General features: G+C 63.4%; 91 protein-coding genes and 3 tRNA genes (1 of these 94 cut by a window edge). 27 read left to right on the plus strand and 67 right to left on the minus strand.

From position 1 onward, the window contains the following. Positions 1-62 carry the 5' end (the start) of an outer membrane protein assembly factor BamD gene (locus P3C50_RS18545; protein WP_197857397.1) on the minus strand. It extends 931 nt beyond the left edge of the window, so only the first 62 of its 993 coding nucleotides appear in the window; its start codon is at positions 60-62; the stop codon falls past the left edge of the window. Between the two features lie 138 nt (positions 63-200). Between P3C50_RS18545 and rluD the strand changes: the two genes are divergently transcribed. From rluD to P3C50_RS18565, 4 genes are all read left to right on the plus strand, one after another. Further along, positions 201-1,175 (plus strand): 23S rRNA pseudouridine(1911/1915/1917) synthase RluD, encoded by a 975-nt coding sequence (rluD, locus tag P3C50_RS18550; RefSeq protein ID WP_275547081.1) that lies wholly within the window; start codon positions 201-203, stop codon positions 1,173-1,175. Beyond that, entirely contained in the window at positions 1,172-1,903 is a 732-nt protein-coding gene (gene pgeF, locus P3C50_RS18555; protein WP_275547082.1) for a peptidoglycan editing factor PgeF, read from the plus strand. Before rluD ends, pgeF begins: the two co-directional genes overlap by 4 nt. A 138-nt stretch (positions 1,904-2,041) precedes the next feature. After that, positions 2,042-2,632: a TetR/AcrR family transcriptional regulator gene (locus P3C50_RS18560; RefSeq protein WP_275547083.1), complete on the plus strand. Its 591-nt coding sequence runs from the start codon at positions 2,042-2,044 to the stop codon at positions 2,630-2,632. A 27-nt stretch (positions 2,633-2,659) separates the two neighbouring features. After that, positions 2,660-3,769 carry an NADH:flavin oxidoreductase gene (locus P3C50_RS18565; protein WP_275547084.1) on the plus strand — a complete coding sequence of 370 codons (1,110 nt, stop codon included), beginning with the start codon at positions 2,660-2,662 and terminating at the stop codon, positions 3,767-3,769. 509 nt (positions 3,770-4,278) lie between these two features. On the opposite strand, the gene P3C50_RS18570 is transcribed toward P3C50_RS18565, so the two are convergent. Further along, positions 4,279-5,487 carry a glycosyltransferase family 4 protein gene (locus P3C50_RS18570; RefSeq protein ID WP_275547085.1) on the minus strand — a complete coding sequence of 403 codons (1,209 nt, stop codon included), beginning with the start codon at positions 5,485-5,487 and terminating at the stop codon, positions 4,279-4,281. 69 nt (positions 5,488-5,556) lie between these two features. Continuing rightward, positions 5,557-6,288, minus strand: coding sequence for a sulfate transporter CysZ (cysZ, locus tag P3C50_RS18575; RefSeq protein WP_275547086.1), 732 nt, complete (start codon positions 6,286-6,288; stop codon positions 5,557-5,559). 267 nt (positions 6,289-6,555) lie between these two features. Between cysZ and trxB the strand changes: the two genes are divergently transcribed. After that, complete coding sequence (gene trxB, locus P3C50_RS18580; RefSeq protein WP_275547087.1) at positions 6,556-7,503, plus strand: thioredoxin-disulfide reductase; 948 nt, start codon at positions 6,556-6,558, stop codon at positions 7,501-7,503. A 205-nt stretch (positions 7,504-7,708) separates the two neighbouring features. Here the strand turns inward: trxB and P3C50_RS18585 are convergent, their stop codons facing one another. From P3C50_RS18585 to yaaA, 17 genes are all read right to left on the minus strand, one after another. Beyond that, the gene (locus tag P3C50_RS18585; RefSeq protein WP_275547088.1) at positions 7,709-8,869 is read right to left on the minus strand and encodes an AAA family ATPase; all 1,161 of its coding nucleotides are present in this window, start codon (positions 8,867-8,869) and stop codon (positions 7,709-7,711) included. Between the two features lie 24 nt (positions 8,870-8,893). Then, positions 8,894-9,262, minus strand: coding sequence for a hypothetical protein (locus P3C50_RS18590; protein WP_275547089.1), 369 nt, complete (start codon positions 9,260-9,262; stop codon positions 8,894-8,896). Continuing rightward, positions 9,259-10,089, minus strand: a complete 831-nt coding sequence (locus P3C50_RS18595) for an SDR family oxidoreductase (protein ID WP_197857383.1) — start codon at positions 10,087-10,089, stop codon at positions 9,259-9,261. The genes P3C50_RS18590 and P3C50_RS18595 overlap by 4 nt, the downstream gene beginning before the upstream one ends. Before the next feature lie 117 nt (positions 10,090-10,206). Then, entirely contained in the window at positions 10,207-10,671 is a 465-nt protein-coding gene (locus P3C50_RS18600; protein ID WP_275547090.1) for a multidrug transporter, read from the minus strand. 347 nt (positions 10,672-11,018) lie between these two features. Further along, on the minus strand, positions 11,019-12,455 hold the full coding sequence (locus P3C50_RS18605; protein ID WP_197857381.1) for a mannose-1-phosphate guanylyltransferase/mannose-6-phosphate isomerase: 1,437 nt from the start codon (positions 12,453-12,455) through the stop codon (positions 11,019-11,021). 102 nt (positions 12,456-12,557) lie between these two features. Beyond that, the gene (locus P3C50_RS18610) at positions 12,558-13,205 is read right to left on the minus strand and encodes an alginate O-acetyltransferase AlgF (RefSeq protein WP_275547091.1); all 648 of its coding nucleotides are present in this window, start codon (positions 13,203-13,205) and stop codon (positions 12,558-12,560) included. Positions 13,206-13,230: 25 nt separating this feature from the next. After that, complete coding sequence (locus tag P3C50_RS18615) at positions 13,231-14,364, minus strand: alginate O-acetyltransferase (protein WP_275547092.1); 1,134 nt, start codon at positions 14,362-14,364, stop codon at positions 13,231-13,233. A gap of 13 nt (positions 14,365-14,377) precedes the next feature. After that, a complete protein-coding gene (locus tag P3C50_RS18620; RefSeq protein ID WP_275547093.1) occupies positions 14,378-15,829 on the minus strand; it encodes an MBOAT family O-acyltransferase in 1,452 nt (483 codons plus the stop codon). A 128-nt stretch (positions 15,830-15,957) separates the two neighbouring features. Further along, the gene (locus tag P3C50_RS18625) at positions 15,958-17,031 is read right to left on the minus strand and encodes a mannuronate-specific alginate lyase (protein ID WP_275547094.1); all 1,074 of its coding nucleotides are present in this window, start codon (positions 17,029-17,031) and stop codon (positions 15,958-15,960) included. Positions 17,032-17,041: 10 nt separating this feature from the next. Then, positions 17,042-18,460, minus strand: coding sequence for an alginate O-acetyltransferase (locus P3C50_RS18630; protein WP_275547095.1), 1,419 nt, complete (start codon positions 18,458-18,460; stop codon positions 17,042-17,044). Between the two features lie 12 nt (positions 18,461-18,472). Further along, a complete protein-coding gene (algG, locus tag P3C50_RS18635) occupies positions 18,473-20,005 on the minus strand; it encodes a mannuronan 5-epimerase AlgG (protein ID WP_197857369.1) in 1,533 nt (510 codons plus the stop codon). Positions 20,006-20,016: 11 nt separating this feature from the next. Next, a complete protein-coding gene (locus tag P3C50_RS18640) occupies positions 20,017-21,456 on the minus strand; it encodes an alginate export family protein (RefSeq protein ID WP_275547096.1) in 1,440 nt (479 codons plus the stop codon). Positions 21,457-21,470: 14 nt separating this feature from the next. Next, positions 21,471-22,847, minus strand: a complete 1,377-nt coding sequence (algK, locus tag P3C50_RS18645; RefSeq protein WP_197857365.1) for an alginate biosynthesis TPR repeat lipoprotein AlgK — start codon at positions 22,845-22,847, stop codon at positions 21,471-21,473. A 12-nt stretch (positions 22,848-22,859) separates the two neighbouring features. Then, entirely contained in the window at positions 22,860-24,023 is a 1,164-nt protein-coding gene (locus tag P3C50_RS18650) for an alginate biosynthesis protein Alg44 (RefSeq protein ID WP_275547097.1), read from the minus strand. A 26-nt stretch (positions 24,024-24,049) separates the two neighbouring features. Next, entirely contained in the window at positions 24,050-25,531 is a 1,482-nt protein-coding gene (locus tag P3C50_RS18655; protein ID WP_275547098.1) for a glycosyltransferase family 2 protein, read from the minus strand. Between the two features lie 50 nt (positions 25,532-25,581). Beyond that, complete coding sequence (algD, locus tag P3C50_RS18660) at positions 25,582-26,892, minus strand: GDP-mannose 6-dehydrogenase (RefSeq protein WP_275547099.1); 1,311 nt, start codon at positions 26,890-26,892, stop codon at positions 25,582-25,584. A 716-nt stretch (positions 26,893-27,608) separates the two neighbouring features. Next, the gene (gene yaaA, locus P3C50_RS18665; RefSeq protein ID WP_275547100.1) at positions 27,609-28,388 is read right to left on the minus strand and encodes a peroxide stress protein YaaA; all 780 of its coding nucleotides are present in this window, start codon (positions 28,386-28,388) and stop codon (positions 27,609-27,611) included. A 512-nt stretch (positions 28,389-28,900) separates the two neighbouring features. Here yaaA and P3C50_RS18670 point away from each other — a divergent pair. From P3C50_RS18670 to moaE, 4 genes are all read left to right on the plus strand, one after another. Beyond that, on the plus strand, positions 28,901-30,292 hold the full coding sequence (locus tag P3C50_RS18670) for a PhoH family protein (protein ID WP_275547101.1): 1,392 nt from the start codon (positions 28,901-28,903) through the stop codon (positions 30,290-30,292). Between the two features lie 308 nt (positions 30,293-30,600). Next, positions 30,601-31,077, plus strand: a complete 477-nt coding sequence (gene moaC / locus P3C50_RS18675; RefSeq protein ID WP_275547102.1) for a cyclic pyranopterin monophosphate synthase MoaC — start codon at positions 30,601-30,603, stop codon at positions 31,075-31,077. Further along, a complete protein-coding gene (locus P3C50_RS18680; protein WP_003459467.1) occupies positions 31,074-31,316 on the plus strand; it encodes a MoaD/ThiS family protein in 243 nt (80 codons plus the stop codon). Before moaC ends, P3C50_RS18680 begins: the two co-directional genes overlap by 4 nt. A gap of 121 nt (positions 31,317-31,437) precedes the next feature. Beyond that, a complete protein-coding gene (moaE, locus tag P3C50_RS18685) occupies positions 31,438-31,890 on the plus strand; it encodes a molybdopterin synthase catalytic subunit MoaE (RefSeq protein WP_275547103.1) in 453 nt (150 codons plus the stop codon). A 300-nt stretch (positions 31,891-32,190) separates the two neighbouring features. On the opposite strand, the gene P3C50_RS18690 is transcribed toward moaE, so the two are convergent. Next, a complete protein-coding gene (locus P3C50_RS18690) occupies positions 32,191-32,355 on the minus strand; it encodes a hypothetical protein (RefSeq protein WP_197854790.1) in 165 nt (54 codons plus the stop codon). A 172-nt stretch (positions 32,356-32,527) separates the two neighbouring features. Between P3C50_RS18690 and P3C50_RS18695 the strand changes: the two genes are divergently transcribed. Both P3C50_RS18695 and P3C50_RS18700 read left to right on the plus strand, forming a co-directional pair. Then, positions 32,528-34,444 carry a bifunctional metallophosphatase/5'-nucleotidase gene (locus P3C50_RS18695; RefSeq protein WP_275547104.1) on the plus strand — a complete coding sequence of 639 codons (1,917 nt, stop codon included), beginning with the start codon at positions 32,528-32,530 and terminating at the stop codon, positions 34,442-34,444. A 205-nt stretch (positions 34,445-34,649) separates the two neighbouring features. After that, a complete protein-coding gene (locus P3C50_RS18700; protein WP_275547105.1) occupies positions 34,650-35,564 on the plus strand; it encodes a DMT family transporter in 915 nt (304 codons plus the stop codon). 45 nt (positions 35,565-35,609) lie between these two features. Here P3C50_RS18700 and P3C50_RS18705 read toward each other — a convergent pair whose 3' ends face one another. The 3 genes from P3C50_RS18705 to P3C50_RS18715 all read right to left on the minus strand — a co-directional run bounded on the left by P3C50_RS18705 (position 35,610) and on the right by P3C50_RS18715 (position 36,580). Beyond that, positions 35,610-36,056, minus strand: coding sequence for a hypothetical protein (locus P3C50_RS18705; protein ID WP_275547106.1), 447 nt, complete (start codon positions 36,054-36,056; stop codon positions 35,610-35,612). 25 nt (positions 36,057-36,081) lie between these two features. Next, on the minus strand, positions 36,082-36,246 hold the full coding sequence (locus tag P3C50_RS18710; protein WP_197854795.1) for a hypothetical protein: 165 nt from the start codon (positions 36,244-36,246) through the stop codon (positions 36,082-36,084). Positions 36,247-36,352: 106 nt separating this feature from the next. After that, on the minus strand, positions 36,353-36,580 hold the full coding sequence (locus tag P3C50_RS18715; protein ID WP_275547107.1) for a hypothetical protein: 228 nt from the start codon (positions 36,578-36,580) through the stop codon (positions 36,353-36,355). A 223-nt stretch (positions 36,581-36,803) separates the two neighbouring features. Here P3C50_RS18715 and P3C50_RS18720 point away from each other — a divergent pair. Further along, positions 36,804-36,880: transfer RNA gene (locus P3C50_RS18720), tRNA-Met, on the plus strand. A 78-nt stretch (positions 36,881-36,958) separates the two neighbouring features. On the opposite strand, the gene P3C50_RS18725 is transcribed toward P3C50_RS18720, so the two are convergent. From P3C50_RS18725 to P3C50_RS18805, 17 genes are all read right to left on the minus strand, one after another. Then, positions 36,959-37,327: a hypothetical protein gene (locus P3C50_RS18725; protein ID WP_275547108.1), complete on the minus strand. Its 369-nt coding sequence runs from the start codon at positions 37,325-37,327 to the stop codon at positions 36,959-36,961. Between the two features lie 109 nt (positions 37,328-37,436). Next, positions 37,437-37,607 (minus strand): YhfG family protein, encoded by a 171-nt coding sequence (locus tag P3C50_RS18730; protein ID WP_275547109.1) that lies wholly within the window; start codon positions 37,605-37,607, stop codon positions 37,437-37,439. Between the two features lie 38 nt (positions 37,608-37,645). Beyond that, complete coding sequence (locus P3C50_RS18735) at positions 37,646-37,933, minus strand: HigA family addiction module antitoxin (protein ID WP_106739111.1); 288 nt, start codon at positions 37,931-37,933, stop codon at positions 37,646-37,648. Beyond that, complete coding sequence (locus P3C50_RS18740) at positions 37,933-38,211, minus strand: type II toxin-antitoxin system RelE/ParE family toxin (protein ID WP_275547110.1); 279 nt, start codon at positions 38,209-38,211, stop codon at positions 37,933-37,935. The genes P3C50_RS18735 and P3C50_RS18740 overlap by 1 nt, the downstream gene beginning before the upstream one ends. A 336-nt stretch (positions 38,212-38,547) precedes the next feature. Next, on the minus strand, positions 38,548-38,727 hold the full coding sequence (locus P3C50_RS18745) for a FitA-like ribbon-helix-helix domain-containing protein (protein WP_275547111.1): 180 nt from the start codon (positions 38,725-38,727) through the stop codon (positions 38,548-38,550). Next, positions 38,727-39,167 (minus strand): BRO family protein, encoded by a 441-nt coding sequence (locus P3C50_RS18750; RefSeq protein ID WP_275547112.1) that lies wholly within the window; start codon positions 39,165-39,167, stop codon positions 38,727-38,729. Before P3C50_RS18750 ends, P3C50_RS18745 begins: the two co-directional genes overlap by 1 nt. 367 nt (positions 39,168-39,534) lie before the next feature. Then, a complete protein-coding gene (locus P3C50_RS18755; RefSeq protein ID WP_275547113.1) occupies positions 39,535-40,449 on the minus strand; it encodes a sce7725 family protein in 915 nt (304 codons plus the stop codon). Beyond that, positions 40,410-41,297 carry a sce7726 family protein gene (locus P3C50_RS18760; protein WP_275547114.1) on the minus strand — a complete coding sequence of 296 codons (888 nt, stop codon included), beginning with the start codon at positions 41,295-41,297 and terminating at the stop codon, positions 40,410-40,412. The genes P3C50_RS18755 and P3C50_RS18760 overlap by 40 nt, the downstream gene beginning before the upstream one ends. 414 nt (positions 41,298-41,711) lie before the next feature. Further along, positions 41,712-42,812: a redox-regulated ATPase YchF gene (gene ychF / locus P3C50_RS18765; RefSeq protein WP_275547115.1), complete on the minus strand. Its 1,101-nt coding sequence runs from the start codon at positions 42,810-42,812 to the stop codon at positions 41,712-41,714. A gap of 24 nt (positions 42,813-42,836) precedes the next feature. Next, positions 42,837-43,427 (minus strand): aminoacyl-tRNA hydrolase, encoded by a 591-nt coding sequence (gene pth / locus P3C50_RS18770; protein WP_072422958.1) that lies wholly within the window; start codon positions 43,425-43,427, stop codon positions 42,837-42,839. A 60-nt stretch (positions 43,428-43,487) separates the two neighbouring features. Further along, on the minus strand, positions 43,488-44,102 hold the full coding sequence (locus tag P3C50_RS18775) for a 50S ribosomal protein L25/general stress protein Ctc (RefSeq protein ID WP_197854835.1): 615 nt from the start codon (positions 44,100-44,102) through the stop codon (positions 43,488-43,490). 107 nt (positions 44,103-44,209) lie between these two features. Then, positions 44,210-45,151: a ribose-phosphate pyrophosphokinase gene (locus tag P3C50_RS18780; protein WP_197854836.1), complete on the minus strand. Its 942-nt coding sequence runs from the start codon at positions 45,149-45,151 to the stop codon at positions 44,210-44,212. 45 nt (positions 45,152-45,196) lie between these two features. Continuing rightward, positions 45,197-45,271, minus strand: a tRNA-Gln gene (locus tag P3C50_RS18785). A gap of 56 nt (positions 45,272-45,327) precedes the next feature. Then, positions 45,328-45,402 (minus strand) — tRNA-Gln (locus P3C50_RS18790). A gap of 26 nt (positions 45,403-45,428) precedes the next feature. Beyond that, positions 45,429-46,304, minus strand: a complete 876-nt coding sequence (gene ispE, locus P3C50_RS18795) for a 4-(cytidine 5'-diphospho)-2-C-methyl-D-erythritol kinase (RefSeq protein WP_275547116.1) — start codon at positions 46,302-46,304, stop codon at positions 45,429-45,431. Positions 46,305-46,537: 233 nt separating this feature from the next. Beyond that, positions 46,538-47,152: a lipoprotein insertase outer membrane protein LolB gene (lolB, locus tag P3C50_RS18800; RefSeq protein ID WP_275547117.1), complete on the minus strand. Its 615-nt coding sequence runs from the start codon at positions 47,150-47,152 to the stop codon at positions 46,538-46,540. Next, positions 47,152-48,879 (minus strand): tetratricopeptide repeat protein, encoded by a 1,728-nt coding sequence (locus P3C50_RS18805; protein WP_275547118.1) that lies wholly within the window; start codon positions 48,877-48,879, stop codon positions 47,152-47,154. Before P3C50_RS18805 ends, lolB begins: the two co-directional genes overlap by 1 nt. Before the next feature lie 209 nt (positions 48,880-49,088). Between P3C50_RS18805 and hemA the strand changes: the two genes are divergently transcribed. The 6 genes from hemA (at position 49,089) to P3C50_RS18835 (ending at position 54,517) form a co-directional block, all read left to right on the plus strand. Then, entirely contained in the window at positions 49,089-50,369 is a 1,281-nt protein-coding gene (gene hemA / locus P3C50_RS18810; protein ID WP_197854844.1) for a glutamyl-tRNA reductase, read from the plus strand. Continuing rightward, the gene (gene prfA / locus P3C50_RS18815; protein ID WP_275547119.1) at positions 50,366-51,448 is read left to right on the plus strand and encodes a peptide chain release factor 1; all 1,083 of its coding nucleotides are present in this window, start codon (positions 50,366-50,368) and stop codon (positions 51,446-51,448) included. Before hemA ends, prfA begins: the two co-directional genes overlap by 4 nt. An 87-nt stretch (positions 51,449-51,535) precedes the next feature. Then, a complete protein-coding gene (gene prmC / locus P3C50_RS18820) occupies positions 51,536-52,369 on the plus strand; it encodes a peptide chain release factor N(5)-glutamine methyltransferase (protein ID WP_275547120.1) in 834 nt (277 codons plus the stop codon). Positions 52,370-52,373: 4 nt separating this feature from the next. Beyond that, entirely contained in the window at positions 52,374-53,126 is a 753-nt protein-coding gene (locus P3C50_RS18825; protein ID WP_275547151.1) for a molybdopterin-synthase adenylyltransferase MoeB, read from the plus strand. Continuing rightward, a complete protein-coding gene (gene murI / locus P3C50_RS18830; protein WP_275547121.1) occupies positions 53,116-53,904 on the plus strand; it encodes a glutamate racemase in 789 nt (262 codons plus the stop codon). The genes P3C50_RS18825 and murI overlap by 11 nt, the downstream gene beginning before the upstream one ends. Before the next feature lie 97 nt (positions 53,905-54,001). Continuing rightward, positions 54,002-54,517, plus strand: coding sequence for an acyloxyacyl hydrolase (locus tag P3C50_RS18835; protein ID WP_197854852.1), 516 nt, complete (start codon positions 54,002-54,004; stop codon positions 54,515-54,517). Between the two features lie 68 nt (positions 54,518-54,585). Here the strand turns inward: P3C50_RS18835 and P3C50_RS18840 are convergent, their stop codons facing one another. The 16 genes from P3C50_RS18840 to P3C50_RS18915 all read right to left on the minus strand — a co-directional run bounded on the left by P3C50_RS18840 (position 54,586) and on the right by P3C50_RS18915 (position 68,878). After that, positions 54,586-55,446 carry a LysR family transcriptional regulator gene (locus P3C50_RS18840; RefSeq protein WP_197854855.1) on the minus strand — a complete coding sequence of 287 codons (861 nt, stop codon included), beginning with the start codon at positions 55,444-55,446 and terminating at the stop codon, positions 54,586-54,588. Between the two features lie 111 nt (positions 55,447-55,557). Next, the gene (locus P3C50_RS18845) at positions 55,558-56,691 is read right to left on the minus strand and encodes an HPP family protein (RefSeq protein WP_275547122.1); all 1,134 of its coding nucleotides are present in this window, start codon (positions 56,689-56,691) and stop codon (positions 55,558-55,560) included. 97 nt (positions 56,692-56,788) lie between these two features. After that, positions 56,789-57,016 carry a hypothetical protein gene (locus P3C50_RS18850; protein WP_197854860.1) on the minus strand — a complete coding sequence of 76 codons (228 nt, stop codon included), beginning with the start codon at positions 57,014-57,016 and terminating at the stop codon, positions 56,789-56,791. Beyond that, entirely contained in the window at positions 57,009-58,457 is a 1,449-nt protein-coding gene (gene ccoN / locus P3C50_RS18855) for a cytochrome-c oxidase, cbb3-type subunit I (RefSeq protein WP_197855322.1), read from the minus strand. Before ccoN ends, P3C50_RS18850 begins: the two co-directional genes overlap by 8 nt. A 318-nt stretch (positions 58,458-58,775) precedes the next feature. Continuing rightward, entirely contained in the window at positions 58,776-59,090 is a 315-nt protein-coding gene (locus tag P3C50_RS18860) for a YkgJ family cysteine cluster protein (protein ID WP_275547123.1), read from the minus strand. A 63-nt stretch (positions 59,091-59,153) separates the two neighbouring features. Beyond that, positions 59,154-59,681, minus strand: coding sequence for a DUF2878 domain-containing protein (locus P3C50_RS18865; RefSeq protein ID WP_275547124.1), 528 nt, complete (start codon positions 59,679-59,681; stop codon positions 59,154-59,156). Continuing rightward, entirely contained in the window at positions 59,674-60,948 is a 1,275-nt protein-coding gene (locus tag P3C50_RS18870) for an SAM-dependent methyltransferase (protein WP_275547125.1), read from the minus strand. Before P3C50_RS18870 ends, P3C50_RS18865 begins: the two co-directional genes overlap by 8 nt. After that, on the minus strand, positions 60,935-61,735 hold the full coding sequence (locus P3C50_RS18875) for a DUF1365 domain-containing protein (protein ID WP_197854868.1): 801 nt from the start codon (positions 61,733-61,735) through the stop codon (positions 60,935-60,937). Before P3C50_RS18875 ends, P3C50_RS18870 begins: the two co-directional genes overlap by 14 nt. Then, a complete protein-coding gene (locus P3C50_RS18880; RefSeq protein ID WP_197854870.1) occupies positions 61,735-62,982 on the minus strand; it encodes an NAD(P)/FAD-dependent oxidoreductase in 1,248 nt (415 codons plus the stop codon). Before P3C50_RS18880 ends, P3C50_RS18875 begins: the two co-directional genes overlap by 1 nt. Further along, entirely contained in the window at positions 62,979-63,734 is a 756-nt protein-coding gene (locus P3C50_RS18885) for an SDR family NAD(P)-dependent oxidoreductase (protein WP_197854872.1), read from the minus strand. Before P3C50_RS18885 ends, P3C50_RS18880 begins: the two co-directional genes overlap by 4 nt. Continuing rightward, a complete protein-coding gene (locus P3C50_RS18890) occupies positions 63,731-64,153 on the minus strand; it encodes a nuclear transport factor 2 family protein (RefSeq protein ID WP_275547126.1) in 423 nt (140 codons plus the stop codon). Before P3C50_RS18890 ends, P3C50_RS18885 begins: the two co-directional genes overlap by 4 nt. Continuing rightward, positions 64,150-65,586: a deoxyribodipyrimidine photo-lyase gene (phrB, locus tag P3C50_RS18895; RefSeq protein ID WP_275547127.1), complete on the minus strand. Its 1,437-nt coding sequence runs from the start codon at positions 65,584-65,586 to the stop codon at positions 64,150-64,152. Before phrB ends, P3C50_RS18890 begins: the two co-directional genes overlap by 4 nt. Then, positions 65,574-66,530, minus strand: a complete 957-nt coding sequence (locus P3C50_RS18900) for a MerR family transcriptional regulator (RefSeq protein ID WP_275547128.1) — start codon at positions 66,528-66,530, stop codon at positions 65,574-65,576. The genes phrB and P3C50_RS18900 overlap by 13 nt, the downstream gene beginning before the upstream one ends. Positions 66,531-66,534: 4 nt before the next feature. Further along, on the minus strand, positions 66,535-67,485 hold the full coding sequence (locus P3C50_RS18905; RefSeq protein WP_275547129.1) for a DUF523 and DUF1722 domain-containing protein: 951 nt from the start codon (positions 67,483-67,485) through the stop codon (positions 66,535-66,537). Between the two features lie 167 nt (positions 67,486-67,652). Then, positions 67,653-67,895 carry a TIGR02450 family Trp-rich protein gene (locus P3C50_RS18910; RefSeq protein ID WP_275547130.1) on the minus strand — a complete coding sequence of 81 codons (243 nt, stop codon included), beginning with the start codon at positions 67,893-67,895 and terminating at the stop codon, positions 67,653-67,655. Beyond that, a complete protein-coding gene (locus P3C50_RS18915) occupies positions 67,892-68,878 on the minus strand; it encodes an NAD(P)/FAD-dependent oxidoreductase (RefSeq protein ID WP_197854882.1) in 987 nt (328 codons plus the stop codon). The genes P3C50_RS18910 and P3C50_RS18915 overlap by 4 nt, the downstream gene beginning before the upstream one ends. Before the next feature lie 361 nt (positions 68,879-69,239). Here P3C50_RS18915 and P3C50_RS18920 point away from each other — a divergent pair, with 361 nt between their 5' ends. The 4 genes from P3C50_RS18920 to P3C50_RS18935 all read left to right on the plus strand — a co-directional run bounded on the left by P3C50_RS18920 (position 69,240) and on the right by P3C50_RS18935 (position 73,587). Next, positions 69,240-70,142, plus strand: coding sequence for a TIGR01777 family oxidoreductase (locus P3C50_RS18920; RefSeq protein WP_275547131.1), 903 nt, complete (start codon positions 69,240-69,242; stop codon positions 70,140-70,142). 12 nt (positions 70,143-70,154) lie between these two features. Next, positions 70,155-71,177 carry a ferrochelatase gene (gene hemH / locus P3C50_RS18925; RefSeq protein WP_197854884.1) on the plus strand — a complete coding sequence of 341 codons (1,023 nt, stop codon included), beginning with the start codon at positions 70,155-70,157 and terminating at the stop codon, positions 71,175-71,177. A gap of 162 nt (positions 71,178-71,339) precedes the next feature. Further along, positions 71,340-72,671 carry a spinster family MFS transporter gene (locus P3C50_RS18930; RefSeq protein WP_275547132.1) on the plus strand — a complete coding sequence of 444 codons (1,332 nt, stop codon included), beginning with the start codon at positions 71,340-71,342 and terminating at the stop codon, positions 72,669-72,671. Between the two features lie 142 nt (positions 72,672-72,813). Further along, positions 72,814-73,587 (plus strand): hypothetical protein, encoded by a 774-nt coding sequence (locus tag P3C50_RS18935; RefSeq protein WP_275547133.1) that lies wholly within the window; start codon positions 72,814-72,816, stop codon positions 73,585-73,587. 4 nt (positions 73,588-73,591) lie between these two features. On the opposite strand, the gene P3C50_RS18940 is transcribed toward P3C50_RS18935, so the two are convergent. Next, entirely contained in the window at positions 73,592-74,314 is a 723-nt protein-coding gene (locus tag P3C50_RS18940; RefSeq protein ID WP_275547134.1) for a substrate-binding periplasmic protein, read from the minus strand. Positions 74,315-74,388: 74 nt separating this feature from the next. Then, entirely contained in the window at positions 74,389-74,730 is a 342-nt protein-coding gene (locus P3C50_RS18945) for a zinc ribbon domain-containing protein YjdM (protein ID WP_275547135.1), read from the minus strand. A 452-nt stretch (positions 74,731-75,182) separates the two neighbouring features. On the opposite strand from P3C50_RS18945, the gene P3C50_RS18950 reads away from it, so the two are divergent. Next, positions 75,183-75,977: a gamma-glutamyl-gamma-aminobutyrate hydrolase family protein gene (locus P3C50_RS18950; protein WP_275547136.1), complete on the plus strand. Its 795-nt coding sequence runs from the start codon at positions 75,183-75,185 to the stop codon at positions 75,975-75,977. Between the two features lie 26 nt (positions 75,978-76,003). Here P3C50_RS18950 and P3C50_RS18955 read toward each other — a convergent pair whose 3' ends face one another. Together P3C50_RS18955 and P3C50_RS18960 are read right to left on the minus strand one after the other, a co-directional pair. After that, entirely contained in the window at positions 76,004-76,477 is a 474-nt protein-coding gene (locus tag P3C50_RS18955; RefSeq protein WP_275547152.1) for an LEA type 2 family protein, read from the minus strand. Between the two features lie 86 nt (positions 76,478-76,563). Then, entirely contained in the window at positions 76,564-77,277 is a 714-nt protein-coding gene (locus P3C50_RS18960) for a GntR family transcriptional regulator (protein ID WP_275547137.1), read from the minus strand. 184 nt (positions 77,278-77,461) lie between these two features. Here P3C50_RS18960 and P3C50_RS18965 point away from each other — a divergent pair, with 184 nt between their 5' ends. Next, positions 77,462-79,216, plus strand: coding sequence for an IlvD/Edd family dehydratase (locus P3C50_RS18965; RefSeq protein ID WP_275547138.1), 1,755 nt, complete (start codon positions 77,462-77,464; stop codon positions 79,214-79,216). A 93-nt stretch (positions 79,217-79,309) separates the two neighbouring features. Next, on the plus strand, positions 79,310-80,662 hold the full coding sequence (locus P3C50_RS18970; RefSeq protein ID WP_275547139.1) for a gluconate:H+ symporter: 1,353 nt from the start codon (positions 79,310-79,312) through the stop codon (positions 80,660-80,662). A gap of 12 nt (positions 80,663-80,674) precedes the next feature. On the opposite strand, the gene P3C50_RS18975 is transcribed toward P3C50_RS18970, so the two are convergent. The 4 genes from P3C50_RS18975 to P3C50_RS18990 form a co-directional block, all read right to left on the minus strand. After that, positions 80,675-81,514 (minus strand): DMT family transporter, encoded by an 840-nt coding sequence (locus P3C50_RS18975; RefSeq protein ID WP_275547140.1) that lies wholly within the window; start codon positions 81,512-81,514, stop codon positions 80,675-80,677. A gap of 119 nt (positions 81,515-81,633) precedes the next feature. Then, positions 81,634-82,440, minus strand: coding sequence for an outer membrane protein OmpK (locus tag P3C50_RS18980; protein WP_275547141.1), 807 nt, complete (start codon positions 82,438-82,440; stop codon positions 81,634-81,636). Positions 82,441-82,857: 417 nt separating this feature from the next. Next, positions 82,858-83,424, minus strand: coding sequence for a TetR/AcrR family transcriptional regulator (locus P3C50_RS18985; protein ID WP_275547142.1), 567 nt, complete (start codon positions 83,422-83,424; stop codon positions 82,858-82,860). Between the two features lie 29 nt (positions 83,425-83,453). Next, positions 83,454-83,987 (minus strand): PaaI family thioesterase, encoded by a 534-nt coding sequence (locus P3C50_RS18990; RefSeq protein WP_275547143.1) that lies wholly within the window; start codon positions 83,985-83,987, stop codon positions 83,454-83,456. 93 nt (positions 83,988-84,080) lie between these two features. On the opposite strand from P3C50_RS18990, the gene P3C50_RS18995 reads away from it, so the two are divergent. Together P3C50_RS18995 and lpdA are read left to right on the plus strand one after the other, a co-directional pair. Further along, a complete protein-coding gene (locus P3C50_RS18995) occupies positions 84,081-85,280 on the plus strand; it encodes a Bcr/CflA family efflux MFS transporter (protein WP_275547144.1) in 1,200 nt (399 codons plus the stop codon). Between the two features lie 14 nt (positions 85,281-85,294). Then, positions 85,295-86,695, plus strand: coding sequence for a dihydrolipoyl dehydrogenase (gene lpdA, locus P3C50_RS19000; protein WP_275547145.1), 1,401 nt, complete (start codon positions 85,295-85,297; stop codon positions 86,693-86,695). Positions 86,696-86,815: 120 nt separating this feature from the next. Here lpdA and P3C50_RS19005 read toward each other — a convergent pair whose 3' ends face one another. Continuing rightward, positions 86,816-87,181, minus strand: a complete 366-nt coding sequence (locus tag P3C50_RS19005; RefSeq protein ID WP_197854902.1) for a DUF5064 family protein — start codon at positions 87,179-87,181, stop codon at positions 86,816-86,818. 47 nt (positions 87,182-87,228) lie between these two features. Further along, positions 87,229-88,155, minus strand: coding sequence for a carbamate kinase (gene arcC / locus P3C50_RS19010; protein WP_275547146.1), 927 nt, complete (start codon positions 88,153-88,155; stop codon positions 87,229-87,231). Between the last annotated feature and the right edge of the window lie 116 nt (positions 88,156-88,271).

Here is an 88,271-nt window from a genome sequence, read left to right on the forward strand (position 1 = left end):
TTGGAAGAGCAGGCGGCGGTAAGGGCGAGGATGGCGATCAGCAGCAGGTGTTTCACTTGCATGGCGGCTTGCGTCCCTGTGACGGCCGCGCGGCCGTCCTGTTATGATGAGCGCCCCCGGAAAACCCTGGGGCAAAGACGCCGTATTTAACCACAAGCCTGTCGCCGAAACCAAAGGCCAGGCTCCCGCCGTTGCCGAACATGACTTCTATAGACAAACAGCTTATTCAACTTCAAGCCGTCGTCCCCTTCGAACAGGGCGGTCAACGCCTCGACCAGGTGGCTGCGCAGCTGTTTGGCGAGTACTCCCGTTCGCGTCTTTCCACCTGGATCAAGGAAGGTCGGCTGACCGTCGATGGCGCCGTGGCACGTCCGCGCGACACCGTGCACGCCGGCTCGACCCTGGCGCTGGACGCCGAGCAGGAAGCGCAGGGCGAGTGGGTGGCGCAGGACATCGAGCTGAATATCGTCTATGAAGACGAACACCTGCTGGTGATCGACAAACCCGCAGGCCTGGTGGTGCATCCGGCGGCCGGGCATGCCGACGGTACTCTGCTCAACGCGCTGCTGCATCATGTGCCGGACATCGTCAACGTGCCGCGTGCCGGCATCGTCCACCGTCTGGACAAGGACACCACCGGCCTGATGGTGGTGGCCAAGACCCTGCAGGCGCAGACCAACCTGGTCGAGCAGCTGCAGAAACGCAGCGTCAGCCGCATCTATGAATGCATCTGCATCGGCGTGATCACCGCCGGCGGCACCATCGATGCGCCGATCGGCCGCAGCTCCAGCCAGCGCCAGCGCATGGCGGTGACCGATGGCGGCAAGCCGGCGATCAGTCACTACCGCGTGCTGGAGCGCTACCGTTCGCACACCCATGTGCGGGTCAAGCTGGAAACCGGGCGTACCCACCAGATTCGCGTACATATGAGCCACGTGGGTTATCCGCTGGTGGGCGACCCGGTGTATGCCGGGCGCTTTCGCATTCCGCCGGCGGCCAGCCAGAGCCTGGTGCAGAGCCTCAAGGAGTTTCCGCGCCAGGCCCTGCATGCGCGCTTCCTGGAGCTGGACCACCCGGCCACCGGCAAGCGTATGAAATGGGAGTCGGCGCTGCCGGATGATCTGGTCTGGCTGCTGACCCTGTTGCGTCAGGATCGCGAGGCCTTCGTCGGGTGAACGCGCACGACTGGTTGACGCCCGACTGGCCAGCCCCGGTCAACGTGCGTGCCTGCGTGACCACGCGTAGCGGCGGTGTCAGCGTCGCGCCGTTCGATACCTTCAACCTCGGCGATCATGTCGAGGGCGATCCGGCTGCGGTGGCGAGCAACCGTGCCCATCTGGTCGATGTGCTCGGTTGCCAGCCAGCCTGGCTGCGTCAGGTGCATGGCATCGTCGTGGCGCCAGCCGATCCTGCCGTGGTCATCGAGGCCGATGGTAACTGGACCGACAAACCCGGCATCGCCTGCACGGCAATGACCGCGGATTGCCTGCCGGCATTGTTCTGCGACCGCGCCGGTACTCGCGTGGCGGCGGCCCATGCCGGCTGGCGCGGGCTGGCCGGTGGTGTGCTGGAGGCGACCGTCAAGGCACTGGACGTTGCACCGCAGGAGCTCCTGGTCTGGCTCGGCCCGGCTATTGGGCCGGCTGCATTCGAGGTGGGCGGCGAGGTGCGTGAGGCATTCGTGAGGCAGCATGCCGAGGCTGCCGGTGCATTCATGCCCAGCGTCAATGCCGGCAAGTTCATGGCCGATATCTACCAGCTGGCGCGTATTCGCCTGGCTGCCATCGGTGTGACCGCCGTCAGCGGTGGCGGGCTGTGTACCTACACTGACCCGCGTTTCTATTCCTATCGCCGCAGCGCTCGTACCGGGCGTTTCGCTTCGCTGATCTGGCTGCAGCCCTGATAGTTGAAGCGGACTTGTGCGCAAGGTTAAAAAACTCGCAAACAAGTCCGCTCCCACATTACTTAGCTGTTCTAGGTGTTAATCACCAATATCAATAGTGCTGTGCCGAGCGAGACGACCGGTCATATGCTCGGCGCCATGAACAGTATTCGACTCGACAAGCGCGACCTGATCCTCAGCAAAGGCTCCGCGGTGATGACCCGGCGCGGTTATCACGGTACCGGCGTGCTGGAAATCGTCCAGGCGGCCGGGATTCCCAAGGGCAGCTTCTATCACTATTTCGCCAGCAAGGAAGACTTTGCCCTGCAGGCACTGACCTTCATCTACGGGCCGCGCCTGGCGCGTTACGCCCAGGCCTTGAACGACCCGGCGCTGAGCCCGCGTACGCGCATCCTCGGCTATTACCGCGACCTGCTGGCGCACTTCGCCCGGCAGGAGACGCCGCAGTACCACTGCTTCATCGGCAGTCTGAGTTTCGAGATGAGCGAGATGCTCCCGGCGATCGGCGCCGAGGTCGCGGCTATCCAGCAGGCATCGGTGGATATCCTGCGCGACTGTCTGGAACAGGCGCAGGCCGCCGGTGAACTGCCGGCCGACGAGGACTGCGAGAACCTCGCCACCTTTATCAGCGACGCCTGGCAGGGCGTGCTCGCCCGCCTCAAGGTGGGCCGCAACCTGCAGCCGCTGGAAGCTTTCGTCACCCGCCTGGAGCGTTTGCTGCAGGCCTGATTACCCTTCAACCTCAGAGGAAAGATGATGAGCGCTCCCGTTCAAGCCCTGTTCGCCCCGTTCCGCCTCGGTAACCTGGAGCTGCCGACCCGTGTGGTCATGGCGCCGATGACTCGCTCCTTCTCGCCCGGTGGCGTGCCCAATGCCAAGGTTGTCGAGTACTACCGTCGCCGCGCTGCCGCAGGCGTGGGCCTGATCGTCACCGAGGGCACCACGGTCGGCCACAAGGCGGCCAATGGCTACCCGAACGTGCCGCGTTTCTACGGCGAAGACGCCCTGGCCGGCTGGAAGCAGGTGGTCGATGCGGTGCATGCCGAAGGCGGCAAGATCGTCCCGCAGCTCTGGCACGTGGGTAACGTGCGTCGTCTGGGCACCGAGCCGGACGCCAGCGTGCCGGGCTATGGCCCGATGGAGAAGGTCAAGGACGACAAGGTGGTGGTGCATGGCATGACCCAGGCCGATATCGACGAGGTGATCGCCGCTTTCGCCCAGGCCGCGCGCGACGCTAAGGCCATCGGCATGGACGGTGTGGAGATCCACGGCGCCCACGGCTATCTGATCGACCAGTTTTTCTGGGACGGCAGCAACCAGCGCACTGACCAGTACGGTGGCGATCTGGCGGCGCGTTCGCGTTTCGCCATCGAGCTGATCCAGGCCGTGCGCGCGGCGGTCGGCCCGGACTTCCCGATCATCCTGCGTTACTCGCAGTGGAAGCAGCAGGACTACACTGCGCGCTTGGTGCAGACCCCGGAACAACTGGAAGCCTTCCTCAAGCCGCTGTCCGATGCCGGTGTGGACATTTTCCATTGCTCGACCCGCCGCTTCTGGGAGCCGGAGTTCGAAGGCAGCGACCTCAACCTGGCAGGGTGGACGCGCAAGCTCACCGGCAAGCCGACCATCACCGTCGGCAGCGTCGGCCTGGATGGCGAGTTCCTGCAATTCATGGTCAAGACCGACAAGGTGGCCGAGCCTGCCAGCATCGAGAACCTGCTCGAGCGCCTCAACAACGAAGAGTTCGACCTGGTCGCCGTGGGCCGCGCGCTGCTGGTCGACCCGGACTGGGCACTGAAGGTACGCGAAGGCCGCGAGCAGGACATCCTGCCGTTCAGCCGCGAGGCGCTGACGTCACTGGTCTGAGTTGGTTTCTGCCGGGCGTTGTGATCCGACGCCCCGTTTCCAGCCCCGGCACATCGGGGCTTTTTTATGATTTTTCGCGGACAAGTCCGCTCCCACGAAAGCCTGTTTCCAGAGGTGTCAGATCTGTCGGGTACGCTGTGGGAGCGGTCTTGACCGCGAATGCTCTTCTGCTTTGCAACGCGCGGGTGGATTCAGTCGATACGCTTAGATTCAGGGCTTGCTGCGTTTTCGCGGACAAGTCCGCTCCCACGAAGCCTGTTCCCAGAGATGTCAGGTCTGTCGGGTGCGTTGTGGGAGCGGTCTTGACCGCAAATGCTTTCTGCTTTGCAACGCGAAGGTGGATTCAGTCGATACGCTTAGATTCAGGGCTTGCTGCATTTTCGCGGACAAGTCCGCTCCCACGAAAGCCTGTTCCCAGAGATGTCAGGTCTGTCGGGTGCGTTGTGGGAGCGGTCTTGACCGCAAATGCTTTCTGCTTTGCAACGCGCGGGTGGATTCAGTCGATACGCTCAGGGTAAGGGCTTGCTGCGCACTGCTGCATCGACCATCCCGGCCGGCCCTGCACGTTGTGGCGTAGGCTGGATCACGCTGTGCAGATGCTGCTCGAACTGCTCCACGATGCCGTCCCAGCTGAGGTGGCCGGCGTGGCGGCGGGCATTGAGGCGGATGTGCCGCAGCACTTCTGCATCTTCCAGCAGGCCACAGGCCGCTTCGCAGAAACCGACTTCGTCGCCCGGGCGGGCGAGCATGCCATTGTGCCCGTGGTGGATATGCTGGGCAGCTGCCGCCTGATCGTAGGCCACCACGCCGAGGCTCGAGGCCAGGGCTTCGAGCACCACGTTACCGAAGGTTTCCGAGAGGCTGGGAAACAGGAACAGGTCGCCTGACGCGTAGTGCGTGGCCAGCGTCTCACCACGTTGCAGCCCGCAGAACAGTGCGTCCGGCAACTGCGTCTGGAGGCTGGCGCGCTGCGGCCCGTCGCCGACCAGAATCAGGCGAATGCGCCGTTGCGGGTGCGCCTGCTGCAAGGCGTGAAAGGCCTTGACCAGCAGGCCGAGGTTCTTCTCTGCCGCCAGGCGACCGACATGCAGTACCGCCAGGTCATCCGGCGCCAGGCCCCAGCTTGCGCGCAGTTCGTCGCTGCGCCTGCGCGGGTGGAACAGCTGGCTGTCGACGCCGCGCGCGAGCAGGGCCAGGCGTTCGAAATCACGGCGCTCGAGATCCACCTGCTGGCCGATACTCGGCACCAGGGTCAACTGCGTGCGGTTGTGGAACCAGCGCAGGTAGTTGGTCATCGCCCGCGTCAGGAGGCCGAAGCCGTAGTGCCCGGTGTACTGCTGGAAGTTGGTGTGAAAGCCGCTGACCACCGGAATTGCCAGGCGCCTGGCGGCGCGCAGGGCAGAGAAGCCCAGAGGACCTTCGGTGGCGATATAGAGCACGTCGGGGCGTTGCCGCTGCCAGCGCCTGAGCAGCTTGTGCAGCGACGACTGGCCCCATTGCAGGCCAGGATAACCGGGCAGCGGCCAGCCACGGGTCAGCAGCAGGTCAGCATCGGCCGTAGATTGCTGATCGGTGTCCTGGCGCGGCCGTATCAGTTGCACGCGATGGCCGCGATTGCGCAGGCCGTCGACCAGGCGGCCGAGGGTATTGGCCACGCCATTGATTTCAGGGGGGAAGGTTTCGCTGATCAGGGCGACATGCAGAGACTGTGCGTTCATGTACGCAGTCTCCGCCTGTGCGATGTAACAACTGTGACGGTTGGATTGCGATTTTGTGATGGGGCGCGGCTAGCCGCGCTCGCGTACCCAGAACAGCGTCGCACCGGCCACGGCGGCCGGCATCATCAGGATATTCAACCCCGGCACCAGCAGCGCGGCGTAAGTGATGCCACCGAAGCTCAGGCTCTGCCAGCGCTTCTCGCGCAGCCAGGCGAGCATGTCCTGCCAGCTCATCTTGTTGTTGTCCGCCGGATAGTCGATGTACTGCACGGCCATCATCCAAACGCCGAACAGCAACCACAGCGGTGCAGCGACCAGGTTCACCACCGGGATGAAACTGAGGATCAGCAGGCCGATGGCGCGCGGCAGGAAGTAGGCCAGCTTGCGCATCTCGCGGCCCATGGTGCGTGGCACCATCGCCGCCAGCTCGCCCCAGCTGAACGGCGGGAAGTGATCCTCGCCGCGCGCCACCACCTCGACCTTTTCCGCGAGAAAGCCGTTGAACGGCGCAGCGATGATGTTGGCCAGCAGGGTGAAGGTGAAGAACACCATCAGCAGCACCAGCACCACGAACAGCGGCCAGAGGATGTACTGCAGGAAGCTCAGCCAGCTCGGCAGCGTGGGCATGAAGGTGTCGACCCAGCCGCTGAACTGCTGCACGGCGAAGCCGATCATGGTGGCGAACAGGATCAGATTGGCCATCAGCGGCAGGAGCACGAACAGGCGCAGGCCGGGGCTGAGGACCAGCTTCAGGCCTTCGCGCAGGTATTGCGGGCCGGAGAGGACGGGGGCGGCGGGCATGAGGGTCTCCTGAGTGGTGGATGCGCGCGACCATACCGACTTCGCTGGCGCGGCGAAAGTTCAGCGGCCGGGTGCGCTGCGATTCTGGCGGCAATAGGCGGATTCTATCCGTCAAATTGGCAATGGATATTTCCGCTTCCCGGGCGGCCTGGATAGCCTTGCACGCAGTTCCTGTTTCGTGGGGCTCTCACCCTTCAAGCCTTCCCCTAGTGCTTCGAGAGCCCCTTTTTATCTGGCCTGCCGGCCCTGGCCGGCGAGGAGTTAGCGATGTCTGTCGTTCGTCACGCCCGCGTCATCATCCTGGGTTCCGGCCCCGCCGGTTACAGCGCTGCGGTCTATGCCGCGCGGGCCAACCTGAAGCCGCTGCTGATCACCGGCATCCAGGCGGGCGGTCAGCTGACCACCACCACCGAGGTGGACAACTGGCCGGGCGACCCGCATGGGCTGACCGGGCCGGCGCTGATGCAGCGCATGCAGGAGCATGCCGAGCGTTTCGAGACCGAGATCGTCTTCGACCACATCAATGCCGTGGACCTGGCCGGAAAACCGTTCACCCTGGTCGGCGACAGCACCACCTACACTTGCGACGCGCTGATCATCGCCACCGGCGCCAGCGCGCGTTACCTGGGTCTGCCCAGCGAGGAGGCGTTCATGGGCCGTGGCGTTTCGGCGTGTGCGACCTGCGATGGTTTCTTCTATCGTGGCCGCGAGGTGGCGGTAGTCGGCGGCGGCAACACGGCGGTGGAGGAGGCGCTGTACCTGGCCAATATCGCCAGTAAGGTCACGCTGATCCATCGGCGCAACGCCTTTCGTGCCGAGAAGATCCTGCAGAACAAGCTGCAGCAGCGCGTGGCAGAGGGCAGGATCGAGTTGCAGCTCGAAGCCGAGGTCGACGAAGTGCTGGGCGATGCCAGCGGCGTCACCGGCGTGCGCCTGAAGCAGTACGGCGGCGCTTATCGCGAGCTGAAGGTGGACGGCCTGTTCGTCGCCATCGGCCATACGCCCAATACCAGCCTGTTCGAAGGCCAGCTGGCGCTGAAGGATGGCTACCTGGTGGTCAACGGCGGGCGCGAGGGCAATGCCACCGCGACCAGCATCCCTGGCGTGTTCGCCGCCGGTGACGTGGCCGACTCGATCTATCGCCAGGCGATCACCTCGGCCGGTGCCGGCTGCATGGCGGCGCTGGATGTCGAGCGCTATCTGGAAGGGCTTTGAGTTCGATTGCGGCTATAGGAGCGGCTGGGCGGCATTCCGCTTCAGCCGCGAAAGCGCTGATAAACGTCCCCGGATTTCATCCGGGCTACGTGGCAGTGGGGGGCGTGGGAAGGAGTTTCCCAGCATCGATCGAACTCCCGCACCGATGCGGCTGTAGCCGCGACTTCTAAAGCTCGCCGCTAAAGCGCCTCCCACTATTGTTGATTCAATCCGGCCAATGCCAGGCCGGCTCGTCCAGCATGCCCTGGCCGCGGATGCAGGTCTGGCCGAGCTGCTTGTCCAGCTCCAGGGTGTTGCATTCGGGGCTTTCCTTGAGCGTGGCGATCAGCCGGCTGGCGTGGGACACGACCCACACCTGAGTATTTCGAGAGGCAGCGATGATCAGGCGACCAAGTGCCGGCAGCAGGTCCGGGTGCAGGCTGGTTTCCGGTTCGTTGAGCACCATCAATGACGGTGGTCGCGGCGTGAGCAGGGCGGCCACCAGCAGCAGGTAGCGCAACGTGCCGTCGGACAGCTCGGCGGCGCTCAGGGGGCGCAACAGCCCCTGCTGATGCAGCTCGACGACGAAGCGTCCGCCCAACTGGAAGTCGATATGCAGGCGACTGCCGGGAAAGGCGTCTTCGATGGCGGCATCCAGCGCGGCGCGGTCGCCGATTTCGCGGATGGTCTGCAGCGCGGCGGCGAGATCGCGGCCGTCGTGGTGCAGCACCGGTGTGCGCGTGCCGAGCTTCGGCTGGCGCGCCGGGGCATCGGCATCGCTGCGAAAGTGATCGTAGAAGCGCCAGCGGCGGATGGCTTCACGCAGCTGGAATACCTCCGGGCAGTTCGGGTCGTTGCCGATCTGGTCGATCAGGCTGTCGTAGTTCGGCACGTGCTGGGCCAGGACCTGCCAGTCGCGCCCCTCACGCAGCCTGACCATGGGCCCGGCGCGATCTACCAGCAGCGAGGCCGGGCGATAGCTGGCGCTGGCCCAGATGCACTCGCGCTTGATTTCCGGGTCGAGGTAAAAGGCCGAGGTGCTCGGCTCGGGCAGGCCGAGGGCAATGGCATAGCCGAAATCATCACCGGCAAAACCCAGGCGCAGACGCATGGCATTCTGCCGTGGGCCGCCCTGCACCGGAACATCTCCTTTGAGCATGCGCCGGGAAATTTTCTCCGGCCCGGCCCAGAAACTCGACTCCAGCCCACCTTCGCGCGCCAGCGCGTTGACCACGCCGCCCTGGGCGGTTTCCGCCAGCAGGCGCAGGGCGCGGTAGAGATTGGATTTGCCGCTGCCGTTGGCGCCGGTGATCAGGTTGAGCCGGCCCAGCGGCAGGATCAGGCTGTTGATCGAGCGGTAATTGGCGACGGCGAGGGTATGCAGCACGGCGAAGTCATCCTGACGAGAAGATCAGCGGCCATGGCGTGGCGAAAAGGCCAGCCAGGCCAGCACGGGATAGCACAGGTAATGCAGGCTGAATAGAAACAGGCCCATGGGGCTGGGCGTGTCCTGCAGGTACATCATGCCCAGTAAACCCAGATAGAGCAGCCCAAGTACTCCGCCATAGAGCAGGGTGAAGCGCCAGCGTTCGGCGTTGCTCGGCGCGCGCCCGCTTCGCCAGTGAAACACCAGCGCCAGGCCGGCGGCGATGGCCGCGGCGATCAGCAGGGTGGTGAACACGCCGCCCAGGCGTACGAAGGTACGCAGCAGCAGGTTCAGCGCGATGGCCGCGACCACCCCGGCCGCCGCGTAGTAGCGCAGGTGCAGGCCCTGGTTCACAGGTTTTGCACCAGGCCGAAGCGTTTGCGCAGCACGCGTTCGAGCAGCGCCTTGGGCAGCAGGGTGGCGAGCAATGGCAGGGCGCGGCTGCCATTGCCCAGGCGCAGCAGGCGCGGGCGTTTGTCACGCTGCACGGCGGACAGCAGTTGCGCGGCGAAGTCGCTGGACGGGGTCGGGTTGTCCTGCGAAGCGTTGGCGCGAGCGCGGATGCCTTCACGCAGCGGCCACCAGGGCGAGTCCTGGCGGATCAGCGACTCGGCCTGCTGGCTGGCGCTGGCGCCGAAACTGGAAGCGATGGCGCCCGGCTGCACCTCCATCACCTCGATGGAGAAGGGCGCCAGTTCCATGCGCAGGGCATCGCTCAGGGCGTGCACTGCGGCCTTGGAGGCGCAATAGGCACCGGCGAAAGGCGTGACCAGCAGCGCGGAAACGCTGCCGATATTGACCACCAGGCCGCGGCTGCGGCGCAGCAGCGGGAAGAAGGCGCGGGTGACGCCGACGATGGAAAACACATTGGTTTCGAACTGCTTGCGCATGGCCTCCACGCCGCCGTCGAGCAGCGGGCCCATGGCGCCGTAGCCGGCGTTGTTGATCAGAACGTCGAGGCCGCCGATCTCGCTCTCCAGACGCTCGGCCAGGCGCTGCGCCGCATCGGCGTCGTTGACGTCGAGCGCCACGGCGTGAAAACCGGCCTCGGCCAGCGCTGCGAGGTCGCCGTCCTTGCGCGCGGTGGCCCATACGGCGTAGCCGGCGGCCTTGAATACATCGGCCAGGGCGCGGCCGATGCCGCTGGAACAACCGGTGATCAGGACGCTGGGCTGGGACATGGCGGGGTTCCTGGTTTGGCGATGGAGGTCAGGTTGTACATGGGATTGTAGGAGCGAGCTCTGCTCGCGAACGCGGTTAACGCGAGAAGCTTCGCGAGCAGAGCTCGCTCCTACGGATCATCGGACGAACTTGCCCTGCAGGCGCTCGGCGCGAAACTCCAGCGTAGCCGGGCGATAGCCGCTGCGTAGGTCAGGCAGCGGCATGCAGTCGCTCCAGCTGGCGTCAGGCAGCAGCTCGCCCGGGCCACTGTAGCGCGGCGATTCATACAGGCGCTGGGCCAGGTTGGTGGCATTGCCGGGGCGGTAGGCGGCGACTTCCCAGCGCAGTTCCAGCAGGGCGGCATCGCTGCCGTTCTTCAGGTTGATGGCCAGCGGGCGGTCGCCTGGGCAGCGCTGCGGGTCGTAGCTCAGGCGCAGTTCGAGATGGGCGAGGTAGCGTTCGTCCTGGCTTTCCTGCCAGATCACCCAGGTGGCCACCAGGCCGAGACCGACCAGAGCGGCCATGGACACCGGCAGAGCCTTTGTCGGGTAGCGGATCAGCAGGATCAACCAGGTGATGACGAGTACGACACCGAACAGCATGAGGGCAGCCCTTTGCAAAGTCTGCGCTCATCCTACACAAGGTGTCAGGTCAGGGTAACCGCGTGGGCTGTCGCAGGGTGTGACAGCTTCCTTCGCCTGGCGGGAAGGGGAGGCGGGGAAAGCAGAGCCTTCAATGCCGTGGGCGTCTTCTGCCCTCTCCCCCAACCCCTCTCCCATAAATGGGAGAGGGGAGCTCACTGCGTATGCCCCGGATTTGCGGTTGAGCAGGTTGTCAGCCACTAAGAGAGCTTCGCGGACAAGTCCGCTCCCACTACCTGAGTGCTGTCAGCCACCTGTGTAGGCCCTGGCACCCGTGGGAGCGGACTTGTCCGCGATTGCTACGGGTGCTAGCTCGCGGCGCGCACGGTCACGGCATCGCTGCGGCCATAGACGTCTTCCAGACGCTCGATATCGTCCTCGCCCAGGTAGGTGCCGGACTGCACTTCGATGATCTCCAGCGGGATCTTGCCTGGGTTGGAGAGGCGGTGCACCGAGGTCATCGGGATGTAGGTGGACTGGTTTTCGGTGAGCAGGAACTCCTGGTCGTCGCAGGTCACCTTGGCGGTGCCGGATACCACGATCCAGTGCTCGGCACGGTGGTGGTGCATCTGCAAGGAGAGCTGCGCGCCGGGCTTGACGGTGATGTGCTTGACCTGGAAACGGCCGCCCATGTCCACCGAGTCGTACGAGCCCCACGGGCGGTAGACTTCGCAGTGGTTCTGGGTCTCGCAGCGGCCCTGCTCGTCGAGCTTGCCGACCAGTTTCTTGACGTCCTGCACGCGGTCCTTGTGCGCCACCATCATGGCGTCCTTGGTTTCCACGACGACGATGTCGTCCAGGCCGAGTACCGAGACCAGCTTGCCGTTACCGTGGATCAGGCAGTTGCGGCTGTCCTCGACCACCACGTCGCCCTTGGTGACGTTGCCGGCCTCGTCCTTGTCGTGCACTTCCCAGATCGACGACCAACTGCCGACATCGTTCCAGCCGGCGGCCAGCGGTACCACGCAGGCGCGGCTGGTCTTTTCCATCACCGCGTAGTCGATGGAGTTGTCCGGGCAGCAAGCGAAGGTGGCCGGGTCGATGACGATCTGCGTGCCCTCGCGCTGGCTGCGTTCCAGCGCCAGCAGGCAGGTGTCGTAGATGTCCACGTCGTGATGCTTGAGCTCTTCGAGGAAGCGGCTGGCGCGGAACAGGAACATGCCGCTGTTCCAGTAGTAGTCGCCGCTCTTCACGTACTCGGTGGCACGTTTGGCATCGGGTTTCTCGACGAAATTGGCAACGCGTGCCACGCCATCGGGCAGGGTGCCGTCGGCCTGGCCGCGGATGTAGCCGTAGCCGGTTTCCGGGCGGTTGGCCGGTACGCCGAACAGCACCATCTCGCCTTTTTCCGCGGCCACGGTGGCCAGCGCCAGGGCCTGGCGGAAGGCCTGCTGATCGTCCAGCACGTGGTCGGCCGGCAGCACCAGCATCAGCTCGTCACGGCCCTCGGCGATCAGTTGCAGGGCGGCCATGGCCACGGCCGGCGCGGTATTGCGGCCGAAGGGTTCGAGCAGCAGCATCTGCGCCTGCTGGTCGATCTGCTCCAGCTGTTCGAGCACGATGAAACGGTGCTCCTGGTTGGACACCAGCACCGGCGGCTGCATGCCCTCGATGGAAAGGCGTTGCAGGGTCTGCTGGAACAGCGTCCGCTCACCGGTCAGGGCGAGAAACTGCTTGGGATACAGCTTGCGCGAAAGAGGCCAGAGTCGCGAGCCGCTGCCACCGGAAAGGATGATGGGGGTCATGGTTGTGTCTCTCCTGAACGATTGATCAAGTGGTTTGCCCGTGTCGTGTCGGTGCGACGTGTACCCGCCGTTTTCCTTGTTCTAGAAAATCCATTCACTGCATCAACCGTCGATGGGGCGCTTGACCCACACCGGCGAAAACTTGCCCTGGCCACCGGTGACGAACAGGCTGACCACCTCGCCGCGTTCCAGGGTGACCGGCTTCAGGTCGGCGACCTTGCGCTCGCCGTCGAACAGCGCCAGGCCGACCTTGACCGGGTTGATCTCGCGGTCGCCACGGCCGTCCGGCTTCACGTCGGCGACCACGGCAGTCTTGCCGTCAGCGGTCTTCACGCTCAGGGTGCTGTCGCTCAGGTTCTGCACGCGCAGCAGGGCTTTCTGGCGGCTGGTGAAGGGCGGCTCCTCGACCAGGCGCGGCTTGTCGCCGGTCTGGCTGACCAGGGTGTAGTAATGCTCGGGTTCCAGGTCCACCGGCATCTGCGAGTTGCCGACCTGAGCCTGATAGCTGCCCGCCGGGAGGAACTTGAAGTCGCTCGAACCCAGCGGCGAGATTTGCTTGAGCTGGGTCTGGCCGACGCTGACGTCGAGCTCGGCGCTGCTGGCGTTGTAGGCGCGGACGAAGGCCGAGCCCTTGGGCGCTTTGGGCCCATAGAGGGCGCCGTCATCGGCCTGTGCCTGGATCATGCCGAGGCCCAGAGCCAGGGCGCAGGCGCCCAGAGTGAAGCGGCGTAGAGTGGTTTTATTGGTCATCGGATAGTCCTCCTTGGGGGATGAATCAGTGACTGGCGGCAGCCAGCCCCTGGCGCTCGCCGCCGTCTTTAAGAGTGGCGAGCCATTGCGGGTCGAAATCGGTGAAATCGCTGGTCATCGGCAGGTAGCGCTCGGGGAATTCCCAGATCACCAGCTGCGGTGGGTTGTTCTCGAATTCCTCGCTCTGCAGGTACTTGAGCATCGGCACCAGCGGGCCGCCGCCTTCCTCGGCGTGGTTGGCCAGGTCGCGCTGCAGGTGCTGGCGCAGAGCGCCGGCGAAGTTCCAGGCCGGGTTGGCGCTGTAGCTGGTGCCGACCAGCGTCACCGGCAGGTCGCTGTCGCCGAACAGGTCGTCGCCGCCACCTTCGGCGGCATGGGTTTCGCGCTGCTGCAGGCGATCGGCCTGCGGCATCAGGCTTTCGAACAAGGGGGCCAGCGGCAGGAAGCGGGTCAGATCGCCCTGGTGCGCGCGGGTTTCCACGGTCTCGGTGACGAACTGTTGCGGCTCACCACGCAGCTGGATGGCGCTGCGCACCACTTCGCTCAGCGCCTTGGCAGTGACGTCGGCGCCTTCCGGGGTCCAGTGGGTATCGGTGCGCAGGAACACCGGCGCCTGGTCCTTGGCCGCCTGCAGCGGCTCGAGCAAATCCGGCGCGGCGATCCCGGCATTGCGCACCGCATGGTGGAAGCGCGGGTACAGGCTGCGCTGCAGCGCGCTGGGACGATGGCTGCCGGTGTGCTCCGGATACAGTCGGGTCTTGGCCGGGACAATGGCCAGCAGCAGCTGGACATCGCGTTCTTCCAGCTGGCGCTGCACGCCGCGGATCAGGGCCAGGTTGTCGCGCATCTGGCGCTGGCCGTCGGCCACCGGGTCGAACTCTTCGTCCGAATACAGCCAGCCGTCCTCGCCGATCACCAGGCCGCTGCGGCCTTCCCCGAAGAGCAGGTATTCCGCGGCTGCCCAGAGGTTGATGCCGGCCTGCTTGAGCGGGAAGTTCTCGTCGTAGTGGCGCTCGACGCTCTTGGCCAGGCCGCCGTCGAGCACGCTCGGCTGCGCCGGCAGGTGGTAATCGGCGAGCTTGCTCAGGGCGAGCAGGCTGACCGGCAACAGCAGCAGGGCGAACAGCACGACATAGAGAGTCTTGATGGGGCGATTCATGCTTGGCCTCCGCTCAGAACTGGAAGTAGAGGAAGGGGGAGTAGCTCTGCGCCGAGAGCTTGAGCAGCGACACGCAGAACAGCACCAGCAGGGCGCCGCGCAGGGCCACCATGCGCAGGTCGATGGCCTGCAGGGCGACGCCGGCACTGGCCAGGGTCAGGCCCGGCTCATGGCCGCGGCTGGCGAGGAACTGGCGCGCGCCGTTGACCGCGATCACCACCCACGCCAGCGCCAGAGTTGCCATCTGCAGCCCGGTGATATGCGCCTGCGTCAGCTCGCTCAGGTGCCAGTCGCCGAAGGCGAACAGGGCGGCGTACATGCGCCCGGCCACCTCCAGGTTCTCAGCGCGGAAGATCACCCAGCCGAGCATCACCAGCAGCAGGGTGAAGGCCCATTTCAGCGGGTTGAACAGGGTCGGCGCAGCCTTTACGCCCATGGCCCGCTCGATGGCCAGCCACATGCCGTGCCAGGCGCCCCAGATCAGGAAGGTCCAGTTGGCGCCGTGCCAGAAGCCGCCCAGCAGCATGGTCAGGAACAGGTTGCGGTAGGTGTTGAAGGTGCCGTGGCGGTTGCCGCCCAGGGGCACGTAAAGGTAGTCGCGCAGCCAGGTGGACAGGCTGATGTGCCAGCGCCGCCAGAACTCGGTGATCGACTGGCTGATATACGGCTGGTTGAAGTTCTCCATGAAGCGGAAGCCCATCATCAGGCCCAGGCCAATGGCCATGTCGCTGTAGCCGGAGAAGTCGAAGTACAGCTGCGCGGTGTAGGCGATCATGCCCAGCCAGGCGTCGCCGGTGCTGGGGTTTTCCAGGGCGAAGCAGTGGTCTACCAGCGGCGCCAGGCTGTCGGCGATGAACACCTTCTTGACGAAACCCTGCATGAAGCGCGTGGCGCCTTCGCTGAACTTGTCGAGGCTGTGGGTGCGGTCGGTGAACTGGTCGGCCAGGTCCTTGTAGCGCAGCACGGGGCCGGCGATCAGTTGCGGGAACAGGGCGATGAAAGCGGCGAAGTTGATCAGGTTGCGCGTCGGCTCGGTGTCGCGGCGGTACACGTCGATCAGGTAGCTGATCGACTGGAAGATATAGAAGGAGATACCGATCGGCAGGATCACCGAGGTGAGCACGAAGGGCTCCATCCCCATCGATTCGAGCACGGCGTTGATGTTGGCCACGCCGAAGTTGGCGTACTTGAAATAACCCAGCGTGGCCAGGTTGCCGACCACCCCGGCCACCACCCAGCGGCGCGCCGCCTGGGTGCCGGCATGGGCCTGAATGCGCAGGCCGAAGACGTAGTTCCACAGCGTCACTGCAGCGAACAGCAGGAGGAAGTCCACCCGCCACCAGGCATAGAAGGTGTAGCTGCCGATCAGGATCAGCAGGTTGCGCCCGCGATTCGGGCACAGGTAGTACAGGCCGAGGAAGATCGGCAGGAACAGGAACAAAAAGACGTTGGATGAAAAGACCATCCGTGCTTCTCCGTGAACAGCCGGGGCAGCGCCCCCCTTTCCCCCCGCGAGCGGAGGGTTTGTTTTTTCATGTCACCGCAAACCCGTAGGAGCGGATTCATCCGCGAAAATCGCGGCTAAAGCCGCTCCTACGGTTTTTCGAACACCTGCGTCACCTCGCCACCCAGACGGAAGCTGTTGAACGGCCCCATCTCCTGGTTCATCTCGCGCGTCTGTTCGCTGCAGGCATAGAGGCTGCAGTAGGGCGCGAGCCAGGCGTACTTGAAATCCTTACGCAACTCGCTCATGTCCTGCTTGGCGCCGGTGCGCTGGGCGAAGGCGGACGGGTCGCGCGCGCCTTGCAGCACGCGTTCGGCCAGGCGCTGCAGGGCACCATGGTTCTCGCCGCGCAGGTCGACTTCGTTGGCCTCGGCGAACGCGGCGATCATCGCCAGCGGCGGCAGGGCGTAGTTGTGGTAGGCGAGGGCGCGCTGGCTGCGGCGCATCTCGTTGGCCAAGTAGCCTTGGTCATCGACCTGATTGGCGGCGATGCGGAATTGATCCACGGACCAGTCGAACAGGTCGCGGCGATCATTGGTCACCGCCACCGCCATCACCGACCAGGCAGCCCAGTAGCTGTGGTTGTTGATCTTGCGCAGCGGCAGGTCGCTCCACTCGCGCACCGTGTGGTCGGCCAGGCGGGTGAACCAGGCTTCGATGCGTGCGCTCTGCTGCGGGTAGGCCGCCAGCGGCTGCGACTCGGAGAACTTCAGGCGCAGCCAGGCGCCGGCCAGGCTGCCCAGCGCCCATTTGCGCATCGACTTGCCGGTGTGGTTGAACTGCTCGGACTCCAGCGCATCGGCGCTGGCCCATTTGTCCAGCCATTCGATGGCGCATTCCAGCCGCTCCGGCTGGCCGGTGCGCATGTAGCCGGTGATCATCCGCCCGGCTTCCTTCTCCAGGCGGGTGATGTGCGCGGTCTGCTCGCGGAAGTTCTTCTCGGCCTTGCGGTTGAGCGTGGCGCGCGCGCTGTCCGAGCCCTGGTATTTGCTGGTGAACTGCAGCTCGCCGGTGTACGGCTGCGGCACTGTCGGGCAGGCCGGCGCCTTGCCCTCGCGTTGGCCCACGGCCGCATAGTAGCCGGCCGGCGGCTGCAAGGCGGCGAAGGCCGGGCCGCTGAGCAGCAGCGCCATGAGGGTGAGGGGAGCGAGTCGTTTGGGCATGGTGGCCTCCTCAATTGCCCGCGACTTGCTGGCTGGCGCCGCTGGGGCGCTGGCACAGGCTGGCCTGGACCTTCAGGTCGTCGGCACTGTCCTCGGGCTTCTGGATTTCCAGGGCGAAGAAGTTCTGATCGCCCCAGCCCGGTTCGTCGCGCAGTTCCACGGCGAAGCGGCCGTCGGTATCGACGGTGTTGGGTTTCTCCAGCTTGATCTGCTCGCGGCGGCCATTGAGGTACCAGATGGTGGCGTCGACGCGCTTGACCGATGGATCGCTGAAGCGCAGGTCGAGTTGGTGGCGGTTGCCGCGCAGGGTCAGCAGCTTGTTCTCGCCGTTGACCAGCACCTCGTTACTGCCCGGGCGCAGGCGCTTCTCGCTGGCGAGCAGCTCGGTCTGGCCGCTGCAGCCGTTGTTCAGGGTGGCCATCAGCTGGCGGTGGATCTTGTCCGAGGCCAGGTCGTAGAGCGGCGAGAATTCCCAGATGAGGATCTTCGGCGGGTCGTTCTGGAACGACTCGCTGGCCAGGTATTCGAGCATCGCGCCTTCCAGGCCACCGCCGGGGAAGGCCGCGTTGAGCACGTCGGTGCCCAGGTACTGTTCGAGGAAGCCGCCGAAGTTGTAGTTCTTGCCGCTGTGGCTGGTGCCGATCAGGGTGATCTGCGGGCTGCTGTCGTCGCCGAACAGCGCGTCGCCATCGCTGGCGTCCTTCGGCTCGGTGACGAACTGATCGACGTACTGCACCGCATAGCCGGTGCCGCACAGCTGGCTGGCGACGTTCTGCATGGTGCCGGTCTTGCCCATCAGGCCGACGCGCTCGGTGACGAATTCCTTCTGCGCAATGTCCTCGAAGCCGGGGATGCGCTTGACCGTCTCGGCCACCAGGCGCGCGGTGCGCTCGGCGCCGTAGGGCGTCCAGTGCTGGTCGCGGCGGAAGTAGAACTCCTTGTCGCTGTCTTCGTCGGTCAGCGGGGTCAGGTCCGGTACCCAGATGCCCAGCTGTTCGAAGCGGGTCAGCGCCTGGCGGTAGTTTTGCAGCGCCTTGTCGTAGTCGAAACGCTGGTAGTCGGCCGGGCGCAGCTTGCTGCGATTGACCAGGCCGCGGGTCGGTTGATACACCACCACCAGCTCCACGCCGCGCTGCTTGAGGCCGTCGCGCAGCTCCTTGAGGCGCTGGTAGCCGACCTCGCTGGTGCCGAACTCGGTGCGCAGATCCTCGACGCTACGGAACAGCCAGCCCTCGTCGGCATCCATCAGGGTGACGAAGTTCTTCATGTAGTTGGTGGTGTAGCGGCTGGCATCGTGCGCAGCCGGGCACAGCGAGCAGCAGTCTTCCACTTGGTACTGCGGCGCCTGGCGCTCTTCGGCCTGCAGGCTGCCGGCGAAGGCGGCGCAGGTCACTGCCAGGGCCAGGGTGTTGAGTTTGGATATGCGCATTCTGGGGCCTCGTCAGTTGGTCATCTGCTCGGGATCGATCGGGTCGATCAGCACGGGCTGGCGCTGGCGCACCATGAGGTCGAGGATTTCGTCCTGTTTCTCGCCGAGGATGCCGGCGAGCTGGATGCCGCTGCTCTTGCGCGGCGCGAGCATCTTCACGCGATACAGCTCGACCGACAGCGGCGAGTCGATGTTGATCGGGCTGGAGCCGTTGCCGGCCAGGGTGCCGCCGACGATGATCATCGAGATCTTGGTATCGAACGGGTCGAGGTCCAGGTCGCGGTCGGTGTCGGACAGATCCTTGATATGGCCGTACACGCCGGTCAGCTGGTTCATCGCCGAGAGGTTTTCGTAGAGGCGGATGTTCTCGCTGTTGCGAATGCGGATGCCATGGCGCTGGTTGCGCATGACCTGATTGCCCCACAGCAGGTTGTCGCCGCTCTCGTACAGGGTGATGCCGTCGGCATGGTTGCCATGCACGCGGTTGTAGGCGATCAGGTTGTTCTCGCTGCTGCGGTCGATGACCACGCCGGAGAGCTTGTTGTCGTAGCTCTCGTTATTGATGATCCAGCTGTCGTTGACCTCGCGCGAAATGATGATGCCGTGCTTCTTCTTGGTACCGAACACGGTGTTCTCGGCGATGATCAGGCCGTGCGAGCGGTCATGCGGGTCGATGCCGTAGACGATGTTGTCGCGGTAGGTGTTGCCCTTGATCACCACGTTCTGCGCTTCGTAGCAGTAGAAGCCGTACCAGTGGTCGACGAACTCGGAGTCGATCAGCCAGCCGGTCGGCTCCTCGCGCTTGAGGCGCGCGTGCATGTTCGGCGTGTACTGGGTGATCGATACGCCATAGGACTTGGAGTTGTCGTAGCCCAGGCTGGTCAGCACGCTGCTGGCGATGTACAGCTCGCTGCCACCCCATGAGACCAGGAACGGGCGGAACTCCTTGCCATCGTCGCGCAGGGTGGCCGGGCCGTTATCGGCCTCGCGCCAGGCGGTGACGCGGGTGTCGGTGAGAAACATCAGGCCGTCGTTGACCAGGAACGAGCCGCGCTCCTGCGACAGACGCAATTCGCGGGTCGCCTTGCCGACATGCAGCGCCGCACCTTCGGCGACGACGATGGGCAGGCGAGCGATGTACACGCCGTCTTCCTGTTCGGCGAACTGGCTGTCGGGCAGCGCCTCGGCGAGGTCCTCGGCGGTGACCGTGCCACCTTCGATGAAGATCGCCTGGGGCATGCCCTGCTGGCGCTTGATCCACTCGCGCAGGCGTTCGTTGCCGCCGGTGAAGTCCTTCAATGCGTCCTGGCGCAACATGCGCCGCACCACCACCTGGCCTTTGGCCTGGGGAATCTTGGCCAGCACCGCCTCCTTGGTGTAGCCGGACAGGTCCGGCAGTTCGGGCGCCTCCATGTGCAGCTCTTGCGCCGGGGCGCTGCGTACGCGGTAGTCGAACTGGTGCTGCTCCGGGTTGGCCTGGGCCAGGGGCGCTGCGAGATACAGCGCGCCGAGCAGAATGGGTAGGGCTAAGCCGTTGGGTTGCATGGTCCGATCCCTCAGAAACGCCAGATGAAGTCGACGAAGGCGCGGTGCATCACCGAGTCGGTGCCGCTGCCGTAGGCGTCGCCCGGCAGGAACACGCCGGCGCGCAGGCGCACCAGGGCCGAACGATCATCCAGCTGTTCGGCGACGGTGGCGGGCAGCAGGCCCTGCTTGAAGTAGCGGGTCAGCACCAGGTCGACTTCCTGGCCGATGTCTTTCTCGCCAGCCACCAGCGGCGCGGTGATGCCGCTGTCGCCGACGTCCTGATCGCCATCGACGCGCCAGAAACGGTGGTAGACAACGCTGGCGTCGTAGTCCTCGCCCAACTGCCAGGAGCTGAACGCGCTGGCTACCTGCAGGTTCGACAGTTCGCCGCGGAAGGCTTCGCCGTAACGGTGCAGGCGCGATTCGACGCCAGTGAAGTTGGCGCGGTTGCTGTGCAGGCCGGTCTGCATGAACTGGCGCGACTCGCCTTCATCGCCACCACCGCTGCCGCGGGCATAGGCGGCACCGATCTTCCAGTTGTCGTCGAGGCTGTAGCGCAGGCCAAGGTCCATCGCCCAGGCGTCGACATCCTGGCTGCGCGAGCCGGTGGCGATGCGCTCGTTGCCGACCACTTCCTGCTGCAACTGATCGGTATCGCCCTGCAGCCAGGTCAGCTGCGCCCAGTAGTTGAGGCGGTTGCGCGAATTGCGTTCGAAGAAGCCACCGTCGGCATGCAGGCCGAACCAGGTCAGATCGCCGGTGTAGCGCTTGCTCAGCTCGTCGACGCGCTCGCCGGGATTGGCCAGGCGGCCGTCGTCACGGCTGTGATGCAGCTTGGCGCCGATACGATGGCCGGGCGTCCACTGGTAGTCGAGGCCGGCGAAGAAGTGCTGGCGATCTTCGTCTTCGGGCGCCAGGTCATCGAGGTCGGTGCGGTAGTCGGAGAAACGCTCGGCAACGCCGACGGTGGCTTGCAGCAGGGTGGTGTCGAAGCGCCAGTTGACCGCTTCGATGTTGGTATCCCACCAGCTGCCTTCGTCGCTACGCAGGCGCTGGCGGCCAACGCGCAGGTGCTCGCCGGGATACGCTGTGAGGCCGCTGTAGTCGACCCAGAACTCGCGCATGGCCAGGTAGCTCTTGTCCGGCTGGCGGGCGTCGCTGCGCTGCGTGCTGTCTTCGCCGTCGTCCTGCAACGGGTCGGTTTCGATGGTGTCGGTGGCGGTGACCGCCTGGCCCATGGCGAAGGCGCTCCATTCGCCGCGTTCGCCGTAGGCCCAGGGACGTACGTCCAGACCGATACCGCTGACATCCCCGCCGCTACGGGTGCCGAGGTCGCGGTCGTCTTCCGATTGCGCGGTGATCTTCACATCCAGGCCGAAATTCTTCGGCGCATCCGCTGCCCAGGCAGTGCTGGCGGCCAGTAGGCAAGTACTCAGCCCAAGCTGGCTGACGATACGGTTTAACTGCATGCGTGCATCCCTGTTCATGGCTGGCTGACCTGCAAGGCGGCCTGCTGCTGCAGGACGATGCCGCGGGCATCGCGCTCTTCACGCAGTAGGCGCTGGCCTTCGGCGAGCTGCGCCGGGGTCAGGCTCTCGGCCACCGCGTGCGCCAGCTCGAAGGTCGGCGGCGTGTTGCGCGGCAGTGCCAGTTGGCTGAAGACATAGGCGTTGACCGGGTTGGGCTTGACCCCGCGACCCTGGCTGTACATCTGTGCCAGGGCGAAGTCGGCGCTGAGCTGACCAGCGCGGGCGGCGCTGAGCAGGTGGTCGAGCGCCTGCTGGGCGTAGACCTCGCCGAGGTAGCCGCGCAGGTAGATTTGCCCCAGGTAGTAGCTGGCGCTGGGTTCGCTGGGCGCGGCCTTGCGCAGGTGTTCCTCGGCCTTCTTCGGCTGCTGCGGCAGCAGCTTGCCTTCGTAGTACAGGCGTCCGAGCAGCAGTTCGGCGCGTGGCAGGGCGGCTTCGCGACCCTTTTCCAGATAGCCGAGCAGGGTGTCGATATCGCCTTGTCCCGGGTAGTCGTAGAGCAGACGCGCCAGGCTGACCCAGGCGGCCGGGTAGTTCGGCGCGATGGCCTCGAGCAGGTCCTGCGCCTGCTGCGGTTGCGGCTGGCCCAGCTCGGGGTCGCTGAGTACCTGCGCCACGGACTCGACCTGATTGGGTGACACGCTGCCGGCGCGGTAGCCCGCCAGCAGTTGGTCGATCAGCACCTGGCGGTCGTCTTCGCGGTTCTGCTTCTGGTACACGGTGGCCAGCTCGGCGTAGCAGGCGTCGTTGCTGGCCAGGCGCGCCTGGCAGATACGCTCGATCTCGCCCAGGTGCTGGTCGTAGGTGCCATCGGTGCGATACAGAAGAATCTGCGCCAGCTCTGCCTGTGGCAGGCCCTGCTGGCGCCAGTCTTGGATACGTTGCGCGAGGTTCATGGCGGGAAAGTCCTGTGGGTAGAACAGGTAGAGTTCGGTCAGAGGCAGCAGCGCGCTCGGCTCGTGGGCCTGGGCTGCGCTCTCCAGCAGTTCGGCGGCCTCCTGGCGCTCGGCCAGAGTGCTGCCGGGCTTGCGCGCCAGCAGCTTGCCAAGGCGCGCCTTGGCACGCGGCGAGCCGTCCAGGGCCTGGCGGTAGATGCGCTCGGCCTCGTCCAGGTCCTGGGTCTGGCCGTTCGCCGCGTAGATGTCGGCCAGGCCGATCTGCGAGTCGCTGTAGCCCATCTCGGCGAGCTGGCGGAAATGCCATTCGGCAGTCTGCTGATCGCCGCTCTGCAGGGCTTCGCGGGCCAGGCGCTCATCGGGCAGGCCGGCGCAGCCGGCCAGCGTGGCGCTGACGGCGAGGCCGAGCAGGGCAGGGCGAAGAAGGGGCATGCTCACGGCTGAACCTCCTCAGCGCCCGGCGGCTACGGCGCGGTCGACCAGGCCGCCGAAGGACGGTCCACGGTCGATGACCACGTCCACCGGTTGGCCGGCGAGGCTGGCCGGCAGGGTTTCCTGCGGCTTGATCACCACGCGGATGTCCGAGCTCAGGCCACCGTCGTGCAGCGCGCTGCTGACGATCTCGCCATGGCGCGCCTGGTCTTCGCCCGCCACCTTGAAGGTCACTGGTGTGCCGGGGCGCGCCTGCTCCAGGTTGCGGTAGGAGAAGCTGGCGGCGACTGTGGCCACACCATCCTGCGGCACCAGCTCGAAGATCACGTCGCCCTTGCTGGCGAACTGGCCGTCGGCCACCAGTTGGCGGGAGATCTTGCAGTTGCACGGGCTGGTCAGGGTGCCCTGCATCTCGCGGGCGAACAGCGCTTCGATCTGGCTCGGTTCGAGCTGGTCTTCGCCCAGATGGCCCTTGAGCATTTCCAGCATGCTGGTGGTGAAGGTGGCGATCGGTGCGCCCTTCTCCACGATGCCGTCGGGTTGCGCCAGGCTCTGCACGCTGCCTTCACGCGGCATGGTGACCTGCAGCGCCGGCAGGCTGATCTGCGCCGACTTCGCGTGGGTGACGAAGTACAGACCGTAGATCGACTTGCCGATGTAGCCGAACGCGGCCAGGCCGATCACGAAGATCGCGGCGCTGAAGGTCACGGCGCGCAGGCGACCGAACATGCCCATGCCACCGCCGGAACCGTTCTTGCGTGCTTTGGTGAAGTTGTCGCGCTGGAGGATATGCAGCACCTCGCCAACGTTGACCAGCTCACCGGCCAGGTGGCTGCTGATCAGGTGGCGCAACGCTGCGGCTTCACGCGCACCGAGGCCCTGGAAATGGCAGCCTACGCGGTTATGTTCCGGTTGTACCGAGCTGACCTGAAACTCGACGTCCAGACCCAGCACCAGGCTGTCGAGCTGGAACTGCAGCTGGCCGCGGTGGAAGTCCCCGACCTTGTGCGTGGCGTTTTCGCTGGTGAAGCTGAAGCCGCCGGCAGAGACATCCTGCAGGCGTGCATCGATGCGTTCGCGCTGGGCATTGGTGTAGCGCAGGCGCCCTGGCAGCTTGACGCGGGCGTGCTGGCGCTGGGCCTCGGACTCATGGACGACGTTGAGATTGGCGACGGAGTTCATGGTGGCTAATTCCTATTCGAGTAGGGTCATACCAGCGCCAGCAGCGCGGCGATAAAGACAGAGGCAGCAGAGAAAGTCATGGCACGCGAAGACCAGCTGTTGAACCAGTTGGCGAAGCTGGACAAGCCGCGGTTGAGCTTGGTGTTCTGGCGCGTCCAGGACTGTTGGTCGAGGCGGAAGAACACGTAGATCTTCACCATGGCCCCGACGATCTGGTTGTAATAGAGCAGCGCCGGGTAGGCCGGGCCGATGCGGTGCCCGGAGAGCATCAGCAGCAGGGTCAGGATCAGCCGCGTAGTACCGATCCACAGCAGGTAGATCAGCAGGTACATCACGCTGTACTTGATGCTGGCTATGATCGCCACGCACAGGCCCAGCAGGCAGGTCCACATCGACACGCGCTGGTCGAACAGCACCAGGGTGGTGAAGGCGCCGAGGCGGCTCATCCCCAGACGCAGGGCTCGCGAGTTCTGCCGCAGGTTGTTGCCGTACCAGCGGAACATCAGCTTGCGGCTGGCCTTGATGAAGCTCTTCTCTGGCGGGTGCTCGACCGTGTTGATGGCGGCGTCCGGCACGTAGAAGGTGTCGTAGCCCAGGCGCATCAGGCTGTACCAGCTCGACTTGTCGTCACCGGTGAGGAACTGGAAGCGGCCCAGGCGCCAATGCTCCAGGTGGTCGGCTTCGACGTCACGGATGAACTCGGGGTCGGTCACCACGCTGGCGCGGAACACCGACATGCGCCCGGTCATGGTCAGCACGCGCTTGGAGAGTGCCATCGAGCACATGTTGAGGTGGCGCTGGGCGAAGCGCAGCTTGTGCCATTCGCTCATCAGGTAGCTGCCGCGTACCTCGCAGAACTCGTTGGTGGTCAGCCCGCCGATATTGGGGAAGAGCTTGAACCAGGGCACGCATTTACGGACCACTTCAGGTTCGAGCACGGTGTCGCCGTCGATCACCGCCACCACCGCATCGCGGTCCGGCATCTGTCGGGAAATGGCGCGGAAGCCATGAGCAAGGCCGTCACGCTTGCCGGTGCCGGGAATGCGCACGATGTCCAGGGTGACATGTGCCGGCGGCTCGGCCTGGGCCCACAGGTTCTTGATCAGCAACTCGTCGGAGAGCTCGACGATCGAACACACCACGGTGGTCGGGTAGCCGCATTCGATGGCTTCGCGAATCACCGAGCGGTAGACCATGGCGGTGGTCAGCGCCTCGATGCGGAAGCTGGTGACCAGCAGGAACACATGAGAGGGGTCGGCGTCCTTGCCGAGTTTTGTAACCTTGCGGCGATACCAGGGGTATACCAGGTAGAGGAACAGGCAGCCGCGCACGAAGTGCATGGCGCCCATGGAATAGCGCCAGATGCCGACGATACCGATGAGCAGGAGGAAGTCCCGCGATTCGGGGTCGAACACCGTGCGTGGCAGAGCCAGTGCCAGGAGCATCAGCAGGCTGAGATAGAGCATCCAGCCGCTGGCTTGGTTGAGGCCGTTCTTGAGCTTGTCCATATGCGTCTCCGAGTACCTGCACGCTCGAGGCGTGCAGGTACGCTCGGCCTTTACCAGCAGATGCCTTCGGCCACGCCGTTGCTGGCGTTGGGCATGAAACCGACCAGGTCGATCACCCGCTTGCCGCTCGGCGCCTGCTCTGCCAGCTTGGCGAAACGCTCGTCGCTGTTGCCCAGGACGATGATGTCGGCCTTCGCCACCACGTCGTCCAGGTCACTGTTGAGCAGCGAGGAGACGTGCGGGATCTTCGACTCGATGTAGTCCTTGTTGGCGCCGTGTACGCGGGCGTACTCGACGTTGCGGTCGTAGATGCTCAGGTCGAAGCCCTTGCCGATGAGCATTTCCGCCAGCTCCACCTGCGGGCTCTCACGCAGGTCGTCGGTGCCGGCCTTGAAGCTCAGGCCGAGCAGGGCGACCTTGCGCGAATCCTGGCTGGCGATGATGTCGAAGGCTTTCTGCACCTGAGCAGCGTTGCTGCGCATCAGCGAGCCGATCAGCGGGGCTTCCACGTCCAGGCTGCTGGCGCGGTAGTTCAGCGCGCGCACATCCTTGGGCAGGCAGGAGCCGCCGAAGGCGAAGCCGGGCTTCATGTAGTACTTGGAGAGGTTCAGCTTGTGATCCTGGCAGACCACGTCCATCACCTCGCGACCGTCGACGCCGACTGCCTTGGCGATGTTGCCGATCTCGTTGGCGAAGGTGACCTTGGCCGCATGCCAGACGTTGCAGGTGTACTTGATCATCTCGGCGACTTCGATGTCCTTGCGGATGATCGGTGCGTCCAGCTCGCTGTAGACGCTTTCCAGCAGGTCGCCGGAAGCCTTGTCCAGCTCACCGATGACGGTCATCGGCGGGAAGTCGTAGTCCTTGATCGCGGTGCTCTCGCGCAGGAACTCGGGGTTCACCGCCAGGCCGAAGTCGACACCTGCCTTCTTGCCCGAGCAATCCTCGAGAATCGGCAGCACCACGTTCTTGGCCGTGCCCGGCAGCACGGTGCTGCGCACCACCACGGTGTGGCGCTCGTTCTTGTCGCGCATGGCCATGCCGATTTCGCGGCACACGCCTTCGATGTAGTCCAGCTCCAGGTCGCCGTTCTTCTTGCTCGGCGTACCGACGCAGATGAACGACACATCGCTCTCCAGAACGGCAGTGGCAACATCGGTGGTGCCACGCAGACGGCCCTGACGCAGACCCTGTTGCAGCAGTTCTTCCAGACCTGGTTCGACGATGGGAGATTTGCCGTTGTTGATCAGGTCGATCTTGTGCGCGGAGATGTCCACGCCAATCACGTCGTGACCCCGTGCCGACAAACAGCCGGCACAAACGGCACCTACATAACCCAAACCGAAGATACTGATTCGCATGGTATTCACCTCGTCCGTTCGATGCAGTTTCAAATACTGGCCTTTTGGCCAAAACTAGTCCGTGAACTTGCTTTTAATGGCGAGCAAGTTCATTCAGGCATAAGTAGAGGGTGGCGCCGGAGTTGGCACCAAGTGCGGGCCGTTATATATAACAGTGGCCCTTTGGTATTGTTGTCTCTGCCTCGCGTGAGGCCTCTGGTTCAGTGCTGTGGCGGGTTGTGCTGTCTCCCTTGGAACTGCATAAACTTTTCTCGGGGTGAAACGCTCCGGCGAAAATCAATCCGCTATCTGGCAGTCTCGGTTGTTGAAAAGTTATGTATTGAAATGTGTTACGGGCTGTATGAGTAGCGGCACTTTGGGATAGTTCCTACCGTTCGTCCTGAACCTGAACCGGAGCTGAACGAATTTTCTGATCGCAATATAGTGGCAACTTGCAAAATGCACGATGGCACGCGGCGAGTTAACTAATGCGAAACTATCCGATAACTAAGCGACGCAATAAGTTCTGCGCGAAGTGCGGCCGCGCTGAAACTGTGATGCCAAAGAGTTTTTTCAGAGGTAAACGCAGCGACTAAGGAATTTTTCTCGGGCGTTGCGCTCGGCGCCAGCGAGGCGGCCGGCACGGGGAACGAGCGGAAAGGAGGGAATTGCCCAGCGCAGCGGCCAAACCCATGCAGCAACCGATGAGCGGCGCATGGGTTTTTGCCGTTTGGCGATCAGTCCTGCGGATGGTCGCGCAGGAAAACCAGGCTGTCGGCCTTGGAATGTTCGGCCGAGTAACTGTAGCCCTGATAGTCGAAGTCCTTCAGGCCTTCGGGGTTGGTCAGGCGTTCCTTGATCACGTAGCGGGCCATCAGGCCGCGGGCCTTCTTGGCATAGAAGCTGATGATCTTGTACTGACCGTTCTTCAGGTCCTTGAACTCGGTGTCGATGATGCGCGCGTTCAAGGCCTTGCGCTTGACCGCGCCGAAGTATTCGTTGGACGCCAGGTTGAGCAGCACGTCGTCACCCTGGGCGGCCAGCGCTTCGTTGAGCCAGCCGCTGATGCGCTCGCCCCAGAAGGCGTACAGGTCCTTGCCGCGGCCGTTGACCAGCTTGGTGCCCATCTCCAGGCGATAGGCCTGCATCAGATCCAGCGGGCGCAGCACGCCGTACAGGCCGGAGAGCATGCGCAGGTGCGTCTGGGCGAAGTCGAAATCGTCCTCGGAAAAATCCTCGGCATTGAGCCCGGTATAGACGTCGCCCTTGAATGCGAGCAGCGCCTGCTTGGCGTTGGAGGGGTTGAACGGCCGCTCCCAGCTGCCGAAACGCGCGGCGTTGAGGCCCGCGAGCTTGTCCGACAGGCCCATCAGTTCGGCGATCTGCGCCGGGCTGAAGTCGCGCAGCTGCTCGATCAGTTCCTGGGCGTGGTCAAGGTGTTCGGGTTGGGTGAAGTGCGGTGTGGCGGGCGGTGTCTCGTAATCGAGGGTCTTGGCCGGTGAAATCACCATCAACATGGGCTAGGTCTCCAGAAAGCGTGACGGCGATTCTAGAGGGCAGGGATCGGCAAGGCCACCTATCGGGGCGATTGAGAAGAGCCGATCACTGCTTTGGTAGGAGCGAGCTCTGCTCGCGAATGAACCGATACCGCCCCTGGGAAGGCAGAACATTCATGGCCAAGCGAAAGGGCGCTACACCTGATTGGCGCGGCGTGCTGCAAGTGAGGGCGGGTAAGCGAAGCGGGCGACAGCCGGTAGGACTTCCGACTGTAACGGGGCGCTGGCGGCACGCCAAGCGTTATCTGTCGCGTGTGCAAATAAACCCGCATGCCGAGAAAAAAACGTTTTTCTGTCATGTGAATTGGAGTAATAAAAAAGCAAGACCGCCGAAACCTGCAGACAGGTGGCGGCCATTGGCCCTCACCTTGCTTGCCACCTTTCGGCCCCGATCTGAAAAATCGGCGGTCTCTGTCCGGCGCAGCACCGCCCTGGTATTGCGTCGCCTGGCTACTACAAGAAGGTGACCGAGTATGGATGACCACGGACGCTCCAAGCCCACCGCTCCAACCCTCTACGCCCTCGACACCAATGTTCTGATCCACGATCCCAACGCCTTGCTCAACTTCGAAGAACACCACGTCGCCATCCCGATGACGGTGTTGGAGGAACTCGACAAACTGAAGTCCGGCAAACACGGCGTCGCCGCCGAATGTCGCCAGGCCATCCGCCTGATCGACCAGATTCTCGCTGGCGCCGAACCCGAAGACGTCGAATATGGCGTACCGATCCAGCGCGGCAAGAGCGGCCCCTGCGGGCGCCTTTCCATCCTTATGAGCAAGAGCGCGGCGCCGGTCACCTGGCTGCCGGAAACCCTCAACGACAACAAGATCATCAACCAGTTGGTGGAGCTGAAGTCACGCAACCCGGGCCTTTCCGTGGTGCTGGTGACCAAGGACATCAACATGCGCCTGAAGGCGCGCGCCTGCGGCATCGACGCCGAGGACTACCACACCGACCAACTGGTCGATGACGTCTCGCTGCTGTCAAAGGGATATCACGACATGCCCGGCTCGTTCTGGGACCGCGTGAGCAAGGTCGACACCCGTCAGGACCACGGCCGCACCTGGCACCGCGTGCAACTCACCGACAACCTGCCGGCCGTGCACATCAACGAGTTCATCCTTGATGAGCAGGGCTTCGTCGGCTGGATCAAGGCGATCAAGGGCGATGAGCTGGTGATCCTCGACATGCACCAGGAGCCGCTGCTGCACCAGGAAGCCTGGGGCCTGAAACCGCGCGACATCCACCAGGCGCTGGCGCTGTTCGCGCTGCTCGACCCGGACATCCATCTGGTCAACCTGTCCGGCGCTGCCGGTTCCGGCAAGACCATCCTGGCGCTGGCCGCGGCCATCGAGCAGACCATGGTCAGCAAGCGCTACCGGAGGATCATCGCCACCCGTAGCGTGCAGGGGCTGGATCAGGAAATCGGTTTTCTGCCCGGCACCGAGGCGGAGAAGATGGAGCCCTGGCTCGGCGCCATTACCGACAACCTCGAAGCGCTGCATATGGAGGACGAGAGCACCCACGGCAGCGTCGACTACATCCTGCAGAAGGTGCCGCTGCAATTTAAGTCGCTGAACTACATCCGCGGGCGCAGCTTCCAGCAGAGCCTGATCCTCATCGACGAGTGCCAGAACCTCACCCCGCACCAGATGAAAACCATCATCACCCGTGCCGGCAGCGGCTCGAAGGTGGTCTGTCTGGGGAACCTGGCGCAGATCGACACGCCGTATCTGTCAGCGCCCAGCTCGGGTCTGACCTACCTCACCGAACGCTTCAAGGACTTCCCGCACGGCGTTCATATCACCCTGCAGGGCGTGCCGCGTTCGGTCCTGGCGGAATACGCGGAAAGTCATATGTAGTGCTCCTGGCTCCCCTCTCCCGCTTGCGGGAGAGGGGCGATAGTGCACCAATATCTCGACGCCCCTGCTCGCAAGAGCCGGGGCGTTTTTTGTCGGTATCAACGCGGTAATCCTGTAGGAGCGGCTTCAGCCGCGATGATCGCGGATAAATCCGCTCCTACAGTTGTGTCGCCGGATGTAGTCAGTATGTAGTCAGTAGCCCGGATGAAATCCGGGGATTTTTGCCGCTCTGGCCCCGGATTTCATCCGGGCTACGAATTCCTGACCTGCAGGTTTACAATCGGTCGATTCCCGCCAGGAGCTTTCCCGTGCTGACCCACCTCGATTCCCAAGGCCGCGCGCATATGGTCGACGTCACCGACAAGGCGACTACCTTCCGTGAAGCCACCGCCGAAGCACGCGTGCGCATGCTCCCCGCCACCCTGAAGATGATCGTTGCCGGTGAGCATCCCAAGGGCGATGTGTTCGCCGTAGCGCGTATCGCCGGCATCCAGGCGGCGAAGAAAACCAGCGATCTGATTCCTTTGTGTCACCCGCTGATGCTCACCGGCGTCAAGGTCGAGCTGAGCGCCGAAGGCGATGACTGCGTCCATATCACCGCACGCTGCAAACTGTCCGGGCAAACCGGTGTCGAGATGGAAGCACTGACTGCCGCCAGCGTCGCCGCGCTGACCATCTATGACATGTGCAAGGCCGTGGATCGCGGCATGGTCATCGAGCAGGTACGCCTGCTGGAAAAGCTCGGCGGCAAGAGCGGTCACTACAAGCTGGAGGAGCAAGCATGATCCGCGTGCAGTATTTCGCCCGCTACCGTGAGGCCCTGGGCCGTGACGACGAACAGCTCAGCGGCGACTTCGCCACTCTTGACGATTTGCGTCTGCACCTGGTCGCCCGTGGCGGCGAGTGGGAAGTGCTGGGCGAGCAGAACCTGATGTGCGCGCGCAACCAGGAACTGTGCAGCCTCGACGAGCCGCTGGCCGAAGGCGATGAAGTGGCCTTCTTCCCCACCGTCACCGGCGGTTGATACGGCTGTAGGAGCGGCCGGGCGGCGTTCCGCTTCAGCCGCGATGATGAACCGCTCCGCGTAGGGTGGGCTTCAGCCCACCAAACCGACTCTGAAAACGCCTCATCAAACGAGACCCCGCATGACCATCCGCGTCCAAGCCCAGCCCTTCGACCCCGGTACCGAGCTCAACGCCCTGCATGCTGCCAACCTCGGCATCGGAGCGGTGGTCACCTTCGTCGGCTACGTGCGTGACTTCAATGATGGGCGCGAAGTGGGCGGCATGTTCCTCGAGCATTTTCCCGGCATGACCGAAAAGGCCCTGGCCAAGATCGCCGATGAAGCGAATGAGCGCTGGTCGCTGCTGGGTATCGAGATCATTCACCGCGTCGGTCGGCTGGAGCCGGGCGAGCCCATCGTCTTCGTCGGCACCAGCAGCGCCCATCGCCAGGCCGCGTTCGACGCCTGCAACTTCGTCATGGATTACCTGAAGACCCGCGCTCCTTTCTGGAAGAAGGAAGACACCAGCGAAGGTCCGCGCTGGGTCGAAGGCCGCTGCAGCGACCAGAGCGCCGCCGAGCGCTGGAAGCAGTAGGGAGTCATGGGGCTGTTACCTGAGCCACCTTCGGCGTGGGGCCATCAACCGCCCGGTGGGTTACGCGGCGCACGGCCTTCACCTGCGTCTTGAAGACCGTCATTCAGCGCCGCTAACCCACCCTTCGAGTGACCGCGCGCTGAACCGTAGGGTGGGTTAGCCGCCTGGTAAGTCTGTTGAGCGAATCGCAATGCCTGCTGCGGCGTAACCCACCATTGGCGCAACGCCATCTACTGTCTGGTAGGGTTGCGCGGCGCGCGAGCAGCATCTGCATCGAACGTCCCCCCGAGCGCTGCACGCCTACGCCAACGCCAGATGCACCCGCAACGCAATCGGCACCAGCATCACCAGCACACCCAGGCCTAGTACCAGCACGCCCCATTCGTGTTCGCGAAAGTTGAAGCCGACCCCCAGCATCAGGAATCCGCCGATCAGCAGCACCAGCATCAGGTCGTAGTGGTCCATCGTTCTTCTCCGCTTTGCCGTCCTGTATGCAGCCTAGCCCCTTCGTCTGGCTTGGGGCTGACCTGAGGCAATGAATGGCTGACTCGATTGGCGACAAAAGGCGTCTCGATCGGTCGCTGTCTGGCGTCATGGCCTGTTCCATACTGTGCGCAGTCATCGTCAAGGATCGTCCATGCGCCTGCTTTCCTCCCTTCTCTTCGCCGGCCTGCTGGCTGCAACGCCGCTGACCGCTGCCGAGCGCAGTTTCACCATCCTGCACAGCAACGATTGGCAGTCGCGCCTGCTTGGTTTCGGTCCGAACAACGAATACAGCCCGGCAACGGTGAACGACGATGGAACCGTTGGCGGTGTCGCGCGCCTGGCCACCTTGTTGAACGAGCGCCGCGCGGCAGCCGGGGATGAACCTCTGCTGCTGCTCGATGGCGGCGACTTCACCATGGGCACGCTGTTTCACACCATCGCTCGCGAGATGGGCAGCGAGCTGCGTCTGATGACCGAGCTGGGCTACGACGCCGCGGTGATCGGCAACCACGAGTTCGACTTTCGTCCGGCAGGCCTCGCCGCGATGATCAGCGCCGCGCACAAGGTCAAGGGCGATGCGCTGCTGCCGCTGCTATCGAGCAACATGCGCTTCGATCCGACGAGCAAGGCTGACGACAGCCTCGAGGCGCATGCCGAGGCCGGGCGCATCCTGCCTTACACGCTGATCGAGCGTGGCGGCATCCGCTTCGGCCTGTTCGGTCTGCTCGGTAACGACGCCGTGGCGGTCAGTCCGATGATCAAGCCGGTGACCTTCGCCGACCCGGTGGCCACCGCCCGGGAAACCGTGGCCAAGCTTCGCGAGGAGGGCGCCGAAGTGGTCATCCTGCTCTCGCACATGGGCGTCACCCAGCAAGCCGATACCAGCTGGCGCGGCGAGGAGGTGGAGCTGGTCGAGCAGGTGCCGGGCATCGATATCGTCGTCGGCGGCCACTCGCATGTGGCGCTGCCGCAGCCGGTCTTGGTCAATGGGCACACCCCGGTGGTGCAGGCCGGTTCGGAAATCCAGTACCTAGGCGAGCTGCGCATGACCCTCGGTGACGACGGCGTGCCGCGAGTGCGCGACTACCGCCTGCATCCGGTCAATGACAGCATTGCCGGCGATGCGGCCATCACCGCCAGGGTGGAGGATTTCAAGCAGGTGGTCAGCGAGCGCATGCTGGCGCCCAAGGGCTATCGGTTCGACCAGGCGCTGGCCAAGGTCGACCAGAGCCTGGGCCGCGATTTCAGCGACCATACCCTGGCTAACCTGGTGACCGATGCCCTGCGTCATGCGGTGGACGCCGACCTGGCCTTCACCGGCAACGGCACCATCCGCGATGACCTGCTCAAGGGCCGCAACGGTGTGCAGGATGTTTCCGACCTGTTCCGCATCGCGCCGCTGGGCATCGGCCATTTCGACGACGAACCCGGCTACCCGATGATCAAGGCCTACGTCAGCGCCCGTGAAATCAAGTCGCTGCTGGAGGTGCTGTTGCTCGCCTATCAGTTACGCGACAGCCAGAGCTATTACCCGCGGGTCTCCGGCGTGCGCTTTACCTACAACCCCTGGCGCGTGCCGTTCGACCGCGTCAGCCGCATCGAGATAGGTGACTCGGTCAGGGGTTACCGCGACCTGGATCTGAACGACACGCGCCTCTACAGCATCGGCGCCACCAGTTACGTCGGCAGCTTCACCTGGCTGGTGCCGGACCTGACCAAGGGCCTGCTCAACGTGATCCCCAAGGATGCCGAGGGCAAGCCGCTGCCACGTATCGAAGATGCCATCGTCGATCAGGACCCGGAAACCGAAGGCATGCAGGAACTCAAGGAATGGCAGGCGCTGCTCGACCATATCCGCAGCCTGCCGGATCTCGACGGCGATGGCCTGGCCGACATTCCTACCACCGGCATCGCTGCCGAAGTACGCATGATTCGCGCGCCGAGCCTGCATCCGGCCGAGATGTTCCGCCTCGCCGGGCCGCTGCAGTGGGGCACCAGTACGGTGATCCTGGCTTGCGGGTTGCTGATCCTCTGGCTGCTGAGTCGCCCGCTGCGGCGACGGTATTGAGTGTCCAGCGCGCGCTGCGTGCCGACTCCGGTACGCAGCGCGCCTTTGCTCATCCGCCGCGATCTTGCCAAGCCTGGCCTGCCTCCGTATGGTGCAAAGCCGCCTGCTTCGGAAGCTATGCAATGATCGCTCAGCACTGCCCGCACGCTGACCGTGCTCAACCGGGCCGTTCCCGTTCGGATAAACCTGGCGCGGCAATCGCCTTATGAACGCACTCCAACACTCGCGCCCGCTGGCGCTGTTCGGCCTGTTGCTGGCCAACCTCTGCTGGTCCGGCAATGCGCTGGTGGCGCGTGCCTTCGCCGGCGAAATCGCGCCGTTCACCCTGTCGTTCTGGCGCTGGTGCCTGGCCCTGGCGCTGCTACTGCCCTTCGTCGCCATGCCGCTGTGGCGTCACCGCGTGGCCGTGGGCAATGCCGGCTGGCGCCTGCTGGTGCTTGGCGGCCTTGGCATCGCCGGCTACAACTCATTGCTCTACAGCGCCGCGCAGACCACGGCGGCGATCAACATCTCGCTGGTCAACACCTGCCTGCCGCTGGTGACCTTCATCGGTGCCGGTCTGTTGCTCAATGAATGGCCGGCTCGCCGTGCCTGGTGGGGCATGCTGGTGGCCGTGGCGGGGTTGGCCGTGCTCATCAGCCAGGGGCAATGGAGTCGCCTGGCCAGCCTGTCGTTCAACCAGGGCGACCTGATCATGCTGCTGGCCGTGGTCGACTGGGCGCTGTACTCGCTGCTGCTGCGACGCTGGTCGGCGTACCTGCAGCCAATTCCGCCGCTGGCCTTGCTCGGTGTGTTCATTCTGCTCGGCGTACCGCTGATCCTGCCTTTCTACCTCTATGAACTGAGCCAGGGCGCACACCTGACGCTCAATACCGCCAATCTCTCGGCCATCGTCTACACGGCGGTGTTCGCCTCGCTGGTGGCCTACCTGGCCTGGAACCATGGCATCCGCGTGATCGGCGCGGCCAAGGCGGCGCTGACCAATTACGTAATGCCGGTCTTCACTGCGTTGCTGGGCTGGGTGCTGTTGAACGAGAGCCTGCAGCTCTACCACTGGCTGGGCGCCGCGATGATCTTCGGTGGCCTGCTGCTGGCCACGCGACCAGGCAAAAGCGCCTGAAAAAACTCCCCTCTCCCGCTTGCGGGAGAGGGGCCGGGAGGGTGCTTACTCCGGCTTCATCATTACCAAAGCTTCGCCGCCCTTGCGATCGTGCGTCAGGATGAACGGCTGCCCGGCGATCATCATCTTCACCGGCACCCTGCGCGGTACCGTGGTGCCGGCATTGACCGCGGCGGCGGTCAGCAGCTGGCGGGTCAGCGTGTCGTCCTGCTGCGTCTCGCTGGTCACCACGCATTCATGGCTGACCTTCACCTGCATGCTCAGGCTCTTGTCCGCGTTGAAGCCGATGGTGGCGAAGCCCATGTCGGTCATTTCGGTGATGCCATACTCCCGCGCCACGCGATGCGCCTCGGCAAAGCTCGGCGCCGTCTGCAGGCAGATATCGCGAAAGGCCTGCACCACCGGCGAGGTAACCGGCACCGGTGGCTGCGAACCCAGGTTGGCGCAAGCGCCGAGAAGGCCAAAGCTGACAAGCAAGGCGAACTTTTTCATCACATCTTCCTTAATGAAGAGTCGTTCAGGGTTGCTGGCAAAGATCATGCCCCAGCAGCTTCGAGGCCAGGCCCTTGGCAAGGTAGGTTTCCACCACGCGACCATCGCCGCAATCGGTCTTGTGGCCGATGGCGATACCGATGGAAAGCACGACGAATAGCGCCAGGCCGATATTCTGGATGGGCGTCATGACAGGGCTCGTTTGGTCAACAAGTGGGGCAGGATGAAGAGGTGGGCAGGGGATGGCAAGTGCCAACCCCACCCTCGGCACCTCCAGTGATGCAGGGATGTGACCGTTACGGCAGGGTGATCGACAGGCTACTAAGCGCGACCTGGGCGACAAGCATCCAGACAACCGCGCTAATGATGCCCAGCACGCTGTAGCCGACAACGATGCCTATCGCGATCTGCTTCCACAGCCCGGCGAAGCGGTTGGGTTCGTTGCGGTAATGCGTCGGCATATCACGCTCCGCCCGCAGATCGTCGAAGTCGTCTCTCGCTCTCAAGGTGTTCTCCTGGTTCATGGGCCAGCGCGCGGCGGCGCTGCAGCCTGCTGGAGGTGGATTTTCCGGGATCGTCCGACAGCCCCGCAAGCACCGTCCGAGCAATTGAGCGGTGAACCGCAGGCTCGGAAACGAGTAATTGGGCGCGTCGCCAGCGGCGAAGCCTAACCGCTTGATAAAACGTAAATTTATCGTTGATCTGGGGTTGACAGCAGTGGGCTAGACGCGGACAATGCGCGCCGTTGGCTACATAGCTCAGTCGGTTAGAGCGCAGCATTCATAATGCTGATGTCCCAGGTTCAAGTCCCGGTGTAGCCACCATAAATTTCAAGGGGTTAGCGAAAGCTAACCCCTTTTTGTTTGCCCCTGGAAAAGGCGCCTGAACGGCGCCTTTTTCGCTTAGCTGCCGACCGCTCCCACACATGAGGTGTAGCGCTTGGCAATGGCGATCACCTCGGCCTTGCTGGCAAAGCTCTGAGGGGACTGGCCAAAGATGCGGTTCTCGCACATTTCCCGATAGTTCTCGTAACGCGCCATGCAGTTGGCGGGCGTCGAGCCGCCTGTAACCTGGTAGCTGGGGTCGCTGCATATGAAAGCTGCAAGGTTGTTGGCGCCGACCTTCACTTCATCAAGGCTTACGCTTGTGGCCTCTGCCTTCTTCAGTAAAGCCTGGTAGCTATCGACCGTGATGGCGGTAACGGAGAAGTGCTCGTTATAGACGTAATAGCCGGCGGCGGCGATGGCGATCAGTAGTAGCAGTGTTTTCACGTGGTTCATCCTTGATGCGAAAGGCCGGCAGATTAATTGCTCGCACTGAGGCTGTCCATGGCGTTCTGGGTGCGAGCGTCAGGGCAGGAACAATCCGCCCCTTTGTTTTTCAGGTGTCCCTAGACCGAAGTTTGTTCAATACCGCTTCGCGTGAAGGTAATGGGCGTTCCGCATCGGCAGGAGTGACCTGAAAACCCGCCAAGCACAGGCTGGCAAAGTAGTTGGAACGACGCACCCTGGCGAAGTAGGCCTTTTTGATCTGCAAAGATGGGGGCGACATGACGCTACCTCTATTGACGGTGACAATTGCTTCAGCAATCAGGCGAACGCCAGTTTGCCAACCTGTTTGAGGTCTACGTGCTGACGGGCGATCCACAGATCATAAGCGTCCTGCATGGCCAGCCAGCTTTCCGGCGAGCGCCCCAGTGCTACTGACAGGCGCAGGGCCATTTCCGGTGTTACACGGCTACTGCCTTTGAGTACACGACTCAGTGTCGAGGGCGCTACGCCTAGCTTCTCGGCCAGCTCGCGGCCGCTGATGCCATTGGGCTCCAGGTAGATATCGGTGATGAACTCACCGGGATGGGGCGGGTTGTGCATGTTCATCAGTGGTAATCCTCATAGTCCAGGACATAAGCGTTTCCGTCGCGAAACTCGAACGTCAGCCGCCAGTTGCCGTTCACCATGATCGACCAGCGTCCACGCATTTCTCCCTTGAGCGGGTGCAAGCGAAAGCCAGGGACATCCATATCATCTATCGTCATAGCGGTATCCAGCGCTGCCAGCTGCATTCGTAATCGCTTGGCGTGGGCTGCTTGTACGCCAGCCGTGCTGCCCGTTTCGAACAGCTTGCGTAGCCCTTTGTGCTGGAAAGATTTGATCATCGCCGGAGTCTAGCGTGTTGCGCAACGCGCAACAATGCGTAAATTCGCAGAGTATTGTGTGGACTGCTCCTCGATCCGGGGCTGGAGTCTCGGGCTGCTGCGCCAATCAAGTCGGCTCCGACGGCCTGTGCGATGAGCACATCGATATCGGCATGAACCGTGGGGGTGCCTTGCCGCGTACGTATGATTTCGGCCAGACGAGTATCGTCGATCATTTCCAGCATGGCCTCGTACCGTTCAGTGGGAACGGCATAGAAGACAGGTGCGTTGTGATCGAGGATCACCACCGTCTCGCCGCCGCATTCGTGAAGGATGCCTATTGGGGCTTTCCTGAAGTCAGCCAGCGATACGGCGGTATCGGCCAGTTCGGCAGGTCTTGGCCTTGGGCGGTTCGATAAAGAGTGCTTCACGCAGCATCTGCCGCACCTCCTCCGCCATCGAGCGCCCATTACGGGTTGCCTGACCGCGCAAGCGTTGCTTGAGATCGTTGTCCATGCGGATGGTCAGACTGGCCATCAACGCCACCAGCGATTGAGCAGAGCACGCAACGAACGTTCGCCGGGTAGGGGCGGTGGGGCGAAGCGCGGCATGTCGCGCAGGGCGATCCATAGGTCGCCTTGCCATTCCAGCAGGCTGATGCGCTGGCGATCCCAGGCCATCAGTGTGCGTCTGGGTTCCTGTCCGCGATGCTCCCAGGCGTCGCGCAGGGCGGGCAGGGCCTCATGAGTGAGCCAGCGGCGCAGGCTGCGATTCTCGGGATGGCTGAAACGGCACAGGGCGCGGTAAAGCGCAGATTCGCTGAGCACCTGCACAGGCTCCGCATCGTCCTGGCGCGTGCAGAAGATCACCGTGCGCACCTGGTCGTCATCCATCAGCCGGCAGATCCGCTCCGGGTGGCGGTGCCCCATCAACAGGCCGAACTCCTTGGCGCAGACCCAGGGCTGGCGGTCGATCATCACGCCGCGCAGTGGCGGTTGTGGCGCATCAGCAACAAGGGGGCATAGCTTTCTTCCATAAAGGCCTCCGTGGATTCAGGCAGGTTCGCGCTTCGCTGATTGGTTCGAGATTCTCGGGCGAGTATTTCCTAGCTATAGATGGTGGTTGCTTACTGGCGAAGCGATGCCGGAACATGGCCAGACGAGCCCTGATTATGACGAAGCCAGCCGGAACCAGAGCGGCTCAAACGAAGGGTAGGACAAAAAAAATAAATCTGTCCCCTTTTTTTTCACGTGGTGAACAACGAGGGTGATAGGGCCGCGCTTAAGAAAAAAATAAATACTTTGCCGTAGGGATAAGGAGGGGTTAGACCCCTCCAAATACTTGCTAGATAAAGTTGCAAATAGTTTCCATATGATGTTCCACGGACAGCTGTTTTACTACGCCCAGGCCAGGGAAGTGCTGGAGTGCATGGTAATTGCGAAGTTCAGACAGTCCCCATGTTCGATCAAAGTAGCGTGGGTTGCTGTTGTCGAAAGCAATCAAGTCGTTTAGCGCTTCCAAGAATTTACCGCCCGGGTTGGATGGCGAGGTGGGCTGACTTGTGGAGCAGAAATGCCTAACGTGAATAGCGCTAGAAGGCTGATGCTGTACATGAGACATATGGATTGCAACTACATAAGCCGGACCACCCGCCTCAGAATATTCCTCGCCCATTACAGTGAAGTCACCCACGCCAATTGCGTTTGGGTAGTTCGTGTAGGTGAAGTGAAGATTTGAATAGAAAGACGTTGGCGGGTAATCTGCATTTCTTCGCTGCTTAGCGAAAGAGTCTAAATATAGCACTATGCGAGAGACTGACTGGAGTATTGTCGCGTCTACTTTTAATGGGTTTGCAAAAGTGCAGTTTGCTGCATTTAAGATTGGGATCGCTGCTGGTGAAATATCAGAGACTAGGTAAGCAGCAGAATTGGGTGTGTTTTGGAGTAGGGAAATTGAGTTCGTGTCAAAGGAGCTGAGTATTTTTACGCACGGAGCGAATTTTCCTGACGAACGCGGATTATGTTGCAGAGAGTGATAAAGGTTTGTGCCTTGGTTGCGATATTCGCCAAGAGTTGGGTTGATAACAACATAGGGTGTGATGCCTTTGCCGAATAAGTCATCAATACAGGCGATGATCTGATTAAGGCTTGAATTTACTGGTTCAAGCAATGGCAGACACCTGGCTGATATAGGCAGGGATGCCAGTTCCTTGATGGCGCTTAGTTCATGGAGTTTACCCCGTAGTATTGGGTAGTACATAAAGCTTCCTTACTGAATGTGATGTTTAGGTTTTTAATCAGTCTTGACTTGCTGGTGTTGGAAAAGTTGTACTCAATGCCGGCCGCTAACAGATTGTCAGGGAGTTGTTTTACAAAGTCATCGTCCGCCTTCCTTGTTTTCTTTAATGTATTGCATAGCGCTTTTCTGATATCAGCAGAACTGGCGTCATGCAGCATCTCCTTGCAGGCATCGTAGGTTTTTGCATTAGAGGTGTTTGGTACCTCTCCAAACAAGACGCGTACTATTGCCATGTACTCTGATTTTCGCAGTGACGACATTAAAATTTCAACGTCTACGGCGTGCTCGGAAAACTGGGCGCTTTTTATTTCTGCTAAAGTATTGCGTCGACTAAGCTGTAAAACTCCTACGGAAGCTGGTATGGAAGGTGTGAGCTTTTCATAGTGTTTCTCAGTGGTCACAACATAAACTTTATCAAAAACTCTAAGGTAGGAGTCTAATTGCTCCTGAAGTCTATTTAAGTTGTCGTACTCGGACTTTATTTCGTAGCAGGTGCTGATGCCGTTTAGGATGACGCAGTCTGCTTTGTTGTGGCCTACTCTGAATTCGCTTAGCATGGTTGCTGTTTTTAAAGAGTGGCGGCCGAGCAATATTTTCTTTGCGATGATATTCTTGAATAAATATTCGTTCTTATAGTTTCTTTCGAAGTCTTTGTAGCAGAGTTCGAAGACGTCTTTGGCGTAGAAAAAATCTCCCAAAGACTCTTGGTATCTAGAGGCAACTTTTTCTAAAAGCTCTAGGTTACCGTCTGCAAATCTGGATAGCTCCTTGCTATTGAAAAGACGTGCTGCTTCCTTAAGAAAAATCATTATTTCCAACCTTGCAAATGGCCAGGGCAAACTGTAGTGATTTCGAGGGAACCACTTCCTACCCAACAATTGGCGCTCTAGATAACAGAGAACGCCTTTTCATGGAAGGATTGACTGACCAAAGACATAGCAGCGCATGATGGCATTTTGCTCTGTCGTGGTCACAACCTACCTTTACTAGCCCACACTGGCAAGCAGTCAGGTGACTACATTAGTCTAATTTTCTGATACGCACTGGGGCAGACAGGATGGGAGACGGCTGAAAGGACCGCTTTGTGGGGCTCTCTGGCTCTGTGGGGCAGGGCGTAGCGGATTCATAATCCCTGCTACCACCAGCCGCACAGACAATTCCCCACCCCCAAAACAACAAAACCCCGCCAAAGCGGGGTTTTGTTTATACGTGGCTTACAACGATCAAACGTTAAAGCGGAAGTGCATCACGTCTCCGTCCTTGACGATATAGTCCTTGCCTTCCAGGCGCCATTTGCCGGCTTCCTTGGCACCGCCTTCTCCCTTGTAGGCGATGAAGTCGTCGTAGGCGACCACTTCGGCGCGGATAAAGCCTTTTTCGAAGTCGGTGTGGATCACGGCGGCAGCCTGCGGGGCGGTGGCGCCGATGCGCACGGTCCAGGCGCGTACTTCCTTCACGCCAGCGGTGAAGTAGGTCTGCAGGTTGAGCAGCGAGTAACCGGCGCGGATCACGCGGTTCAGGCCCGGCTCTTCCATGCCCATGGTTTCGAGGAACATCTGCATCTCTTCGAGATCGTCCAGTTCGGCGATCTCGGCTTCGATCTTGTTGCACACCGGCACGACAATGGCGCCTTCTTCTTCAGCGATGGCGTTGACCACGTCGAGGTGCGGGTTGTTCTCGAAGCCGTCTTCGGCAACGTTGGCGATGTACATTACCGGCTTGGTGGTGAGCAGGTGGAAGGTCTTGGCCAGGCGCTTCTCGTCGTCACCCAGGTCCTTGAGCAGGCTGCGCGCCGGCTTGCCTTCGGTGAGGTGGGGGATGAGCTTTTCCAGCAGGGCCTTCTGCGCCACGGATTCCTTGTCGCCACCCTTGGCGGTACGGGCAACGCGCTGCAGCTGCTTCTCGCAGCTGTCGAGGTCGGCCATGATCAGTTCGAGGTCGATGATCTCGATGTCGCGCTTGGGGTCGACGCTGTTGGCGACGTGGATGACGTTCTCGTCTTCGAAGCAGCGCACCACGTGGGCGATGGCGTCGGTCTCGCGGATGTTGGCGAGGAACTTGTTGCCCAGGCCTTCACCTTTCGACGCGCCCGCAACCAGGCCGGCGATGTCGACGAATTCCATGGTGGTGGGGATGACCTTCTCGGGCTTGACGATCTCGGCCAGGGCATCCAGGCGCGGGTCGGGCATGGGCACGATGCCGCTGTTCGGCTCGATGGTGCAGAAGGGGAAGTTTTCTGCGGCGATGCCGGACTTGGTGAGGGCGTTGAACAGGGTGGACTTGCCGACGTTGGGCAGGCCGACGATGCCGCAATTGAATCCCATGGTGTGTCCCTCGGGGAAAGGTGGTTACTTGGTGGCCTTCTGGCTATGCAGTTTGCGCATGGCCACGGTCCAGTCGCCGGCGAGTATTTCCGGCAGGACGTCCAAGGCGAAGTCGATGCTCTTGTCGAGCAGTTCCTGTTCGCTGCGTGGGGCGCGTCCGAGCACGTAGCCGGAAACCAGGCTGGCGTGTCCCGGGTGGCCGATGCCGAGCCGCAGGCGATGGAAGTTATTCTGGTTGCCGAGCTGGGCGATGATGTCGCGCAACCCATTGTGCCCGCCGTGGCCGCCGCCCTGTTTGAGCTTGGCGACGCCGGGTGGCATGTCGAGTTCGTCGTGGGCCACCAGGATCTCTTCGGGTTTGATCTTGAAGAAATTGGCCAATGCCGCCACGGACTGGCCGCTGCGGTTCATGTAGGTGGTGGGAATAAGCAGACGAACTTCGCGCCCCTGGTGGTTGAACTTGCCCACCAGGCCGAAATATTTGCGATCTACGGAGAGGTTGACGCGCTGGCTCTCGGCCACGCGCTCAACGAAAAGGGCCCCTGCATTGTGCCGGGTCTGGTCGTATTCGGGGCCGGGGTTACCCAGGCCAACGATCAGTTGTACGGCAGTCATACAGGAGCCCTTTCGAGAACATGGCCCGGCGTGATCGCATGCCGGGCCAGCTACTGACGATTACTCGGCAGCGCCTTCGCCGGCAGCTTCTTCACGAACGCGCGGCAGGTGGATGCTGGCTACCGGCAGGTCGCTGCCGTGGGCCAGAGCAACCAGCTCAACGCCTTTCGGCAGCTTGATGTCGGACAGGTGAACGGTCTGGTCAACAGCGACCTTGGCCATGTCGACTTCGATGAATTCCGGCAGGTCTTTCGGCAGGCAGGATACTTCGACTTCGTTCAGGGCGTGCAGGACTTCGCCGCCGCCTTGCTTGACACCAACGGAGGTGGCTTCGTTGATGAAGTGCAGCGGTACGTGGGCGGTCAGTTTCTGGCCGGCAACGACGCGAACGAAGTCAGCGTGCAGAACGAAGCCTTTGGCCGGGTGGCGCTGCAGGGCTTTGATCAGGACGCTTTCTTTGGTGCCGGCAACGTCCAGGGTCAGAACGTGGCTGAAGGCAGCTTCGTTTTCCAGCAGCTTGGCCAGGTCTTTGGCCAGCAGGCTGATGGAGGCGGGGGCTTTGTCGCCGCCGTAGATCACGGCAGGCACCATGGACACGTTACGACGCAGGCGGCGGCTCGCACCTTTCCCCAGGTCGGAACGCACTTCGGCATTCAGGGCAAATTCAACAGTCATTTCACTTCTCCAAAATAACCAAACCGCCTTGTGGCTTGCGACCAGCCTCGGGCGGTAGGGCAAAAAGCCCCGCACGAGGCGGGGCAGTGTGATCTGGCCTGTTCCGCTTAGCGGAACATGGCGCTGATCGATTCTTCGTTGCTGATGCGGCGGACCGCTTCGGCGACGACCGGGGCGATGTCGAGCTGGCGAATGCGCGAGCAGGACTGCGCCGCAGCGGACAGCGGGATGGTGTTGGTGACCACCAGCTCGTCCAGGACGGAATTCTCGATGTTCTCGATGGCGCGGCCGGACAGCACCGGGTGGGTGCAGTAGGCGTAGACCTTGGCGGCGCCGCGCTCTTTCAGCGCCTTGGCGGCGTGGCACAGGGTACCGGCGGTGTCGACCATGTCGTCGACCAGGATGCAGGTACGGCCGTCGACGTCACCGATGATGTGCATCACTTCGGACTGGTTGGCCTTCTCGCGACGCTTGTCGATGATCGCCAGGTCGACGCCCAGGCTCTTGGCCACGGCGCGGGCACGAACGACGCCGCCGATATCGGGGGAGACGATCATCAGGTTGTCGAAGCGCTGGTCTTCGATGTCGTCGACCAGGACCGGGGAACCGTAGATGTTGTCCACCGGAATGTCGAAGAAGCCCTGGATCTGGTCAGCGTGCAGGTCGACGGTCAGCACGCGGTCGATACCGACCACGGTGAGCATGTCGGCAACCACTTTGGCGCTGATCGCCACGCGAGCGGAACGCGGACGGCGATCCTGGCGGGCGTAACCGAAGTAGGGGATAACCGCAGTGATGCGGGTGGCCGAGGAACGGCGGAAGGCGTCGGCCATCACTACCAGTTCCATCAGGTTATCGTTGGTGGGTGCACAGGTCGGCTGAATCAGGAAGACGTCCTTGCCGCGGACGTTTTCGTTGATTTCGATCATGACTTCGCCGTCGGAGAATTTACCGACCGAAGCATCGCCGAGGGGAATGTGCAGCTGACGAACGATCCGTCGCGCCAGATCGGGGTTTGCGTTCCCCGTGAAGACCATCATCTTGGACACGCGCAGTACCTGCCGGCTGGGGTATACCTGGATGGGTATGGAAAATGGCAGGGGCGGCTGGATTCGAACCAACGCATGCCAGGATCAAAACCTGGTGCCTTACCGCTTGGCGACGCCCCTATATTCTGTGTCGAATGCTGTTTAAATCGGTTTGCGATGCCTCCCGAGGGAGGTTATGGCAGGGGCGGCTGGATTCGAACCAACGCATGCCAGGATCAAAACCTGGTGCCTTACCGCTTGGCGACGCCCCTGTATCGTATAACCGAATGCTGAGCATTCACTTCTTGGCCAATGCTTGGAGCTTGCGGTGCAACATCGAGATGTTGCGACCTTGAGCGACAAAGCTCGGCAGAGTGCCTGGAAGTTGGCGGGCGACTTTATCAGCATCGTCCCGATTTGGGAAGCTCCCAAATACGCAAGCTCCAGTGCCGGTCAATCTAGCTGAAACAAATTTGTTCAACAAGATCAAAGCGTTACGAACTTCAGGGTAACGCTTCTCTACAACCGGCTGGCAGTCGTTTCGACCACCCCCCGCAAGAAGGCTGCGAACTTTAATGGGCGGCGTATCCCGTGTCAACTCGGGCGAGCCGAAAACTTCTGCTGTGCTTACAAAGACTTGCGGCGCGGCGACGAGGAACCAGGGTTCCTCGAGTTCCACTGGCGTCAGACGTTCGCCAACGCCTTCGGCGAAGGCGGCGCGGCCGCGCACGAAAACCGGTACGTCGGCGCCCAGCGCCAGGCCGATTTCGGCCAGGCGATCTTCGCCCAGTTCGGTGCGCCACAGGTGGTCGAGGCCGACCAGGGTGGTGGCGGCATCCGAACTGCCGCCGCCGATACCGCCGCCCATGGGCAGGCGCTTGTCCAGCCAGATGTCGGCGCCCAGTGCGGTGCCTGAAGCTTCCTGCAGGCGCCTGGCGGCACGCACGATCAGGTTGCTGTCATGCGGCACGCCTTCGATGGGGGTGTGCAGGTGGATTTCGCCATCCTGGCGCGCGCTGAAGCCGAGCTCGTCGCCGTGGTCGAGAAACTGGAACAGGGTCTGCAGCTCGTGATAGCCATCGGCGCGGCGGCCGAGGATATGCAGCATCAGGTTGAGCTTGGCCGGGGCGGGCAGGGTGAGTTCGGCGTGGGCGGGGATGGAGGTGCTGGTCATGGGGTGCGCTGAAGAGTCGTCTTAGGGTGCTTGTCTCCCCTCTCCCGCTTGCGGGAGAGGGGCCGGGGGAGAGGGGCGGCAAATCACCCTCTCCCCGGCCCTCTCCCATAAATGGGAGAGGGAGTGGTCCGCGGAAGTAGTTGGCCGCGTGGCCTATCCACCGGCTGCGTGCTATGGGAGACGCTGGACAAGCCGTCGCGGCTGAAGCCCCTCCCACAGTATGTACCGCTGGCTTACTGGCCGAGCTGTCGCGGCTGCCAGTCCTTGATCACCAGAGTCACTTCCAGGTCCTGGCCGTAGAGTTTCATGCGTTCCGGCAGGGCATAGCCGTTCTGCTCGGTATAGCGCTGGTATTCCACACGCCAGCCGTCCTGTTCCAGCTGCGCCAGGTGGCTTGCGCCGTCGAGGGTGATGCGGCTGCGGCTTTCCGGGGCGGGCAGGCCGCGAATCCACCAGAGCAGGTTGGACACTGGCAGATCCAGACGCAGTTGCTCGCGCAGCAGGGCTTCCGGCGATTCGGCGCGGAAGCGGCCACGGTTGGACACTTCCAGCAGGATGTCGCCCGGGCGCCCGGTCAGGCGCGCGGCGCCACCGCCCAGCGGGCCGGACAGGCGGATGTCGTAATAGTCCTGGCGCTGCAGCCAGAACAGCGTCGCGCTGCCGGAATCCTGCGGGGCGCGGATGCCGATCTTGCCGTTGATCTGCCAGCCGTCTAGCTGGGCGATCTGCTGCTTGTGAGCCTTCCACTGGGCTGGGTCGCCCTGGCCTTCCAGCGCTTCGTGCGAGGTGAGGCCGGCACAACCGGCGAGCAGGGCGAGGAGGCTGAATACGAGTAGGTGACGAATCATCAAAGAGTCTCGGAGCCGGTCAGGCGCAACAGGGTGTCACGCAGGATGGGACTGTCCGGCGCTGCACTCAGTGCATCGCGCCAGACGCTGCGGGCTTCGCGCTGCTTGCCCTGGGCCCAGAGGACTTCGCCGAGGTGGGCAGCGACTTCGTGGTCGGGGAATTTCTCCAGGGCCTGGCGCAGCAGGCGCTCGGCCTCGTCGAGATTGCCCAGGCGATAGTTGACCCAGCCGAGGCTGTCGAGAATCGCCGGGTCGTCCGGGTTGAGCTGGTGCGCCTTGGCGATCAGATCGCGGGCTTCTTCGTAGCGCGTGGTGCGGTCCGCCAGGGTGTAGCCCAGGGCGTTGAGGGCCATGGCGTGCTCCGGCTCGCGCTGGATGATGTAGCGCAGGTCGGTTTCCAGCTGGCCCAGGTCATCGCGTTTTTCCGCCAGCATGGCGCGGGTGTAAAGCAGGTTGAGGTCGTTGGGGTATTGCTCCAACCCATCGTTGATGACCTTCCAGGCCGGCTCGACCTGGCCGCTGTTGCTCAGGCCTTCGGCCTCGATCAGGTACAGCTGAATGGCGTAGTCCGGCTGGGCATCGCGGGCCTGGGCCAGGCGTGCGCTGGCTTCTTCGCCGCGCTGTTGGGCGAACAGCAGCTCGGCCTGACGTTGCTGGGCCGGCAGGTAGTCATTGCTCGGGCCGACCAGACTGTATTCCTGCAGCGCGCTGTCGTCGTCCTCCAGCGCCTCGTAGGCACGGCCGAGGTTGTAGTGCGCGGCATCGACATGGCTGCGGCGCTCGACCAGCTCTTCCAGGTAGACGATGGCCTCTTCCCAGGCTTCGGCCTCCAGGCACACCAGTGCCATGGAGAAGCGCAGGTCGTCGTCGTTGGGATTTTCCTGCACCAGTTTGGCGAACTCGCCCTTGGCGTCATCGAGGCGGTCCTGTTCGACCAGCAGGCGCGCGTAGGTCAGGCGCAGGCGCTTGTCGTCGGGGTTCTTGCGAATGCCTTTTTGCAGCAGCGGCAGGGCTTCGTCGCCCCGGCCGAGGCTTTGCAGCAGGCGTGCGCGCAGCAGGATCGGCGAGACCTCATTGGTGCTCGCTGCGCTGTCCTCGAGCAACTCCAGAGCTTCTTCGGCGCGGCCGTCCTGCTGCAGGAGGATGGCCTTGCCGAACAGCAGCTGGCTGTTGTCCGGGTTCTTGCTCAGCAGGCGGTCGAAGCCTTGCAGCAGGCCGGCGCGGGTATCCGGGTCGGTTTCTGCGGCGGACAGCGCGAGGAAGTCGAAATGGGTATCGCCCTGGCGCTGCAGCACCTGCTCCATATAGGTCATGGATTCGTCGTAGCGGCCGGCGCGGGCCAGCTGCACGGCGGCGGCGCGCTGCGCATCGATGTTGCCTGGTGCGTTGCCGGCCCAGATCAGCGCGCTGTCCAGCGCGGCTTGTTCGGCGCCGAGGTATTCGGCGATGCGGAAGGCGCGCTCGGCAACGCCGGCATCGCCGGTGATCTGCGCCTGCTGCACGTAGTTGCCAAGGGCGATGTCGAAGCGGTTGCGCTGCCCGGCCAGCTCGGCGGTGAGCAGGGCGAGCAGGCTTTCCTGGCTGAACGAGCCGTACTCGCTGGGTTCCAGTTGGGTGGCCTGGTCGGCTTCCTGCACCGGTGGCGTGCCGTCCGGCTCGCTGGGGGCGAAGGTTTGGCAGCCGCTGAGGAAGGCGAATGCGGTGAGCAACGCGAGGGGTCTGTTCATAGTGCCTTGTCGTGCGTTATTCCGGGGCGAGGGCCGTACCGGCTCGTGCCCTGCGACGTTCGCGGCATCATGACACAAGCCTTGGAGCAAGCCCACTGGCCAGGACGATGCGGCGAACCGTCTATTGGGACAATAGGTCGCAGGAGTTGTTCTCTCGGGGGCGAAGTAGGACAATTGCCGGCTCCCGTATTGCCCCTCAGCGACCCTGCATGGCCTTTATCGCCCTCGGTATCAACCACAAGACCGCCTCGGTAGAGGTGCGCGAGCGCGTTGCCTTCACCCCTGAGCAACTGGTCGAGGCGCTGCAGCAGCTGTGCCGGCTGACGCCCAGCCGCGAGGCGGCGATCCTCTCTACCTGCAACCGCAGCGAGCTGTACCTGGAGCAGGACCAGCTCAGCGGCGACGAAGTGCTGCAGTGGCTGGCCGATTACCACCGTCTGAGCATCGACGAACTGCGCGCCTGCGCCTATGTGCACAGCGATGACGACGCAGTGCGCCACATGATGCGCGTGGCCTGCGGGCTGGACTCGATGGTGCTCGGCGAGCCGCAGATTCTCGGCCAGCTCAAGTCGGCCTACGCCGTAGCGCGCGAGGCCGGCACCGTCGGCCCGCTGCTCGGGCGTCTGTTCCAGGCCACCTTCAGCACCGCCAAGACCGTACGCACCGACACCGCCATCGGCGAGAACCCGGTTTCCGTGGCCTTCGCTGCGGTGAGCCTGGCCAAGCAGATCTTCGCCGACCTGCACCGAAGCCAGGCGCTGCTGATCGGCGCTGGCGAGACCATCAGCCTGGTCGCGCGCCACCTGCACGATCAGGGCATCAAGCGTATCGTCGTCGCCAACCGCACCCTGGAACGTGCCAGCCAGTTGGCCGAGCAGTTCGGCGCCCACGCCGTGCTGCTCTCGGACATTCCCGACGAATTGGCGCACAGCGACATTGTCATCAGCTCCACGGCCAGCCAGTTGCCGATCCTCGGCAAGGGCGCGGTGGAAAGTGCGCTGAAAAAGCGCAAGCACAAGCCGATCTTTATGGTCGACATCGCCGTGCCGCGCGATATCGAGCCGCAGGTCGGCGAGCTGGATGACGTCTACCTCTATACCGTCGATGACCTGCACGAGGTCATCGAGGAAAACCTCAAGAGCCGCCAGGGCGCGGCCCAGGCCGCCGAGGAACTGGTCGCTGCCGGCACCGACGATTTCATGCAGCGCCTGCGTGAACTGGCCGCGGTCGACGTGCTCAAGGCCTACCGTCAGCAGGCCGAGCGCCTGCGTGACGAGGAACTGGCCAAGGCCCAGCGCATGCTGGTCAACGGCAGCAATCCCGAGGACGTGCTGGCGCAACTGGCGCGCGGCCTGACCAACAAGCTGCTGCACGCGCCCAGCGTGCGCATGAAGAAACTTACCGCCGAGGGGCGCGTCGACGCGCTCAGCCTGGCTCAGGAATTGTTCGCCCTCGACGAGAGCGCGCCGCAGGACAAAGGTCTGCAATGAAAGCGTCACTGTTGAACAAGCTGGACAACCTCAGCGACCGCTTCGAGGAACTGACGGCGCTGCTCGGCGATGCCGAGGTGATTTCCAAGCAAACGCAATTTCGCGCCTATTCCAAGGAATACGCAGAGATCGAGCCGGTGATCGCCACCTTCCGCGAGCTGCGCAAAGTGCAGAGCGACCTCGAAGGCGCCCAGGCGCTGCTCAAGGACAGCGACCCGGATCTGCGCGAGATGGCCGAGGAAGAAGTGGCGCAGGCCAAGGAAGCCCTGGCCATCCTGGAAGACAAGCTGCAGCGCATGCTGCTGCCGAAGGACCCCAATGACAGCCGCAACGTCTACCTGGAAGTGCGCGCCGGCACCGGCGGCGACGAGGCAGCGATTTTCTCTGGCGATCTGTTCCGCATGTATTCGCGCTACGCCGAGAAGCAGGGCTGGCGGGTCGAGGTGCTGTCGGCCAACGAGGGCGAGCATGGTGGCTTCAAGGAAGTGATCGCCCGCGTCGAGGGCGAGAACGTCTACGCCAAGCTCAAGTTCGAGTCCGGCGCCCATCGCGTGCAACGCGTGCCGGAAACCGAATCGCAGGGCCGCATCCACACCTCCGCCTGCACCGTGGCGGTGCTGCCAGAGCCGGATGAGCAGGCCGCCATCGAGATCAACCCGGCCGATTTGCGCGTGGATACTTACCGCAGCTCCGGCGCCGGTGGCCAGCACGTCAACACCACCGACTCGGCGATCCGCATCACCCACATTCCTACCGGCACCGTGGTGGAGTGCCAGGAGGAGCGCTCGCAGCACAAGAACCGCGCCAAGGCCATGGCCTGGCTGGCGGCCAAGCTGCAGGACCAGCAGGAAGCGGCGGCGCACAAGGAAATCTCCGAGACGCGCAAGCTGCTGGTCGGCTCGGGCGATCGCTCCGAGCGCATCCGCACCTACAACTTCCCGCAGGGCCGGGTGACCGACCACCGCATCAACCTGACCCTGTATTCGCTGAACGAGGTGATCGCCGGCGGCGTGGAGGCGGTGATCGAGCCGCTGCTGGCCGAGTACCAGGCTGACCAGCTGGCGGCGCTGGGCGACTAACCACAGCGGCAAGCTGCAAGCCACAAGCCGCAAGTTGAATGCGGGCCATCTTGTAGCTTGAAGCTTGCAGCTTGAGGCTTAAAAGTGATGGCCACCATCGAAACCCTGCTCGACACCGCTGACCTGCCCGACTCGCCCACGCCGCGGCTGGACGCCGAGCTGCTGCTGGCCGCCGCGCTAAACAAGCCGCGCAGCTACCTGCGTACCTGGCCGGAGCGCGAGCTGGAGGTCGATCAACTGGCGCTGTTCCAGGCGAATCTGCAGCGCCGCCGCCAGGGCGAGCCGGTGGCCTATATTCTCGGCCATCAAGGCTTCTGGAGCCTGGACCTGGAAGTGGCGCCGCACACCCTGATCCCACGTCCGGATACCGAGCTATTAGTGGAAACCGCGCTCCACCTGCTGCCGCCCACGCCACTGCTGGTGCTGGACCTCGGCACCGGTACCGGCGCTATCGCCCTGGCTCTGGCCAGCGAGCGGCCGGCCTGGCAGGTGACAGGCGTGGATCGTATCGAGGAGGCCGTGGCGCTGGCCGAGCGCAACCGTCAGCGCCTCGGGCTGGGCAATGCCGGTTTCCTGCTCAGCCACTGGTTTTCCGCGCTGGCCGGGCGGCGTTATGGTCTGATCCTAAGCAACCCGCCGTATATCCGCGCCGACGACCAGCACCTCGCGCAGGGCGACGTGCGCTTCGAGCCAAGCAGCGCGCTGGTAGCCGGTCGCGACGGGCTGGACGATATTCGTGCGATCATCCAGGCCGCGCCCGAGCACCTGCTAACAGGTGGCTGGCTGTTGCTGGAGCACGGTTTCGACCAGGCCGAGGACGTGCGCCGCCTGCTCGCCGATGGTGGTTTCGTCGAGGTACACAGCCGGCGTGACCTGGCAGGCCTCGAACGCATCAGTTTGGGACGTTTCGACCGTGAGTGATCAGATGCTGAGCGATGACGAGCTGCTGCGCTATAGCCGGCAGATTCTGCTGAAACAGATCGATGTGGAAGGCCAGCTGCGCCTCAAGCAGGGCCGAGTGCTGATCGTCGGCATGGGCGGGCTGGGCTCGCCGGTGGCGCTGTACCTGGCCGCGGCCGGGGTCGGTGAATTGCACCTGGCCGACTTCGATACGGTGGACCTGACCAACCTGCAGCGGCAGATCGCCCACGACACCGTCAGCATCGGCCAGGCCAAGGTAGACTCGGCCATGGCGCGCCTGGCCGCGCTCAATCCGCAGATCAGCCTGGTGCCGCATCGCCAGGCGCTGGATGCCGACTCGCTGGCCTCTGCCGTGAGCGCCGTCGACGTGGTGCTGGACTGCTCGGACAATTTCACCACGCGCGAGGCGGTCAATGCTGCCTGCGTTGCAGCCGGCAAGCCGCTGGTGTCCGGTGCGGCGATCCGCCTGGAAGGCCAGTTGTCGGTGTTCGATCCGCGCAATGTCGCCAGCCCCTGCTATCACTGCCTGTACGGCCACGGCAGCGAGGCCGAGCTGACCTGCAGCGAGGCCGGTGTAGTCGGCCCGCTGGTGGGCCTGGTCGGCAGCCTGCAGGCGTTGGAGGCGCTCAAGCTGCTGGCCGGTTTCGGTGAACCGCTGGTGGGTCGCCTGCTGCTGATCGATGCGCTGGGTACGCGTTTTCGCGAGTTGCGGGTCAGGCGTGACCCCGCCTGCGGTGTTTGCGGCGATGCCCAGTAACGCGCCGATCGGCGTTTTCGACTCGGGTGTTGGCGGCCTGTCGGTGCTGCGCGAAATTCGCCAGCTGCTGCCCAACGAGACGCTGCTCTACGTTGCCGACAGCGGCCACGTGCCCTATGGCGAAAAAAGCCCGGAGTACATTCGCGAGCGCTGCGTAGTGATCACCGAGCATCTGCTGGCGCAGGGTGCCAAGGCCCTGGTGCTGGCGTGCAATACGGCGACGGCGGCAGCCGCTGGAGAACTGCGCGAACGTTATCCTGATTTGCCCATCGTCGGTATGGAGCCTGCGGTGAAACCGGCGGCAGCAGCGACCCGCAGTGGCGTGGTCGGTGTGCTGGCGACCACCGGTACGCTCAAGAGCGCGCGGTTCGCTGCGCTGCTTGATCGCTTCGCCAATGACGTGCGGGTGGTCACCCAGCCTTGCCCGGGGCTGGTGGAATGCATCGAGGCCGGCGAGCTGCAGGCGCCGGCCACGCGTGAATTGCTGCAGGGATATGTGGCGCCGCTGCTGGCCGAGGGTTGCGACACGCTGATTCTCGGCTGCACCCACTATCCCTTCCTGCGCCCGCTGCTGGGTGAGCTGGTGCCGGCGTCGGTGACCTTGATCGATACCGGTGCGGCAGTAGCGCGTCAGTTGCAGCGTCTGCTCGCTCGGCATGATCTGCTGGCGACCGCGCCGGCCCAGGCGACTCGATATTGGAGTAGCGGTGAAATTTCGCAACTTTGCCGAGTATTGCCGATTTTGTTAGGTGAAAAAGCCGAAGTTCTTTCGATATAGTGAATTTTTTTTCCGATTGGGCTATCCCTCCTATCGGATACTTCTATATTTTTGTCACGGCCTGATAAAAACCTCTCGCTAAAAAAAGGAATGACTCATGAAGAAGTTGTGTGCCTTTGCCGCAGCTACGGCTCTCTCGTTCGGGATTCTTGGTGCTGCGCAGGCTGCGGATGTAACCGCGGCTATTGGTCAGAGTGGCGATTCCACCATGGTTTACCGCTTGGGCGCGCAGTGGGACTGGAACCATAGCTGGCTGGAAAGCAGCTACGGCCGTCTGACCGGTTACTGGGACCTGGGCTACACCTACTGGGACGGCGACGACACGGCGAGCAACCACAGCCTCTCCTTCGCTCCGGTGTTCGTTTACGAGTTCGCCGGGCAGAACGTGCGCCCCTATATCGAAGCCGGTATCGGCGTTGCAGCGTTCTCCAGCACCGAGCTGGAAAGCAACGAGCTGGGTTCTTCCTTCCAGTTCGAAGACCGCATCGGCGTAGGTCTGCGTTTCGCCGGCCAGGAAATCGGCCTGCGTGCGATCCACTATTCCAACGCGGGTATCAAGAAGCCGAACGATGGCGCCGAAGCCTACACCGTGCATTACCGCATGAGTTTCTAAGCCTCCGGCGACAGCGTTACAACCAAACCGCCCCTCTATATGAGGGGCGGTTTCGTTTCGCTCGCGGCTCAGATCATCGGGTCCCAGCGCTGCGACCAGTCGGTGTCTTCGGCGATGATCTCGCGCAGCAGATCGAACGACTGCTGCAGCACTGCCGAGTCGCGCTCGCGGGAATACACCAGGTAGGTCGGGTAGCTGAACTCCGGCGCGCGCGGCACGCGTTTGAGCACCTTCTTGTCCAGGTAGCTCTGCACCACCCGCGTGCGGAAGTAGCCGGAGCCGCCGTGTTCGAGGATGTACTGCAGGGCCAGCGGCCCGAGGTTGAACGACACCGGCGCCTTGGCCCGGTCTGGTAGCGCGCTGTCGTGTTGCAGGCGAAAGGCCTCGCCCCAGTCGACGTACACGTAGGGTTCGGGATTCTTCGCGCGCACCAGAATCAGCTTTTCTTCCAGTAACTGCTCTACCTGCATGCCCGGCCAGTAGTTGGGCTGATACACCAGGGCTGCATCCAGCACCCCCAGTTCCAGTTGACGCAGCAACTCCTGGCCGTCGCCGATATGGGTGTGCACGGCGTAGTGGTCGATGCGGGCGCGGATGCGGCTGACCCAGCGCAGCATCAGTGGGTTGCACAGGCTGACCTCGCCGCCGACGTGGATGACGTTGTGATAGCCGTCCGGCAGGGGCAGGTCGCGCTGCGCCGCCTCCCAGGTTTGCAGTATCTGGTTGGCATAGGCGACGAAGGCTTCACCGTCGGCCGTCAGCTTGGCCCCGGCTCGGTTGCGTACGAACAGCGTGCAGTTGAGGTGACCTTCGAGCTTCTGGATACGCGCCGTGACGGCCGTCTGGGTGACGTGCAGGCGTTCGGCGGCGGCGATGAAGCTGCCGCTGCGAACGATTTCCAGAAAGGTGCGGGTCAGATCGATGTCCATGTCGTGGCGGGCTCAGCAAGGGCAGGCAGGCAGTGTAAGGGCTGCTACGGCACTTTTCGATGAGCAGCACCGTTACGGCATCCTGAGCTGCAATCGCAGAGGGTCGAAACCTCAATCGAAGTGGGCCAACAGGTCTCGTTGCAGCGCCGCTATCACGTCGGTCTGGGTGATGATCCCCACCAGCTTTTCGTTCTCCAGTACCGGTAGGCAATGCAGGCCGCGGTCGGACAATACGCCGATCAGGTCGACGACGTGCGTATCGACATCGGTGCAGCGTACCGGGCTGCTCATCAGCTCGCCCAGGCGCGGGCGAGGGCGCCGCTTGAACAGGCCCAAGCGCCTCGCCGGGCGGTGATGCAGAGGCGCGATCAGGTCGCTGAGGCTGACGATGCCGACCAGTTGCTGGTTGTGGTCAAGGATTGGCAGCGCCTTGAGATGATGGTGGCGCAGCAGGTGCAGGCCCTGTTTGATGCTGGTGCCCGGCGTGGCGCAGACCAGGTCGCGTGACATCACCTGGCCAGCGCGGATGTCGCCCATGCTGCGGCGCAGCGCATAGCGCTCGGTGCTTTTGACGATCATCGCCAGGTCCTCGCGAGTCACGTCGACGAAGGCGCCCAGTTCGTCGAGCGCCTGGTCGAGGTCGGTATCGCGGATGCCTACGCGCTCGCCGGGCGATGGGTCGCGCGTATGGTGTTCATCGGCTGGCGGTGTGGTCTGGCGCGGGTAACGCATGCCGGTGAGGTTGTTATAGATCAGCGCGCTGCTCAGCAGGCCCAGCGCGGCGATTATCACGGCGATTGCCGGGTGCCAGGCAGGTATGCCCGGCGCTACCGGGGCGAATACGACGCAGAAGGCGATCGCGCCGCCCGGTGGGTGCAGGCAGCGCAGCGGGCACATCAGCAACAGGCTCAGACCTACCGCCAGGGCGGCACCGAGCAGGCTGTGATCGAGCAGATGGCCGACCAGCACGCCAACCAGCGTGGCGCACAGATAGCTGCCGAGGATCGACCAGGGCTGCGCCAGCGCGCCCGAGGAAACAGCGAACAGCAGCACCGCAGAGGCGGCCAGCGGGCCGGAGAAGTGCACGGCCAACTGCAGGCCGAAAAGCTGGCTGCACAGCCAGGTGGTGAAGACAAAACCCAGGCCGGCACCGAGTGCCGCGCGCAGCCATTCGCGTGGGCGCGTGTGCGCAGCGTCGGGAACAAAGGCGATGCACCATTGGTGCAGGCGAGATGGTGTGTTCATGGTATCCGGTCAAAAAAAGAGGGCTCTTCGCTGCTGAAAAGCCCGTAGGGTGCCGCACGCGGCACTTCTGGATGCCCGTCCCTGGGCGAAGAAAACCTCAGGCGAGCAAGTGCTCTTCGGTCGTATTGCCGGGCTCTTCGAGTGGCTGCGTGGTGACCTGGCAAGGCCGGCCTGTCGCTTGCGTCATGCGCGCCGCCGCTTCCGGATCGTCGGCGAAGGGCAGCAGGCTGGCCTGGTCGAGCGTCGACGGTGTGCTACAGCACAGCCAGCAACCGAGCAGGCAACCCAGGGTGGCGAGAACCGGCAGGATCAGGGCGTCAGGCATGGGCGGCGGCTCCCACATCCGGGGTGGAGGGCACGGCATCGATGCGCTCACCGCTGCGTACCGTCAGCCAGGTGTTCCAGGCCATCAGCAGCATGCCGCTGGCGAAGATCGCCCCGCCCAGCAGGCGCACGACATAACCGGGGTGGCTGGCTTCCAGCGCCTCGACGAAGGAGTAGGTCAGCGTGCCGTCCTCGTTCACCGCGCGCCACATCAGGCCCTGGGTGATGCCGTTGACCCACATCGAGGCGATGTACAGCACGGTGCCGATGGTGGCCAGCCAGAAGTGCGCGTTGATCAGGCCGACACTGTGCATCTGCGTGCGGCCGTACAGCTTGGGCAGCATGTGGTAGAGCGCGCCAATGGAGATCATCGCCACCCAGCCCAGTGCCCCGGCATGGACGTGTCCGATGGTCCAGTCGGTGTAATGGGAAAGCGCATTGACCGTCTTGATGGCCATCATCGGGCCTTCGAAGGTGCTCATGCCGTAGAACGCCAGCGAAACGACCAGAAAACGCAGGATCGGGTCGGTGCGCAGCTTATGCCAGGCGCCGGACAGGCTCATCATGCCGTTGATCATGCCGCCCCAGCTTGGCGCCAGGAGGATGACCGACATGGCCATGCCGAGGGTTTGCGCCCAGTCCGGCAGCGCGGTGTAGTGCAGGTGGTGCGGGCCGGCCCAGATATACAGGGTGATGATCGCCCAGAAGTGCACGATGGACAGCCGATAGGAATAGATCGGCCGCTCGGCCTGCTTGGGCACGAAGTAATACATCATCCCCAAAAAGCCTACCGAGAGGATGAAGCCGACCACGCTATGACCGTACCACCACTGGATCATTGCGTCGGTGGCGCCGGAGTACACCGAGTACGATTTGAGCAGCGAGACCGGTTCGGCGATGTGGTTGACCACATGCACCATGCCCGTGACGATGATGAAAGCACCGTAGAACCAGTTGCCCACGTAGATGTGGCTCACCTGGCGACGGGCGATGGTGCCGAAGAACAGGTAGGCGTAGATCACCCACAACAGGGTGACCCACAGCGCGATCGGCCACTCCATCTCGGCATACTCCTTGGAGGAGGTGATGCCCAGCGGATAGCTGACGATCATCGCCAGCACGGCTGCCTGCCAGCCCCAGAACAGGAAGTTGGCCAGGCCGTCGGAGATGATCCGTACCCGACAGGTACGTTGCAGCACGTAGAAGGAGGTGGCGAACAGAGCACCGCCGCCGAAGGCGAAGATCACCAGATTGGTGTGGACCGGGCGGATCCGCCCGAAGCTGAGCCATGGAATACCGAAGTTCAGTTCGGGCCAGACCAGCTGGGCCGCGATGAACACACCCATGCCCATTCCGAGGATGCCCCAGAACAGAGTGGTGAGGGTGAAACGGCGAACGATCTCGTAGTTGTAATAGTGGGGGGCAGTCGCAAGGGTAGCCATCATGATTCCGTCTTGCTGAGAATTTCAGGCGCGCTCTCCTGTCGCTCGGAATGGGCCGTTGGCCGGTTCACGAGCATGTCAGGTTTCGTAGAGAGCACCGAAAGTGTGCGGGACGAGTGATGGATTCGACTAATTAATAATAAATTCTGCTTTGTTCTATTTTTTTGATATCAATCCATGGTGTGCGACGCAGTAGCGCACTGGATTGGTGCTGGTGCACTGAAATGGCTCGATGTGGAGCTAAGTATTTCTTCGCAGTTGATCGTTATGTATTTATAGAAATGCACTTGGCCAGCATTAAAATTCATACATAAGATGTTACTGACTGTAGGCGGTGGCGATACCGCGGCGTTCTTCCAGGCAGTCGCTTGCACCGAGTTCGAACTCGCGGCAGATCAGCGGGCGCTGTGCATAGATGGTGCAGCGCATGGTGTCGCGGTCGAGCGCTATGCACCAGCCGTCGTCCAGGCGGCGCATGACCTCGCCGCCCCAGTCGTCGGTCTCGACGTAGCGTTGTGGCACGCCGGTGTCGCCGATCAGCATGACTTCCAGCTGGCAGCAGCAGGCCGCACAGGTGCTGCAACTGATCTCTGGGACGGTCGGCAGTTGGGTGTGTGGGATGGTCTCGCTCATGGCGCGGCAGTGTACGCCACGCCGTGGCGATCAGGGACTTGGGCTGACAGGCGCGACGCCACCCTAAGCCGAGCGTCGGCTGCGCAGGCGCTGCTCGTATTGCGCGCGATACAGCCTGGCGAAGCCGTGTAGTACCGGCATCACAACGGCCCAGATCAGCGCCAGAATGGCCAGGGTTTGCCAGGTGCCGAGCGGCAAGGTCACACCTGCGATCTTGGCGCCGCCGTAATAAGACAGCGGTGCGGCAAGTGCGCCCAGCAGGCTGCCGCGCCACCAGGGCTGCGCCGTCCAGGCCAGGCAGTGGTTGAGCGTGCTGGCCAGCAGCAGCCAGAGTAGCGCCAGCCACAGGGGGATCAACTGGCGCGGTTCGCCGAAGTCGAACACCCCGAGGTTGAGCAGAAAACTGTCCAGCGCACTGCCGGCGAGAAACACGCTGAGCAGCAGCTTGCCTTCCGCTGCCCAGCTGCTGACCCACAGCAGGTGCACGCCGATGATCGCCGCCACTACCAGCAGCCAGGGGCCATCGCCGGCGAACACGCAGACGAGCCAGCCGAGCTGGAACAGGAGGGCGTTGGCGATCAGCTTAGGCATCGAAGTTTCCTAACAGTGGCGCAGGGCGAGCGGCCGGTTTGGCCAGCAGCAGTTGCGCGGTGCCAATGGTGCGTTCGAGGAAGCCGCCTTCGCAATAGCAGAGGTAGAACTCCCACAGGCGATAGAAGTAATCGTCGTAGCCCAACTGCTCCAGACGCTGGCGGGCCTGGCGCAGGTTGTCATGCCACAGGCGCAGGGTGCGCGCGTAATGCAGGCCGAAGTCTTCCATGTGATGCAGGTTGAGGTCGGTATGCCGGGTGACCACGTCTAGCATCTTCTGCACCGAGGGCAGGGCGCCGCCAGGGAAGATGTAGCGCTGGATGAAATCCACCGAGCGGCAGGCCTGCTCGTAGCGCTGGTCGCGAATGGTGATGGCCTGCAGCAGCATCAGCCCTTCGGGCTTGAGCAGGCGCGCGCACTGCTCGAAATAGGTGGGCAGGTAGCGGTGACCGACTGCCTCGATCATCTCGATGGAAACCAGCTTGTCGTATTGGCCCTTGAGGTCGCGGTAGTCTTCCAGCAACAGGATCACGCGGTCCTCCAGACCCAGCTCGCGGATGCGCCGCGCGGTGTAGGCGTGCTGCTCGCGCGACAGCGTGGTGGTGGTCACCCGACAGCCGTAACGGCTCGCGGCGTAGAGCGCCATGCTGCCCCAGCCGGTGCCGATTTCCAGCAGATGATCGGAGGGCTGCAGGGCGAGCTTCTGGCAGATACGTTCGAGCTTGTTCAGCTGCGCCTGCTCCAGGCTGTCGTTCTCGCTCCTGAACATGGCTGCCGAGTACATCATGGTCGAGTCGAGAAACTGCTCGAACAGATCGTTGCCCAGGTCGTAGTGCGCGGCGATGTTGCGTCGCGAGCCCTGCCGGGTGTTGCGATTGAGCCAGTGCAGGCCCTGGATCAGCGGGCGCCCGAGACTTGCCAGGCCGCCCTCCATGGCATCCAGTACATCGAGGTTGGCGACGAAGATGCGGATTACCGCCGTCAGGTCCGGCGTGCTCCAGTACCCGTGGATATAGGCCTCGCCCGCGCCGATGGAGCCGTTGCCGGCCACCAGGCCCCAGATGGCAGGGTCGTGCACCCGGATCTCGGCGCGCAGCTCGCTCTGCGGCGTGCCGAAATGCAGGGTGTCGTTGCCCTCCTGGATCAGCAGCAGGCCGTGGCGCAAGCTCTCCAGTTGGCGCAGTACGGCGCGTCGCAAGAGGCTGGCACCGATACCGTTGCCACTGCGTACCAGGCTTCGGGTAGAGGTCAGGCTAGAGCTCTTCATGGTGCATGTCCTTCACGTGCGGGCGGGCAACGCGCAAGTGGCCTTGCGCGGGGGTGTGGTCGAAAATCGGGATACGCTTGAGCAGCAGGCGCAGGGCCTGCCAATAGATGGCGGCCAGGGTCTTGCCGGTCATCCACGGGAAACTGAGCAGATAGCGATGCAGGCTGGCGCGGTCGAGCGCCTGGCGCTGCAGGCTGAGGCTGGCATCGAAGACCTTGGTCTCGCCTTGCCAGTCGGCCATGTGCACGCCAAGACGTTCGCCCACCGCGCTGAAGCTCATGCGGTATTCCAGTTCGCGCGGCAGGAAGGGCGAAACATGAAAGGCCTTGTCCACGCTGACCTGGTGACGCCCGTCGCCCTCTGCCGGCAGCACGTAGTGATAGCGCTCGCGCCACGGCGTGTTGCTGACTTCGCAAAGAATCGCCACCAGGCGTTCCTCGCTGTCATGGCAGTAGAAAATGCTCACCGGATTGAAGGCCAGGCCCCAGCTGCGCGGCTGCGTCAGTACGCAGATGCGCCCCTGCGGGCGCGCGCCAAGTGCCTCCTCGACGAGATCGCGCACCGCCTGGTGCAGCGCCACGCCCTGGCGCGTGGCCTTGGGCAAATAGTCGGTCTCGCGGAAGGCGAACGGCGCGAAGCGGCCGGAGCCGGCCAGCGCCGAGAGCGCGAACAGCTGCGCCTGCTCGCTCAGGTCGAGATACAGCAGGCCCATGCGATAGCGAAAGGCATGGGCGCGCGGGGCGAAGCGGCGATGCTGCACCCAGCCGCCGTACAGGGCGCTGTACATCACAGCGTTTCTCCGAAGGTGCGTGCCACGCGTAAGGCGCTGATCACGCCGTCTTCATGGAAGCCGTTGGCCCAGTAGGCGCCGCAGTAATAAGTGTGCTGGGCGCCGAGGAATTCCTCCCAGCGCGCCTGGGCAGCGGTGCCGGCCAGGCTGTATTGCGGATGGGCGTACTGGAAGCGCGCAAGGATCTTGGTCGGGTCGATGGCAGCCGTCTGGTTGAGGCTGACGCAGAATGTGGTATCGCTCTCGACGCCCTGCAGGATGTTCATGTTGTAGGTGACGGCTGCAGGCTGATCGGTCGGCCCGCCCAGCCGATAGTTCCAGCTGGCCCAGGCCAGCTGGCGCTTGGGTAGCAGGCGCGTGTCGGTGTGCAGCACCACGTCATTGTTGGCGTAGGGCAGGGCGCCGAGAATGTCCTGCTCCTGAGCGCTGGCCTGATCGAGCAGGGCCAGGGCCTGGTCGCTATGGCAGGCGAAGATCACCTTGTCGAAGCGCTCGGCGCCGGCTGCGCTGTGCAGGGTAACGCCGTCCTGATCACGGACGACGCGGCTGACCGGGCAGTTGAGGCGAATGCGTTCGGCGAAGCTTTCGGTCAGCGGGGCCACGTAGCTGCGCGAGCCGCCTTCGATCACCTGCCAGGTCGGCCGGTCGCTGACCGAGAGCAGGCCGTGGTTCTTACAGAAGCGTACGAAGAACTGCAGCGGGAAACCGAGCATGTCGGCCAGCGACATCGACCAGATGGCCGAGCCCATCGGCACGATGTAATGCTCGATAAAGCGGCGGCCGTAGCCGTTGCGCTCGAGGTATTGGCCGAGAGTGACATCGGCGCCGATGCGGTTGCTGGCCAGGTCGTCCAGCGACTGACGATTGAAACGCAGGATGTCGCGCAGCATGCCCCAGAACGCCGGCGACAACAGGTTGCTGCGCTGGGCGAACAGGGTGTTGAGGTCGTGGCCGTTGTACTCCACGCCGGTGGCCGGGTCGCTCACCGAGAAGCTCATTTCGGTGGGTTTGTAGCGCACCCCGACCTGCTCCAGCAGGCGAATGAAGTTGGGATAGGTCCAGTCGTTGAAGACGATGAAACCGGTATCGATGGCGTAGTTTCGCCCCTCCACCTGCACGTCGACGGTGTGGGTATGGCCGCCGATCCAGTCGCTGGCCTCGAACACCTGGATGTCGTGCCGGCGGTTGAGCAAATAGGCGCAGGTCAGGCCGGCGATGCCGCTGCCGACGATGGCGATTTTCATGCGTTGTCCTCGTTACGCGCCAGACGGCGACCTATGGCCAGTTGCAGGCTGCTGGGCAGGCTGCCGAGCAGTTTCAGGACGGCGATGAAGGGAGTGGGAAAGGCGATTTCGTGCGGGCGCTTGTCCAGGCGCGCGGCGATATGCCGGGCGGCGCGCTCCGCCGGCCAGCGCATGGGCATGGGGAAGTCGTTCTTCTGCGTCAGCGGCGTATCGACGAACCCGGGGCTGACCAGGGTGACGTCGATGCCTTCTGCCGCCAGGTCGATGCGCAGCGTCTGCATCAAATAACGTATGGCCGCCTTGGACGCGCCGTAGGCTTCGGCTCGTGGCAGCGCCAGGAAGGTTACCGAACTGCCGACCCCGACCAGATGCGGGCGCTCACCCTGGCGCAGCAGAGGCAGGGCGGCTTCAATGCAGTAGCTGGCGGAAAGCAGGTTGGCGCTGACCACGCGTTCGATCATCGCCGCCTCGAACTGGCGAACCTCGACGTATTCGCAGGTGCCAGCGTTGAGGATCGCGCAATCCAGCGCCCCCCACTGCTGAGCGATGCGCTCACCGATGGCGCGCACCTGCTCGGGATCGGTCAGATCACCGGGGGCCACCAGCACCTGCTCGCCATAGCGTGCGGCCAGGACTTGCAGCGGGCCCGTGCTGCGGGCGCTGAGCGCCATTCGATGGCCGGCGCGCAGCAATTCCTCGGCCAGGGCCGCGCCGATGCCGCTGCTGGCGCCGGTCAGCCAGATGCGTTTCATGCCAGCCTCCGTTTCAGCCAGGCGATCACGCGGCCAAGCACGGGCAGGTGCTCGTAAAGCAGCGCGCCGGCATCGAAGTAGTCGCGGTGCCGGTAGACGCGCTCGCGCCAGAGCAGGTGCGAGCAGCCTTCCACGGCGATTTCGGCACCGCCGCGCAGGCGCGGGTGGCGGTAGTACATGGTCCAGCGCAGGTAGCCTTCGTCGTCTGCGACCTGGTCGAAACCGTGAAACTCGAAGCGCAGCGCCTTGACGTTGGCGTACAGCTCGGCGAAGTAGCGGCGCATCTCGCTCAGGCCGTGCACTTCATGCAGCGGGTCGCGAAACAGCACATCGTCGCTATACAGCTCGCCCAGGCGATCGAGGTTGTCCTTGTTCAGCGCGGCGAAGCGCTCGGCGAAGTCGCGCAGGAAGGTGCTCATGCCATGACCTCGCGGCCCGGAAGGTTCTTGAACGCGGCCAGGGCGCGCTCGCGCGAGCGCGACAGGTCGACGATCGGCCGCGGATAACCGGATGGCGCGAACAGGCCGCCGAGCGCGGACGGATCATGGATGTCGCGCTTGTTCAGCGCGGCCAGCTCCGGCACCCACTGGCGAATGAACTGGCCATCGGGGTCGAATTTCTGCGACTGGCTGATCGGGTTGAAGATGCGGAAGTAGGGTGCGGCATCGGTGCCGGTGGAGGCGCTCCACTGCCAGCCGCCGTTGTTCGCGGCCAGGTCGCCATCGATCAGGTGACGCATGAAGAAGCGCTCGCCCTCGCGCCAGTCGATCAGCAGGTTCTTGGTCAGGAACATGGCGACGACCATGCGCAGGCGGTTATGCATCCAGCCGGTTTCCCGCAGTTGGCGCATGGCCGCGTCGATGATCGGCAAACCGGTGCGGCCCTCCTGCCAGGCGGCCAGCTCCTGCGGCGCGTTGCGCCAGGGCAGCGCCTCGGTTTCCAGGCGAAAGGCCCGATGCCGCGATACCCGCGGGTAACCGACCAGTATGTGCTTGTAGAACTCGCGCCAAAGCAGCTCATTGATCCAGGTAACGACGCCCTGGTTGCCGCTGTCGAATTCGCCACGGTTGGCGGACAGGGCGGCATGCAGGCATTGCCGGGGCGAGAGGATGCCGGCGGCCAGGTAGGCCGAAAGCTGGCTGGTGCCCGGTTTGGCGGGGAAGTCGCGTTCGTCCTGGTAAAAGGCCACCTGTGCGTCGACAAAGTGCTCCAGACGTTGCTGCGCCGCTTGCTCTCCGGCGGGCCACAGCAGGCGCAAGCTGTCGCTGGGCGTGGCGAAGCCCTTGACGCTGTCGGGAATGGCGTCGCGCTTCACGTCCAGCGGCGTCTGCGCCTTTGGCAGCGCGACCGGCGCCGGCATGGCTGTGTGCAGGCGCTCGTAGCAGACCTTGCGGAACTGGCTGTAGACCTGAAAGTAACCACCGGACCGTGTCAGCACGCTGCCCGGCTTGAACAGAAGCTGGTCGAGATGGCTGTGCCAGGTGATCGCCTGCTGGTTGAGGTAGGCGCTGACCTGCCGATCACGCTGGCTTTCGTTGATGCCGTATTCCTCGTTGGCGTGCACGGCGCAGATGTTGTGCTCCTGGCAGACATCGGCGACCAGGACCGGCACTTCGCTCCAGTCATGGCACTGGCGCACCAGCAGCGGCACGTTGAGTGCGGCCAGGGCCTGGCTCAGCTCACGCAGGTTGCGCAGCCAGAAGTCCACCTTGCACGGCGCGTCGTCGTGGCGCTGCCATTGGCCGGGCGTGACGAGATACAGGGCAATGGTCGAGCCGCTACTCATGGCCTGGCTCAGGGCGGTGTTGTCCTGAATGCGCAGGTCACTGCGAAACCACATCAGTTGTTGCATGGGGCTACCTCTTGAGCGTTTAGCAGGCGGTGACGCTGCAGCCAGGCGTGCGCGGCGAGCGGGTCGTTGGCCGAATCCAGGTCAGTGAGGGCGTCGCGGTGAATGTAGGCAGCTGGGCCGGCGATAAGCAGCGGCACCGGGCATTGTTCGGCCAGGCGTGGCAATTGGCGGCGCACCAGGGTGCCGTCCAGTGCGTCCTCGGCGTAGAGCAACACGGCACGCGGTGCGATGTGTTCCAGCGCCGTCAGCAATTCATTGGGCGGCAGCGGCCAATCGAAGACTTCCACCGGGCAATCGCTGGCACTGGCTAGCCAGGCGCACAGCCACAGGCCTGGCTCCATCGGCGCCTTGCCCAGGTTGACCAGTAGCAGCGGCGCGCCGCCGACCTGGCGATTGCAGTGGTAGATGCGGGTGGCCAGTTTGCTGCGCAGCCAGGACAGGAAGAACACCTGCTCGGCGCGCGCACCGAACTGGCCCTGCCAGCGCTGGTGCAGGTCGCCGAGCAGTGGCCAGAACAGCTGTTCGACCAGGGTGCTGGCCGGGTAGAGCGCCAGTGCCGAGTTGAAGCGATCGTCCAGGCGACGTTCATTGAGCTGGACGATGCAGCCGAGCATCTCGTTGCGCTGGCGTGTCCAGTTGTCGCCGCCGGTGGCCTGGGGCACCTGGCCGTGGTCGAGCAGCGCCTTGACCTGGCCGACGGCAACACCGCGGGCCAGCCAGGCGAGAATGGCGTTGATGCGTTCGAGGTTGGCCGGCGAGTAGAGGCGATGGCCCTTGGGCGTACGGTACGGCACGATCAGACCGTAGCGGCGCTCCCAGGCGCGCAGGGTCACCGGGTTGATGCCGGTGCTGCGCGCCACCTCGCGGATCGGCAGGTAGCCCTGGTCGAGCGCCTGGCGGTAATCGTGACTGGTGTCTTCGTCGGCGATGGTTTCGCGGGTCATGGCGTCACAGCGCGTTGCGCAGGGCAAGAGGCTCAGGGTGTGGCTGCAGGTAGGCCTGCTCGGCGATGTAGCGATCCGGGTGGCGGCGGAAGTGGTGCTTGAGCAGCGTCAACGGCACCACCAGCGGCACGATGCCCTCGCGGTACTGGCCGATCAGTTGCTGCATCTCCTGCTTCTCGTCAGGGCTCAGGGTGCGCTTGAGGTAACCGCTCAGATGCTGCAGCACGTTGCTGTGGGTGCCGCGGGTGGCACACTTCTTCAGCGCGCTCATCAGCTCGCTGAAGTAATGCGGCGCCAGTTCGCCTAGGTCGTGTTGGCTCAGTTCGCCGAGCAGGCGCCCCAGCGACTTGTAGCGCAGCGGGTCGGTGGCCATCAGCAGGTACTTGTAGCGCGAGTGAAAGGCGATCAGCGAGCGACGGGTCAGCCCCTGTTGCAGCAGGCGCTGCCATTCGGCGTGGGCGTAAACGCGGGTGATGAAGTTCTCGCGCAGCACCGGATCGTTGAGGCGACCGTCTTCCTCCACCGGCAGATCCGGATGCCGCGCGCAGAAGGTGGCGGCGAAGATGCCGCGGCCTGGCTCGCTCGGGCGGCCGCCGTCCTGATAGACCTTGACTCGCTCCAGGCCGCAGGAGGGCGATTGCTGCATGAAGATATAGCCGTTGATGCCCTGCAGTTCGCTCGCCATGCGCTCGCCATAGGCGGCCAGCGCATCGGTCACATCGCGCGAGCGGTCGACGCTGCCGACAGCACGTGGCGCCTGCGGATCACCGACCAGGCGAATCGGCTCGCGTGGGATCGGCATGCCGATCCCGACTTCCGGGCAGACCGGAACGAAGTCGAAGTGTTCGGCCAGGCTGCGGCTGCACAGCCGCGATAGCTTGTGGCCGCCGTTGTAGCGTACTTCGGCACCCAGCAGGCAGGCGCTGATACCCAGTTTGGCTTTGCTCGCTTGCATAACCCGACCTCGAAGAACCTTGTACATGAAATTGATCATGTACAACTTGTGTCCATCATAGGTGTGCGATTGTACAAGTCAAATCATTTGTACAGCTTTGGTATTGCTTTGTCGGGCAAGCACACGACAGCCGCAGAAGCGGCGCCGTTGAGAGCGGGGAGGAGGGATCAGCGCCAGCCTTGTAGCCAGCGCTCGCAATCCTGCAGTTGACGCCAATCGAGTTGCTGGCTGCGTCGGGTGAGTACAGCCTGGAGCTCCACACCAAGGATATTGTCGGCCTCGTCGCGGATCAGTTCGGTGACCAGGAAGTGGCGCTCGCGATTCTGTGGTTGCGCTGCCGTCCACTTCGACAGCAGCAGCTTGCGCGGGTTGAGATGACGCCTGCCAGGCCTGTCGTTGGGCAAACTCACTGCAGGTGCTCGAGCAGGCGCCGCGCCGCATCCTGGCCACTGAGCCAGGCCCCCTCGACACGACCGGACAAGCACCAGTCGCCACAGGCATACAGCCTCAGGTCGGCATCGGCCAGCGCGCCCCATTGGTGCGCCTGCGCCGGCCGGGCATAGAGCCAGCGGTGAGCGAGGGTGAAACTCGGTGGCGGCACCGTGCAGCCGATCAGTTCGGCGAAAGCACCATGCAGTTGTTCGATCACCGCCTCCCTGGCCAGGTCCAGATGCTGTCGGCTCCAGGCGCTGCTGGCGTGCAGTATCCAAGTGTCGAGGTGGTTGTCGCGGCCGGGTTTGCTGCGGTTGCGGGCGAGCCAGTCGATCGCGCTGTCCTGCACGAAGCAGCCCTCCACGCGGGTGTCCAGCGCGCTGTCGAAGCCCAGCGCCACTGCCCAGGTCGGCTCCATGACCACGCTCGCTGCGGCGCCGGCCAGTTTCGGTGCGGCCGCCAGCAGGGCACTGGCCTGCGGCGCGGGCGTGGCAACGATGACGTGACTGAAAGGGCCGTGGCTGTTGCCGTCGGCGTCCAGCAAGCTCCAGTAGCGGTCGCCGCGGAAAACTTCGGTGATGCGGCAGTTGAACCTGACCGGCAGGGCACCGAGCATGGCGCGGGTGATGGCGCTCATGCGTGGGCTGCCGACCCAACGCACCTGCTCATCCGGAGAGGCGCTGAGCTGACCATCCTGAGCGTTGTACAGACTTGGCTGCCACTCGGCGGCCCAGCCCCGCGTTTGCCATTGCTGCACCACTTCGACGAAGCGCCGGTCGCGGGCGGTGAAGTACTGTGCGCCGAGATCCAGGCTGCCAGCGTCGCTGCGTTTACTGGCCATGCGCCCGCCGCTGCCGCGACTCTTGTCGAACAGTTCGATGTCCTGCCCGGCGGCATGCAGGGCCTGGGCGGCGGAGAGCCCTGCGATGCCGGTGCCAATGATGGCGATGGGTGCGTTCATGGTTACCTCGTCAGCGCTGAATGCTCTACAGGCTAAGGTTTGGACAAAAGCTATACAAGGATGTTTTCATGTACAGCTGATGCCGTTCGAACCTGCTCAAAGCCTGCTGCGCGTCGGCTCTGCTGCGTTAAAAACAGGCTCGGACTGCTCATTTACAACTCGTAAAGTCGAGCGCGACTCCGACCGGTCCTCGCCTGTTTTTGCCTTGCATAGCTCTAGCTCGCCAGCCTTTGAACAGGTTCTGAGTGGCGCTCCCTTGCTTTAGGTTTAGGACAAACGCGGCATTCGATAAAGGCACGTGCGCGCGTCATGAACCAGACTAAAGGTGAAGTTACTTCCATTGCCAAGCGAGGACGATGCCATGCACATCCTGCTGACCGGCGGTACCGGTCTCATCGGTCGGGCGCTATGCGCGCACTGGGCCGAGCGGGGCCACCGCCTCACCGTCTGGAGTCGTGAACCCAGCAAGGTCGCACGTCTGTGCGGCTCCGACGTACGCGGTATCGCCCAGCTCGAGGAGCTGGCTGACGAGCCCCTGGACGCCGTGATCAACCTGGCCGGCGCGCCGATTGCCGACAAACCCTGGAGCAGCAAGCGTAAGGCGCTGCTGTGGTCCAGCCGTATTGGTTTGACCGAGCAATTGTTGGCCTGGTTGCAGGGCCGCACGCAGCGCCCGGCCGTCTTGTTGTCTGGCTCGGCAGTGGGTTGGTACGGCAACGGCGGTGAACGTGAACTGAGCGAAAGCACGCCGCAGGTGACCGATGATTTCGCCGCGCAGTTGTGCGGCGCCTGGGAGGAGACCGCTCTGCGTGCCGAGGAGCTGGGGATTCGCGTGGTGCTGATCCGTACCGGCCTGGTGCTGAGCCCCGATGGCGGCGTGCTCAAACGCCTGCTGCCGCCATTCAGGTTCGGCTTGGGTGGCCGCCTCGGCGATGGCCGGCAGTGGATGCCGTGGATTCATATCGCCGATCAAATCGGCCTGATCGATTTTCTCTTGCAGCAAGACGATGCTCGCGGTCCTTATAATGCCTGCGCGCCGATACCGGCGCGCAACGTCGAGTTCACCAAGGCGCTGGGCCAGGCACTGAGTCGCCCGACCCTATTGCCGGTACCGGCCTTCGTGCTGCGTACTGCGCTGGGCGAGATGTCCGAGTTGCTGCTCGGCGGTCAGCGTGCCGTGCCGACGCGCCTGCTGGAGGCGGGTTTCAGTTTTCGTTTCACCCATCTGGATGTGGCTCTGGTGGATTTGCTGAGCCATCACTGACTAGGATTTCGCATGACCGATCACGCATTGTTGCTGGTTAACCTGGGTTCGCCCGCGTCCACCGAAGTAGCCGATGTCCGCCGTTACCTTAATCAGTTCCTGATGGATCCCTACGTGATCGATCTGCCCTGGCCGCTGCGTCGCCTGCTGGTGTCGCTGATCCTGATCAAGCGCCCCGCGGCGTCGGCGCATGCCTATGCATCGATCTGGTGGGATGAAGGCTCGCCGCTGGTGGTGCTCAGTCGCCGCCTGCAGGAGGCGATGAAAGCTCAGTGGAGTCATGGCCCGGTGGAACTGGCCATGCGCTACGGCGAACCGTCCATCGAGTCGACGCTGCAACGCCTGGCCGCTCAGGGCGTTCGCCAGGTGACGCTGGCGCCGTTGTATCCGCAGTTCGCCGACAGCACCACGACCACGGTAATCGAAGAGGTCAAGCGGGTGGTGCGTGAGTGCGGGCTGGACCTGCGCCTATCCATACTGCCGCCGTTCTACGACCAGCCGGAATACCTCGATGCCCTGGTGGCCAGCGCCAAACCCTACCTGGAGCAGGATTTCGACCACCTGTTGCTGAGCTTCCACGGCCTGCCGGAGCGTCACCTGCACAAGCTCGATCCCAGTGGCCATTGCCTGAAAGGCGACGACTGCTGCCGCAACGCTTCGCCCGAGGTGCTCGCCAACTGTTACCGCGCGCAATGCCTGCGCAGCGCCGAGCTGTTCGCCGAGCGAATGGGCTTGCGCCCGGAGCAATGGTCGGTAAGTTTCCAGTCGCGCCTGGGGCGTGCCAAGTGGATCGAACCCTACACCGAGGCGCGTCTCGATGAGTTGGCCGCGCAAGGAGTGAAGAAGCTGCTGGTGATGTGTCCGGCCTTCGTCGCCGACTGCATCGAGACCCTGGAGGAAATCGGTGATCGCGGCCGCGAGCAATTCGTCGAGGCCGGTGGCGAGAGCCTGCAACTGGTGCCCTGCCTGAACGATCACCCGGACTGGGTAGCGGCGCTGAACGCGCTGTGCGAACGAGCGCCCTTGTCCATCTGAGTCGGGCCTGATCGCCGAGGCGAGCCATTCGCCTCGGCGGGTATGAAGCATTCGCCGACCTGATAACACCTTCGAGCGATACTCACGGCTGTTTATATCGTCCTAAGCTGACGCCACTTTCAACCGCCGCGCACCGCGTCAGCGGTGCCGAGGAGAGCGTCCGTGCATAACAACAATAACGGCTACCCCTCCAGTACCCGAGCCTGGGTCACTGTTGCCATCCTGATGGTGGCTTACGTGCTGTCCTTCGTCGATCGGCAGATTCTGAACCTGCTGGTCGAGCCCATCCGCCGCGATCTTGCGATCAATGACACGCAGATGAGCCTGCTGATGGGCCTCTCGTTTGCCCTGTTTTACACGATATGCGGGATTCCTCTCGGGCGCGTGGCCGATACGCGCAGCCGGCGTGGGTTGATCGCCGTGGGCATCCTGTTCTGGAGCGCCGCCACAGCTGCCTGCGGCATGGCCAAGATGTACTGGCAGTTCCTGCTCTGCCGCATCGGTGTCGGTGTGGGGGAGGCGGCTCTTTCGCCTGCAGCCTATTCGCTTATTGCTGACAGCTTTCCCGCCGAGCGCCGGGCTACGGCGATCAGCGTTTACTCGATGGGAGTCTATCTGGGCTCGGGCCTGGCCTTTCTGGTGGGCGGTCTGGTCATCCAATTCGCCTCGGCACAGGGCGACGTGACCCTGCCGGTGCTGGGCGAGGTACGTCCCTGGCAGCTGATCTTCCTTATTCTCGGTGTCGCCGGCGTGCTGTTCACCTTGCTGATGCTGGCGGTCAAGGAGCCGGCCCGGCGTGGCGCCGGCGCGGGCGTGGCGGTGCCGCTCAGCGAAGTGGGGCGCTACATTCGCGCCAACCGGCGTACCGTGCTGCTGCACAACTTCGGCTTCGCCGGCCTAGCTTTCGCCGGCTACGGCAGCGCGGCCTGGGTGCCGACCTTCTATATCCGTACCTATGGCTGGGACGCCGGCCAGGTTGGCATCGTCTATGGTTGCATCGTCGCGGTGTTCGGCTGCCTCGGCATCGTCTTCGGCGGACGCCTGGCGGACCTGATGGCCAAGCGCGGGCGCAGTGACGCCAACATGCGCGTCGGTCTGTACGCCGCGCTCGGTGCGCTGCCGCTGGTAGCGCTGTTCCCGCTGATGGACTCCGCGTTCTGGGCCAGCGTGCTGCTGGCGCCGACGGTGTTCTGCCTGAGCATGCCGTTCGGTGTGGCGCCTGCGGCGATTCAGGAAATCATGCCTAACTCGATGAGGGGCCAGGCGTCGGCCATCTATCTGTTCGTCATTACTCTGTTCGGCCTGGGGGTAGGTCCGACCGCGGTGGCGCTGGTCACCGACTTCGTCTTCGCCGACGATGCGGCGCTGCGCTATTCACTGCTGATCGTCACCACCCTGGCGGTGCTGACGTCGGTCATCCTGCTGGCCAAGAGTCTCAAGCCCTATCGTGAGAGCGTGACGCGACTGGAGCAATGGGCTGCCAGCCCGGCCTGAACAGGCGCCTTTTCCGACTTGCCGGGCTCTGTCCGGCACGGTTTATGCGCCAGCGCACGGGCAGCATGGAATTTTTGCGCTTTACTGAGGTTCTGAGTGTTGCGCGCGTCACTCCGGCGCGCGCCAGCCAGGGAACCTCCGGATGGGAGCGAGGCCAGTGTCTGCCGTGCAGGGCAGGGCATTCAACGACTCGATAGTGTGGCGACGGTTAGTGCTGCCGGGGCTCGCTGCGCTCCTGTTGCTGGGCGGCTGCACGGGCCGCCTGGACAACGACTCCATCGTCAACACGCGCAGCCCGCTCAAGCCCGCCGAAGTGCTGCAGACCGACGTCGACCGCATGGCGACCCTGGCCATGCGCAACAACCTCAACAGCCTTTATCGGCTGATGAACAAGCTGTACCAGCGCAACCCTCGCGAATGGCGCAAGAACTCCCTGCCCGACGCCGCGGCGGCCGAGCGCGCCATCCAGTACGCCATCGAGCATAATCAGGACTGGCCGACTCTGGGCGGCCGGCGCGATGTCGCCGCGCTGGATTATTCCTTGAGCCCCGGGTTTCAGGGGGACCGCGTGGCGGCCTTCACCTATGCCATTGGCAGCATGCTGGTCACCGCGCACGGTGGCCGCACGGAGTTCTATCTGACCGATAGCTTCGATGCGCAATTCATCCACAACGCCGCGCGTAACCTGGAGAAGGCCGGCTGGATGCTGTCGCAGCGGCGAGACGCCGCAGGCCGGCCGTTGCTGCTGTCCAACGAGTTCTCCGAACAGGGCGTCAACCTCAGCTACGCGGTGGAGTTCGGCAAGATGGTGGCGCGTCTCGACCTGCTCACGCACGTGCTGGAGGAGCGCTACCGGCGCATGGGGGCCAACTATGCGCAGAGCTTGTTCCTGCTGAACTTCCTGCCGGTGCAGTAGCGCGTCACGGATGCCAGCGCTGCTGGATTTCCTCCAGCGTTCCGGCTTTGCGCAGACGCACCAGGGCTTTGGAAAATTGCCGGGCGCGCTCGGTATCGCCTTTGGCGAAGGCGACGAAGCGCGGCATCCGGATCAGCGGGCGAGGGAGCACGCGCACCTGCTCCTGGGCGCGCTGTTCACGAATGAAATAAAGCAGCTGGGTGTGGTCACCGACGATGATGTCGATGCGCCCGGCCAGCAGCATCGATATCAGTTGCCGTGGGTTCTGTGCACTGCTGTCGCGGGCCAGATCGGCGCGATCGAACTTCTCTTCATAGGCATAGCCGCGAACCTGGCCGATCACGTAGGGCGAAAGATCGTCCAGCGTCTTCCAGTCTTTGATCGCGGTCTTGTCGGTGGTCATGAACACGGTGGATCCACTGCGCAGCGGGCCTACCAGTTCGTATTGCTGCTGACGTTGCGCGGTGCCGGCGAACTGGAAGGCCATCTGCACTTCGCCACGATCGAGCATGCGCTTGACCCGCTCCCAGGGATACAGACGAATTTCGTAGGGTACCTGTGCTTCACGCAGCACGGCGTCGATCAGTTCGACATCGAGCCCGCGTGGCGTATCGTCTTCGGCGGTGACGAAACTGTAAGGCGCGAACTGCTCGTCGCCCACGACCCGCCAGGGCTGCGCTGCCAGCGAATGGGTCAGTGCCAGCAGAGCGAGCAGCAGATAGCGCATGGCGGGATACCTCGTGACCGACCTGTATTCAGGCTAGTCAGTTTCTGCGAACGAGGCGGCTGAAACGATGAATATCAGACCTTGCGCACGAACTCGGACTTGAGCTTCATCGCGCCGATGCCATCGATCTTGCAGTCGATATCGTGATCGCCGTCGACCAGGCGGATGTTCTTCACTTTGGTGCCGACCTTGACCACCAGCGAGGAGCCTTTGACCTTCAGGTCCTTGATCACGGTGATGGTGTCGCCGTCCTGCAGCAGGTTGCCGACCGAGTCCTTGATCACGCGCGCGTCGTCGCTGGCCTCGGCATTCTCGCCGGCTTTCCATTCATGGGCGCACTCGGGGCAGACCAACTGATCGCCGTCTTCGTAGGTGTATTCGGAGTTGCATTTGGGGCAGGGCGGCAGAGCGGTCAAGGGGTGTCCTCGGAGGTCATGAGAAAACCGCAGATTATATAGGGTTTTGTCGACGAGCGCTGCTCTAGGGCGAGGCGCGTCTGGCAGTCGAGTGTTTTAAATATTGGACTTTTGTTGAGGCCGGTTTTACTGGGGATGCCCGTTTTGCGCCTTCAAGAGCGGTTGACGAATATGATTCGTCAAAAGATTTTGAGCGTATTCGTTTGACATATTTTACGGCTCGGGCAGACTGGCAGCAGATTCCGTTGCCGAACCGGGTAACGGGCAGCATCGCTGCAGCCCCTCTCTGGATGGAGCTGACCCGGTTCGAGCCGCCGTCGGAAGGCGACACGCTGGCTCAGGAAGAGTATGGGTGCACGGGGTTAGCCAAACAGGCCATCCGTGTAGGCAGAGCCTCTGCCGGACACCGGTCTGCACAGCAACGACAGGCCCGGCCTGTTCCAAGGTGACGTATGTCCGACAACAAGATTCGCAGCACCGCTCGCAAACCCGTCGTGTTGATGTCCATGGGCGCTCAAGAGCGCAAGGGCCACGACTATCAAGTCATGACGCACAAATATATCCAGCCTCTGGTCGAGTTCTCCGGTTGCGTACCGGTATTGGTGCCCACCTGCTGTGGCATCGAGGATCTCGATCAGTATCTGGATATGGCCGACGGCGTGTACCTCACCGGTGCCGGCAGTAACATCGACCCGGCACTTTATGGGCAGGAGAACGAAACGCCGAACAAGGCGCAGGATCGTGACCGTGATCTGTTCGACCTGCCGCTGATTCGCGCCGCCATCGCCCGCGGCCTGCCGATCTTCGGCATCTGCCGTGGCATGCAGGAAATCAACGTGGCGCTGGGCGGGGACATCTACCAGAAGGTCTATGCCGAGCCCGGCTTCAACGATCATCGTGAAAATCCCGATGACCCGGTCGAGGTACAGTACGCACCCAGCCACAGCGTGCGCCCGGTAGCGGGCAGCTGGTTCGCCGAATTGCTCGGCAAGGACGAGATTCAGGTCAACTCCCTGCATGGCCAGGCCATTCGCAACCTGGGCAAGGGGTTGGAAGTGCTGGCCACCGCCGAGGATGGCCTGATCGAGGCGGTTCACGCGCCAAGCCTGTCGCCGTTCCTGGTCGCGGTGCAGTGGCACCCCGAATGGCAGGCTGCACTGAACCCGGATTCGGTGAAGATCTTCCAGGCTTTCGGTGACGCCTGTCACCGTCGTGTGGCCTCACGTAGCAGCCGTCAGGCTGCCTGAACCAGGCACCGCCGCCGGCCCCTGAATCAGTAGGGGCTTGGCGGCTGCGGCCAGTTAAGGGTGCCACTGTCGCTGAAGCGGCGCGTGCCGAACAGGCCATCGGCCAGTTTGCCGCGCAGCACGTAGGGCACTTCCTGGCCCGGTTGATAGCCGGCGACGCCCCAGGCCTGGCGCATTACCGAAAACGCCGAAATGCTCACCGGCACGCTCACCAACGTTTCGCCGAAGCGCGGCACGCTGCCGCTCTGGTCGCTGACACCGCTGGCCAGCGGCTGGCCGTTCACGTCTAGATCCAGCGCCATGCCATTGAAATTCACCGTGCTGTCGTTGGGGTTCTGCACCCGCAGCTTGACCGCGAAGCGCACCTCCAGGCCCTGGCCGGGCAAAGGCTCCAAGCCGACCAGATCGACCCGCAACGGATCACGGTTGCCCAGGCTGGCGCAGGCGCTGAGGCCCAATATGAGCAGGCAGGTGAGGGTGAAGCGAGTGAGGCGAGGCATAGACATCGATCTACATCCATTAGCAGAGGTCACTGCATAGAGACTCTTGATGTCGGCGTTCTGCTCAATGGAGTGCGCGAGCGTGGTTAACTCGCCGTTTGCTGTGGCGCGGTGAATCCCAGGCTACGACGGTTATGAGCCGCAATATAGGTGTCGCGCGAGGGCCTGAGATGGGCGTGGCACAACTCGACCAGGCGCTGCGTATCACCCTTACGTAGCGCTTCGATGAGTAGCCAGTGCTCCTGGCGTGCCTGCTCCACGCGTTCCGGCAGCACCATGGTCGATGCTCGAATCGAGTGGGCGCGCTGCGCGTGATCCTGGATCGCCGCCACCAGTACCGGATTGTCGGAAAGGCCGAAGAACTCCCGGTGGAAGATCACGTTGAGGCGGAAGATTCGGCGCAGGTCACCGGCTGCCACAGCGGCGTCATGCTGTTTCTGAATTCCGATCAGGGCATCGAGCCGCCCCTCGCTCAGCGGAAAGCGAATCATCCGTGCGCCCTGGGTTTCCAGCAGTTCACGTACTGCGTAGAGGTGCTCCACCTCTTCCGCACCATAGGCTTTTACCAGTGCGCCGACATTGCGTTTGCGCTCGACCAGGCCCATGCGCTCCAGTTCGGCCAATACCTGACGGGCCACATGGCGCTTGAGTTGGAAACGGCTGAGCAACTCATCTTCCACGAGTCGCTCGCGCGGGTGCAGAGCGCCGAGCACGATCTCTTCCTCGAGAATTTCCACCACCCGGCTCACGGTTGGCTCGATATCCCGTGTTCTTGCTGTGTTCACGACGTCCAGGGTCACGCTGCCTTCTTCCGCGTCATTGGGGCTACGGCGCCAGAATATAGAGCGCTTTGCCCTGTGTCTCAATTGGTCTGGGGGATACCGCCAGCCTCTGGTCGGCAAGGCGATGGTTGCCAACGCCGAATTGACGTGGCTAACTATGTCGACAGGATTATCAATAATCTAATCGACAAGAGACTGCCGCATGACAAAAAAAGCAGCCGATACCCCTGCTGTGGTTGTACCCAAAGGCATTCGCAAGGGGCTTACCAATTATGGCGATACTGGATTCTCGCTATTTCTGCGCAAGGCCTTCATCAAGGGTGCCGGTTACACCGATGAGGCGCTGGACCGCACCATCATCGGTATCGCCAATACCGGCAGCGGCTACAACCCTTGTCATGGCAATGCGCCGCAACTGATCGAGGCGGTCAAGCGTGGGGTGATGATGGCGGGTGGGCTGGCCATCGATTTTCCGACCATATCCGTTGCCGAGAGCTTCTCCGCCCCCACCAGTATGTACCTGCGCAACCTCATGTCGATGGACACCGAGGAAATGATCCGTGCGCAGCCCATGGATGCAGTCGTGCTGATCGGTGGTTGCGACAAGACCGTGCCGGCGCAGTTGATGGGCGCGGCATCGGCCAACGTTCCGACCATCCAGCTGATTACCGGCTCGATGCTGACAGGCGGCCATCGTGGCGTTCGGGTTGGCGCCTGCACCGACTGCCGGCGCTTCTGGGGCCAGTTCCGAGGCCAGGAAATCGATGAACAGGAAATCAGCGAGGTCAATTCCAAGCTGGTAGCCAGTGTCGGTACCTGCTCGGTAATGGGCACGGCCAGCACCATGGCCTGTCTGGGCGAGGCATTGGGTATCGTGATGCCGGGTGGTGCGTCGCCACCCGCGGTGACCTCGGACCGTATTCGCATTGCCGAGCTGACGGGCAAGCAAGCCGTGGAGATGGCCCGCAGCGGCCTGACACCTGACAAGATTCTTACCGCCAAGGCGTTCGAGAATGCCCTACGGGTGCTGCTGGCCATCGGCGGCTCGACCAACGGAATCATTCATCTCACGGCAATTGCCGGACGCATGGGCTTCGATATCGACCTGGCGGCGTTCGATCGCATGAGCCGTGAGACACCGGTACTGGTCGACCTGAAGCCATCCGGGCAGCACTACATGGAGGATCTGCACCGAGCTGGTGGTCTGCAGACCGTACTGCATCAATTGCGCCCGCTGCTGCACCTGGATGCACTGACGGTGACCGGACGGACGTTAGGCGAAGAACTGGATGACGTCCCGGTGTTCATCCAGGACGTGGTGCGTAGCTTCGATGAGCCGATTTACCCCGCCGGAGGCATTGCGTTCCTGCGCGGTAACCTGGCACCGGAGGGCGCCATCATCAAGCAGTCCGCCGCCGATCCGGCGCTGATGGAGCACGAAGGGCGCGCCGTTGTCTTCGAAAATTCCGAAGACATGGCGCTGCGCATCGATGACCCGGAACTGGACGTTAACGCCGATGACATCCTGGTACTGAAAAACATTGGGCCCATTGGTGCGCCAGGCATGCCGGAAGCCGGTTACCTGCCCATTCCGAAGAAGCTGGCCCGTGCCGGCGTCAAGGACATGGTGCGTATTTCCGATGGCCGCATGAGCGGCACGGCGGCCGGTACGATCGTCCTGCACGTGACGCCCGAGGCGGCCAAAGGTGGGCCTCTGGCGTTGGTGCAGAACGGTGATCGCATCCGTTTGAGCGTGGCCGAGCGCAGCATCGAACTGAAGGTGTCCGACGAAGAGCTGGCGCGGCGGCGTGCGGCCTGGCAGGCACCCCAGCCGGTCGATGCCGAGCGCGGTTACCGCAAGCTGTTCTACGAGCAGATCACCCAGGCCGACAAGGGCTGCGATTTCGAATTCCTGAGGCCTCCATCCATGCAAGCCAAAGTGCCGGGGGATCGTTGATTCCCTGAGCACACGCCATGTGCCGCCTGGGCATCGCTCCAGGCGGCGTTTTTCCCGTCAGCACTCCCCCTACAAGAACAAACGGAGTTACTCATGGAAAACACCACCCTGGTGGTGGCCGTTTCGGTCAGCGCCATCGTCGCCTTGCTTATTCTTATTGTCCGATTCCGCTTTCAGCCCTTTCTCGCACTGATACTGGTCAGCGTCGGCGCCGGCCTCGCCCTTGGCATGCCGGCGCAGGAGTTGCTCGATTTCATCGTCAAATCCATGGGCGGGACCTTAGGTTTCGTTGCTCTGATCATTGGCCTGGGCGCCATGTTCGGCGAGATGCTGCGGGTCAGCGGCGGTTCCGAGCGGCTGGCGCTCAATCTCGTCGAACGCTGTGGCGACAGAACCGTGCCCTGGGCCCTGGGGCTCGCGGGGTTTCTGGTGTCGATCGCGGTGTTCATCGATGTCGCCATCATCATTCTGGTGCCGCTGATCTATGGCATCGCCAAGCGCACCAAGCGCTCGTTGCTGTACTACGGCATTCCCCTATGCGCGGGGCTGAGCGTGACCCACACCTTCATTCCGCCAACGCCGGGGCCTATCGCTACGGCGAGTATCCTCGGTGCCGACCTCGGCTGGGTGATCATATGGGGCGTGATTGCCGGCTTGCCCGCGATGGCCGTGGCCGGGCCCATCTTTGGCAAGTTCATCGCCAGCCGCATCTTCGTGCCGGTCCCGGAGCACATGAACCAGGGCGCGAGCAACTTCGATGATGCGAGCCGGCTGCCATCGTTCCGCTCCGTGGTGTTGACGTTGCTGTTGCCGCTATTGCTGATCCTCGGCAACACCTCGGCGGAGCTGCTGCTGGCCGAAGGCAATCCACTGCGCGACGTGCTGATGTTCGTGGGCAATCCGATCATCGCCTTGCTGCTTACCTGCCTGATGACCTTCTGGGTCTTCGGACACAAGCGTGGCTACAGCAAGGATGAGCTGCAGAAAATTGCCACCAAGGCACTGGAGCCTGCCGGGATCATCATTCTCATCACCGGAGCTGGCGGTGTGTTCGGTAAGGTGCTGGTCGCTTCCGGCATCGGTGAGATTCTCGCCTCCGGCATGCAGAATTTGGGCTTGCCATTGGTATTGTTCGCCTTCATGACTTCGGCGGTAATGCGTATTTCCCAAGGCTCGGGAACGGTCGCGATGATCACCGGAGCCAGCCTGACGGCGCCAGTGGCCGAATTGATGGGCGTGGGGGATCAAATGACCGCTCTGCTGGTGATCGCGATCGCCTGTGGCGGTACGGCATTCTCCCATGTCAACGATTCAGGCTTCTGGATGGCCAACCGCTACTTCGGCATGAGCGTCTCCGATACGCTGAAATCCTGGACTGTGATGAAATCCCTGGTTGGCCTGACCGGTCTGGTGATCTGCCTGGTGATCAGTCCGTTCATAGGTTGATCCGTCTCGTCGCTAGCTGCGTTGCCGGCTGCCCAGTACCAGCGCGATGCCGCCGAGCACTGCAACGGCGCTGAGCATCAGACGCAGGCTCAGCGCTTCGCCCAGCAGCAGGCTGCCGCCGATGGCGGCGAGGATCGGTACGCTCAACTGCACCGTGGCCGCCTGGCTGGCACGCAGACCGGGCAGGGCGCTGTACCAGATGGCGTAGCCGATGCCCGAGGTCAACGCGCCGGACAGCAGTGCGTAGAACAGGCCAGGCCCATCCCAGTCGAGCTGTCCTAACAGTAGCGCCGCCAGCAGTAATGCCAGCGGCGTTGCGCGTATGAAATTGCCCGCGGTCACCGCCAGCGGATCGCCCAGGCCGCGTCCAAGCAGGGAGTACGCGCCCCAGGCGACACCGGCCAGCAGCATCAGCAATGCGGCCAGCAACGGTGGCGCGCTGGCGCCTGGTAGCAGCAGCGCCAACAGGCCCGCCGTGGCCAGCGCCGTACCGAGGCTGGCGGCCAGGCCCAGGCGTTCGCCGCGCAGCCAGCCCCAGAGCAGCATGCTCAACTGCACCGCGCCGAACAGCAGCAGGGCGCCGGCACCGGTGTCCAGTTGCAGGTAGGCGAAGGAAAAGGCGGCCGCATAGATAAACAGCGCCAGTGCGCCAGGCCAACTGCCGGCCATGGGTTGGCCGCGTTGCCGCAATTTCAGCAATAACCACAGGGTCACTGCACCGCAGAGCAGGCGAATGGCGGTGAAGCTGGCGGCGTCGATTTCGGTTTCACGCAGTGCCAGGCGGCATAGCAGCGAGTTGCCGGCGAATGCCAGCATGGCAAGGGAGGTGAGCAGCAGGATACGCGGAGGCATCGTCCATCCTTGGGTGCAGGTCTGGTGATGCCTCGCAGCTAAACACGTCCGGCGGAGGCTTGGCATTGGCGGAAGGTCGCAAATCCCTGCGACCTTGGCCACTTAGGCGCGGGCGTCGATCAGAAATGCGCCTTGACCAGCAGGCTGGCGGTGTTCTGGTTGGTCGGGCCGACGAAGTTGTCGCTGACGAAACCGCCATCCTTGATGCCGTACTTGTTCTTCCAGTAGTCGTATTCGATGCCGACGTACAGCTGTTTCTCGCCCCACTTCATCGCCTTGCCCAGGTCGTACTTGATCTGCGGGTTGAAGTGCAGGTTGGCCTGGTAGTCGCCGCGGCGGTTGCTGTCGTTGTCCACCACCCAGTCCATGAAGCCATCGATGAGGATGTCCGAGTCGCCGACCGGAATGGTGTAGCTCCACACCGGGGTGATCTGCCAGACGTTCTTGCCCGGGCGGCTGCCGTCCGGTTTGCGCAGGTAGGTGTTGAGCTGGAAGTAGTCGAAACCAGGGATATCCAGGTCGAATGCCGGGCCGAGCAGGTAGGCATCGACGTCCTTCTCGCCGAACTCGTAGGTGAAGGCCAGCAGCACGTCCTTGATCGGGCCGAAGGAAAGGTCGGCGCCGGTGATCTTGCCGAACGACAGGCGCGGGCTGAATTCGCCGTAGTAGGTATGGCCGTCGCCGTTACCGTTCTGTGCGTCGGTGTTGAATTTGATCAGGTCGGTAAAGAAGAACAGGTCACCGAAACTCCAGCCGCTGGCATGCTCGAAGGTGATGGTCTGCTGGATCTCCGGATCGATCTTGAAGTCCTGCCCGTAGAGGTAGGTCAGGCTGTTGTTCTGCCAGTGCAGCAGATCATCGGCGACGGCGTGGCCGCCCGCCAGCAGACCGCTGGCGAGCACCAGCGAAGAGAGTGTGCGATTCATGGAAGCTCCTGGTGGTTAAGACGTGTCGTTATGATTTTTTGTGGCTTGCCGTCCCGGCAGACAACCTTTGGGCTGTCGCGAGGCGACGTGAGAAAACGCGCCCGGCGTTTTAAACCTGTCCGCCCGGTCAGGCTGGTACTGCTCTGAGCAAAAAGGGCGCCAATTCTCGTGTTTGCTCATAGCCGTTGCAAATCAATTGGATACGCATGCGTCTCAGGGCAGCTTTCATATGCTTGTTGCACCGTTTTCTGACCGACAAGACAAAAACGGCCATAACTTGGTGCGCCGCCGTCTGAGTGATGTCAGGCGGTGCGCATGTAAGGTGCTTGGGATGCGACGGACGTATGAGCGCCCGAGCGCAAGATCGCTGCCCGCAGCGCGCCCATGGAGGGGAACGCGCAGAGCGCCGCCTTGCTGTTAGCGGCCCTGCGCCTGTTCGATCAGTAGGCGCCGGGTCGTTTTCAACAGGCGGTCGGACAGCTCAGGGTCCTTGACGCTGCGTGACAGCATCAGGGCGCCGACCATGGCTGAGAGCAGCAGTACGCTTTGCTCGTCGGCTTTATCGCTGTCGAGGTCGCCTTCGATTCGCATCAGACGTTCGCGTACCAGGGCGTCGGTGGTCTCGCTGGCTGCGCCGCGCTGGCCCAGCTCGGCAGACATGGTCGGCAGCGGGCAACCGGCGCCTGGGTTGGCGCGATGCGCGCTGGACAGGTAGCTGGCGATAAAGCGCGTGAGCGGCGTTTCGGCATCCTTGCCCAGCGCTTCGGCGTTGTTGGAAAGCTCCTGCGCGGCGTGACGAAGTGCGGTCTCCACCAGATCATCCTTTGACTTGAAGTGGGCGTAGAAGCCGCCGTGGGTCAGGCCCAGCGCTTTCATCAGCGGTTGCAGGCCGGTCGCGCCGACGCCGTCGCGGCGAAAGCGCAGGGCCGCCTCCTCGATGATGCGTTGGTGGGTCTTGGCCTTGTGATCTTCCGAATAGCGCATGGGCGTTCCCGTCTTTCAAATGCCGGTCGTCATCTTACACCTGCGTCGCTGTTCTGGCGCGGGGCGTTCAAGTCGAGAATCAGGCAGGTGGTGGAGGCAACGGCATAAAGGCGTTCATCGACGTCATACAGGCGACCCTCAGCCAGGGCCGTGGAACGACCGAGGTGGATGATGCGGCCTTCGGCGCGCACTGGGCCGGCCTCGCTGCGCAGCGCACGGATGTAGCTTACCCGCAGGTCTGTGGTCGTATAGCCCTGGCCCGGCTTGAGCAGGGTGGCGATGTAGCCGCCGTGCACGCTGCCCAGCGGGTTGTAGTGACGCTGACCCGGCGTACCCTGTAAGACGAACAGGCCGCTGGCCCAATGCATCGGAGTGAAGTCGAGCACGGCGTTGATCGGTGGTGACGGCAGGTCGCCGCGGCCGATAGCGTCGAAGAAATCCATCGGCGTCATGGCCGCCACTTCGGCCAGGCTGAGCGTGCCGGGGGCGGCGAGCTGGCTGCGAATGGTCTGTTCCTCCGCGACCCAGCTGGCGAGGCGGGCCTCACGTGATAAGGCGGTCATACGGGCTCCTAGTAAAGATGATGGACGACATTCAATGTTTCATATTATGGTTGAAATATTAATAGCCGCCAGTCATCCGGCTCGGAGCCTGTCATGCGTCCATCCCGAACGTTGTTGATCATCCTGATGCTGCTCACTGCGCTCGGGGAAACCTCCACGCAGCTGCTGATCCCGGCGTTGGGCGAGCTGGAACGAGGGTTGAGTGCCGAGCCCGGCAGCAGCCTGCTGGCGCTTTCGTTATTCGTCTGTGCCTTTGGCCTGGGACAATTGCTGCTCGGGCCGCTGTCCGACCGATTGGGGCGCCGCCCGGTATTGCTGCTCGGGCTGAGTCTCTATCTGCTGGCGACCCTAGGCATGTTGCTGGCGTCGAATATCGAGGTGCTGATCGGCATGCGCGTACTGCAGGGCCTGGGCGCTTGCGCTGCGCTGGTACTGGCGCGCGCCATCGTCCGCGATGTGTGGCAGGAGCAGGCGGGGCCGGCCCTGGCACTGACGGTGCTGGGTATGTTCGCGGCGATCGTGCTGTCGCCGGTGGTCGGCGGTTTGCTGACCCAGTATGGAGGCTGGCGCGCGCCACTGCTGGCCACCCTGGTGCTTGGCAGCCTGGCGCTGTTGTCCGTGCTTGGCGGCTACCGCGAGACGCATCTGCAGCGTGACCCGCAGGCTGGTCGTTTCAAGGGGCTGCTGGCCAACTATCTGCAGGTACTGCCCAGTTGCCGATCGCTGGCGCTGACCATCGCCTGTACCTACGGCGCGATGTTCGTCGTGGTGGCCGGCTCGTCGTCGATATACATCGGTTTGCTGGGGCTGAGCGCCGCGCAGTACGGGTTGACCTTTGCCCTAATGGTTTCCGGCCTACTCGGCGGTGCGCTGTTCACCCTGCGCAACGTGCAGCGACTGGGGCCGCAGCGGGTCGTCGGGATCGGCGTGGCGCTGGTGCTGCTCGGGTCGCTGCTGACCCTGGCAGTCTACCTGCTGTTCGGCCTGTCGCTATTGGGGCTGTCGCTGCCGCAGGTGCTGGTGACGCTGGGCGGCGGCATGCTGCTGCCCGCCGCCGTGGCCGGCGCGGTGCTTCCCAATCCGCAGCGCGCCGGCTTGGCAGCGGGGCTGATGGGCTTCTCGCAGATGGCCGGCGCCACCCTGGCGGGATTGCTGCTCGGCGCCCTGCAGGATGGCTCGGCCTGGCCTATGGTTGCCTTGAACGCGCTGTTCGCCGTGCTGGCGTTTCTGTTCTTCCACCTTCTGCGTGTCCGCCCGGCCGTTACGGCTGCGGTGGCCGGCAAACTTCCCTGATCGAGGACAAAGCAATGAGCAGCTATGACGTGGTCATCATCGGCGCCGGCCCCGGCGGCTACAACGCCGCCATTCGTGCCGGACAGTTGGGCCTGAAGGTAGCCTGCGTGGAAGGGCGCGAGACCCTCGGCGGCACCTGCCTGAACGTCGGTTGCATGCCGTCCAAGGCGCTGCTGCATGCCTCCGAACTCTACGAGGCGGCGGCCGGTGGCGAGCTGAGTGCATTGGGTGTGGAAGTCACACCGACGCTCAACCTGGAGCAGATGATGAAGCAGAAGGCGGACAGCGTCGAAGCGCTGACCAAGGGCGTGGAATTCCTGTTTCGCAAGAACAAGGTGGAATGGATCAAGGGCTGGGGGCGTATCGACGGCCCTGGCCGCGTGCAGGTCAAACTGCACGAGGGCGGCGAGCGGCTGCTGGAGACGAAGAACATTGTCATCGCCACTGGCTCCGAACCGACGCCGCTGTCCGGGGTTAGCATCGACAATGCGCGTATCCTCGACTCCACCGGCGCGCTGTCGCTGCCAGAGGTGCCCAAGCATCTGGTAGTAATCGGTGCCGGGGTGATTGGCCTGGAGCTGGGTTCTGTCTGGCGCCGCCTGGGCAGCCAGGTCACGGTGGTGGAGTACCTGGAGCGCATCTGTCCCGGCCTGGATGGCGAAACCGCCAAGACCCTGCAGCGCACCCTGGGCAAGCAGGGCATGGGCTTCAAGTTGGGCACCAAGGTCACGGGCGCGAAGACGAGCCAGTCCGGCGTGACCCTGACGCTGGAGCCGGCCGCCGGCGGTCCGAGCGAGACCCTGGAAGCCGATTACGTGCTGGTGGCCATCGGCCGACGCCCCTACACCACGGGGTTGGGGCTGGAGAGCGTCGGCCTGAATACCGACAAGCGCGGCATGCTGGGCAACGAAGAACATCAGAGCGGCGTGCCCGGTGTGTGGGTGATCGGCGACGTCACCTCCGGACCGATGCTCGCGCACAAGGCCGAGGACGAGGCGGTGGCCTGCATCGAGCGCATCGCCGGGCACGCTGCGGAGGTCAACTACGGGGTGATTCCCGGCGTGATCTATACGCGCCCAGAGGTGGCCAGCGTCGGCAAGGGAGAGGAGGAGCTGAAGGCAGAGGGGCGTGCCTACAAGGTCGGCAAGTTTCCCTTCACCGCCAACAGCCGGGCGAAGATCAACCACGAGACCGAAGGTTTCGTGAAGATCCTCGCCGATGCCAACACCGATCAGATTCTCGGCGTGCACATGATCGGCCCGAGCGTGGGTGAGCTGATCGGCGAGTACTGCGTGGCCATGGAATTCTCCGCCTCGGCCGAGGACATCGCGCTGACCTGCCACCCGCACCCGACCCGCTCCGAGGCCGGGCGCCAGGCGGCGATGGGCGTGCATGGCTGGACGATGCAGGCTTAGTGAGCGTTTAGCCCTTGCCCGCCGGTCTCTTCGGGTTGCACCTTGGCACGCGCCAGGGCTCGTAGCCCGGATGCGATCCGGTAAATGCGCCGAGCGCGCCCAGATTGCATCCGGGCTTTATCAGGGCACGTGCTCGAGATTCACCGGTTCACCTGGCTTGATGTGCAGCTTGTTGCGGATATCGGCGAATACCTTGTCGTACTCGTCGCGGCCACGCATGACCGGGCTGCAGTTGGGCGGCAGGCCATGGCGGGCGGCGATGCGGGTGGCGACGCTGGCGAAATTGAAGGCCACGTCGCGGTGCAGTTCGAAGGCCTCCTCGAAGTGCCGGCCATCCACCTCGCCAACCATGCGCATATGCAGCATCGGCCCCTGCTGCGTGTCGTTGCGTACTTCGTAGTAGAAATCCACCGAGAAGGGCGGCGCCAGGCGCAGGCCTTCCGGGCGGTCGAGGTTGTCACGGTGCAGATGGCCGGGGGTGAACATTTCTGTGCTCCTGCGAGAACGCGGCGAGGCCGAGGCCTCGTCACGGATCAGCGGTAATCGATGCCTTCGGTGTCCAGACCGATGCGAGTGCCGGAGCTGCCCTGAACGATGGCCTCGATGTTTTCCAGCGAGCCGATCACGGCGGTTTTGCCGGTGTTGCGCGCGAACTCGCAGGCGGCCTGCACCTTGGGCCCCATCGAGCCGGCGGCAAAGCCGAGTTTTTCCATTTCGTCGGGGTGGGCGGCGGCGATGGATTTCTGTCCGGGTTTGCCCCACTCGACGTAGGCCGCGTCGACATCGGTGGCGATCACCAGCAAATCGGCATTCAGTTGTTCGGCCAGCAGTGCCGAGCACAGGTCCTTGTCGATCACTGCCTCGACGCCGCGTAGCTGCTTGCCGTCGTACATGGTGGGAATGCCGCCACCACCGGCGCAGATCACTACGCTGCCCTTTTCCAACAGCCATTTGATCGGGCGGATTTCGAAGATTCGTTGTGGTCTGGGGCTGGCCACCACACGGCGAAACTTGTCGCCGTCCGGGGCAATGCTCCAGCCTTTCTCGGCAGCCAGGCGTTCGGCCTCTGCCTGGGGGTAAACCGGGCCGATGGGTTTGGTAGGTTTCTGAAACGCGGGGTCGGCGCTGTCCACTTCGACCTGGGTGAGGATGGTGGCGAAGGGCACTTCGAACGGCAGTAGGTTGCCCAGCTCCTGTTCGATCATGTAGCCGATCATGCCTTCGGTTTCGGCACCCAGTACGTCTAGCGGGTAGGGGTTGGCCGCATCATAGGCGTTGCCCTGCAGGGCCAGCAGGCCGACCTGCGGGCCATTGCCGTGGGCGATCACCAGCTCATTGCCGGGCGCTACCTTGGCAATTTGTCGGCAGGCGATACGCACGTTTTCGCGCTGGTTTTCCGCAGTCATGGCTTCGCCGCGGCGAAGCAGGGCGTTGCCGCCCAGGGCGATGACGAGTCGCATGGTGTTCTCCTTGTTCGAGGTTTGGCCCGGCTGCCATATGGGGAGGTGAAGGAGCTATTCCCGGATTTCATCCGGGCTACGTGACTGCGTCACCGGACAGACTCTCTCCCCCGGCC

It is taken from the genome of Pseudomonas sp. Marseille-Q0931 (assembly GCF_940789645.1).
GTDB lineage: Bacteria > Pseudomonadota > Gammaproteobacteria > Pseudomonadales > Pseudomonadaceae > Aquipseudomonas.

Coding starts and splice junctions, on each gene's coding strand:
- P3C50_RS18595 (WP_197857383.1), bottom strand. CDS start 10,089: ATGTCCCAGCCCAGCGTCCTGATCACCGGTTGTTCCAGCGGCATCGGC.
- prmC (WP_275547120.1), top strand. CDS start 51,536: ATGGCCACCATCGAAACCCTGCTCGACACCGCTGACCTGCCCGACTCG.
- P3C50_RS18805 (WP_275547118.1), bottom strand. CDS start 48,879: ATGAACAGACCCCTCGCGTTGCTCACCGCATTCGCCTTCCTCAGCGGC.
- P3C50_RS18710 (WP_197854795.1), bottom strand. CDS start 36,246: ATGACGCCCATCCAGAATATCGGCCTGGCGCTATTCGTCGTGCTTTCC.
- P3C50_RS18875 (WP_197854868.1), bottom strand. CDS start 61,735: ATGTACAGCGCCCTGTACGGCGGCTGGGTGCAGCATCGCCGCTTCGCC.
- P3C50_RS18700 (WP_275547105.1), top strand. CDS start 34,650: ATGAACGCACTCCAACACTCGCGCCCGCTGGCGCTGTTCGGCCTGTTG.
- ychF (WP_275547115.1), bottom strand. CDS start 42,812: ATGGGATTCAATTGCGGCATCGTCGGCCTGCCCAACGTCGGCAAGTCC.
- P3C50_RS18615 (WP_275547092.1), bottom strand. CDS start 14,364: ATGAATCGCCCCATCAAGACTCTCTATGTCGTGCTGTTCGCCCTGCTG.
- P3C50_RS18625 (WP_275547094.1), bottom strand. CDS start 17,031: ATGCCCAAACGACTCGCTCCCCTCACCCTCATGGCGCTGCTGCTCAGC.
- P3C50_RS18745 (WP_275547111.1), bottom strand. CDS start 38,727: ATGGCCAGTCTGACCATCCGCATGGACAACGATCTCAAGCAACGCTTG.
- trxB (WP_275547087.1), top strand. CDS start 6,556: ATGTCTGTCGTTCGTCACGCCCGCGTCATCATCCTGGGTTCCGGCCCC.
- algD (WP_275547099.1), bottom strand. CDS start 26,892: ATGCGAATCAGTATCTTCGGTTTGGGTTATGTAGGTGCCGTTTGTGCC.
- ccoN (WP_197855322.1), bottom strand. CDS start 58,457: ATGGCTACCCTTGCGACTGCCCCCCACTATTACAACTACGAGATCGTT.
- P3C50_RS18865 (WP_275547124.1), bottom strand. CDS start 59,681: ATGCCTAAGCTGATCGCCAACGCCCTCCTGTTCCAGCTCGGCTGGCTC.
- P3C50_RS19005 (WP_197854902.1), bottom strand. CDS start 87,181: ATGTTCACCCCCGGCCATCTGCACCGTGACAACCTCGACCGCCCGGAA.
- P3C50_RS18705 (WP_275547106.1), bottom strand. CDS start 36,056: ATGAAAAAGTTCGCCTTGCTTGTCAGCTTTGGCCTTCTCGGCGCTTGC.
- P3C50_RS18740 (WP_275547110.1), bottom strand. CDS start 38,211: ATGATCAAATCTTTCCAGCACAAAGGGCTACGCAAGCTGTTCGAAACG.
- P3C50_RS18935 (WP_275547133.1), top strand. CDS start 72,814: ATGGGAGCGAGGCCAGTGTCTGCCGTGCAGGGCAGGGCATTCAACGAC.
- P3C50_RS18915 (WP_197854882.1), bottom strand. CDS start 68,878: ATGAACGCACCCATCGCCATCATTGGCACCGGCATCGCAGGGCTCTCC.
- P3C50_RS18870 (WP_275547125.1), bottom strand. CDS start 60,948: ATGAAGAGCTCTAGCCTGACCTCTACCCGAAGCCTGGTACGCAGTGGC.
- P3C50_RS18640 (WP_275547096.1), bottom strand. CDS start 21,456: ATGCAGTTAAACCGTATCGTCAGCCAGCTTGGGCTGAGTACTTGCCTA.
- pth (WP_072422958.1), bottom strand. CDS start 43,427: ATGACTGCCGTACAACTGATCGTTGGCCTGGGTAACCCCGGCCCCGAA.
- P3C50_RS18600 (WP_275547090.1), bottom strand. CDS start 10,671: ATGCTGTTCGGTGTCGTACTCGTCATCACCTGGTTGATCCTGCTGATC.
- P3C50_RS18620 (WP_275547093.1), bottom strand. CDS start 15,829: ATGGTCTTTTCATCCAACGTCTTTTTGTTCCTGTTCCTGCCGATCTTC.
- P3C50_RS18695 (WP_275547104.1), top strand. CDS start 32,528: ATGCGCCTGCTTTCCTCCCTTCTCTTCGCCGGCCTGCTGGCTGCAACG.
- P3C50_RS18900 (WP_275547128.1), bottom strand. CDS start 66,530: ATGACCCGCGAAACCATCGCCGACGAAGACACCAGTCACGATTACCGC.
- P3C50_RS18775 (WP_197854835.1), bottom strand. CDS start 44,102: ATGACTGTTGAATTTGCCCTGAATGCCGAAGTGCGTTCCGACCTGGGG.
- P3C50_RS18965 (WP_275547138.1), top strand. CDS start 77,462: ATGACAAAAAAAGCAGCCGATACCCCTGCTGTGGTTGTACCCAAAGGC.
- P3C50_RS18825 (WP_275547151.1), top strand. CDS start 52,374: ATGCTGAGCGATGACGAGCTGCTGCGCTATAGCCGGCAGATTCTGCTG.
- P3C50_RS18690 (WP_197854790.1), bottom strand. CDS start 32,355: ATGGACCACTACGACCTGATGCTGGTGCTGCTGATCGGCGGATTCCTG.
- rluD (WP_275547081.1), top strand. CDS start 201: ATGACTTCTATAGACAAACAGCTTATTCAACTTCAAGCCGTCGTCCCC.
- P3C50_RS18605 (WP_197857381.1), bottom strand. CDS start 12,455: ATGACCCCCATCATCCTTTCCGGTGGCAGCGGCTCGCGACTCTGGCCT.
- hemA (WP_197854844.1), top strand. CDS start 49,089: ATGGCCTTTATCGCCCTCGGTATCAACCACAAGACCGCCTCGGTAGAG.
- P3C50_RS18755 (WP_275547113.1), bottom strand. CDS start 40,449: ATGTACTACCCAATACTACGGGGTAAACTCCATGAACTAAGCGCCATC.
- prfA (WP_275547119.1), top strand. CDS start 50,366: ATGAAAGCGTCACTGTTGAACAAGCTGGACAACCTCAGCGACCGCTTC.
- P3C50_RS18670 (WP_275547101.1), top strand. CDS start 28,901: ATGGATGACCACGGACGCTCCAAGCCCACCGCTCCAACCCTCTACGCC.
- arcC (WP_275547146.1), bottom strand. CDS start 88,155: ATGCGACTCGTCATCGCCCTGGGCGGCAACGCCCTGCTTCGCCGCGGC.
- P3C50_RS18950 (WP_275547136.1), top strand. CDS start 75,183: ATGTCCGACAACAAGATTCGCAGCACCGCTCGCAAACCCGTCGTGTTG.
- P3C50_RS18985 (WP_275547142.1), bottom strand. CDS start 83,424: ATGCGCTATTCGGAAGATCACAAGGCCAAGACCCACCAACGCATCATC.
- lpdA (WP_275547145.1), top strand. CDS start 85,295: ATGAGCAGCTATGACGTGGTCATCATCGGCGCCGGCCCCGGCGGCTAC.
- P3C50_RS18680 (WP_003459467.1), top strand. CDS start 31,074: ATGATCCGCGTGCAGTATTTCGCCCGCTACCGTGAGGCCCTGGGCCGT.
- P3C50_RS18905 (WP_275547129.1), bottom strand. CDS start 67,485: ATGCAAGCGAGCAAAGCCAAACTGGGTATCAGCGCCTGCCTGCTGGGT.
- cysZ (WP_275547086.1), bottom strand. CDS start 6,288: ATGCCCGCCGCCCCCGTCCTCTCCGGCCCGCAATACCTGCGCGAAGGC.
- ispE (WP_275547116.1), bottom strand. CDS start 46,304: ATGACCAGCACCTCCATCCCCGCCCACGCCGAACTCACCCTGCCCGCC.
- P3C50_RS18610 (WP_275547091.1), bottom strand. CDS start 13,205: ATGACCAATAAAACCACTCTACGCCGCTTCACTCTGGGCGCCTGCGCC.
- P3C50_RS18880 (WP_197854870.1), bottom strand. CDS start 62,982: ATGAAAATCGCCATCGTCGGCAGCGGCATCGCCGGCCTGACCTGCGCC.
- P3C50_RS18565 (WP_275547084.1), top strand. CDS start 2,660: ATGAGCGCTCCCGTTCAAGCCCTGTTCGCCCCGTTCCGCCTCGGTAAC.
- P3C50_RS18955 (WP_275547152.1), bottom strand. CDS start 76,477: ATGCCTCGCCTCACTCGCTTCACCCTCACCTGCCTGCTCATATTGGGC.
- P3C50_RS18920 (WP_275547131.1), top strand. CDS start 69,240: ATGCACATCCTGCTGACCGGCGGTACCGGTCTCATCGGTCGGGCGCTA.
- P3C50_RS18980 (WP_275547141.1), bottom strand. CDS start 82,440: ATGAATCGCACACTCTCTTCGCTGGTGCTCGCCAGCGGTCTGCTGGCG.
- lolB (WP_275547117.1), bottom strand. CDS start 47,152: ATGATTCGTCACCTACTCGTATTCAGCCTCCTCGCCCTGCTCGCCGGT.
- phrB (WP_275547127.1), bottom strand. CDS start 65,586: ATGCAACAACTGATGTGGTTTCGCAGTGACCTGCGCATTCAGGACAAC.
- algG (WP_197857369.1), bottom strand. CDS start 20,005: ATGCAACCCAACGGCTTAGCCCTACCCATTCTGCTCGGCGCGCTGTAT.
- P3C50_RS18750 (WP_275547112.1), bottom strand. CDS start 39,167: ATGATCGACCGCCAGCCCTGGGTCTGCGCCAAGGAGTTCGGCCTGTTG.
- P3C50_RS18845 (WP_275547122.1), bottom strand. CDS start 56,691: ATGAACACACCATCTCGCCTGCACCAATGGTGCATCGCCTTTGTTCCC.
- P3C50_RS18885 (WP_197854872.1), bottom strand. CDS start 63,734: ATGAAACGCATCTGGCTGACCGGCGCCAGCAGCGGCATCGGCGCGGCC.
- P3C50_RS18890 (WP_275547126.1), bottom strand. CDS start 64,153: ATGAGCACCTTCCTGCGCGACTTCGCCGAGCGCTTCGCCGCGCTGAAC.
- P3C50_RS18650 (WP_275547097.1), bottom strand. CDS start 24,023: ATGAACTCCGTCGCCAATCTCAACGTCGTCCATGAGTCCGAGGCCCAG.
- hemH (WP_197854884.1), top strand. CDS start 70,155: ATGACCGATCACGCATTGTTGCTGGTTAACCTGGGTTCGCCCGCGTCC.
- P3C50_RS18630 (WP_275547095.1), bottom strand. CDS start 18,460: ATGCGCATATCCAAACTCAACACCCTGGCCCTGGCAGTGACCTGCGCC.
- P3C50_RS18940 (WP_275547134.1), bottom strand. CDS start 74,314: ATGCGCTATCTGCTGCTCGCTCTGCTGGCACTGACCCATTCGCTGGCA.
- yaaA (WP_275547100.1), bottom strand. CDS start 28,388: ATGTTGATGGTGATTTCACCGGCCAAGACCCTCGATTACGAGACACCG.
- P3C50_RS18760 (WP_275547114.1), bottom strand. CDS start 41,297: ATGATTTTTCTTAAGGAAGCAGCACGTCTTTTCAATAGCAAGGAGCTA.
- P3C50_RS18655 (WP_275547098.1), bottom strand. CDS start 25,531: ATGGACAAGCTCAAGAACGGCCTCAACCAAGCCAGCGGCTGGATGCTC.
- P3C50_RS18975 (WP_275547140.1), bottom strand. CDS start 81,514: ATGCCTCCGCGTATCCTGCTGCTCACCTCCCTTGCCATGCTGGCATTC.
- P3C50_RS18970 (WP_275547139.1), top strand. CDS start 79,310: ATGGAAAACACCACCCTGGTGGTGGCCGTTTCGGTCAGCGCCATCGTC.
- P3C50_RS18990 (WP_275547143.1), bottom strand. CDS start 83,987: ATGACCGCCTTATCACGTGAGGCCCGCCTCGCCAGCTGGGTCGCGGAG.
- P3C50_RS18995 (WP_275547144.1), top strand. CDS start 84,081: ATGCGTCCATCCCGAACGTTGTTGATCATCCTGATGCTGCTCACTGCG.
- P3C50_RS18560 (WP_275547083.1), top strand. CDS start 2,042: ATGAACAGTATTCGACTCGACAAGCGCGACCTGATCCTCAGCAAAGGC.
- P3C50_RS18840 (WP_197854855.1), bottom strand. CDS start 55,446: ATGGACATCGATCTGACCCGCACCTTTCTGGAAATCGTTCGCAGCGGC.
- moaE (WP_275547103.1), top strand. CDS start 31,438: ATGACCATCCGCGTCCAAGCCCAGCCCTTCGACCCCGGTACCGAGCTC.
- P3C50_RS18715 (WP_275547107.1), bottom strand. CDS start 36,580: ATGAACCAGGAGAACACCTTGAGAGCGAGAGACGACTTCGACGATCTG.
- P3C50_RS18850 (WP_197854860.1), bottom strand. CDS start 57,016: ATGCCTGACGCCCTGATCCTGCCGGTTCTCGCCACCCTGGGTTGCCTG.
- P3C50_RS18835 (WP_197854852.1), top strand. CDS start 54,002: ATGAAGAAGTTGTGTGCCTTTGCCGCAGCTACGGCTCTCTCGTTCGGG.
- murI (WP_275547121.1), top strand. CDS start 53,116: ATGCCCAGTAACGCGCCGATCGGCGTTTTCGACTCGGGTGTTGGCGGC.
- P3C50_RS18570 (WP_275547085.1), bottom strand. CDS start 5,487: ATGAACGCACAGTCTCTGCATGTCGCCCTGATCAGCGAAACCTTCCCC.
- P3C50_RS18730 (WP_275547109.1), bottom strand. CDS start 37,607: ATGTCGCCCCCATCTTTGCAGATCAAAAAGGCCTACTTCGCCAGGGTG.
- P3C50_RS18860 (WP_275547123.1), bottom strand. CDS start 59,090: ATGAGCGAGACCATCCCACACACCCAACTGCCGACCGTCCCAGAGATC.
- P3C50_RS18735 (WP_106739111.1), bottom strand. CDS start 37,933: ATGAACATGCACAACCCGCCCCATCCCGGTGAGTTCATCACCGATATC.